The following is a 115343-nucleotide window of genomic DNA, read 5'->3' as shown; positions in this document are numbered from 1 at the left end:
AAATGAAAATACTTAAAAACCGGAAAATATATTTTATACTAATAGCAACAGTATTTATCCTTATAAATATTGTTGCTTTTTTTCATGCTTACAAATTCACCCATTTTACAGATAACAAATCTGAAAAAACTAAAAGCCCGGAAAAATTATCTTCTTTTGAAAAAGCTAAAACTTTATTTTTTGGAGTGAACAATCGCAAACCAAGAAATACCAAATTCCCTTCTCAAAAATATAAAACTTTAAAACTTCACAGCAATAAAGACATTGAATGTTGGCTAATTGAAAATAAAAATTCAAAAGGAACCATTATATTGTTTCATGGTTATGGTGGCGAAAAGTCTTCTATGCTTTCAAAATCTGACGAATTTATAAAATTAGGATTCAGCACGATGCTTGTCGATTTTATGGGAAGTGGAAACTCTGAGGGAAATCAGACTACAATTGGCTTTAATGAAGCCGAAGAAGTAAAAACTTCATTTGATTACTTAAGCCAAACAGGAGAAAAAAATATTTACTTATTCGGTACTTCAATGGGAGCTGTTGCTATCATGAAATGCATTAGTGATACTAAAATAAAACCAAAAGGAATAATCATTGAATGCCCATTTGGGTCGATGTACACAACTGTATGTGCCCGATTTAAAAAAATGAATGCGCCCACTTTTCCAATGGCTGGAATTTTACTTTTCTGGGGTGGCGTTCAAAATGGATTTTGGGGATTTAGCCACAATCCGACCGAATATGCAAAAAATATAAATTGTCCTACTTTACTTCTTTACGGAGAAAAAGATAAAAGTGTTAGTCGCAAAGAAATTGATGAAATTTATGCAAACCTCAAAGTACAAAAGGAGCTTAATATCTACAAAAACACAGGACACGAGAACTATCTCAAGAAAAACAAAATAGAATGGATTAAAAACATTTCTGATTTTATAAATATAACCATTGGTACTTAAACCATTAAAAAAAAGAAAACCTTTTTTTGATCAAAAAATGCGAAATTGTAGATAAAAAAACTATTATTTTCTTACAATACGCCAAGATAAAAGGATTGACTTAAAGTTTTTATAAGTATATTAGTTCAAAAAAAAACTACATCAAGAACTTTATCTAATTTGTTATGAATCAAAAATCGATTGGACTACTTTTCCTTATTTCATTTCTTTTTTTCAATTGCAAAAATGAAATTGTGAAACCGGAAGTTTTAAAACAAGAGAGCAAAAAGACTGAAAAACAAATTCCAATGGTTACTGACGAAAACTTTGAAGCATTTTTAGCTAAATTTAATCGTGATTCGGTTTTTCAAATTAGCCGAGTAAAATTCCCTTTAAAAGTAAAGGAAATTGACTTGGAATCTATGGTAGAATTAGATGAAAACAAGTCCGAATTTAAAGAGCGAACTATCTTAAAATCTGATTACACAAAACTAGATTTCACCTATCCAAAAGATGCTTTGACTCGTGAATTAGATCGCTATACACAAAAGATAAAAATCAAAAAAAACATAACGGTTGTAGAAATCAGAGGTGTTGATAATGGAATATATTCAGATTTCTATTTTGAAAAAATTGGTGGCAAATGGTTTTTAGAAACATGGAAAGAGCAATCAACTTAAAGTTTTATGAAAAATCAAATTAAAATCTGGCAAGAATTTTCAAAAGAAACTGGCGGTACTTTTAAAGAAGGTTATTCCTGGCGATCAGATTCAACTGAAATTGAATACAAAAAATGGAAAATAACTTTTGATAATTTTACGGTTTGGTCAGGAAAATACAGCAGCCAAACCACAAGAATTATTGTCCCACTTAACATAATAAACAACTTTAGATTCGAAATATATCGCGAAGGATTTATTCAAAAAATAGAGAAAATATTTGGGGGACAAGATGTAAAAATTGGCTATCCGGAATTTGACAAAGCATTTACAATTAAAAGTAATAATGAATTTAAAATAAAAACATTATTACGAAATAAAGAAATTAGAAATCTTATTGAATCTCAAAACGAAATTAATCTCCAAATTTCAGATCAAAAAGGAATATGGGAGGAAAAGCTTCCCGAAAACGAATATGAATTAGCCTACTTTATGGATGGTGAAATTCGTAGTGTAGATACTTTAAAATCATTGCTTCACCTTTTTAAATTGCTTTTAGATCAATTACATCAAATAAATTCCAATAATTAATTCAAACTGATGCAAAAATCAATAATCCTTTTTTTACTTATTCTTTCTATAAAATTATACTCCCAAGAAAAAAAAGAAACTTTCCTTTTTTCAGAAGACATAACGACCAATTTTGAAAACGACAAAACGTTACCACGATATCAAGTTGCCTCTGTTAATTTTTCACAAAGTGGCTATTACAAACTAGCTTTGGAAACATGGGATAAACAATTTAATACCGTTCCTTCTGAAAAGAAAAGCATTACAAAAGAAGACAGTTTATATTTCGAATCTTTTAAAGCAGTTAATGCAAAAAAATATATTATTGATCGTTCGAAAAACGAACAAATCATTCTTATAAATGAAGCACATAATAATTCCAGACATAGAGTTTTTACAACATCCTTACTCCAAGATTTATATAATAACGGATATCGGTTTCTTGGATTAGAGGCATTATGGGAAAATTTGGATGGAAAAGAATTTGCTACTTTACAAGATGGATTTTACATTAAAGAACCTCAATTTGGCAATTTAATAAAGGAAGCAAAAGAAATTGGATTTACAGTATTTCAATATGAATCAACTTCAAAAGTAAGAGATGGAGGAAAAACCAGAGAGATTGAGCAAGCTGAAAACATTGTTAAAATGATGAAAGAAAATCCAAATTCTAAATTCTTAATTCATTGTGGATACGAACACATCATAGAAGGTACTCCTGGAATAAAAACTTGGGAAAAAGCAATGGCTGGCAGAATTATAGAAATGACAGGAATAAATCCTTTTACAATTGATCAGACGTATTATTCTGAAAAAGGAAATACAAATTTAAATTCTCCTTACATTGAAATGGTAAATCTCGATTACCCTACTATTATGATAAATAATGAAAATAAAGCTTTTAGTGGAGATAGAGAAAACACTAAAAATATAGACTGTGCTATTATCCACCCAATCACAAAATACAAAAACAACAGACCTGATTGGCTGAATCTTTCAAAAGAAAGAAAAACAATTAAAATTGAAAATTCTAAAATCAAGGAATACCCTGCATTAATCTTAGCCTATCGAATTAATGAATTTGAAAAAAATGGTATTCCCGCAGATATAATTGAACTTACCAATGATAGTGAAAAATCAAACCTAATCCTGAAAAAAGGAGAATATAAAATCGTAGTTAAAAACAAAAATTACCAAATAATAAATGAATTTACACAGACTGTAAAATAGTAATTACTATAAAAACATGTATGCTGTTTTAATAAGGATCGAACTATAAGAAAAGATAAATTTGCAAGGATGATAATCAAATAAACTATTCAGCAAATTGTGTAATTAATTTGGACGATTAATAAAATAACTTTACATCATATAAAAAACCAGTTTTATGAAAAAGTTATATTACACATCCAATGTTTTGTTCCTGCTTGTTTTAGTTTTGTTAGGTTCTTGTGAACAAAAGAAGACTATAAGACAAAGTGAAACAAAAATTCGCAAAACCGTTGAATACAAAAAACCAGAATCAACTGTTGCTTTTAAATTTGAAAAAACAAAACAATGGCTTGATTCCATCAAAGGTGATTCAACCAAACTTTATATTGCTTACGCTATAAATAGAACGGATAAAGCAAATATTGCCAAAATGGATTCGGTTGTTATTCCGAATGATTTTAGTGGCGATTTGGTTTACTATTTACCATTTCCAATACACGTATCAGCTTTAGAAGAGGTTTCTAAAGTTTTGATTTTCTCCTATCCTACACAGACTTTTGCCGCTTATGAAAACGGCGAACTCGTTTATACCGGACCAACCAATATGGGAAGAAAAAAAGACCCAACACCAACCGGATTGTTTTTCACCAACTGGAAAGCTGAAAAAACAACAAGTACTTTTAATGACGAGTGGGATTTAAAATGGAATTTTAATATCGAAAATAAACTGGGAGTTGGTTTTCACCAATATGAATTACCCGGCTATCCAGCTTCGCATTCTTGTCTGCGTTTATTAGAAAAAGATGCAAAATACCTTTATAAATGGGCAGACGAATGGGTTTTGAAAGACAGTGAAAATGTAAAAGTTAAAGGAACACCTGTAATCGTTTTTGGAAGCTATAATTTTGACGGACCTAAACCATGGCTGGAATTAGTAAAAGATCCAGAAGCATTAAATATCTCAGAGTCGGAAATTGAAACCCAGGTTCAACCTTTTGTTCAAAAGATTTTAGAAAATCAGAAAATTAGAGAAACAGAAAAGCAAACTGCTGCTCTTTAGAATATTATATTTTATATAAAAACAGCTGATGCAATTTTAAAATATTGCATCAGCTGTTTTTTTTAGGTAATTTTATATTACAATCTAAAACAAAAATGATCTCCTCTTCTAAAAATAACAGAACTTGTAAAAAAGGGCATCACTATTTTAAAACGAGCGATTGCCCTACTTGTCCAATTTGCGAACAGGAGCGTAAACCACAATCGGAGGTTTTATCTGTATTGTCAGCCCCGGCAAGACGAGCTTTAGAAAATAAAGGAATCGAAACTGTACAGGATTTATCAAAATATTCAAAAAAAGAAATCATATCATTACACGGAATTGGACCAAGCTCAATTCCAAAACTATTGGAAGAATTGAAAAAGCATAGCCTAAACTTTCGAGAAGATTAAACTTCAAAATGTATTTTTTTTTACTTCTGGTCACTTTTATTTTCCTATTTTCGTCTCTCTTAAAACATCTAAAAACCAAAATAGTTTTTAAGATTAAAACCATGAAGAATATACTCCTACTTTTTCTTATTTTATTTCCTGTTTTTAATTACGGACAATCAAATCAAATTTTAGATTTCAAACCTGGTTACTCTCTTGAAACTATTTATCGTCAAGCAACATCTAATTCTTCAGATTATGAAGTTGTGTATTCTGGAAACGAAAAATTTTTAGAAAATTTAAAGCAAAATGGAATAGTAAACCCAACGAAAATAAAAAATAGCTTTAATTTAGAAACACTTTCTAAAACGGGTAAAACTGATAAAAGCGGCAACTTTCCGATAACAATTGAGTACTTAAAATCTATTGATGCAAATGGAAAAACTATAATTCCAAACGGTACGTTGTTGTATGGTAAAACTTCATCTTCTACTATGCCTGAAATGGATTCTATCGTCTCAAAAGGCATGGAAGAAAGTTTTAAAAATATCATTTTCCAAACCGTCAAAAGCACATTTTCACAGTTGGTTATGCCGCAGAAAAAACTAAAAATAGGTGAATCTTTTATTCAGGAAAGCCCTTTAACATTACCCATTGCAGGTATTAATATTGAAATGCAAATTACCACAACATACCGTTTGAAAAGCATGAATTCAAAAAATGCATTCTTTGATATAACACAAACTTATACTATGAAAATGTCGGACAGTAGATTTGAAACAAATGGAGCCGGAATAGGAAAAGGGGATTTAATTTATGATATTCCAAATCATTTTATTACCGGAAATACTTTAGTAATGGATTTTAATCTTGATCTAAAAAGTACCGATTTTACTTTACAATTAAAATCAAAAAGTGATTTTAAACAAACCTCTGAAATCTCGAAAAACTAATAAAAAAAGGCATAAGATTCAAACTCTTATGCCTTTTGTTTTATAATAAAAAAACTAAAAATTATCTTGAATAATTTGGAGCTTCTTTTGTTATAGTTACATTGTGTGGGTGACTTTCCGTAATTCCGCTTGACGTGATTCTAACAAAACGTCCTGTTTCCTGCAAAGTTGGAATATCTTTTGAACCACAGTATCCCATTCCGGCACGAAGACCACCAATGAATTGAAGCATACTTTCGTTTAATTCTCCTTTGTAAGGAACACGACCTACAATTCCTTCCGGAACTAATTTTTTAACGTCGTCTTCAACATCCTGGAAATAACGGTCTTTTGAACCTGTTTGCATGGCTTCAACAGAACCCATTCCACGGTATGATTTGAATTTTCTTCCTTCAAAAATGATAGTTTCACCTGGAGATTCTTTTGTTCCTGCTAATAATGAACCTAACATTACACAGTCAGCACCGGCAGCGATTGCTTTAGGAATATCTCCTGTGTAACGAATTCCACCATCAGCAATAACAGGAACTCCAGTTCCTTTAATCGCTGCAGCAACTTCTAAAACTGCTGAGAATTGAGGAAAACCAACACCAGCAACAATACGGGTTGTACAGATAGAACCAGGTCCGATTCCAACTTTAACACCGTCAGCACCATTCGCTACTAAATATTTAGCTGCTTCAGGAGTTGCGATGTTTCCAACAATTACATCTATTTGTGGGAATTTTGATTTTACTTCTTTTAATGTATTTACAACACCTTCAGTATGACCGTGAGCAGTATCGATAATAATAGCATCAACACCGGCAGCAACTAGTGCAGCAGCTCTTTCAACAGCATCACCAGTAACTCCAATAGCAGCAGCAACTCTTAAACGTCCGTAAACGTCTTTGTTTGCGATTGGTTTTTGAGTCAATTTTGTGATATCTCTGAAAGTAATTAAACCAACCAATTCATTTTTAGCATTTACAACTGGTAGTTTCTCAATTTTGTGACCTTGTAAAACTACTTCTGCTTGTTCTAATGAAGTTCCTTCGGCAACAGTAACTAAGTTAGTACTTGTCATTACCTCAGCAATTGGTCTTGCACCGTTTTTTTCGAAACGTAAGTCACGATTAGTAACGATACCTTTAAGGATTTTGTTTTCGTCAACGATTGGAATACCGCCAATTCCGAATTCTTTCATTGCATTTTTTGCATCTGCAATTGTCGAAGTCATTGGTAATGTTACCGGATCGATAATCATACCAGATTCTGCACGTTTTACTTTTCTTACCTTCGCAGCTTGTTGCTCGATGGTCATGTTTTTATGTAAAACACCAATTCCGCCTTCCTGCGCCATAGCGATTGCCATTGCACTCTCCGTAACGGTATCCATAGCAGCTGATACTATAGGAACGTTTAGTGTTATATTTCTTGAAAATTTTGATTTGATACTCACTTCGCGAGGAAGCACATTCGAGTAGTTAGGTACTAATAATACATCATCGTAAGTTAAACCTTCGCCGATGATCTTGGAGTTGTGTGCTATCATGTTGCAATTTCTAGTTGAATTGCGTGCAAATATAGTGAATAAATTGGAAACAAGAATACTAACTTATTCTTATTTTTTTTTGAACCATATAAGTTCATAGAAGTGATATAAGTTTTTGCGCATAATTCATATCGGCATCTTTTTTTAAATCATATAAGAAATAGGGCTTCCTGGATATTTTTTTTTACCATATAAATTCATAGAAGTTATATAATTTTTTTGTTTTATTTTTTTTAAAAACCATATAAGTTCATAGCAGTGATATAAGTTTTTACGCATAATTCATATCGGCATCTTTTTTTAAATCATATAAGAAATAGGGCTTCCTGGATGTTTTTTTTACCATATAAATTCATAGAAGTTATATAAATTTTTTGTCTTATTTTTTTTAAAACCATACAAGTTCATAGCAGTGATATAAGTTTTAGCACATAATTTAATCTGCGTTTTTAAATCATATAAGAAATGATTTCTCTTATTCTATATGATCGCTATCTTATCATGCAACAAAATAAAATGAACTTATATTACTTATATGGTAAAAATTATTCAGGGACAATAAAATTGATTCCGAATTGAAACGCCAGGCTATTCGCCTTCGAGACATCTCGATATTCCAGAACATTGTCGACGAGAGCATAAATATTGACTTTTCCAATCGTTCCGGAAAGTCCTAAACCAATGTTTTTACTTGAATAAGAATCCAGTGTATAAGTGGCCTTAAAATCTAATTTTTCGAAAATGCTTCTTCTATAAAAAGCTGTAAATGCTATAAAAGGCTCATTTGGCATTGTCATAGCAAACATTTGTCCTCCAATTGCATTGACATATCTTCTTTTATCGGATGGCTTGCAATTGCACTCCTCATCTGATCTGGATTCTCCAAAGGAATACTGAACAGAAGAATACAATTTGGTTGGGCGCCAGGTAGTGTATTTGTTGTAAAGTGTATCACGTGGAATAGCTTTTTCGAAATCATCAAAAACATCTTCAGGATCATTTGTAAATTCAAAAATAGGATTTGCACCCTCGTATCTGTAATTTCCTTTGTAGGTTATAGTTTCAATATCTTTGGATTGATTTACAAATCCGAGGTCGATAATACTTGCTGTAAACTGTAGATTTTCTCTGAAGTAATATGTAAATCCTACATCAAGCCCCAAACCTAAACTACCATTAAAAAAGGTGTTATGCGCAATATCTTTAGCAACATTTCCTTCATATTCATCTTTGGTAAATTTGGCAATTCCAGAAGTTTTAAGTTCCAGATTTGACGAGATTACCTGTGTATAAAGATTTGGCGTTCCCGGAATTTGAGTTGTATAAATAAACCCGGAATTTCGTGTAGAGGTAGCATTGGCACCACTTGAATACAACTTGGCACGACCTCCTAAAACAAATTTTTCATTTAGTTTTTTATGAAAACCAACATGAAGAACAGAAAGCACTTCGGCCCTTACATTGATATCTGCCAAATTAAATGATTTTCCAACATAATCTTTATTTCCGTATAAGGCAAATATGGCAGGATCCTTTGGAACGTACATCAAAAAATCAAATTCCTGATAGGCTCCAAATGAAATATAAGACTGACTATCTTCTCCTCCAACTCTAAATCCTCCTGAAAATAATTCTAGTTGTTCATTGACCTGAGCTTTGTCTTTGTTTGATGAGTTGTTTACAATATTTCGGACTTTATCATTAAAATCGACCCCGTTATTGGCAAATAAATCATAAGCCGAAAAACTGCTTGAACCAAGATTTGCAGAAATACCAGATAAAACAGGAATACCAAAATAGTATTTATACGAAACATCTGCACCTGGATTGACCAATGATGATTGTGGAATCGATGTAAAATTATACAAGAGCTGTCTGTTTTGACTAAAACAAACAAACTGTAGAGACAGCATTAAAATTAAGCACGCTTTTCTCATTCGATCACCATATAAACGTTTGCACTTGAGCGAAATTTCAAATTTCCAGCACTGTTTTCGTCTAATGGCGGCCCAGACTGCATTCCGATAATAAATTTCAATTTAACAGTCTGCTTTAAAAGCTCCAATCTTTCATTTTCGTACACTTCTGTCGGAAATTTGATAACATTAGAACCTCCTGAATAAGCGGGAACCGAATAAGGATTGGTTTCAAGTACTTGATCATTAGCATCTAAAAGCTGCATCTCGATTCTAAAAGCTCTGACTATAGTATTATCAATCTCAAAATCAAATTCTGTTTTTACTAAATTATCTCTAAAAAACTCATCCTTAAAAGCATCAAAACCCTGAACATCAGATACCACTTGAGGTGATCCATCATTTACCAATTGAGTTGCCGGAACGCTAAAATAAGCCAGATTAGCTACAAAAACAGGTTCCAGTTTAAGATCGTTGGCCTGATCAAAATCTAAATCACTTGAGCACGAAAAAAACAGGAATGCAAAAACTAAAATTTTAGGAATTCTATTTAGGATGTTTGCTTTCATAACTACTCTATTAGATAGTCAGTAATAACACTGGTTTGCAAATGATTATTACATATAAATAATAAATGTACTACTTTTTAATGAAATTTCCCGAACAATTTTGATGCTTCATTATAAGCACTTTCAAAACTTAAGGAATTTAGACCGGTTGTCTTTTTATTTGCCGTAAAATAAGAGATCAGTTTTTCCGTAGGCATATTTCCAGTCAGTTTATCGGTTGCCATTGGACAGCCACCAAATCCCTGAATCGCTCCGTCAAAACGTGTACAGCCTGCTTTTGAAGCGGCATCTATTTTTTCGAACCAACTATCTGGTGTTGTGTGTAAATGAGCCCCAAATTCTATCTGAGGGTATTTTGGAATTAAATTAGAAAAAAGATAAGTAATCACTTCTGGCGTAGAACTTCCGACAGTATCTGAAAGTGATAAAATTTTTACACCCATTTTTGAAAGTTTCTCGGTCCACTCGCCTACTATTTCAACATTCCAGGGATCTCCATACGGATTTCCAAACCCCATTGAAAGATAGGTTACGACTTCTTTATTTTTTTTATCGGCTATTTCAAGAATTTCTTCCAGTGTAATTAATGATTCAGCAATCGTTTTATGGGTGTTTCGCATCTGGAAATTCTCTGAGATAGAAAAAGGAAATCCCAAATACTGAATAGCTTCATGTTCTGAAGCTGCTGCCGCTCCTTGTGTATTGGCAATTATCGCCAGTAATTTGCTTGTAGTTTGAGAAAGATCGAGCTGCGCCAAAACCTCAGCAGTATCCTGCATTTGCGGAATTGCTTTTGGAGAAACAAAACTTCCAAAATCAATGGTATCAAAGCCTACTCGAAGCAACGACTGTATGTACGAAACCTTATTTTTTGTCGGAATAAAAGTTTTGATACCTTGCATGGCATCTCGCGGACATTCGATAATCTTGATTTCTTTATTCAAAGCTTATTCTTTTGTGAAGGCTAAGTTAGCTTCTTTTTTAAAGAAATAAAAGTTATAATTTTCATTAATTGAAATATTACTCAATATTGTAATAAATAAAATTATTACACAAAAACGTAATAAATACAAATATTACACAAAAAGGTAATAATTAAAAATATTCCCTATATTTGTAATATAAAACTTTATTTATTTTTAATTATATTTGAATTATGACTAGTGTAATTACAGGAGATATAATTGATTCAAGAAAACAAAAATCAAAAGACTGGGTCGAAGGGTTGAAAAAAATCCTATCTCCGTTTGGCAAAACACCAAGCCAATGGGAAGTCTATCGGGGAGATGAATTTCAAATTGAAATACAAAATCCTGAAGAAGCCTTATTGGCTACTATTTTAATAAAAGCACATTTACGATCTATAAAATTAGATGCGCGAATGAGCATTGGTTTTGGAAATAAAACACATAATGCCGAAAAAATATCCGAAAGCAATGGATCTGCTTTTATACATTCAGGAGAACTTTTTGAAACTTTAAAAAAACAAAAAGTAACTTTAGCAATGCGAACTGGCGACACTAATCTGGACGAAAAAATGAATTTGATGTTACAGCTGGCTTTGACCTTTATGGACACCTGGCTGGCACAATCTGCAGAATTTGTTGCTGCCGCTATAGAAAATCCTGACTTGTCTCAGGAAGAACTAGGACAAAAACTAGGCATTAATCAAGCCGCCGTGAGCCGCAGACAAAAACGTGCTCAATTTGATTTGGTTATGAATTTAGATCGTTATTTTAGAACACAAATAAAACAACTTACAGCCCCATGATGTTATTTATAAAACTACTATTAGCACATTTATTAGGCGATTTTATCTGGCAGCCTAATTCATGGGTAGCCGATAAAGAAATTAAAAAACATAAAAGTGTTTTCTTATACCTTCATATATTGATTCACGGTCTGTTGGCAGCAATTTTGGTCTGGGAAATTGACTTTATTCCTTATGCCGTTTTAATAGCCGTTACACACGGAATTATTGATCTCATCAAATTAAATTTTCAGCAGCCAAAAACAAAACGCAGCTGGTTTATTGCCGACCAGATTGCGCATGTTTTAATTTTAATTGGGATTGTACTTCTGTATGAAAACAAAGGCATTATTAATTTTTGGCAGGATAATGAGTTTTGGATTTTATTGACCGGAATCTTATTTGTTACCAAACCTTCCTCTATTATCATCAAAACCATCATATCGATTTGGAGTCCCGAAAATGAAAATACCCACGCAGATAATTCACTTGCCAATGCAGGAAATTACATTGGCATTTTAGAAAGATTATTTGTGTTTTGCTTTATCCTTACCGGGCATTTTGAAGCGATCGGTTTTTTATTGGCTGCTAAATCTATTTTTAGGTTTGGAGATCTAAAAGAAGCCAAAGACCGCAAACTAACCGAGTATGTCTTAATTGGTACTTTGATTAGTTTTGGAATTGCTATAATTTCCGGACTTGTTGTCCAGGCATTGATTTTACAATCCTTTTAAAACCTTTTTATTGATTGCTTTAATTAAAGCCGGCCCTTCATAAATAAAACCTGTATACAATTGTACTAAGCTTGCACCTGCATTTAGTTTCTCAATTGCATCATCGGCAGAATGAATTCCTCCTACTCCAATAATCGGGAATGCTTTATTGCTTTTTTCAGAAAGAAAACGAATCACTTCGGTAGAGCGTTTTGTTAATGGTTTTCCTGACAAACCTCCTATTTCAGATTGATTTTGAGACTGTAAACCCTCTCTTGAAATAGTTGTATTTGTTGCAATTACACCTGCAATTTGGGTTGTTTTTACAATATCAATAATATCCAGCAATTGCTCGTCTGTTAAGTCCGGAGCAATTTTTAAAAGAATTGGTTTTATTTTTTGAGTGCTTGTTTTTTGCTTTTCTACATTTCTATTTTGAAGTGTTTGCAATAAAGCCGTAAGCGGTTCTTTATCCTGTAAAGCTCTTAAGTTTGGTGTATTTGGCGAACTTACATTCACTACAAAATAATCAACATGATCAAACAAAGCATCAAAACAAATGATATAATCATCAACAGCATTTTCGTTTGGAGTCACTTTGTTTTTTCCGATGTTTCCACCGATCAAAACACCTGAATTCCTTTTCAAACGTTCTACAGCTTCCAGAACTCCTCCGTTATTAAACCCCATTCGGTTAATAATCGCCTGATCTTCTTTTAAACGAAACAAACGTTTTTTTGGATTTCCTTCCTGACCAACCGGAGTTACAGTTCCGATTTCAATAAAACCAAAACCAAAGTTTGAAAGCTCTTTGTATAATTTGGCATCTTTATCAAATCCCGCAGCCAATCCAACCGGATTTTTAAATTTGATTCCGAAAACTTCACGCTCTAAACGACTGTCTTTTACTTCGTATATTGATTTTATAATTGATGAAACTCCGGGAATTTTTGAAATGAATTTAACAAATGAAAAGGTAAAATAATGTACTTCTTCTGGATCAAAACAAAAAAGTATCGGGCGAATTATCAATTTATACATAAGAATAGTTGTGTGTGTTTTCGGGTGCAAATTTAATTATTATAGTTTAAAAAGGTACTCTTTTACAAAAACAAATTATAAGATGTTGCAAATTATAAAATGAAACAAAGTCAGGCCCTCCAACAGACTTATTAAAGCGCTTTATTAATTAATTTTGACTCACTTAAGAAAATTCTTAACTAATTGTATTTGATTAAAATATGTATAAAGCCAGCATACTAATTCATATTTTCAGAAATACCCTACTAGGTTTAATAGTGCTATTAGGCTTAAATGGATGGTCTCAGGAAATAAAAGATACAACCAAACTGGTCAATGTACGATACGGAGACAAAGGAATAGAATTAAGAACAAAAGACAATAAATTCCTTTTTCAATTACAAAGCCGTTTACAATTTCGATTTTCGACACCAAACGATCAGGATCCTTTAACCTACGATGATTACAGTCAGGATAAAGAAACAACTTTTAAAATCAATAGGGCAAGATTAAAAGTAGGTGGTCATGCTTTTGAACCCTGGCTGAAATATTATTGGGAATACGAGCTTAGTCAATCAAATCTCCTAGATTTTAGAATCATGGTTGAAAAATGGGAATGGCTAAGTTTTAAAGTCGGACAATGGAAGGTTGAATATACTCGTGAACGTTTTATAAGCAGCGGTGAACAACAAACTGTTGATAGATCTCTAATCAATCGGCCTTTTACAGCAGACAGACAGATGGGAGTCGAAGTATACGGACATCTTAAAGGGGGCGGCATAGCCGATTTCAATTATTGGGCAGCAGCCTTAACCGGAACCGGACGAGGAAACACCTCAAACGACGATAATAATCTTATGTATTTTGGAAGAGCACAATGGAACTTTTTAGGACGTTTTCTGGATTTTGAAGGAAGTGATTTAGAATTTCACGAAAAACCAACGCCAATAATCGCCTTTTCAGGATTAACAAACCGAAGTCCTTATACCCGTTTTTCGCAATCAGGAGGAGGTTCTTTAGAAGGTTACGAAAATGGCTTACCGGGTCAATACAGAGTTAATCAATGGAATCTCGAAAGCGCTTTTATGTATCGTGGCTTTTCCTGGCAAAGCGAATGGCACACTAAAGAGATTATAGACAAATTAAACAATAATGAAGTCACTACTTTGAAAGGTTATTACGTTCAGGCTGGCTATTTCTTTCATAATGCCTTTGACTGGTGGCCAAAACATTTAGAAATGGCCGGAAGACATGCCGCCTATCGTCCTGACAATTCGATAAGACAAAATTTACAAGATGAAACAACTATTGCTTTTAACTGGTTTTTTAAAGGACATAAAAACAAACTGACTTCTGAAGTCTCCTATTTCAGCTTTCAGGATAAAACCTTGCCTTTAGAGGCTGGATGGCGTTTCAGAATACAATGGGATATTTCATTATAATAGTAAAAAAGCATTACCCAAAATCGGTATAACATTGTAATCAACAATTTAGACAATAAAAACAAAAATGATTTTTTAATTCCCTAAATTATTCTTGTTTTTTTTAATAATTTTAATATTCCTAAAACACTGAAAATGAAAAGTATAAAAAAGACTCTTAGAAAGACAGCACTTATGTGCTTCATGGGATCATTTTTTTTGATTTCAATTGATAGTATAGCGCAGCATCGTGGTGGCGGAGGAGGCGCGCATCGTGGTGGTGGCGTTCAGGCAAGACCAGCCAGACCGGCAACTCAAACAAGACCAACAGTAAACAGACCTGAATCTCACAATTCTGGAATCAACAGGCCGAGTGCAACAACCAGACCCGGATCTGGCGGATCTGGAATTAGCAGACCTGCTAATAACAACAATAAAGTTACCAGACCATCAACGTCAAACTCAAAAATTGCTGGTAACAAAACAACAAACAACAGAAACTCGAACAACAATAACAGAGTTGGTAATAAAAACACCAACATCAGCGGCAACACGGTTAATAGAAACAGAAATAACGTAAATATTAATGTTAACAACAGTGTGCATGTTCGAAACAATCGTAATACTGTTGTAATAGCCGGACCAAGACCTTACGTACGCCCTCCTTACAGATATGGAGGTTATAGATACAATTGCTACCACCCATATTATCCCCGTCCTTATCACCCTTATTATTGGGGACCAGTTTGGCATCCATGGGGATTCTTTGTGGCGACTTTAGCAGTTACAGCAATTGTGGTAAGTGTCGAAAATACAAAATATCATTATGATCAAGGGGTTTGGTACACCTCGACAAGCGGTGGCTACACAGCGGTACCTGCACCGGTGGGAGGAACTGTAAATAACATTCCAAGTGGCGCTGAAACGGTTAATACAGGAACTGTAAACAATTATTATTACGGCGGAACATATTATGAAAAAGATGGAAGCTCTTACAAAGTGGTTGCTCCAACCGCAGGAACTTTAGTAGATAATTTACCAGAAGGCGGCGAAGAAGTTACTATTGGAGATGCTAAATACGTAAAATTTGGAGAAACCTACTACCAACCTGTCCAGGTAGATGGTAAAAATAAATACGAAGTGGTTAATGTTGAGAAAGACAGTTAAAATCATACTAACCTTACCAAACAAATAGAGTTTGGTAAGGTTATTTTTTTAACTTTACTTTTTATTATTGACAACCAGATTAAAACTATTATAATGAAAAATAAAACCTACTGGATTTTTGCTATACTAACTATCTCCATTATTTCAATTGCTTATGGCTATACCAAGCTAATTGTTCCAAAACAAAAATTGGCTGCGATGGATTGTGCCGAAACTCCAAATGCGGATTCTGCTTCTTTATTTAAACCGACAATAGAGAATAAAAACAAACCATCAGGTAAAACACCTAAAGGAATGGTTTGGATTCCGGGTGGTGAATTTTCTATGGGAAGCAATGTGGAAGACGAAAGTTTATGCAGCATAAAAGGTGTTACTAAAGATGCTGCACCAATACACAGAGTTTATGTTGATGGGTTTTATATGGATCAGACAGAAGTTACCAATGACCAATTTGAAGCTTTCGTTAAAGCAACGGGTTATGTAACATTGGCCGAAAAAGCACCAACACATGAAGAATATCCTGATGCTCCATTAGAAAATCTAGTTGCAGGATCGGCAGTCTTCACTCCTACTCCGGCAAAAGTAGATCTGAACAATTATATGCAATGGTGGACTTATGAAAAAGGTGCTGACTGGAGACATCCGGAAGGAGCTGGAAGCTCTATCAAAGGAAGAGGTAATTATCCTGTTGTTCAGGTTTCTTATGATGATGCAGCTGCTTATGCAAAATGGGCTGGAAAAAGATTACCAACTGAAGCTGAATGGGAATTTGCCGCTCGTGGCGGAAAAACCGGAGAACTTTATGCCTGGGGAAATAACTTAAAACCGAAAGGAAAATTTCAGGCCAATATTTATCAGGGACATTTCCCTATTGAAAAAGGTGATACAGGAGAAGATGGTTATATCGGAATTGCTCCCACAAAGCAATTCGAACCAAATGGTTATGGTTTATACGATGTGGGAGGAAATGTATGGGAATGGACAAATGACTGGTACACGGCCGATTATTACTCTGTTATATGTGATAATGGACAAGTTGCAAAAAACCCACAAGGACCTGAAACATCTTATGATCCGGGAGAACCTAATCTTCCTAAAAAAGTACAACGTGGAGGATCTTTTTTATGTACAGATCAATATTGTACACGATATATGGTGGGAACGAGAGGAAAAGGAGACTATAAATCACCTGCAAATCATATTGGTTTTAGATGTGTTCAATAATTTTTTGGCCACTAATTGCACTAATTTTTACTAATTATTTAAATATAAAAATCCAATTTTAGAAAAATTAATTTTCTGAAATTGGATTTTTATATTCGAATAGTACATAATTTAATTCGTGAAAATTCGTGAAATTCGTGGCAAACTCTTTTATCTTTTAAACCCCTGAATAATTACTTATATTTGCTAAAAAAACAAACAAATGCAGCATATCATAGATCGATTTATCAGTTATGTAACGATTGATACTGAATCGGACCCAAATTCGCAAACTACACCTAGTACAGAAAAACAATGGAATCTTGCCAATAAATTAGTCGAAGAACTAAAAACAATTGGTCTTGAAGACGTCACTATAGATGATAAAGCTTATATCATGGCTACTTTGCCAAGTAATGTAGATCACGAAGTACCAACCATTGGCTTTGTTTCGCATTTTGATACTTCTCCAGATTTTAGGGGAGCGAATGTAAAACCTCAAATTATTGAGAATTACGACGGGAAAGACATCATCTTAAACGCAGAGAAAAATATTATTCTTTCTCCAAACTATTTCAAAGATTTATTACAATATAAAGGTCAAACCATCATTACGACTGATGGAACAACCTTGTTGGGTGCCGATGATAAAGCAGGAATTACAGAGATTGTTTCCGCAATGGAATATCTTGTTCAGCATCCTGAAATTAAACACGGGAAAATCAGAATTGGATTTACCCCTGATGAAGAAATTGGTCGTGGCGCACATCATTTTGATGTGGATAAATTTGGTGCAAAATGGGCTTATACCATGGACGGAAGTCAGATTGGTGAATTAGAATATGAAAATTTCAATGCAGCCGGAGCTAAAATTACTTTCAAAGGAAAAAGCGTTCATCCGGGTTATGCCAAAGGAAAAATGATCAATTCAATGTTGATTGCTAACGATTTCATCAACGAACTTCCGAAAGGAGAAACGCCTCAGGAAACGAAAGGTTACGAAGGATTTTTTCACGTACATCATTTAACAGGAAGCATTGAAGAAACCGTTTTGGAATTGATTATCCGTGATCACAACAAAATCAAATTTGAAAAGAGAAAAGATTTAATTGGGAAAATTGCCAGGAAAATCAATAAAAAATACGCGAAGCAATTTGGAGAAGACATTGTAACTGCCGTTGTAAAAGACCAATATTACAATATGAAGGAAAAAGTACTTCCGGTAAAACATATTGTTGATATTGCTGAAAAAGCAATGAGAGAATTGGATATAAAACCAATCATCAAACCTATTCGTGGCGGAACGGACGGATCTCAATTGTCTTTCATGGGATTACCTTGCCCGAATATCTTTGCTGGCGGTCATAACTTCCACGGAAAATACGAATATGTTCCTGCAGAAAGTATTCAGAAAGCAACAGATGTAATTGTAAAAATTGCAGAATTAACCGCAATTCCTGGTATTTTTGAAGTAGCCGAAAAACCTAAAAGAAAAAGATAAAGTGGAACCGAATTCTGAGAAAAAACATTTTTGGGACAAAGTCAATCAATGGGAAGAAGAACTTCTTTTCCTGAAATCAATTATTGACAAAACTGAACTGGAAGAAACCATAAAATGGGGCGGACCAATTTACGTTTACAATAAAAAGAATGTTATCGGAATTGGAGGTTTTAAAAATTACTTTGCGATTTGGTTCCTCAATGGAGTATTTCTAAAAGATGAAAAAAAGAGGCTAATAAATGCCCAGGAAGACAAAACAAAATCCATGCGTCAATGGCGTTTTACTTCAAAAGAAGAAGTAAATGAAAAAGAAGTTCTACAATATATTTTAGAAGCTATCGAGAACGAAAAGCAAGGAAAAATCATTAAACCTTCAAAGAAAGAAGTAATCGTTTCTGAATTGATGCAAAAGGAAATGAATCAAAATCCGGCTTTAGCAAAAGCTTTTCAAAAATTTAGTCCGTATAAACAATGTGAGTTTTTAGAATATATTGAAACTGCCAAACAAGAGAAAACTAAATTAACGAGAATCGAGAAAGTGATTCCGATGATATTAGGAAATGTTGGATTGAATGACAAATACAGGTAGCATTTAAATTCCAACTAAAAAAATCCAAATTCCAACCTTTCATTAACCTTTGTCAAAGTTAAAATTTTGACAAAGGTTTTTTTCTTTACGTAAGTATTGGGCAAAAAAAAATCCCAAACTCCATAATTGGAATTTGGGATTTTAATTTTATTGGAATTTAAAAAGCGTTAAGCTTTTTTCAAAGCAGCGCTCATTTCCATAGAAATAGCTGAACGCTCAATTTTTAATTTTCCAGACATAGTTTCGATAATGGCACTTGTTTCAGCAAGCTCAACAATTTTACCATGAAAACCACTTTTAGTAATTATTTTGTCACCTACTTTTAGGCCGCTTTCAAATTCTTTTTCGTTTTTTGCTCTTTTTTGTTGTGGTCTAATCATGAAGAAATACAACACTACAAACATTAGTAAATAAGGAGCAAATTTCATTAAATCTTGCATAGTATTCAGGTTTTATTTTTGTTATTAATATTAATTTTTTCGTTGGAATTTTGAATTTAAAAATTGGAATTTCTTCCCAATTACATCAATCCTCTACCTACTTTTACCATCTTCTTATTAGCAGTTAACTCTTTTACAAGGTTATCTAAAATCCCGTTGATAAAAATACTACTTTTTGGAGTAGAATATTCTTTGGCAATTTCTAAATATTCGTTCAGCGTTACTTTTACCGGAATTGATGGGAATTTCAAAAATTCGCAAATTGCCATTTTTAAGATAATCGTATCAATTTCAGCAATTCTTTCGCTATCCCAGTTTGGTGTTTTATCATCGTATTCTTTTGCTAAAATCGATTCGTTTAAAACGGTTCTTCTGAATAAATCTTTAGCAAAATCTTTATCTTCAACATCCTTGTACAATTTTGGCACTCTAAAATCGTCCGGATCTTCTGTTTTGATTGCTTTTAATTGTTTTACGATATGTGTATTTACAACCGGAATATCATCAACCCATGTCAATTTATCATCTTCTAAATACTCATATAATTTTTCATTCGGAACAATAACATCAGCAAACAAATCAATTATAAATTGTCTGTCTTCTTCAAAAGTATTTGTTGAGTTTGACATGTATTTTGCATACACTTCACTTGCTTTGATATCATTTAAAAGCAACAAAATATAATCATCATTCAACGACCAGTTATTGATTTTACGATTTTCTAAAGCGATGCTAAGGGAATTGCTTTCAGCAAGTAGTTGAAAAATTTTGTTTTTGATGAATTTTTCATTCGGGTTACGTTCTGCAGCAGTTGCAAGATGTTTTTTGCTTGAAAGATGTAAAAAAACAGATTCTTTTTTGCAAATTTCAATCAATGAAGAAAGCATTATAAGATATAAGTCCTGAATATTATCAATGCTATAGAAAAGAAATTTCTCTTCTTTTTCCATATTATCAGAACCGCTTTGATGCATTGCATAAATGGATTGCATTACTTTAACGCGTATGTGTCTTCTATTTACCACCTTGTAAGAACATTTAAAAATTAGTCTGCAAAAATAAGAATTTCACAGCTTATAATAAAATTAATTCGTGAAAAAGTCGTTATTTTTAGTATTCAGTGGTCAGTTTTTAAGTGATCAGTATGAGCATACATAAAAAAATCTCAGTTTACAATTTGACTTGTAGACTGAGATTTTAAAATTTAAGACTGAACACTTAAAAAGTGAACACTGAATACTAATTATTTAGAAGCGTTTTCAATTTTTCTCAAATCGATACGATTTTGAGCAATTGTAAGCGCTGCTTTATGTGTTGTAATTCCGTTTTTCACAGCATAATCGATAATTTCTAAAGTAGTGTTATAGATATTTTCGGTTTTAGTCATGATCTCCGCTTTACCGTAGTTTGCTAATTCAGCATAAACATTGATGATACCACCAGCATTGATTAAGAAATCCGGAGCATATAAAATGCCTCTTTCCTGTAATCTTGCACCGTGAACATTCTCATCAGCTAACTGATTGTTGGCTGCACCAGCAATAACTTTCGCTTTAATTTTGTTTACTGTATTATCATTGATAGTGGCTCCCATTGCACATGGCGCGTAGATATCGACATCAGCACTATACAAATCCTCGCCAGTATAAATGGTAGCATTGTATTTTTGCGCTACTTCGTATAATTTTTCTTCGTTGATATCAGCGATAGTAACTACTGCTCCTTCTTTAGTCAAATATTCTACCAAAGCTTCACCAACGTGACCTATTCCCTGAACCAAAACTTTTTTACCGTCTAAAACATCAGAACCAAACTGGCTTTTTGCAGCCGCTTTCATTCCTAAATAAACACCGTAAGCTGTTACAGGAGAAGGATTTCCAGAACCACCTCTTTCTTCAGAGATTCCAGTAACATAAGGTGTTACGTCTCTAACCGTATCCATGTCTTTAGTTTCCATTCCAACATCTTCAGCAGTGATATATCTTCCGCTTAAAGAGTGAACAAATTCACCAAACTTACGCATCAATTCTGGTGTTTTTTGCGTTTTAGCATCACCAATAATTACTGCTTTACCACCACCAATATTAAGACCGGTGATAGCAGATTTATATGTCATCCCTCTTGAAAGACGCAAAACATCATTCAGAGCTTCCCATTCAGTATTGTAATTCCACATTCTGGTACCTCCCAAAGCTGGCCCCATAACTGAGTTATGAATACCAATAATTGCTTTTAAACCTGTATCTTTGTCATTGCAAAATACAATTTGTTCGTGATCATCAAAAGATAATTGACCAAAAACAGGATCCATTTTTTGAAGTTCCTTTCCAGTTGCGAAAGTTGCATCCATAGCGCTAGTTGTTTATTAGTTAAAATTATGAATTTGTCAAAAAGACATCTCAAACATAATTAAAAAATACACATGTGCTAATTTTTTATCTTTAAAATAACAATTTTACAATAGATTTGCTTTGAATAAATGATATCTTTAATTACTTTTTATTGAATATAATTTACAATTCCAAAACATTTCAACATTGAATCTCTTAAAAAAATGAAAGAATTAAGCTATTTAAACAAATATTTCATCAAATATAAATACAGTTTTTCGCTAGGAATTTTAATCACAATAATCGCACAAATTTTTTCCCTGTTTACTCCAAAGCTTATTAGCAAGTCTTTAAACGCTATTGAAAAATTTGATAAATTGCCTGAAACCCAACAAGCATCTCAGGTAATAATCGATTCTTATCGTCAGGATTTAATTCATAACGTATTGCTAATCATAGCCACTACGATTGTGGCAGGTTTTCTAACCTTCTTAATGCGCCAGACTTTAATCGTAATGTCGCGTCATATTGAATTTGATTTGAAAAATGAAGTTTTCAGGCAATATGAAAATCTTTCTCAGAATTTCTACAAACAAAACCGCACCGGAGATTTAATGAACCGAATCAGCGAAGATGTTTCAAAGGTTCGCATGTATGTTGGTCCGGCTGTAATGTACACCATCAACACCTTTATTCGTTTTGCCATCGTTATTATATATATGTATAATGTTTCGCCATTATTGACACTTTATACTATTTTGCCTTTACCGATCCTTTCGTATTGTATTTTTAAACTGAGTTCAGAAATCAATAAACGAAGCACGACTTTCCAACAGTATCTATCTAAAGTTTCTAGTTTTTCTCAGGAGATCTTCTCCGGAATTCGAGTTATAAAAGCTTATTCATTAGAAAATCAACACCAAAATAATATGGTGGCCCTTGCCGATGAAAGCAAAAAGAAAAGTTTGGATTTAGCCAAAGTACAATCACTATTTGGTCCTTTGATGATTGCCCTGATTGGAATCAGTAATTTGGTTGTAATTTATTTTGGAGGTGTGATGTACATTAACGGAACAATCCCAAATATTGGTACGATTGCTGAATTCATTTTATATGTAAATATGCTTACCTGGCCTGTAGCTTCTCTTGGATGGGTTTCGTCAATGGTGCAGGAGGCAGAAGCTTCTCAGAAACGTTTGAACGAATTTTTGAAAATTGAACCAGAAATTAAAAACAATAACGAAAATTCATCCGATATTCAAGGTTCAATTGCTTTTGAGAATGTAAGTTATACTTATGACGACACCAATATTGAGGCTTTGAAAAATGTAACTTTTACAGTAAAAAAAGGAGAAACATTAGCCATTTTAGGGAAAACCGGTTCTGGAAAATCAACGATTTTATCTTTGATCTCTCGTTTGTATGATGTTACCGAAGGAAGAATCACAATTGATCAAAATGAAATCAGTACTTTGAACTTAAATGATCTTCGAAACAACATCGGAATTGTACCTCAGGATGCTTTTTTATTTTCAGATACCATTAAAAATAATATCAAATTTGGCAATCAGAATGCTACCGATGAAGAAGTGATGGATGCCGCAAAAAGTGCTGTGGTTCACGATAATATTATTGCGTTTAATAAACAATATGACACTGTTTTAGGAGAAAGAGGAATCACACTTTCGGGCGGGCAAAAGCAGCGTGTATCTATTGCGAGAGCGATTATTAAGAATCCGGCTATTTTACTTTTTGACGATTGTCTGTCCGCAGTCGATACTGAAACCGAAGAAACAATTTTGAATAATCTATTCGAAATTTGCAAAGATAAAACCACAATTATTGTCAGCCACAGAGTTTCTTCAGCTAAAAATGCGGACAAAATTATCATTTTAGAAGATGGTAAAATTATTCAACAAGGTTCTCATAATCAATTAATAAATCAGGAAGGTTATTACGCATCTTTATATTTAAAACAACTTTCGGAAAAAGAATTACTTTAATTGTTGTGTAATAGATAATTTTTTATGATTTTTGAGTACTATTAATTCCAAAAATGATAGAACGTATTATGAGAGAAAATGACATGTTAGAAAAAGAAGAGATCTTTTCTAAAGTATTACGAGCAGGGAGAAGAACTTATTTCTTTGATGTAAGAGCTACTAAAGCTGACGATTATTATATCACAATTACTGAAAGTAAAAAATTTACTGAAGAAGATGGTTCTTTTCATTTTAAAAAACACAAAATTTACTTGTACAAAGAAGATTTTGGAGCTTTTGCCGAAATACTAGAAGAAATGACTTCATACGTCTTGAACCACAAAGGCGAGGAAGTAATCTCTGAAAGACACCAAAAAGATTTTAAAAAAGAATACGGTTCTGATAAACCTGAAGGACAAAGATCTAGCTTTACTGATATTGATTTTGATGATATTTAGTCCCCAATAAACTTTTTAAAAAGTACGAGTCCAATTTGTCCTGCATTTTGGACTTTTTTTTTATTTTAGATTTTAGATTTTAGATTTTTCACTCAAAACTATTAACTTCTAACTCCTAAACTATAAACCCATAACTTCCACGAAAAATGAAAAAGATATTCCTTTTACTTAGTATTCTTTTTATTGGAATTTCGTCTTTTGCCCAAAAAGCAGAATATGAAACTAAAACCAACATTCAATATTACAACGCAGCAACCAATAAATCTGACTCTTACATAAACGAAAGATGTGTTTTAGATATTTACTATCCACAAAACACTAAAAATTTCGCAACAATAGTTTGGTTTCATGGCGGTGGATTGACAGGTGGAAGCAAAGAAATTCCGGAAGCTTTAAAAAATAAAGGTTTTGCCATTATTGGAGTAAACTATAGATTATCCCCAAAAGTTAAAGCTGTAAAATGTATTGAAGATGCGGCCGCAGCAATAGCCTGGGCTTTTAATAATATTGCAGGTTATGGTGGTGACACTTCTCAAATTTTTGTTTCCGGACATTCTGCAGGTGCCTATTTGGCTTTGATGAATGGCTTAGATAAGAAATGGCTTCAAAAAGAAGGAATTGATGCCAATAAAATTGCAGGATTAATTCCGCTTAGTTCGCAATGTATTACGCATTTCGAAATTAGAAGAGAAAATGGCATTCCGGAAAAACAACCTACTATTGATGCTTTTGCACCTTTATTTCATGTTCGTTCCGATGCTCCTCCGATTTTACTAATAACAGGAGATCGTGAACTAGAGATGTTAGGTCGTTATGAAGAAAACGCCTATATGGAACGCATGATGAAACTTGTTGGCCATAAGGAAACCAAACTTTATGAATTAGACGGTTATGGTCACGGAATGACAGAACCTGGTTTTCCGTTGCTTGTAAACGAAGTAAACCGCATTGTTAAAGAGAAACAAACCAAAAAATAATTAATTAAATCCACGGCAATGGAAACAAACTTATTAATACTTCCCGGACTGGGAAATTCCGGTGACAAACACTGGCAGACCTTTTGGCATAAAAAATTCGAAAACTCAATTCGCTTAGTTCAGGACAATTGGGATGAACCTATTCGCGAAGAATGGCTGGCAAGATTAAATGAGGAAATCGCTAAACTCAATCAACCCACTATCCTTGTAGCACATAGTTTGGCTGTTTCATTGGTTTTACATTGGGCAGAAGCCAACAATAATAAAAATATTGTAGGTGCTTTGCTAGTAGCACCTGCTGACGTTGATTCACCTCAACATACACCTGAATGTACGCGTAATTTTTCTCCAATTCCAACTTCAAAATTACCTTTTCCTTCCATTGTTGTTGCAAGCGAAAATGATCCTTACGCTTCTTTTGAAAGAAAACAATTTTTGGCTGAAAAATGGGGAAGTGATTTTGTAAACGTTGGTCAAAAAGGGCATATTAACTCTGATTCTGATTTAAAATATTGGGAAGAAGGACAATTGATATTACAAAAGTTAATTAAAAATATTATAGCAGATAAAAATGATTGAGAACACTAATTATCAACAAGAAACTATAGTTACACCAAAAAACATTTTAACAAAAATATGGGTTTCCCCTAAAGAAACACTTACATTTATAAATAGCTATAAATACAACAAAAATGTAATTTTATTTCTAACTCTTTCGGGAATAGTCAAATCATTTGATAAAGCTATATCCAAAAACGTTGGTGATAATTTATCGATTTGGACAATCGTTTTTTTTGCCATAATAAGTGGTATATTCTTTGGCTGGATAATTAATTACGTATACGCTTTTTCAATTAGCTGGACAGGACGATGGTTTAATGGAGCCGGTGACACTCAATCTATCTTGAGAATGATTGCTTATTCAAGTTTACCTATAATTGTTTCGTTATTTTTTCTTTGTCTTCGAATTTTGATTTACGGAAATGCAATTTTTCAATCAAACTTTTCTGATCTCTATAATGGATTATTTGATACCTTTATTTATTGGACTTTTTACTTTATTGACTTAATTTTAATCCTTTGGACAGTTGCACTTCTTGTTATTGGGACTTCCGTTGTGCAAAAAATATCAACAGTTAAAGCAATTTTAAACTTAATACTTCCTGCTTTCTTACTAGTATTTACTGCATTAATTATCTTTATTGTTTTCGATCTACTATTTAAAGCTTAACCTATTCTAAGTCCATTTTCAATCTTAAAATCCGGAGCCAATAAAATTACGTCTCCCTCCTTGCCTATTGCACCCAAAACCAGGCATTCGCTCATAAATTTTCCTATTTGTTTCTTAGGAAAATTAACTACTGCTATAATTTGTCGGTTTACTAAATCTTCTTTCTTATAGTGCACTGTGATTTGTGCCGATGATTTTCGGATACCAATCTCATTACCAAAATCAATTGTTAGCTGATAAGCCGGTTTTCTTGCTTCTGGAAAATCATTTACATCAATTATGGTTCCTACTCGCATTTCAGTTCTTTCAAATTCACTCCAGGTTAAATCCATTTTTACTTTTTAGATAGTTGATTTACAAACCTATTAATTTTGTAATTATTATCCCTAATTCTGTAACCCTTTTTTTTAGCTCCATTTCTAAATTTACAACACAACAGTTTACGCTAACAAACAAAGAAATATAGAAATGGAAAATACGATCCTCAACAGCGACCACTCTTTAAAAGATTTTGATTTTGATATTCACGAACAAAATACTGATAAATACATAAGAACGGCCAAAAATGTACAGCTTTATGTGAAAGATTACGGAAAAGGAAAACCTGTAATTTTAATTCACGGCTGGCCACTCTCTAATGAAATGTGGGAATATCAAATTGAGTTCCTGGTTCAAAATAATTACAGAGTTATTGCATACGACCGCCGTGGTTTCGGTAAGTCATCACAACCTTGGGATGGTTATGACTACGACACCTTAGCTGATGATTTGAGTGAAATTATTGAGCAACTCCAATTAGAAAATGCAACACTTGTAGGATTTTCTATGGGAGGTGGAGAGGTAGTTCGTTATTTCAGCCGTCATGGTGGAAAAGGCATCGCAAAAGCCGCTTTAATTTCATCCATAATTCCATTTTTAGCAAAAACGGATGATAATCCGGAAGGTCGTCCAAAAGAAAAGGGAGAAGCTACGGCAGCATCTATTAGAGAGGACAGAATAGGCTTTCTTGAAAATTTTGGTAAAATATTTTTTGGCGTTACTATAATCAACAAACCTTTGAGTACACCATTACTTGAATATTTTACGAAGCTGTGCTCGGCTGCTTCGCCAAGAGCAACGCTAAAATGTGCTGAATCTTTAAACAGTACAGATTTTAGAGATGAGCTTCATACTATAAAGGTTCCTACCCTGATTATTCATGGAGATGAAGACAAAAATGTTCCTATTGAAATAAGTTCGAAAAAGACTGCAGAAGCTATACCAAACAACACTTTTATTGTGTATGAAGGTGCTCCACACGGTTTGTTCTACACAGCAAAAGATCGTTTAAATGAAGATTTATTAAATTTTCTAAACTCATAAAAAACTTAATTTATATCCAAAGAGGTTTACTTTCCAAAAAAAACTTCTTTGGATATATTTTTCCCCTTGTGGTCTTTCTTTTACAGAATTAAAAGTTATTTTTGAATAACTAATTCTTTAAGAAAAATGGCACGAACTCCCTCAAATATTATTCCGCTTGGAACAATTGCTCCGAACTTTCATCTAAAAGACACCAATTCTAATAATGAATACTCGTTTGAAGATGTAAAAGGACCAAAAGGAACACTTGTCATTTTTATATGCAACCATTGTCCCTTTGTACTTCATGTATTACCAGAAATAATAATGATCGCCAATGATTACCGTGTTCAGGGATTGGGGGTAGTTGCTATTTCGAGTAACGACATTGACAAATATCCTGAAGATTCTCCAGAATTGATGACTGAGTTTGCTTTTGAAAACAAGATAGATTTTCCTTATTTGTTTGATAAAACACAAGAAGTTGCTAAAGCTTATGAGGCAGCCTGTACACCTGATTTTTTTCTCTATGACAATCAGGATCGTTTATTTTATCACGGCCAATTAGATGATTCCAGACCGAGTAATGGAATTCCGTTAAGCGGAAGCGATCTGCGAAGTGCCATTGATGCTTTGATTTACAACAGAAGTTTGAATGAACAGCAAAAACCAAGTGTTGGATGCAGTATCAAATGGAAATAAACTAGCATTTCAATCTAGTTTCCTTTATCTTTACAATTCTATTACATTTTCATGGTAGTGACTATTATATTATTTACAGCTCCGTTGTTGTTGTTTTCTTTAAAAAGAGAACCAATTGCTGTTATAATTATTTCACACAACAAGGCCTTTATTAATTAGGCCTCCGTCTATTTCATTTCTTCTTTAAGGCGGAGGATTTTTTTACCAAATTTTACTATTTATTCTATTTGAAAGATTCATTTTCTTCAAATAAATAATTACTTGTATATATCCCATTTTTCCAAAAACAAACCATTTTAAAATTTCAATTTGTACACCGGCACAAATTGATAATACCAATACACACACTTATAATCAACGTTTAATAAATTAATATTTAGAATATGAAACCAACGCCTATTTTCTGTAAAACAGATTATCAGCTTTTAAGAGAGCTAATTTTAAAAAGTAAGAACGAAACAAATGCTAAAGAAGTCGGTCAGCTTTCGCAAGAATTGGATCGCGCCATTATCAGTAAAGAAAATACTTTAGACCGTTCAGTTATCCGAATCGGTTCCCAGGTTACCATTGAAGATGTAAAGGCAAACAAGCAAATGAAAATTCAGATTGTTCTACCATCGTTAGCGAATGTAACAGAAAGAAAAATATCCATTTTAGCCCCCTTAAGCGTGGCAATAATTGGATTTAAAGAAAACGATCAGGTTGATTGGGAATTACCTGCCGGAATAAAAACTTTAAAAATAATTGCTGTTGAAAACACGCCTTCAGACAATTCATAATTTTTTGAAACACCTCATCATGAAGGTGTTTTTTTATTCCATATAAATAAAAAACTATTCAATAAAGACTTACTGAATAGTTTAATTATAATTTCTTTATGCTGTTTCTCTTATAATTGAGAATGAATATAACTTGTAATTGAAGCCATTTGAGTATCGTCTAAATGTGCTTTTTTCTGCATTCTAACTAAAATTGGCGCCCATTCTTCCTGAGTAAATTTCTTTGGCTCATATAATTTGTGACATTTTGCACAGTTGTTTTCATACATACTTTTACCTGCTGCTAATTCAGGAGTTAATTCTACAGTTTTTGCAGTCTCAGTTACAGCTGGAGTTGAAGCAGTTTTTTTTGTACCACACGAAACAACAAGTAACGTTATAGCAGCTAGTGTTAAGATCTTTGCTTTCATTATTTTGGTTTATTTTTAAGTAAATATAAAAAAATCCCATATGCCAAAACATATGGGATTACTATTTAAAACAAAACTAAATTGTTTCGAAATTCTTATTTCACCTCCATTAATTCAACGTCGAAAATTAAGGTTGCGTTTGGTGGAATAACTCCTCCAGCACCTGAAGCTCCGTATGCTAAATCAGAAGGAATTACAAAACGAGCTTTGTCTCCAACTTGTAATAAAGCGATACCTTCATCCCATCCTTCGATAACCTGACCCTGACCTAATCTAAACTCGATTGGTTTTTTTCTTGGGTAAGAGGAATCAAAAACTTTTCCGTTTTCTAATGAACCTTCATAATGAACAGCAACCGTTTTTCCAGCCTCTGCTTTTTTACCGTCTCCTTTTTGGATCATTTTGTAACGTAAACCGCTTTCTGTTTTATCAAAACCAGCAGCTAATTGTTCCATTTTCGCTTCAGATTCTGCTTTTAAAGCTGCATCTCTTTTAAGACGAGCACCTTTTAAACCAACAAAAGCTTCTATAGCATTAAATTTTTCAGCTTCTTCACCTACTCTAATGATCTCTACTGCATTAAGATTATCTCCCTGAGCAACAGCATCAACTACATCCTGACCTTCAATTACATGACCAAAAACAGTATGTTTTCCGTCTAACCAAGAAGTTGGAACGTGCGTAATGTAAAATTGAGAACCGTTACTTGCTGGTCCTGAATTTGCCATTGCTAAAACTCCCGGACGATCGTGTTTTAAACTTGGGTGAAATTCATCATCAAATTTATAACCTGGATCTCCAGTTCCTGTTCCTTTAGGACATCCACCCTGAATCATAAAATCAGGAATAACTCTGTGAAAAGTTAATCCGTCATAAAATTTCTGTCCTTGAGGTTTTACTTTATTTTCCATATTTCCTTCTGCAAGAGCTACAAAATTCCCTACGGTTCCTGGTGTTAAGTCGTGTGTCAATTTTACTAAAATCGAACCTTTGCTAGTATTGAATTTAGCGTATATTCCGTTTTCCATGTTGTTATTTTTAATTTTGATTGCAAATTTACGAATTAATTTTTTATCTCTTTTTTAGATTTTGATTTATATGTGAGACCATAAACAGTTAATGATAATAAGGATAAAACCATACAGCCAATAGCTACAGCATGCCATCCACCCAATTTCCACAAAAATAATCCGTAAGCAGATCCTGCAGCAGTTCCTAAAAAGCTAAACGACATAAATACCGTATTTAATCTGTTTCGGGCTTCCGGAAGTAATGAATACACTCTGGTTTGATTTGAAATATGAACACCCTGAATTCCGATGTCAATAAAAACAATTCCAATCGCAATTCCGATGACGCTTTCTACAGAAAAGTAAAAAATTATAAAACTTAATAATATCAACAAACAGCCATATCCTACAGCAACTCTTGAACCTCCCTTGTCCCCTAACTTTCCAACCAAAGGCGCTGCTAAAGCTCCCGAAGCACCAACAATTCCGAACAAACCAATTGTTGCACTATTAAAATTAAAAGGTTCTCCTGAAAGCAATAAAACCATTGTGGTCCAGAAAGCTCCGAATTGTGCAAAACTAAATACATTGATTATCGTTGCTTCACGTAAAATGGGTTGTGTTTTTATTAAGGTAAAAAGCGACTGAATTAATTGTCCATAAGTTCCCTGAAACTGAGGTTTATTAACGGGGAATTTATTCTGAATCACAAAAAAGATTAAAAGACAAATTCCGGCAGCGATATAAAACATCGATCTCCAACCCAAAATTTGACCAATAAAACCGCTTAAAGTTCGGGAAAGTAAAATCCCAACCAATAAACCGCTCATAATGGTTCCGATAACTTTTCCGCGTTGTTCTACAGAACTTAACGAAGCAGCCAAAGGCAAAATAAGTTGTGGGACAATTGAAGTAATTCCGATTAATAAAGAAGCAACTTGCAAAAGAAAGAAACTTTTCGCTGTAGCTGCTAAGATTAAAGCAATTACAGAAGCAAAAGTGGTTATTAAAATTTGCTTTTTACGCTCCAACTTATCACCAAGCGGAACCATAAAGAACAAACCAATCGCATATCCAGCCTGAGTCAGATATGTTATTGTTCCTGCGCTGGCTTCAGGAATTTTAAATTCGTTGGCAATTAAAACAATCAAAGGTTGGCAGTAATACAGATTTGCAACTATAAGTCCAGTGCAAGCTGCCATAAATAAGACATTCGTTTTGGATAAATTCATTTTGCAAAAATACCAATCTAATTTTAACCAAAACTTTAAAAAAAGTATAAATTTTTCAATGTTAAGATCAAATCAGGTTGGTATTTTAGAAATTATATTGAGTTCCGCCCTTTTATTTTTTCATAAAATCTTCACGAATCGGACTAAATACATCCGTTAACATTCCTTCTTCCAAACAAACAACACCATGAATTGCGTGAGGCGGAATATAAAAGCTATCGCCTTCTTTTAATGTTTGGGTAACGCCGGAAATTGTAACATCAAATTTACCACTTGAAACATAAGTTACCTGAGTATGATAATGTTCGTGCAAAGTACCAATTCCACCTTTTTCAAAATGAACATTGACTAACATAACACGATCATCGTAGGCCAGAATTTTACGTTTGATTCCTTCACCAACAACTTCCCACTCTATATCATCCCCTTTTATAAATTCTTTGCTTGTTCCGAAACTTTGCATACTAACTCTATTTAATTTACTTTTTTATTTATTGAATACTTTTTAGGTCTTTCTTCATTAACTCTATTCCTTCAGTTAAATTGTTTTCCTGAAAATACTTTTCTAATTCTACTAATCGTTTTTTATTATCGTATTTAAATCCTGAATTTAACTTTCTTTGACAGAGCGAACACAATCTTATAAAATGTCTGTCTGTTTCCGGCATGCTATTGGTGCCATTCATCACGCAATTAGCATTAATACAATGATGCAGACCAAACATATGTCCGATTTCATGAGAACATATTTTCAACAATCGATCTAAACATAAATTAAAATCAGCTTCTTGTTGCATTCTGTAAATAGAACTTACTGCAATTTTATCTCTGTAAGATGCCAGTCCAAAAACATAATTCCATTCTGGTTTGGGATATAGATCTTTTTCTGTTATTGCCATTAAAGCAATTCCTTTATGCGTTTTTTCTTCTTTCAGAACATCGTTTAAAATATAACCTGCCAAAAATTGTTCTTGTCCTACATCGCCTATTCGTCTGGCATTGTTAGGAATAATATCGTCTGAAACATTTTCTAAAACCTTTGTTTCTAATTGAAAGAAAATCTGCAAATACTGACGGACTAATTCAATTTGTCTTAATTGTACCGAATTAAATTTTCCGATAGGTTTTAAATAGATGATATCCTCTTCTTTGGATGGAACAACATGAGGTGTTTTTATGAATTGCTTGAAACTTTGTCCTTTTTCTTTATGAGAATAAAGCCACTCACCAAAAGCAGGTTCCTCAAGCTTAATATCATTAATTTGAATGGCTGCAAAATAAGGCTGCAGCGGTAAATTTTCTTCTGGATTTGGTTGTGGCTTTGGACTTGGATTTTCCTTTTTATCTGATTGACATGAACAAAGAACTACCAAAAACAGCAAAAGCAGTTTCTTCATAAATTCGTATTAGATTATTTTTTTTGAAATAAATTCACAGCTTGTTTTAATAGATTCAAAAGAATTTGGAACATAGTTATTCTCCTGTTCAACAAAAAAATGAATCATTCCGGATTGTTTTGCCGCTGCAAAAAAGGGTTTAAAATCAATAGAACCAGAACCAATCTCAGTATTCAGAGCAGGATTTACTTTGTCCATATCTTTGACATGCCACAATGTAAAGCGTCCCGGATTTTCCTTAAATAATTTAAGCGGATCATTTCCTGAACGTACTACCCAATATAAATCCAATTCAAAAGAAACTAAATTTTTATCCGTTTCCTTCAATAGAATCTCATAACCTGTAACACCATCGTGGGTTTTAAATTCGAAATCATGATTATGATACGCTAGTTTTAAACCCGCATCTGCACACATTTTGCCTGCTTCATTTAAACGAGCGGCAATCGTATGAAAATCATTTCTAAAAGGTTCATCAACCCAGGGAACGGTTAAATATTCATTTTTTAAAATTTTAGCCGCTTCGATTGCAGCTTTAACTTCTTCTAAATTCCCATTATATAAAAAGCTTCCCAGATTATAATGTCCACTAACGGCTTTTAAGTTATTTGTATCTAAGATTTTTTTAAGTTCAATTGGAGTAAGTCCCCAAAATTGATCTTTTATAGAAAAACCGTAAGTTTCGACAGTTGTATATCCAGCTTTTGCAACTTTCTCTAAAGTTGATTTTACATTTTTTGGAAGTTCATCACGCAAGGTGTATAACTGCAAACCTATTTCTTTTTTATTCATGGTAAAGGCAAATGATGGCGAAGCTAAAACTGCCGTTGCAGCCAAGCTTGTATTTATAATGAAGTTTCTTCTTGTAATCATTTTTTAAATTAAAAAATCCAAAAGTAAAACTAGTCTTTTTATTGAAATGCTATTACATTTCAGTTAAAAATTGATTTTCAAAATTCGTAATGAATTTATTAAGAGCAGCAAGTGTTTCATCATTTATAATTTTCCCTTCTTCATCAATTTTCCCGCGAACACCTTGTATTAGAAGCAAATTTTCATCTTCAAATTGCGCTTCTAAAGTTCTTATTATCAAAATTAATTGGTCATGTGCCATTTCTCCGGAAGCAGAAGCGGTAATCAATCCGACTTTCTTTTTAGATAAAATTATGGTAGAAACACACCACTCCAGTGCATTTTTCAAACTTCCTGGTAAACTAAAAACATATTCAGGAGTACAGATTATGATTCCGTCGGCCTGAGCAATTTTATTTCTGAAGGAAATAATTTTTTCCGGTGCATTTTCTGTATCTAAATCGGGGTTAAAATGTGGCAACTCATCTAAATTTTCAAATATTTCAACTTCAAATTCTGGTTTTATATTTTCCGAAATGTATTTTAAGATTTTGTAATTGCTTGAATTCTTTCTTGTACTGCCTGTTATGGCGAAGATTTTTATTGGCTTTGGCATTATCTATCCTTTATTTCTTCGTTGTATCAGCCTGAAAGTTATCAAAATAAGTAAAATCTTTGGTAATTAATCCGTTCTCAATCGTGAAAACAGTACAAATAGGCAATTCTAATTTTGAATTATCGGGTGCAGTTCCTGTTGAAATAAATTCTACAACTATATGATTTTCTCCGGATGGATAAATTTGAATAACCTTATCATGCAAATCCGGAAAAATTTCATTTAACTCGGCATATTTATCTTCCGTTTGTTTGCGGGTTTGTTTTACTATTCCTTTTCCTAAAGAAGGATCTTTAAAATCAGCCGTTTCGCTATACATTTCAGCCATCTTTTTCCAATTATGACTATTAAAATACTCAAAATACTGGTTTACTATTTTTTTGTTTTTTGAAGTATCAATACTTTTTGTTTCATTTTGATTGTTACAGGAAATAATTATGAAAGCCATAACTATTAGTACACTTACTTTTTTCATTAGTTTTTACTTTTAAATTACTACAAGTCAACAATTAAAGAGTTTAAATGTAATAAAAATTGAAAGAAATTTCCATGAAAAATTAAAATATAAATAATGCCAATGACAGCAAAAAAATACGCAATATGCATTTATGCAAATAATTATGATAAACATTTGACATTTGTTTTTTTAGAATTCTCAATTATTTACTTTGTATCTTTGCAACCTCAAACTTTTGAAGAAAAACAATGCGAATTGACATTATAACGATTTTACCAGAATTATTAAGAAGTCCTTTTGAGGCTTCGATTATGAAACGTGCCATAGATAAAGGTTTAGTCGAAGTACATTTTCATAATTTACGTGATTATACCACCAACAAACAAAAAAGTGTCGATGATTATCCGTTTGGAGGTGGTGCCGGAATGGTAATGACCGTACAACCCATTGACGACTGTATTACACATTTGAAAAGTCAACGTGAATATGATGAAATTATCTATATGTCACCAGATGGAGAAACGTTGAACCAAAAGATGGCCAACACCATGTCGATGTATGAAAATATTATCATTTTATGCGGACATTATAAAGGTGTAGACCAGCGTGTTCGCGATCATTTTATTACCAAAGAAATTTCTATTGGAGATTATGTTTTATCTGGAGGAGAATTAGGAGCTTTGGTTTTATCAGATGCTTTGATCCGATTAATTCCTGGCGTTTTAAGTGATGAAACTTCCGCTTTGACAGATAGTTTTCAGGATAATTTGCTTTCAGGACCTATATATACAAGGCCTGCTGATTACAAAGGATGGAAAGTTCCAGAGGTTTTAACTAGTGGTCACTTTGCCAAAATCGATAAATGGCGCGAGGATATGGCTTATGAGCATACAAAAAACAGACGTCCGGATTTGTTAGAAGGACACTAGAATTTGTTTCAGGTTTCAAGTTTTTTTTGTTTCAAGTTCCAATTTTGCGCAATTCAACCTGAAACTTGAAACCTGAAACAAAAAGAACTCTAAAGTTCAACTTATCAGACACTTAAAATAATTTACAATTTACAATTTATAATTCATAATTATTTTCTACATTTGCACCCGAATTAGACTAACCTCTGGCGAGATCCGTGAATGTTGCTCTATTATAAAACCATAATTATAAGATATCATGGCAGATTTAATGAAATTCGTTCAAACCGAATTAGTTGCTAAAAAAGATTTCCCTGTTTTCGGAGCTGGAGATACTATCACAGTTTTCTACGAAATTAAAGAGGGTGAAAAAACAAGAACTCAGTTTTTTAAAGGAGTTGTTATTCAAAGAAGAGGTTCTGGTAACACAGAAACTTTTACTATTCGTAAAATGTCAGGAGCAGTTGGAGTTGAGCGTATCTTCCCAGTAAACTTGCCAGCATTACAAAAAATTGAAATCAACAAGAAAGGTGCTGTACGTAGAGCTAGAATTTTCTACTTCAGAGAACTTACTGGTAAAAAAGCTAAGATTAAAGATAAAAGAAGATAATCATTTATCTCTTTGTTATAAAAAACTCGTTTCATATCATTTGAAACGAGTTTTTTTTTGTCCTTAATTTTCAAAATAACAAAACCGCAAAATTTTAATATCAAAATCATCGATTTGACAATTTAAAGACTTCGAAATAACAATCTGATAAATCCTGTATTTCTCTCTAAAACTACACCGTTTTCGGACTGATTTTATTATATTTGCTCCGCTCATTTTGAGCCGACTATACCTTTTCCATTGTCATCCTTTGACGATACGATTATAAAAAAAAAATGACACAGAATTCAAAAATTTTTTACACCTTAACTGATGAGGCGCCTCTATTAGCGACTTATTCTTTGTTACCAATTGTTCAGGCATTTACTGCTACGGCTGGGATTGCTATTGAAACCAGAGACATTTCGTTAGCAGGTAGAATTTTATCTAATTTTCCTGAGGTTTTAACAGATGCTCAAAAAACAGGAGATGCATTAGCTGAACTTGGTCAATTAGCAACACAACCTGAAGCTAACATTATTAAATTGCCAAACGTATCTGCATCAGTACCGCAATTAAAAGCGGCTATTACAGAATTACAGTCTCATGGTTACAAAATCCCTGATTTCCCTGAAGAGCCTCAAAATGATGCTGAAAAGGAAATTAAAGCAAAATATTCTAAAGTTTTAGGTTCTGCTGTAAACCCTGTTTTACGTGAGGGAAACTCTGACCGTAGAGCGCCAAGAGCGGTTAAAAACTTTGCAAAAGCAAATCCACACTCTATGGGTGCCTGGTCTGCTGACTCAAAAACTAAGGTAGCTTCAATGCCAAATGGTGATTTCTACGGAAGTGAAAAATCACTTACTGTTGCTGAAGCTAATGATGTAAAAATTGAATTCGTTGCTAAAGACGGTACAACTACTGTTCTTAAAGCAAGTACTCCTCTTAAAGCAGGAGAAATAATCGACAGTTCTGTTTTAAGTGTGAACAAATTAAAATCTTTTGCTACTGAAGCGATTGCTGATGCTAAAAAAGAAGGTTTATTACTTTCTGTTCACTTAAAAGCAACAATGATGAAAGTTTCAGATCCAATTATCTTTGGCGCTATCGTTGAAGTTTATTTTGCTGATCTTTTCAAAAAATACGAAGTTTTATTCAATGAATTAAACATTGACACCAGAAATGGTTTAGGTGATATCTATGCAAAAATTGCAGGAAGACCTGAGCAAGCTGAAGTTGAAGCTGACATTACGAAAGCTATCGAAAACGGGCCAGCTTTGGCAATGGTTAATTCTGATAAAGGAATTACAAACTTACACGTTCCTTCTGATGTAATTGTTGATGCTTCTATGCCAGCGATGATCCGTACTTCTGGACAGATGTACAATAAAGAAGGAAAACAACAAGATACTATCGCTATCATTCCAGACCGTTCTTACGCTGGACTTTATACTGCTACAATTGATTTCTGTAAAAAACACGGTGCTTTTGACCCTAAAACAATGGGAAGTGTTCCTAACGTTGGTTTAATGGCTCAAAAAGCGGAAGAATATGGATCTCATGACAAAACTTTCCAAATTAAAGGAGATGGAGTTGTTCGTGTTGTTGACACCAACGGAAATGTTTTAATGGAACAAAACGTTGAGACAAATGATATTTTCAGAATGTGTCAGGCGAAAGATGCTCCTATTCAGGACTGGGTTAAATTGGCTGTAAACAGAGCTCGTTTATCTGATACGCCTGCTGTTTTCTGGTTAGACGAAAACAGAGCGCACGACAGAGAATTGATTACAAAAGTTCAAAAATATTTAAAAGATTACAATACTGTAAACTTAGATATCCGCATCTTAAATCCGATTGCTGCAACTGAATTTACTTTAGACAGAATCATCAAAGGTTTAGACACTATCTCAGTAACAGGAAACGTTTTACGTGATTATTTAACTGACTTATTCCCAATTTTAGAATTAGGAACTTCAGCTAAAATGTTATCTATTGTTCCATTAATGAATGGTGGTGGATTGTTCGAAACTGGTGCTGGAGGCTCTGCTCCTAAACACGTTGAGCAATTTACAGAAGAAGGATATTTACGTTGGGATTCATTAGGAGAATTTTTAGCACTTGGTGCTTCATTAGAGCATTTAGGACAAACTCTAGACAATTCTAAAGCAATTGTTTTATCTGAGACTTTAGATCAGGCTAACGACAAATTCTTAGCTAATGATAAATCTCCAGCTCGTAAAATAGGCCAGATTGACAACCGTGGGTCTCATTTCTATCTTGCATTTTATTGGGCTCAGGCTTTAGCTGCTCAAAATAAAGATGCAGAATTGAAAGCTATCTTCACTCCAATCGCTGCTGAATTTGAAGCTAACGAAGCTAAAATTGATGCAGAATTAATTGGTGCACAAGGAAAACCTCAAACACTTGGTGGTTATTACCAGCCAACTCCTGCATTAGTTAGCAAAGCAATGCGTCCTAGCGAAACATTCAATGCAATTATTGCTAAAATAAAATAAGTATCATATTGTTATAATTATATTTAAAAGACAACCTTATATGGTTGTCTTTTTTTTTATCTTAACTAATGTTTAACAATCGTTACATACTAATATTTAGTAAGAATTCTTAACTATGTAAATCAAAATAACGAAGATGATTACAAAGAAAATCAGTATTTTAATTATTATAATTTTTACGACTTTTACTTCATTTTCGCAGGAAAAATTCACTTTAAGTGGAACTATTACTGACTTTAAAAATAACGAAACCTTAATTGGTGTCAATATTTATATTCCTTCATTAAAGATAGGAACTACAACGAACGAATACGGCTTTTATTCGCTTACCGCTCCCGCTGGTGAACATCAAATAGAGATTACCTATATTGGATTCCAAACGGTTGAGAAGACTGTTAACTTAAATCAGAATACCAAAATGAATTTCGGACTGAATGAAGGAGGCGAAGAACTTCAGGAAGTTATAATTAAAGACAATAAGGGCAAAATTAATATTAAGTCTCCGGAAATGAGTGCCAATAAACTCTCGATCGCGACTATCAAAAAAATGCCGGTTGTTTTGGGAGAAGTCGATGTTTTAAAATCAATATTATTACTTCCGGGTGTTACTAATGCAGGCGAAGGCGCTTCCGGATTCAACGTTCGGGGTGGCGGTGCTGATCAGAATTTAATTTTATTAGACGAAGCAACGATATTTAATTCTTCTCACGTTTTTGGTTTCTTCTCCGTTTTTAATCCGGATGCCATTAAAGATTTAAAATTATATAAAGGCGGAATTCCGGCACGCTATGGTGGAAGAGCTTCTTCCGTTTTAGATATTTATCAAAAAGATGGCAGCAGTAAAGATTTCCATGTAAATGGAGGAATTGGCTTAATCTCAAGCCGCATTCTTGCTGAAGGTCCTATAGTAAAAGATAGAGGTTCCTTTTTGATTGGAGGAAGAGCTTCCTATGCTCATTTATTCCTTAAACTATCAGAAGACCAGAAAGACAACTCCGCTTACTTTTATGATTTAAATACCAAATTAAGCTACAAACTAAATGACAACAATAATTTGTATTTATCAGGATATTTTGGGCGTGATGTTTTTAGTTTAAATAAAAGCTTTACTAATATCTATGGAAACTCAACCCTAAATCTTCGTTGGAACCATTTATTCTCTGAAAAATTATTTTCAAATCTTTCCTTGATTTACAGCGATTATTATTACGGACTTGATTTAGACTTTGTTGGTTTCAAATGGGATTCGGGCATCAGAAATTACAATATCAAGTACGATTTCAAACATTATATTTCTGACAAATTCAAACTCAACTATGGTTTAAACGGAATCTATTATGAATTTAATCCCGGAACCATTAAACCTAGTGATCCGGAATCCGGAATTAATCCGGATCAATTAGACAAAAAATACGCTTTCGAACCTTCCGTTTATATTGATGCCGAAAGTCAAATTTCAAAAAAATTCACCATTTCATATGGATTGCGATACAGTTTATTTTATCGTTTAGGAGAATCAACAGTTAATTTATACGAAAACAATAATGCAGTTGTCTTCAATTCTGATTTACAGATTTACGAAAAAGGAACTCCTATTGACACAAAATATTATAGCAAAAACAAAGTTATCAAAAGCTATAATAATTTGGAGCCACGCTTTTCAGCTTCCTATCAACTAAACGATGATCAGGCTATTAAGGCGAGTTACAACCGAATGGCACAATACCTTCAATTGATTTCGAATACCTCATCTCCTACTCCACTTGATGTCTGGATGCCGAGTGATACTTATATTAAACCACAAATTGCAGATCAGGTGGCGCTGGGGTATTTCAGAAATATTAAAAATGGTGCTTACTCTTTAGAAGTTGAAACCTATTATAAAGAAATTCAAAATCGACTGGATTACATTGATGGCGCCGATTTGATTGCAAACAACGCCATCGAACAAGTCATTCTAAATGGGCAAATGCGGGCTTATGGCTTGGAATTAATGTTCAAAAAAAATGAAGGTCGTTTCAATGGTTGGGTTTCCTACACTTTATCCAAATCAGAACAACAAACTCCTGGAAGAACTCCTGAGGAACCTGGAATCAATAACGGGCAATGGTATAGTTCTGCATATGATAAAACACACAATTTAGCCATTACTTCCGCTTATAACCTAAACGAAAAATGGTCATTTGGTGCTAACTTTGCATTACAGTCCGGACAACCTGTTACTTATCCGAATGGACAATACGAATATTTAGGAATAACTGTCCCGAGTTACGGTTTAAGAAATGAGAATCGTTTACCTGCTTATCATCATTTAGATGTTTCGGCAACGCTAACACCAAGAAAAAACAAAGACCGAAACTGGAAAGGTGAATGGGTTTTTAGTATTTATAATTTATACAATCGCCAAAATGCAGCATCAATTAATTTCCGACAAAATTTAGATACAGGTGCAAACGAAGCCGTAAAAACATCAATTTTCGGAATTGTTCCTGCGGTGAGTTATAATTTTAAATTTTAAAAATCACTTTCCTCCTAAGAAGTTAAAAATATATACCATGAAAAAAGTAACTTTACTAATCGTGTTTTTCATATCGATTTTCTTCACAAGTTGTGAAGAAGTTGTTGATGTAGATCTCGAAACTGCACCACCAAAACTAATAATTGAAGCCGCCATAAACTGGCAAAAAGGCACCAATGGCAGACAACAAACCATAAAATTGACAACAACGACCGGTTATTTTGAAAACGTAATTCCAACCGTTTCAGGCGCGACTGTTTATGTAAATAACAGTAGTAATGAGCGATTTAATTTTATAGAAGTTCCAAAAACGGGTCGATATGTTTGTACTAATTTTAAACCTGTGATCAATGAAGAATATACGCTAACCGTCATTAGTGGTGGAAATACCTACACGGCAAATGAGACTCTAAAATCTGTTGCTCCAATTAGCCGAATTGAACAAAACAATGAAGGCGGTTTTACTGGAAAAGACATTGAAATAAAAGCTTTTTATAATGATCCGGGAGATGCAGATAATTTTTATTTGTACAAATATGTATACTCAAATAAAATTAAATCAAGCTATTATGCAGATGAGGATAAATTTTTCAACGGCAATGAATTTTTCAGTATTTCAGATGATGACGAATTAGAAATTGGAAATGAAATCGAAATAACACATTACGGAATTTCGAAACAATATTATAATTACATGAATATTTTGGTAAGTATTGCCGGTAGTAATGTTGGCGGTCCGTTTCAATCTCCTCCGGCAACTGTAAAAGGAAATATTATCAATACAACTGATAAGAATAATTATCCGTTAGGTTATTTTTCGCTTTGCGAAACCGATTTAAAAAAATACACCATCAAATAAACCAACAAATGGAGGCCCACATTAAAATTTTAACCGAGAAAAAATTAATAGGTAAATATATAATCATGTCTTTTATGGAAAATAAAACCTTTCAATTATGGAGCGGTTTTATGCCAAGACGAAAAGAAATAAAAAATACAGTCGATTCTAATTTATATTCGCTTGAAATTTTTCCACAGGATTATTTTGATAATTTTGATGCTAACAGAACATTCCAAAAATGGGCTGCTACTGAAGTAAAAGATTTTGATACACTACCAGCTGAAATGGAGTCCTTAATTATTCCAACCGGAATATACGCTGTTTTTTTACATAAAGGTCCGGCCGCTGAAGCGCATCAAACTTATCATTCTATTTTTGCAGAATGGCTTCCTAATTCTGAATATACAGTAGACGACAGACCACATTTTGCTGTAATGGATGAAAGATATAAAAAAGACGATCCTGATTCTGAAGAAGAAATCTGGATTCCTATAAAAAACAGACCTTAAAACAAAAACACCATGCTAACCGAAACTCTAAAATCACTTTTTAACAGAGATCTCAATAAACTAAAAGTCGAAATAGAATCCTATGAGAGCGAAAGTCAAATTTGGGCAATTAACAAAAACATTTCAAATTCGGCTGGAAATCTTTGTTTACATCTTATCGGAAATATTAATACTTATATTGGAAGCGAATTGGGAAAAACCGGTTATGTTCGAAATCGTCCTTTAGAATTTTCTTTAAAAGATATTCCAAAATCAGAATTAATCAGTAATATTGACGATACCATTTTAGTAGTAAACAATACGCTTGATTCTTTGACTGAAGCTGATTTAAAAGCTATTTATCCTCAAATCGTTTTCGAAAAAGAAATGACAACCGAATTCTTTTTGGTACATCTTTCTACACATTTAGCTTATCATCTAGGTCAAATCAATTATCACCGTCGTCTTATTTAATTTTAGATTTTAGATTCCAAAAAAAATCCGAAATCTAAAATAGTACCCGTACCTTTGCACCACAATAAAAAAACAATTCAGCATGTCATCACACCATATAGTTCGCGACGATCAGGAACCTGCTTTAATCATTGCCAATGGAGCCGCCTGCAATCCTGAATTATTGGGACAACTGTTAGAATGGTCACCGCTTGTTGTTGTTTTAGATTCGGCTATCGAACGCGTTATTGAATTAGACATAAAAGTCGATGTACTACTGGGAGATTTTGATCGTGGTTTCGATCCTGAAATCTATAAAACGTCGCAATACCCTATCGAAATTATACATGCCCCAGATCAGGACAAAACGGATTTAGAAAAAGCTTTCGATTATTTAATTGACAGAAAAATTCCTGCCGTTAATGTAGTTTGGGCTACCGGAAAACGTGCCGATCATACGATTACTAATCTTACCAATATTGTGCGTTATCGCAATTTACTCAAAATTGTAATTCTGGATGATCACTCCAAAATATTTTTATTACCCAATAAATTTGAGAAATGGTATACTGCAAAAACGCCTATTTCTTTGATTCCAATTGGCGTTGTAAATGGAATTTATTCCACCAATTTAGATTATCCTCTGCAAAATGATACACTCACAATGGGCTATAGAACCGGAAGCAGTAATGCTGTTGCGCAAGACGGACTTGTGACGATTACGCACAACAATGGCGATTTGTTGTTGATGGAGTGTATTGATTAAATTGTTTTTTTGAGTATTCCTATTACACAAGTCCGTTTAATAAGTTATAAAGAATTATCTATATATTTGGTTTAAATTAAAGTATGAAGTCTGTCATTCTTATCTATCCAAAATTGGGTGGCCTTGTATGATTTTGTCATACCTATATACAATATACAAATTGGAGGTACTGCCCTAAAAACGAGTTAAAATCACAAATATGAATTGGAAAAACATCCTAGTATATATTTATTTCATTGTTGTACTTTGGACAATTCCATTTTTAGTAAATTTTATTGTAGAAAAATTAAAGGGAGATCATGGTGACCCTATGCTTTTTATGATAATTTTTTTGCTATTAGGAGTAAATATTATATTTTCTCACATAAACGCAAAATGTAAATGGTGGAAAAAAATTGTGTTTGCTGTAATTATAGTTGCGCTAAGTATTTCTTTATCTGCTCTTCTGGTTCGATTAGATATTTTACCTTTCTATGATCCTTATGGAATAATGACATGGATTTTTGGGAATGGAATTTTTACTGTGATTTTATGGAAAATAATTCTTCATACAAGAATCTTAAAAGAAATATAAAGATCACCTCCAAGACACATTTTGCGTTATTTTAGTTTTAGTGGAATTACCATTTTAATTCGTATTTTCGTTTAACTAAAATACTCGTTTTCATAATTTCCAAACACTGGAAAGCGCGAGAATGTTGCGTACAATTTATTCGAAAATATCTAATTCTTAACAATGAAGAAACTGACCACAATCATTCTATTTTTCTCATTAAATGTATTTTCTCAGCCTAACGAATCTCGTATTAATCGACTACGAAGCGAGACAATTATAGACAATCAAGATAAAGCAGTATTTGATTTATTAGAGGAATTTTATACCCAAGGCTTACAATCAGAATTGGGTGAATTAAATCCAAACACGCAAAAAAAAATTGATAAACTATATAAAAATAAAAACACTAAAAACAGACATTTACTGTTGATGTTTATCGCGTACCAGGATCACATAACTCAAACTTTGGCTGTTGGGAAAAGGCCAAATCCTAAATTTCAAGTAGAGTTAATGACTGACTTAGCATACGAATTTCAAAATATTTTTAATAAAACCCCTGCAATAATCTACATCTATAATTTTGAGGCTTTAGACACAAGTGGACAAAATGAGGAAGCAGCGAAAATTATTGATAAAGGATTAAGTGATTATCCAGATTCTGTTCCTCTTAAAATCTATAACTTTTTAATTTCAAAAGATGAGACAATAAAAACTGACTTGGTTAACAATCATTCAAATCATTGGATGGTAAAGCAATTTGAAATAAAGTAAACAACACGCAAAACAGCTACTACAACGGATTTGCGCAATAGACATAATGGAAAGTTAGTTTTGTATTTGGAATATTTGGCAAATCCGAATAATGAGCTTAATTTAGTCCCAAACTGCTTGTAGCGCGGGAACGTTATGCGATATTTTGCCTAAAAAAACGCTGAAAATGAAATTAAACTCTATAATTTTTAACATACTCTTTTTTTCATCGCTCATGTTGAATTTTATCAATTTGAAACTTTATGAAAAAACAATTATTCCAATAGAGATTATATTGGGAATCTATGCAATCGGTATTTTGTTTTTTGTTATGTTTAAGAACAAACTGAAAGAAATAAGTCCGTGGAATGATTTTAATAATTTTGTCTTTAGTTTTTTAGTTGTTGGAAGTTATTTAACCATATTATTTTTAGGAGCAAATTATAGTTTTGCTAATAAACAAACCAAATGGAAAACGTATGAAATTGTAAGGAAAACGGAAATCAATGGCGGAAAATACAGCAGAAAAACTCCAGCTGTAATTATTAGTACCGAAAACAATGACACTAAACGAATTGAATTTAAAAGAAATTTAAAAAACAAAGTTGCTTTTTCAAATTCGTTGGAACTAACATTATCAAAAGGGTTGTTCAATTTTTATATAATTAGAAATGCAGAACTTAAATAAAAACATCGCATAACACACGCTACAATCAATTTGGGCATTTGGCTTAATTTAAAGATAATATTGTATTTGGAAGATTAGGCAAATCCGAAGATAAGGCTTAATTTAATCCCAAACTGCTTGTAGCGCGGGAACGTTGTGTGTTATTTTCGAGCGACAGAAATCCGAAAGAAAAACTCAAAAAATGAAACTTCCAAATCCAGAAATTGAAGCAGAAATTTATTATTTAACCGAAGATGAAGGCGGAAGAAAAACAGCAGTGAAAAGTGGTTATCGTGGACAATTCTATTATAACGGAAAAGATTGGGATGCACCACAAGAATTCATTAACAAAGAGATTTGTGAACTTGGCGAAAGCGTAAAAGTGTATCTAAAAACTTTAAGTTCAGATTTTCACATAGGAAAGTTTAAAATAAATCAAGAATTTGAAATACGAGAAGGAAATAAAACTGTTGGCAAAGGAAAAATAACAAAAATATTAAGAGAAGATTTTAATTATTGGGATGGAAAAACATTTCTAAACTTAATTAATGGAAATATTAAACCTTATTCAGAACCAGAGGATTTATGTGGTTTCAAAATAGATTTTGAAGGTTATTTAGACCAAACAGAACTTATTGGAAATATTGAATTTGAAATGACTGAAAATCTTGAATGTATGATGTTAGTAAAATGCAAATTAATTGACGAAAATATTCAACCAAGAGATATAGCGTATAAAATTATAGACTGTTGGAAATCAAAATTAGCAACTTCAAATCAACTTTATAAAGTTGAAATAGAAAATAAATATAATTCAAAGAAAAATCAATTAGAAATGGAAAGATTGGAACTAACCTTCGCAACTTGGCATAAAATTTATTTAACAGGGAAAATAATCATAACTAAATAAAAAAAACAACGCACAACAGCTACAACGGATTTCGGCAATTGGCTTAGTGGACAGTTGGTTTTGCATTTGGAATGATTTGGCAAATCCGAAGAATGGGATTAATTTAGCCGCAAACACGCTGATTACCAAAACATTATAAACAAGGCTAACAAAAGACAACGATGAAACTAAAAGACATTTTTTCTGATATTAAGACAAAGGTTTTTGTTGTTACAGACCAAAACGATGAGAATGAACTTAATTGGACTATTGAGCCAACAAACTTTCATTTATTACCAGAAGAAGAGAATTATTATTTCGTAAAAGCAAAGCAAGTTTCTACCAATAAAACAACCGACTGTTTCATTGGAATAATGACACCTGAAAGAATTGCAGAAATAATAATAAAAAGAAATATAATTAGACAGACAAAAGTTGAGAGTATTTATGACCAAAAACAGACAATAATTCCAGCAGTTGCATCTGAATGTTATGGTAATTATGAATTGTTTTACGCAAAAGAAAACCCTCAAATTGGCATTGTCATATTGAAAGACGGGCTTACAAAATCGACAAATAAAAACGTTGTTTCAGAAGACCTTGGCTATATTCTTCGTGACGAAAAACGAACAAAAGAAGCTATTGAAGCATTTAAAATAAGTGAAGAATTTGGATCTTCTTCCGAATATACTTTTTGGGAACTATCCGAACTATATGCCGAAATAGGACTAATTGAAAAACAAAGTGAATACAAACAAAAGTTTAAAGACAGTGGTGGAATTGAACTGTAGGCGAATAAGCCCTACCCATAACACACGCTACAAGCAATTTGGGCAATTGGCTTAATGGAAAAATTGGTTTTGTATTTGGAAGATTTGGCAAATCCGAAAGATAACGCTGATTTAGCCCCAAACTGCTTGTAGCGCGAGAACGTTAGCCGTCAGTTTACCAAGAACCAAGAAGAATTCAACAACTTAAAGCAACAAATGAAAATATTTACTCTATCAATTCTACTTATATTGTTTGCTTGCAAGAATAATAAAGATGAAAATCAAATTGAATTTAATAAGCAAAAGGAGAATTCAAAAGTAGAATTGCTTTTAAAAAATGAATTAATCAAAAATCAAAATTTTGCATTAAAAAAACTTAAGCTAAAACCCATAAGCGAATTAAATTCAAAAACATTACGCATATGGAGATTTCCTGGTGGAGGTGCAATCTTTGAAGAAATTTATGAACTTAACATAGATGAAAAAGAACTGAAATTATACTCATATTTAACAAAAGATGTAAATGCAGTTGAATCAAAAGAATTATCAAAATTAGAATATCAAAAAGTAATAGAAAATAAGGAATTAGTCGAAAAACTAATTAAATTTTCAGATGAAAAATCATTATTAAAATATAAAAATAGTGAAGAATATTGCGAAAATTATTTAGGCTGTGGAGATTCATTTTTAGTTGAATATAAAGACCTTTTTAAACAGAACACTTTTAGTCTTAATAATGGAATTAAGAAATGCTCTAATAAAAACACAGAAAAACCAAAAGAGTTATTATACTTAATTGAAAGAGTAATATCAGAATATAGTAAATAATAAAAACCGAACGGCTAACAGTCACTACAACGGATTTGGGCATTTGGCTTAATGGAAAAATGGTCTTGTATTTGGAAGTTTTGGCACAACCGAAAGATTGCGCATTTTTAATCCAAAACCCACTGATTACCAGTACGTTAGAAAACATTTAGACATGAAACTTACTACACGACAAAAAAGCAGCATTAGACACTTTGTTTTTTATTTAGTTAATGGGACATTGGATTTTGACTTACTTAATAACCAGCTAAGCAAAGGCAATTATCACGAACTGCTGCAAAACTCACCTGAAATATTTTATAAAACTTGCTGTGTATTTATAAACCAAGAATATAAATTATCACCAAAATGGCCAAGTGAAAAATTAGGTCGCTTCATTTATGATTTAATTGAATCAAATAATACAGAAATCAAAAGCAATTTTGAACCATGGGAGTTAAACTTTGAAATTTCAGGAGACAATTTACCTAACGCATTTAAAAAATTCGCAAAATGGTTTACCGAATTTTCAGTTATCGAAGGAGTTGGATTTGCTTATTATATGAAAGATGGAGCGACATTTAATGAACAGTGTTTCGCAATTTGGTCCAATGTTATTGAATTTGAATACGGAGAAGCTATCAACTCTGAATATACAAAGACGCGAGTGATAGAATACATGAAATCATATTACATTGGATACAACGATAAACTTGAGGATTGGGAATGTGAGCTACATTAAAATAAACGTTTGCTAACAGCCGTTTCAAGCAATTGCGAGTTTTGTAGTAAGTACACGTTTGCGTTTCGCAAGAATTTTTATCTTTAACAGAAAATAATCCGGTACGAATTTCGCAACTGCGTGAAGCGGCAGAACGTTGGCAGTAATTAACCCGCAGAAACAAGAATATCATGAAAATTAAAATCTTTTTCACACTTTTATTTAGCTGTTTATTAATTAGTTGCGACGGAACTTTGGGCGGTTTTGATAATAGAAATTTTGTGACACCAAAACAGAATATTGAAAAAGCTTTAGATACTTTATTTTCAAAAAATCCAGAACTTAAAATTCCAGAAAAATGGAAAGAATATGATAATTGGAAAAAAATTGGATACGATTTTTTAGATACAAGGATATTTTATTTTCAATCAGAACCTGAAGAAATGTATTATGTATCATTTGTTGGGAATGGAAAAGAAAAACAGGACGAAAATGGGCCGACTATACTAGCTGTTCGTGCTGTATTGAATGAAAAGTATAAAAAATGGCTCAAAGAAGAAGACTTTGAAGATGATGAAAAAGAAAGAATTGAAAAAAGATTTGACACCGAAATAATTAACAAGTTAGAAAAATATTCTGGAGTAAAAGCAACTAAACAAAATTAACTACTGCCAACAGCTGTAATTTTAGAAAAATGGTAGATAAGAAAGATATTGAAAAACTAATTATTCAAAATAAAAAAAGCAATCTTATAACTCACTTTAAAGATTCGCAATCGTATAATACTACCAAATACAGTGGAGAAATTAGAAATAATGAAATATTAATTTGGAGATCTGCATACTTTATTAGAGGTGTCTACCCAATATTTCATTTAACTTTTGACCAAAATAATAAATTGAAGGAAATCAAAATGGAAAAAAATCCATTTAATATTTTTTTGGACAGAGTAACTATCGTGGTATTAATTATATTAATAGTAACAGTATTTATTTCAACTAACTTGATAACTACAATTTTTGCAATTCTTGCGCTTACTTTAATTGGATTTTTAATGCGATTACTTCTTTCAAAATCTAAAATATTTGAAACTAAAATTTTGATTGAAGAATTAAAAACAACAATAAATAATTTAGAAGGATTAAATAATTCCAAACAGAAAAAAGACCAAAATCTAGAAAATGAAAAAGTTAATGAATGGACTTTTTCAAAGATAATGTCAAGGATTCTAATTTATCCATTTTGTGTGATTCTTATATGGTTATCGTTTACACTTATGATACCAGAAGGAAAAATTATAGCAGGAATATTTGCAATCATTGTAGGTTTAGCATATCCAATTTCTGACTTGCTCATAATAATAAATAAAAAAATTACAGTTAACAGCTACAACGGATTTAGGCAATAGATTTAATTGGAAATTGATTTTGTATTTAGGATGATTTGGCAAATCCGAAGAATGGGCTTAATTTAGTCCCAACCCCATTTTTAAGTAGTAGAACATTGGGCGACAGGTTACAAAAATAATGACCTTATAAATACCAACAAATGAAGTACAAATTATATAAAAACATTTTCTTATTATTTACTTTGTCTTTCTTATTCATAAGTTGTTGTTATAATGGATTATATTCAAAAAATGGTCATTGCAGAAAAAAAATACATGACTATAAACTTAAAAACACAAAAATAGATAACATCGATACTTTAGCTGTCTATAAAGAAAAAATAAATTTTGCTATAAATAGTATTACAAAAGAATATGTTTTCTTTGAAAAAAATGATGACAATAGTTATCCATATGTAAGCTACTTAAAATTTTATTCTAATAATAAAGTTGGAATATTTTCAATTGCCAAATCTGACACTTTGAAATTAACCAGAGAGTATTTTAACCCAAGCAAAGCTACAATGGGTTATTATTTTATAGAGGGAAACAAAATGAAAATAAAATTTTCAATAGTTTTTCAATGTAGTCATCAAATATTAAGGAAAAAAGCAACCATAAATAAAGACTCAATAACAACACTTCAATCGGGACATTCAGGAACAATTTATGAAAAACTTAATATCCCTATAGCATATTTAGAAAATTGGAAACCGGATTGGTAGAAATAAATGAGAAAAAACGATTGTCCATCAGCCACTAACACTGATTTGAGCATTTGACTTAATTGAAAGCTTGACAAAATCTTTTCTAAAAAAGGAATGACTATCTTTGCACCAAATTTACAAAATGAAAGCAACAGACAATTCTGAAAAAAACAATTTACATCCTCGAAATCTTCATCGTTCACGCTATGATTTCAAACTTCTTATTTCAAATTGTCCTGAATTAAAATCGCATGTTGCCATTAACCATCATGGAATAGAAACTGTTGATTTTAGTAATCCTGTTTCTGTAAAAGTTCTTAATAAGGCTTTATTGCAAACCTATTATGACATTGAAAATTGGGACATTCCCAGAAATTATCTTTGTCCTCCAATTCCCGGGAGAACCGATTACATACACTATTTAGCCGATTTGTTAGCAGAAACCAATAACGGAATAATTCCTTTGGGTTCAGATGTGCTAGGTTTAGATATCGGAACAGGTTCCAATTGTATTTATCCCATTTTAGGGAATGCTATTTACGACTGGAGTTTTGTTGGAACAGATATTGACAAAAAGGCCATCGAAAACTGCAGTAAGATTATCGAACGAAATCCAAAACTAATTGATGCGATAAGTTTACAATTACAAATAGAATCTCGTTTTATTTTCAAAAACATAATTACTCCCGAGGATCGTTTTACTTTCACAATGTGCAATCCTCCTTTTCATGCATCAGCTGAAGAAGCGAATAAAAGTACGTCAAGAAAAGTCTCCAACCTAAATCCAAAGGAAAAGAAAAATACAAATCCGGTTTTAAATTTTGGAGGTCAAAAGGACGAATTATGGTGCAATGGCGGTGAAATTGGTTTTGTAACCCAAATGATTTACGAAAGTGCCAAATATGCTATGCAATGTCAATGGTTTACTACTTTGGTTTCTAAAAGAGAAAATCTTTCGAGCATTTATAAAACACTAAATAAAGTAAACGCAGCATCCATCAAAACGATCGATATGGCTCAGGGCCAAAAAACAAGCCGAATTGTAGCCTGGACATTTTTAAGCGAAGCACAGCAAAAATCGTGGAAAATTCAAAACGTTGATTTTCAGCAATAAAACTTGATATTATTATTTGCTTTTGGTAGATTTGATTGTAAATCATTTAATATCAAAAGCATGGCAGATTATATTGGTTACCTGGCGTCCGTTTTTATTGTGGGAGGTTTTCTATTGAAAGACCTTAGAACAATCCGATTTATTAATCTCTTTGGATGTATTTGTTTTGTCATTTATGGCATCTTTTTAAAAGATTATAGCGATGTTAGTCAATGGCTGTTGCCGGTTATTATTCCTAATGCTATTTTGGCTGTCGTGCAGCTTTATCATTTAACTGTAAAAGACCCTAAGAGATTGTAATTCTGATACATTAAAACAAAATTCTAATACTTTATCTGTATTATTCTCAGTACCTTTAAGGTAAATTGAATTTTATGAATACACCAAAAATATGCTTCAGAATCGCCCTATTATTATTACTTGTAAGTTGTGCTTCTTCTAAAAAAGCAAAATTCGAAGATTACGTTTTTGAAACAAAAACCGAAAAACAAGCTTACCTCACTTCCTATGATAAAGCTTTAAAACTTTGGGAAATTCCGTATACAGAAGAAAATATTAAAACCAGTTTAGGAACTGCACATATCATTATGGCCGGTCCGAAAAATGGAAAAGATCTTGTTCTACTGCATGGAATGGACGCCAGTTCTACCATGTGGTATCCAAACATTAAAGCTTTAGCCAAAAACCATCGTATTTATGCGATAGACTTTTTGATGGAACCGGGAAAATCTAATTTAACAGCAAAACCACTTTCGCGTGAGGAAATGGTAATTTGGTACAATGAAATTTTCACACATTATAAATTAAAGAAATTTGATATCGTTGGAGCATCCCGAGGTGGCTGGATTGCAACTTTACTGGCAACTCAAAAAGAAAATAATATTGATAAAATAGTATTATTAAGTCCGGCACAAACCTTTAAATTTATTGATAAGGTCGGAAAAACAAGTAATGCCTTAATGCTGAAACTTTTCCCTAGCGAAAAGAAATTCACTAAAACCCTAACAACATTTTCAACACATTCAGAAAAAATTAGCCCCATTTATAAAAGACAATTTTATCTGGCTAACAAATATGCTAAATCAAATTCAAGCATGCTGAAAATGATGCCTTTTTCCGATGATGAATTACAATCTATCAAAAATCCGGTTTTAGTTTTAATAGGAGATCACGATGTCATCAATTCTGATGAAAGCTTAGAAAGAGCACAGAAATATTTAATCAAAAGTAAAACTCAAAAAATAACTGATGCGGGGCATTTTTTAAGTATTGATCAGTCTAAAATCGTGAACGATGCAATGGTTAATTTTTTAGATTAATTTAATACTCTAATGACTCTTAACGAGGTATTTTATCTTTTAAATCGAATTCAAACTTTGTATCTTTACAAAACTAAACTTTTCATCAGTCAAAAATGAATTTCCAGGTATCCTCAGAATATAGTCCAAAAGGTGATCAGCCACAAGCAATTGAAAAACTAGCACAAGGTGTTCGTGATGGCGAAAAATATCAAACTTTATTAGGAGTTACAGGATCCGGAAAAACATTTACAGTTGCTAATGTTATTGAGGAAGTTCAAAGACCGACTTTAGTTTTAGCACACAATAAAACTTTGGCAGCGCAATTATATTCGGAATTCAAACAGTTTTTCCCCAATAATGCGGTTGAGTATTTCGTTTCTTACTACGATTACTATCAGCCTGAAGCTTTTATGCCTGTAACGGGTGTTTTCATCGAAAAAGATTTATCTATCAATGAAGAGCTTGAAAAGATGCGTTTGAGCACCACTTCTTCCCTACTTTCAGGCAGACGTGACATTTTGGTTGTCGCCTCAGTTTCTTGTCTGTATGGTATTGGAAATCCCGTGGAGTTTAAGAAAAACGTAATTGAAATACATAGAGACCAGGTCATTTCACGAACTAAGTTATTACACAGCTTAGTACAAAGTTTATACGCCAGAACGGAAGCCGATTTTAATCCCGGAACATTCAGGATTAAAGGCGATACGGTAGAAGTATATCCAAGTTATGCCGACGATGCTTTTCGAATTCACTTTTTTGGAGATGAAATCGAAGAAATAGAATCTTTCGATGCGAAGACTTCACATGTCATTGAAAAATTCAAAAGACTGACCATTTATCCTGCCAATATGTTTGTAACTTCTCCTGAAGTACTGCAAGGCGCAATTTGGGAAATCCAACAAGATTTGGTAAAACAAGTTGATTACTTTAAAGAAATAGGAAAACATCTGGAAGCAAAACGTTTGGAAGAACGTACTAATTTCGATTTAGAAATGATTCGCGAATTAGGTTACTGCTCCGGAATTGAAAATTATTCGCGTTACCTTGATGGTCGACAAGCCGGCACAAGACCTTTCTGTCTCCTTGATTATTTTCCAGACGATTTTTTAATGGTTGTTGATGAAAGTCACGTAACCGTTTCTCAGGTTCATGCTATGTATGGAGGTGACCGCAGCCGTAAAGAGAATTTAGTTGAATACGGTTTCCGTTTACCGGCCGCTATGGACAACCGACCTTTGAAGTTTGAAGAATTCGAGGCTTTACAAAATCAGGTTATTTATGTTTCTGCAACTCCGGCCGATTATGAATTGCAAAAATCGGACGGTATTTATGTGGAACAAATCATTCGCCCAACAGGGTTATTAGATCCGGTTATTGAAGTAAGGCCGAGTTTGAATCAGATTGATGATTTAATTGAAGAAATTCAGGTTCGTTGTGAATTAGATGAAAGAGTTTTAGTAACGACTTTAACCAAAAGAATGGCCGAAGAACTGGCTAAATATTTAACCAAAGTAAACATTCGTTGCCGTTATATTCACTCCGAAGTTGATACATTAGAACGTATTGAAATCATGCAGGATTTGCGTAAAGGTATTTTTGATGTTTTAATTGGAGTTAACTTACTGCGTGAAGGTCTGGATTTACCTGAGGTTTCGCTTGTTGCTATTTTAGATGCCGATAAAGAAGGTTTTTTACGAAATCACAAATCGTTGACCCAAACTATTGGTCGTGCCGCAAGGAATCTTAACGGAAAAGCAATTTTATATGCTGATAAAATGACAGGAAGTATGCAGAAAACGATTGATGAAACCAATTATCGCAGAACGAAACAAATTAATTTCAACGTTGAAAATAATATCACGCCTCAAGCTTTAAACAAGAAAATCGACAGTGCGTTTACTAAGAACCCATTAGTAGAATATGAATTAGGACATACTTTGTCTATCGCCGCAGAACCGGAAACGGCTTATTTATCTAAAGCAGAATTGGAAAAAATGATTCGTGAGAAACGAAAATCAATGGAAAAAGCTGCCAAAGAATTGGACTTTTTACAAGCGGCAAAATTGCGTGATGATATTAAAAAACTACAGGAACAATTATCTTAATTATGTTGTTCCTGAAAAACTCTCAATAAAAGTTTAGGGTCGATCATGGCATTAGGTGCTTTTTTCATCAAATCTAAAACTCTTTTTACAGCTCCTGGATTCAAACCCATTTCAATGGCAATTTGTTGTATTCCTTTTGCTTCTTTTTCATGCAAAATTCCATCGCAATGCATAATTAAAGCCAGTCTGTAAAACTGCTGAATGCGCTGAAACTCTGATTTTATAATTTGTTTTGTATGTTCCTGATGAAACAAATCATTAAAAACATCAAAATCAATATTTAATTCCTGGGCAACAAGCCACAAAAAATCATACTCTCTTTTGTGCAATTTTCCATCAACGGTAGAAAAAGTTATCATTTCTAAAAGTAAACTTCTCTTTTCTGCTTCTGTATTCATCAATTTATTATTTTTAGCTAAAATATTGCTGTCAAATTTAAACACAAAAATACTAATGATTAGAGGATTATTCTTTTTTATTTTTCTGTGGATGATCTCCATAGGATATGCACAGCAAAGTACGGCTTCAAAAAATGTATCGACTTTTACGATAGAAGCTCCTCAACTCAAAACCACCAAGAAAATCTGGATTTATTTACCTGAAGGATATTCGGCTTCAGCCAAGAAAAAATACAGTGTCATTTATATGCACGATGCTCAAAATTTATTTGACGCCAAAACCTCTTATGTTGGTGAATGGAATGTTGATGAAAAACTAGACAGCCTTAAAGCTCCTGTTATTGTCGTAGGAATTGAACACGGAAATGACAAACGAATTGATGAATTGACGCCTTTTAAAAATGAAAAATATGGTGGTGGAAATGCAGACAATTATCTTGATTTTATTGTAAAAACATTAAAACCTTATATCGACAAAAATTACCGAACTAAAACCAAAGCCAAAAATACTACTATTATGGGAAGTTCACTTGGAGGTTTGGTTTCTTACTATGCAATCTTAAAATACCCTGAAGTTTTTGGAAATGCAGGCGTTTTTTCGCCTTCTTTTTGGTTTTCCAATGACATTTATACTTATACAGAACAAGCTCCAAAAAATAAAACCCGAATCTACTTTTTATGTGGCGACAAGGAAAGTGACGATATGGTAGCAGAAATGAAAAAAATGGAAACGCTTTTAGATCGTAATCGCTGTTATTGTCTACATCTGACGAAATCGAAGGTTGTAAAAGGCGGTGAACATAATGAAAAACTCTGGCGCGATAATTTTGTAAACGCAGTTCTTTGGCTTGGCTATTAGAATAAAATTAAAACATCATTCAATCATGAAACTAATCTTAAGAGAGTATAATTTAAAACTCAAACATACTTTTACCATATCAAGAGAATCAATTGATTTTCAGCCTTCACTTATTGTAGAATTACAAAGTGACGGCTTATCGGGTTTTGGTGAAGCTACTTCAAATCCCTACTACAAAACTACTGTTCCGATGATGATAGAGGATTTGGAAAGATTTAGAAGTACCATTGAATCTTCTGAAAATGAAACTCCAGAGGTCTTTTGGGGAAAAATATATCCGTTTTTAAAACACGATATGTTTGCTTTGTGCGCTCTGGATTTGGCTTATAACGATTTGTATGCTCGTAAGAAAGGTAAAAAACTATACGAATTATGGAATTATACGACGGAAAGAAACCCTTTAACTGATTACACCATAGGGATCGCTTCTATAGAAAAAATGGTTTCTAAAATGCAGGAATTGCCGTGGCCGATTTATAAAATTAAGCTGGGAACAAAAGAAGATATCGCGATTGTAAAAGAACTTCGCAAACACACTGATGCTATTTTTAGAATTGATGCCAATTGCGGCTGGGGCGTTGAAGAAACGATCAATAATGCAGTTGAGCTAAAAAAACTAGGAGTCGAATTTCTGGAACAACCCATGAAAGCTGACAATTGGGAAGCACACAAGGAAGTTTTCAAACATTCCGTTTTGCCTATAATTGCAGATGAAAGCTGCATTATTGAAGAAGATGTTTCCAGATGTCACAATCACTTTCATGGCGTAAACGTGAAATTAGTAAAATGCGGGGGATTAACTCCCGGGAAAAGAATGATTGAAGAAGCCAAAAAACTCGGATTAAAAACTATGGTGGGTTGTATGACCGAATCAACTGTCGGAATTTCAGCGATTGCCCATTTATTACCTCAGCTGGATTATGTTGATATGGACGGTGCCTTGCTTTTAGCAGAAGATATTGCAACCGGAGTTACTATAAAAAATGGTGTAATCTCCTATTCTGAACTTAACGGAACCGGTGTAACTTTACTCTAACCAAAATGAATGTCAATCAATTTCCAGATCGAATTATCGAAATCGACCAAGAGCAATATTTGTATTTTGGCGGAACAGCTTATTTAGGTTTATCAACAAATAAAGCTTTTCAGGAATTGGTTGTAAAAAATATTCTGAAATGGGGAACTACATACGGAAGTTCCAGAAACGCAAATGTAAAAGTTACGGCATATGAAAACGGCGAAACTTTTTTAGCAAATTACATTAGAGCGGAAGCCGTTGTTACAGTTTCTTCAGGAATGCTGGCCGGAAAACTTGTCGTTGATGAGTTAAAAAAACAGACCGATACTTTCTTTCATTTTGATGATGTTCACACAGCGATTCAGGCAGACAATAGTTTATCCGTTTTTGTTGATGGGAAAATCAATTCCAGATTATTGGATGATAAGGAAGAAAAAATTACGATTCTTACTGATGGAGTTCCTTCTTTTGAAACCAATGCGATTGATTTAAATGTTTTAAGAGAAATTCCAAAACACAAAGAAATTACGTTGTTAATTGATGAATCCCATTCTCTTGGAATTTTAGGTCAAAATGGCTGCGGAATTTATTCTGATATCAATCTTCCAATAAAGAGGAAAATAATGGTTTCTTCATTAGGAAAAGCCTTCGGCCTAACCGGAGGCGTAATTGCAGGTGACGCCTCTTTTATTGAGAAAATAAAGAAATCAGAAATCTTTGGTTCTGCTGCCGGAATGAATCCTGCGTTCGTACAGACTTTGGCAGATGCTTCTGAAATATATACGAAGCAACATCAAAAATTACTTAAAAATCTTGTTTATATAGACCAAAAACTGATCAAAAGCGATTCAATTAAATTTGATAAAAGTTATCCTTTAATTTACCTGAAAAATAAAAATGTCATTGAAATATTAAAAGAAAATAAAATCATAATCGCGAGTTTCAAATACAAGCAAAATGCAGATAATCTCAATAGAATTGTGGTTACGGCGAACCATCTACAGGAAGATTTAGATAAATTAATAAATCTTTTAAACAGCAAAAATACTCACTAAGTAAATTTTAATACTGAATTAATCTCACGCAAAGTCGCAAAGAAGCAAAGGTGGGATTGTTTTACTTGGCGACTTTGCGACTTTGCGTAAAAATATCAACAGTCTTTACCTATAATTCTAAATCTAAAATTGCCTTCTAATTGCTTTTAAACCGTACCTTTGTAAAAAATTAAACGATGACGAATAACGATATCCTAAAAAAACTGCGCGTGGCTTTGATGCTCCGTGATGATCAAATAGTTGAAATTTTAGAATTAGTAGATTTTAGAATTACAAAATCAGAATTAGGAGCTTTTTTCAGAGCCGAAGATCATGAAAATTACATGGAATGTGGTGATCAGGTTTTGCGTAATTTCTTAAATGGATTAGTAATTCATTTAAGAGGAACCAAAGAAAATCCTAAAAACCCGAATGATGTTTTAGCGAAACATAAAGCTGAAATTCCGAAGAAAGACAATACTAAAGAAAGACCTGAATTTAAAGCAAGTCCAAAAGATGCTGAAAGAGGAAGAGGCGACAAAGCACCTTCTAAAACGGGTCCAGCAGCTAAAAAACCTTTCAAGAAAAAGCCTGCTACACCTAAAATACAGGTTGTAGAAAAAGTGGTTTATAAAAACGGTAAGAATAAGAAATAATTAATAGCTCGAAAGTTTAACCGCAACGGGCGCTAAGGTTCACGCAAAGTTCGCAAGGCTATATTGATATATAAAGCTTTGCGAACTTTTGCGTTTATATTAAACCTTACAAATTAAAATCTTTGCGCTCTTTGCGGTTAAATGATTTGTTTACATTTTATTTTGATCAATTCTCTCAAAGAAAGCATCTTTAAAAGTTGCTCCAATTGGTAATTCTTTCGCATTAATAAAAACCGAAAAACTATCTGTTGATTCAATTTGTTTTAAGGCAATCACATAAGATTTATGTATTTGGATAAAATCCTTTCCAGGTAATGATTCTATTACATTTTTTAAAGAAGAATGTGTAATGATTTGCTGCTTTAAAGTATGAATACAAACGTAATTCTGAAGGCTTTCCACGTACAAAATCTCCTCCAAAAACAACTTCTGGAACTTATTTTTACCATCTGTTTTAACGAATATAAAATCAGACGAGTTACTATTAGATGAAACCTCCTTTTTTGGTTCTGTATTTAATTTAGAAACTGCCTGATAAAAGCGTTCAAATGAAATTGGTTTTAATAAATAATCAACTGCATTTAACTCAAAACCTTCTAATGCAAAATCAGGGTATGCCGTTGTAAAAATGACTTTTATATCTTTTGAAATGATTCTGGAAATTTGCAAACCGGTCAATTGAGGCATTTGAATATCCAAAAAAATAACATCTACAGTTTGCGTGTTTAAAAATTCCAATGCTTTTAAGGAATCATTAAAAACGGCTGCTTTTTCTAGGAAATTTACTTTTCCAATATAGTTTTCGAGAATACGCGTTGCCGGAGGCTCATCATCAACAATAATACATTTTAAAGCCATAAATTATATTTTTATCGGTATTTTTAAGTAGGCTTTAAAGGTATTATTTTCTTCCCTTTTTTCAAGTACAAATTGGTCTTTATACGTGTATTCTAACCTTTTTGTCAGGTTCTCAAAACCAATTCCGGTTGAAGAATAATTTTCACCTTCAACATTATAATTAAAAGTTGAAATTTCTAAAAAATCCTCTTTTATACGAATTGAAATAACTGCTTTTTCTTTTTCATTATTAAATTTTCCATGCTTAAAAACATTCTCTACAAAATGAATTAATGCCGACGAAAGAATCTTTTCATTCGAATAATTTCCTTCAATAATAAAATCCAAAAACAACTGATCTTCAAATCGTTTTTTCTGTAAATGAATATAATTCTGTACGAACTGAATTTCTTTTAAAAGCACCGCTTCATCTTTGTCTGTTTCTGTAATGACGTAGCGAAGCAAATCGGAAAGAACCAAAATGTCTGCCGCCATTTCATCCTCTTTTAAAATAAGCTGACTGTAAAAAGAATTCAATGTATTAAACAAAAAATGAGGACCAACCTGTGCTTTCAGCATTTGAAATTCCGCTTTTTTGTTTTCTAAAAGTAATTCCTGATTTTGTCGCTGTGAACTATGAAATTGCCAAAACAAATAACTCAAAGCACTAAAAATTACGGCAGGTAATCCAAAAAAGAAATTATCACGCACGTAGTAGGTCAATTCTCTGGACTTTTCACTATAATTATGTATTCCAATAATCTGAAAAACAATAATTTCCTGTAAAAAATAACGGACTCCGGCAAAAATTAGTAATGAAACGGCAATGCTCAAAAAATAGAACAAAATCCTTTTTTTGTTCAAAAACCAATCGCAAAAAAGGTAAAAATTTAAAAGATAAACGATAAAAATTGATAGAACAAAACTTGTATTAAAAAAGAAATACTTACTGCTGAAAACAGAATCCAATTTTCGATTACTTACTCCAATATCCCAGAGATAAAAGGTAAAAAACAGTATTAAAAAAAGAAGAATATGATAATAAAAAGGAATTTTTAGCTTCATAATATATTGTTGTTATTTCAAAAATACAACTATGACTTTACATGAATACTCTATTTATATGAAACTTCATTTTTTAATGATGAACTATGAAAAACTTTACACGTAAAATTTGAATGAAGAATTCCAAGTGTTAATCAAACGGAATACAGCGTTCATCAAAAACGGAAAAACCGCTTCTAATCTGCCTGTACATTTGCAATGAATTTAAACACAAAATCACCATGCAAAAAATTATTTTAGTACTAATGCTTATTACTTTTAATCTATCACCTGCTCAAACAAAAAAGAAACAAATAGTATTGTTTGGAAGCTTCCACTTTGAAAATCCAGGACTTGACGTTGCCAAAGTAAATACGTTTAATGTTATGACAGACAAAAGCCAGAAAGAGCTAGAAAACATTACCGATAAAATTAAACAATTTGGCCCTGATAAAATTTTTGTTGAATGGAATTATCAGAAACAAGCCAAATTGGATACGTTTTATGCTAAAAATACTGATAGCTTACTTAAGAAAGATTCAGATGAAATAGTACAAATAGCTTTAAGATCAGCTAAAAAATTAGGTCATAAAAAGTTATATGCAATTGATTATAGAGATACTGATTTTCCATATGATAGTTTGGTAAATGGAATGAAAGCTGCCAATCAGTTTGATTTAATCAAAAAGAATGAAGAAACAATGAAACATTATGAAACAGATTTCAATACAAAAATTACAAAGTATTCTTTGACCCAATTACTTTTGGACGTTAATAAACAAGATATTAGCTGGTATCTTCAAACAGCGATTAAAGGGGGGAAAACAGACAATTTTGTGGGCGCTTTTTTAGTTTCGGAATGGTACAGAAGAAATCTTTATATGTATGCTTTAATACTGAAACTTACAGAAAGTAAAGACGATAAAATAATGGTTTTATTAGGTGCTGGCCATACTGAAATGATTAGAGAATTCGTCGTGCATAATCCTGAATACGAAATTGTAGAATTGTCTACTGTTTTGAAATAGAAGAATTTAACTGCACAGCAGTGCATCTACTTCTTATTTTTAAAAAGATAATAAATAATAAAGACCACATTCAATGCTAAACCAAAATAAATTATAAAGTATTGCTCTTTCGAAATACAGGGAGGGCAGTCATTTATATCTTGGCAAGGTTCACAGAAAGGCCTAAAATACCAATACAAAAATGATAAAAATAAATCAATGAGTAATAATTTGAAAAAACAATTTCTAATTATTTTATTTATTTGGCTGATTTGTACTGATTTCATATATAAATTCTTTACTGTTAAAAACTAAAAAAATCCCTCCAATTTCTCGGAGGGATTTCTATATAATTGATTTCTTATTTGATTAAGAAAGTGCAGCTTTAACTTGATCAGCAGCTTCTTGAAACTGAACAGCTGATAAGATTGGCATACCAGAATTGTCAATTAATTCTTTTGCAATTTCAGCATTTGTTCCTTGCAAACGAACGATAATTGGCACCTTAATAGCATCACCCATATTTTTGTAAGCGTCAACAACTCCTTGTGCTACACGGTCACAACGAACGATTCCACCAAAAATATTGATCAAAATTGCTTTTACGTTTGGATCTTTTAAGATAATACGGAAAGCAGTTTCAACACGTTTTGCATCAGCAGTTCCACCAACATCTAAGAAGTTAGCAGGCTCAAAACCAGCATATTTAATTAAATCCATAGTTGCCATTGCAAGACCAGCTCCGTTTACCATACATCCTACAGTACCGTCAAGATCTACATAGTTCAAACCTACTTCTTTAGCTTCAACTTCGATTGGATTCTCCTCACGGATATCTCTCATTTCAGCATATTTTGGTTGTCTGTATAAAGCATTATCATCGATATTTACTTTAGCATCAACAGCCATAATTTTGTTATCAGATGTTTTCAAAACCGGGTTGATTTCAAACATAGAAGCATCAGAACCAATGTAAGCATTGTATAATGAATCAATGAATTTAACCATTTCTTTGAAAGCATTTCCAGAAAGACCTAAGTTAAAGGCAATTCTTCTTGCCTGAAAACCTTGTAATCCAACAGTAGGATCAACTTCTTCAGTAAAAATTAAGTGCGGAGTGTGCTCAGCAACTTCTTCGATATCCATTCCACCTTCAGTAGAATACATAATCATGTTACGTCCTGTAGCTCTATTCAATAAAACAGAAACATAAAACTCAGAAGTTTCACTTTCACCAGGATAGTATACATCTTCAGCAACTAAAACTTTGTTTACTTTTTTACCTTCAGCAGAAGTTTGAGGTGTGATCAATTGCATTCCGATAATTTGTCCTGCAATTTCTTCAACTTGTTGAAGATTTTTAGCCAACTTAACTCCACCACCTTTTCCACGTCCACCTGCGTGAATTTGTGCTTTTATTACGTGCCATCCTGTACCAGTTTCGGCAGTTAATTGTTTTGCAGCAGCCACAGCTTCAACTGCATTATTAGCCACAATTCCGCGTTGAATGCGTACTCCGTAGCTAGCTAAAATTTCTTTTCCTTGATATTCGTGTATGTTCATAATATAGAATTTGTCTGGTTCTGAATTTATTTCAGAATAAAAGTGCGACAAAAGTAGCAAAATTCAACTTAATAGTAAAATCTTTTTCAATTAAAAATGAGTCTATTTGAGATTCCTATATATTTATTTTCGAAAGCAAATAAATAGTTAAACAATTGCTTTGTTAATGTTAACAGAAAATCACTATATCGTTTGATATTTAACAAAAATATCAACGAATACAATACCTTACCGCGGATTTTTCCTAATATAATTTAAAACATATTGTCATTTTATCATTTAGCAATGGTTTAAATAAAATTATTATCATTTAAGAATCGTTTTTCTAATATTACAACAAAAATGTAAGCCAAATTACAATTTCACTACATTATGTTTAACGAAATCTTTATTTTTGTAGAAAAAATATCAAGAATGAAAGTTAAAGAACAAGGGCTTTATTTGCCTGAATTTGAACACGACAATTGTGGTGCAGGATTTATTTGTAATTTGAATGGTATTAAATCTAACGATATTATTCACAAAGCATTGGACATCTTAATAAAATTGGAACATCGTGGTGCAGTTAGTTCTGATGGAAGAACTGGAGACGGAGCTGGAATTTTATTCGACATCCCACATAACTTTTTCAAAAAAGTATGTGACTTTGAAATCCCTGAAACACGTGAGTATGCAGTAGGAATGGTTTTTTTACCAAAAAGCAAAAACCAGGTTTCTTTTTGTATTAACACTTTTGAAGCAACTATTAAAGATCAGAACTTAAAGATCTTAGGTTGGAGAGATGTACCTGTTGAAGTAGAAAATTTAGGGCAGATTGCCGCAGAAAAAGAACCAACAGTTAAACAGGTTTTTGTTAGCAAAAACGGTCAGGATTTAACTGAAAATGAATTTAATGCAAAACTTTTTGCAGCTAGAAAAATTGCTGAACACGCTATTAGAGGCTCTAAAACCTCTGAAAGCCATATGTTCTATTTCTCTAGTTTATCGACAACTACCATAATATATAAAGGTCTATTGATGCCGGAAGACATCAGCCGTTATTATGTTGACTTAAAAGATCCAGATTTAGTGACTCGTTTGGCGTTAGTTCACCAACGTTTCTCTACCAATACTTTCCCTTCTTGGGAATTAGCTCAACCATTTAGATACATGTGTCATAATGGTGAGATCAACACACTTCGTGGAAACGTAAGCCGTATGCGTGCTCGTGAAGAGCTTATGCAAAGCAAAGTTTTTGGCGATGATATCAAAAAATTATTCCCAATTATCTTAGAAGGAAAATCAGATTCTGCTTCTATGGATATGGTGGTTGAACTTTTACTAATGACAGGTCGTTCATTGCCTGAAGCGATGATGATGGTTGTTCCTGAAGCTTGGGAAAAACACCAGACAATGTCTCCTGAAAAAAGAGCTTTCTACGAGTTTAACGCTTGTATCATGGAGCCTTGGGATGGTCCTGCTTCTATTCCGTTTACAGATGGTAATGTTATTGGAGCCTTATTAGACAGAAACGGTTTACGTCCTTCTCGTTATACATTAACAAAAAGCGGTTTCGTAATCATGTCATCAGAAATTGGTGTATTGGATATCGATCCGGAAGACGTAATTCAGCACGGTCGTTTAGAGCCAGGAAAAATGTTCCTGGTTGATATGAACGAAGGTCGTATTATCGAAGACGAAGAAGTTAAAAAAGCGATAGTTACAAAACGTCCTTACCAGGAATGGTTAGATGCTAATTTATTGCCTTTATCTAAGGTTCCTTACACAAATAACCCTACTCCGGTTGAGAAATTAGATTTCGTAACAAGACAAAAATTATTTGGTTATACTATTGAAGATTTAAAAACAATCATCAACCCAATGGGAGGCCAGGGAGCTGAAGCTATCAGTTCTATGGGTAACGATACGCCTTTGGCCGTGTTGTCAGATCAGCCTCAATTGTTGTATAACTATTTCAAACAATTATTTGCTCAGGTTACCAACCCTCCTTTGGATGGTATTCGTGAGGAAATCATTACTGATATCAGTTTAGCAGTTGGTGGAGATTTCAATATTTTTGAAATTGAATCTAAACAATGTAAAAAACTAAAAATTCAAAATCCGGTTATCTCTAACGAGGATTTGGATAAAATCAGAAACATTGATCACGCAGATTTTAAATCGGCTACTATTTCTACTTTATATAAAATAGAAAAAGGAGTTAACGGTTTAGAGCGCGCTCTTGAAAAATGTGTTCAGGCAACTTTTAAAGCTGTTTCTGAAGGATGCAACATTATTATCTTATCAGATAGAGGTGTAAGCGAAGAATTAGCGCCAATTCCTATGTTATTGGCTTGTTCTTACATTCACCACTCTTTGAACATTTTACAGGTTCGTTCTAAATTCGGAATCATAATCGAATCTGCAGAACCTCGTGAACCGCATCATTTTGCTTTATTATTCGGATACGGTGCAAGTGCGATTAATCCATACATGGTAAACGAAATCATTCACGATCAGGTTGCACAAGGATTTATTACGGGAGTAAAAGCAGATTACGCTGTTGTAAACTACAATAAAGCGATTGCAAAAGGAATCGTTAAAATCATGAATAAAATTGGTATCTCTACTTTACATTCATACAGAGCTGCTCAAATTTTCGAGATTTTAGGTTTAAACAAAACATTTACATCTAAATATTTCCCTTACACACCTTCAAGAATTGAAGGAATTGGTTTGATGGAAGTTGAAAAAGAAGTAAAAAAACGTTTCCAAAAAGCCTTCCCAAATTCAAAAGTAGCGAACTTGCTTTCTTTAGAAATTGGAGGTATTTACAGATGGAGACGTGGTGGAGAAAAACACATGTTCAATCCAACTACTATTGCAAAATTACAACAGGCCGTTCGTTTGAACAGCCCGGAAAGTTATAAAGAATACTCTAATATGGTTAATGAGCAAAGCTCTAACTTAATGACTATTAGAGGTATGTTTGAATTCAACAATTTAGATCCTATTTCTATTGATGAAGTAGAACCTTGGACCGAAATTGTGAAAAAATTCAAAACGGGCGCTATGTCTTACGGATCTATCAGTAGAGAAGCACACGAGAATTTAGCGATTGCAATGAACAGAATTGGCGGAAAAAGTAATTCTGGAGAAGGTGGAGAAGATCCAAAACGTTTCCAGAAAGAAATCAACGGAGATTCAAGAAACAGTGCGATTAAGCAAGTTGCTTCTGGACGTTTTGGTGTTTCGATCAACTATTTGACAAACGCTAAAGAGATTCAGATTAAAATGGCTCAAGGGGCAAAACCTGGTGAAGGTGGTCAGCTTCCTGGAGAAAAAGTGGTGCCTTGGATTGCTGAAACAAGAAACTCTACACCTTATGTAGGTTTGATTTCGCCTCCTCCTCACCACGATATTTACTCTATTGAGGATTTATCTCAGTTGATTTTCGACTTAAAAAATGCGAATCGTGAAGCGCGTGTAAATGTAAAATTAGTTTCTGAAGTTGGAGTTGGAACAATTGCTGCCGGTGTTGCCAAAGCAAAAGCGGACGTTATCCTTATTTCAGGTTATGATGGAGGAACTGGTGCTGCACCATTAACATCCTTACAACACACTGGAATTCCGTGGGAACTTGGTTTAGCTGAAGCACAACAAACTTTGATCTTAAATGATTTAAGAAGCCGTGTAGTTCTTGAATGCGACGGACAATTAAAAACAGGTCGTGACGTAGCTATTGCTGCATTGTTAGGAGCTGAAGAATTTGGTTTTGCTACTGCTCCGCTTGTGGCTTCCGGATGTATTATGATGAGAGCTTGTCACTTAAATACTTGCCCAGTTGGTATTGCAACTCAAGATCCTGAATTGAGAAAAAATTTCAAAGGAACTCCAGAGCATGTTATCAACTTCATGTATTTCATTGCTGAAGAGTTAAGAGAAATCATGGCACAATTAGGTTTCAGAACTTTGAAAGAAATGGTAGGTCAGTCACAAAAATTAAATGTGAACAAAGCCATTAAACATTATAAAGCAAATGGTTTAGACTTGTCATCAATTCTATACAAACCGGAAAAAGCGAAAACAGAACCAAATCACAATACAACTACACAGGATCACCAACTTGAAAATGTATTGGATTTTGATATCATTAAAGAAGCTATTCCGTCTATTTATAGAAAAGAAAAAACAAGAGTAACCTTTAAAATTAAAAATACAGACCGTTCTGTAGGTGCTATTTTGAGTAATGAAATCTCAAAAATCTATGGCGCACAAGGTTTACCTGAAGACACTATTTTAGTTGATTTTGAAGGTTCTGCCGGACAAAGTTTTGGTGCTTTTGCAACAAACGGATTGTCATTTAAAATTCACGGAAACTGTAATGATTATTTAGGAAAAGGTCTTTCTGGAGGAAAACTAATTGTAAAAGTACCTCCTACTGCCACCTTCAAACCTGAAGACAACATCATTATTGGAAATGTTGCCCTTTACGGAGCTATTACCGGAGAGGCTTATATTAATGGAATGGCCGGAGAGCGTTTTTGTGTGAGAAATTCTGGAGCAACTGCGGTTGTTGAAGGAATTGGAGATCACGGATGCGAGTACATGACCGGTGGTACGGTGGTTGTTTTAGGAAAAACAGGAAGAAACTTCGCAGCTGGTATGAGCGGTGGTGTTGCTTATGTTTATGATCCAGCTAAAAAATTCGATTTAACTGTATGTAACATGGAAATGGTTGCATTTGATCCAATCGAAGCTGAGGACATTACAAAACTAAGACGATTGATCAAAAACCACTCATTGTACACCAGCAGTCCATTAGCAAAAAGAATTTTAGCAGACTGGGAAAATGAGCAGAAACATTTCGTAAAAGTGATGCCAACTGATTACAAAAAAGCATTACAACGAATTGCAGAAGAGAAAAAAATAGAAGAATTAATAGCTGGATAAATGATTTTAGAATTCAGATTTTTGATTTTAGATTACTGAATTTAACCTAAAAGCTTTGCGAACTTAAAACTCGCAAAGCAAAAATAAAGCCTCGCGCTCTTTGCGGTTAAAAAATTGGAATTTGGAATTTTTAAAATTGGAATTTAAATACATCATTTAATTTTAATTAAAAATGTCATGGGTAAAATAGGCGGATTTAAAGAATATAACAGAGCCGACGAAAGTAATGTAGCAGTTGCAGAACGTGTTTCGAACTACAACGAATTTACTATTCCGTTATCTGAAGAAAAGAAAAAAGAACAAGGTTCAAGATGTATGGATTGTGGTATTCCTTTTTGCCACAGTGCTTGTCCGTTAGGAAATTTAATTCCTGACTTCAACGACATGGTGCATCAGGAAGAATGGCAAGGTGCTTTAGAGATTTTACAATCTACTAACAACTTTCCTGAATTTACAGGTCGCTTATGCCCTGCTCCATGTGAGAAATCATGTGTATTAGGAATCATCAAAGAACCGGTTGCTATCGAAAACATCGAGAAAAACATCATCGAAAGAGGTTTTACTGAAGGATGGATCAAACCACAAGCACCAAAAACAAGAACTGGAAAAACGGTTGCCGTTATTGGTTCAGGTCCTGCAGGTTTAGCAGCAGCTCAACAATTAAACAGAGCGGGTCACACTGTAACTGTTTTTGAAAGAGACAATGCAATTGGAGGTTTATTGCGTTACGGGATTCCGAATTTCAAATTAGAAAAAGGAATCATCGACAGACGTGTAGCTATTCTTGAAGCAGAAGGAATCACTTTCAAAACTAACGTAAATGTTGGAGTGAACTTTAGTGTTGAAGAACTAAATTCTTTTGATTCTATCGTATTATGCGGTGGAGCAACAGAAAGAAGAAGTTTACCAACGAAAGGAATCGAAAGCAAAGGCGTTGTTCAGGCAATGGATTTCTTAACACAACAAACGAAAGTTTTATACGGAGAATCAATTCCTGATCAGGTAATGGCAACTGGAAAAGACGTAATCGTAATTGGTGGTGGAGATACAGGTTCAGATTGTATCGGGACATCAAACAGACACGGTGCAAAATCAGTAACTAACTTTGAGATTTTACCAAAACCTCCGGTTGGAAGAAGCGAATCAACGCCTTGGCCTTTCTGGCCTTTGCAGTTGAAAACGTCATCTTCTCACGAAGAAGGCTGCGACAGAAACTGGTTAATCAATACTAAAGAATTCTTAGCTAACGAAAAAGGAGAATTAGTTGGATTAAAAACAGTTGAAGTACAATGGAAAATGACTCCTGGTCAGCGTCCTGAATTAATCGAAAAAGAAGGTTCAGAGAAAATCTGGCCGTGCGATTTAGCTTTATTGGCTTTAGGATTTACAGGTCCTGAGAAAACTTTAAGCGAGCAATTAGGTCTTGAAGTTGATATGAGAAGCAACTATAAAGCAAAAAATTATCAAACGAATGTTCCTCACATTTTCACTGCTGGTGATATGAGAAGAGGACAATCGTTAATTGTATGGGCTATTTCAGAAGGTCGCGAAGCAGCAAGAGAAGTAGATTTGTTCTTAATGGGCTCTACTAACTTGCCAACCAAAGGAAACGGAGATTTACCGAGTTTATAGTTTTGAAGGTTCTAAGTTGCTAAGGTATTGAGGGACTAAGGTTTTCTCTCTCGCTTCTGCATCTTAAAAAATTAAAAATTATCAGTTAGTCTTTATTCCGATAAACAACATTACTACTAACAAACCCTTGAATTTACATTCAGGGGTTTTGTTTTTTTGCCACAGATTATTTTTTTCGTCACTCATTCACGAATTATTCTAATTTCTTTTCTGGCTGTTTTCTATTTCAAAACATAGCCCGTGGTTTCAACCACTGGGACATAATATATGATTACGTCTAATCTGCAACGTTTCCCGTGGTTAAAACCACGGGCTATGTTTTATGCATTTTTCGGAAATTCAAAATAAAATTCGCGAAAATTCGTGTACTTCGTGGCAAAAAAATCTACGCTAATCTTTTAATCTGTGGCAAAAACTTAGTACCTTAGAATCTTAGCTTCTCAGAACCTTAAAAAATTTTATAAAAATTCAAAATAAAGCACTTTTTGTTCAAAAACAAACAATTTGTTACAATTTGTTATTTTTCTACAAAAAATTTGTCGTTACTCAAAAGTGTAATAACTTTGCCCAAAATAGTTTATAAAAATGCAAGCAAAAGATTTACTGCAGTTAGCAGACCAATTTGGAAGTCCATTATATGTTTATGATGCCGAAAAAATCCAATCACAGTACAACAGGTTAACTAAAGCTTTCTCTAAGGTAGAAAACTTAAGAGTTAATTATGCCATGAAGGCACTGTCTAACGTTGCGATTCTTCAGTTATTAAAGAACATGGGGTCTGGGTTAGATACTGTATCAATTCAAGAAGTTTTATTAGGACTTCATGCTGGCTATGATCCTGACAAAATTTTCTTTACACCAAACGGAGTTTCTTTGGAAGAAATCGAAGAAGTTGCCGCAATGGGTGTTCAAATCAATATTGATAATTTATCTATCCTGGAGCAATTCGGGACAAAATATCCTCAAATTCCGGTATGTATCCGTATCAATCCGCACGTAATGGCGGGTGGAAATGCTAACATTTCTGTTGGACATATCGATAGTAAATTCGGAATCTCGGTACATCAAATACCGCACATTTTACGAATTGTAGAGAATACAAAAATGAGTATTGTTGGAATTCACATGCACACAGGATCTGATATTTTAGATATCGAAGTATTCTTGTATGCTGCTGAAATCTTGTTTGATACAGCAAAACACTTCAAAGATTTAGAATTTTTAGATTTCGGAAGCGGATTCAAAGTGCCTTACAAAAAAGACGATATCGAAACAGATATTGAAGAATTAGGTAAAAAATTATCAAAAAGATTCAATGCATTCTGTGCTGAATATGGAAGAGATTTAACGTTGATTTTCGAACCAGGGAAATTTTTGGTGAGCGAAGCCGGTCATTTCTTAGTAAAAGTAAACGTAGTAAAACAAACAACTTCAACCGTTTTTGCCGGAGTTGATAGTGGTTTCAACCACTTAATTCGTCCAATGTTGTACGGATCTTCACACCATATTGAAAACATCTCAAATCCAAAAGGAAAAGAGCGTTTTTACTCTGTGGTAGGATACATTTGCGAAACTGATACTTTTGCCAACAACCGCAAAATTTCGGAAATTACTGAAGGTGATATTTTAGCTTTCAGAAACGCCGGAGCATATTGTTTCTCAATGTCTTCGAACTACAATTCAAGATACAAACCAGCTGAAGTTTTATGGAAAGACGGAAAAGGAATCTTAATTCGTCAACACGAAACATTCGAAGATTTACTTAAAAATCAAATTCCGTTGCCACAAGAAATTGCTGCAACAGTTTAAAATAAAAAAAAAGAGAATATCTAGTTAATCCCGTTTCTTAATTGAGGCGGGATTTTTTTTTTAAATAAGTTGATTAAAAAAGAAATCTATCCTTGTTATTTATCAAATTTTATAAAAAAAGAAACAAGAAATATATTAATAAAAACACTATTTTTAACTAGATCAAAAATTATGAAAATCGTATGAAGAAACAAGTTGAAAATATTTCTAAACTTTTACCAGATTTTGCAAAAAATGCATTTGGTTATATTAAAAATCATTTTGATGAAAATGCCCAAGAATTATTTGAAAATGCAAATGGTACTGCAGCCATTGTTATTAAAATTTTTGCTCAACCCTTAATCGATAAATATTTTGAAAATAAGACAGAAAAAAAATTAGACAATTTTGGTTTTGAAACTTATATCAAGGCAAGTTTAGTTCAAGCAAATGAATCTATTGATATAATTAAAGACAATATAAATAATGAGCTTTCACCTAAAATAGTTTTTGATATTATTAGTACCGTCATTCAAGATGAAATTAAAATTTTTGATCCAACGCAATCAATATTAATTTTTCAACCGCTTTATCATCCAGCTATTATATTTGTAAAAAACAATTACAAACGAATTCTACAAGATCTACAGGTTAATCCTGAATATATTGAAAAATTTATTAAGCACTATAATAGCAATATCGAAGAAACTATTGTTAAAGTATTTGCAAATGATTATGATGAACATTTAAAAAGAACTGCCTCACATAGAGTAAAAGACAATGAAGCACATATTTTGTATGAAACTATTCAAGGTGGAAAAATAGGATTTAAAGATTCTGAGAATTTAAAATATGAAACTACTTATGCTTCTTGGAAAAGTGTTGGGAGTTTTCGTAATAGTTCTGAATTATTAATTGACGATGAAAAATATGAAGAATATGAAAATAAATTAAAATCCGTAGAAGATTTAATATCTGAATTTTTCAATCGTAATCCTGAAAATAATCTTGAAGATATATTATTTATTGTAGCAGATTTCGGAAAAGGAAAATCTGTATTTATGAAACATTATGCAGCACAACTTGCAAAACAATATTTAGAAAAATCAGAGGGCTACTTTCCAATTTACTTTAATTTACGTAACTATTCAAAATATTCAACTGATTCAAAATTAGGTGTGATAAGTGATTTTTTGGAAACTAATTATAGTATAAAAATTGACGATGAATATTTTGAGAAAAAAAAATATCTCTTTTTAATTGATTCATTAGATGAAAGTGGTGAATTAAATAAAAGATCAATTGACAAGGTAATAAATTCAGTTAAAAACATTCAAGGAATAAACAAATCAAAATATAAAACTAACCGCATCGTTATTACTTCTAGACCATTTGACGAGGGGTTTAGTAATCATTTATTGGACCATAACCCCTTAACTATTAAGAATAAGGAAAAAAGAGATGTCCCGCAATACATTAATATACATGGCTTTAAAAAAATACAATTTAATAATTGGCTTTTTGAAACATTAGAAAATTATTCAGATATTATAAATTTAAATACTACTGGTATAGCAAAACAAATCGTTAACGCCATAAAACAAAATAAGCGAATAGACATATATGAAGAATTATTAAAAAATGAAACATTATCAAGAAGCGAATTACGCCGACCAATATTTGCTTATATGATATACCAACTTATTATAAATAAAGTAGATTTTATAGAAGTTGGAAAATTAGGAGTTTATCTTTCTTTTTTAAATTTGCTTACTAAAGAAGCAAAACATATTCATGATTCAGAATATCAAGTTAATCTTTCTGAAGAACTTGAGTTTCGAAATATACTTCATGCTACTTCAACCTTATGGGTCTATCAAAGACAGAGAGGAAAACAAGGAATGCTGAAAAAAGCGGATATATGCCGTGTCTTAGAAGGAAAACCATTAAGTGAAATTGACAATGAAGTTATAGAAAGTTTTAAAGGCAAAGGATTTACCGAAATACAATTTCTATCACATTCATATTTCGGAGAAAACAATAATATTCTTCATTTTCAGCATCAATCATTTGCAGAAATTCTTTTAGCGGAATATTATTTAAAAATATTTATAAAATATGCTTTAGATGAAGATGCTGACATTGAAGAAGCTCGTGCAAGATTAGTTATAGGAGAACCAACAGAACAAACAATTTTATTCTTAAAAGAACTTCTAGATTTACTAAGGGAAACTTCTGTCAAATCAAAAGAACTAGTTATAATTGAAAAAAGAAAATTACTTTTTCCATTAATGGCTTCATTATCTATTAGAAAACACAATAAATTGTTTTCTAATTATTTACATTTTTCATGGTTTAATAAATATAATTTAGGAGAGAACCAAGTTGAATATCCTAAAGAAGCCTTAGAAGAATGGTGTATAAGTTATCAAGAAATTGAAAAAATTATTAATTATGCTTCTATCATACTAAATTCAAAAACTTTTTATTTGCCAATCCAAGGAAATGTCAAAACTGCATTGTATGATTCTGAAGTTTTTGAGGTAACAAATTACAATAAAACCAACATAATGCATAGTTTTGACAAATGGATATCTTTACTTGTCGGTAATCGCTTATTTAATTCGTTTGAAGACAACGAAAACCCGCTACTCTTTAACTCCCAATACAAGATTAATTTTCATCAATTATTTGATATGATTCGAAGTTGGAATTATGCTTTTAACGAGCCATGTCCATATTGGGGTACAGAACTATTTCAAGGAATCGATATGAATGAAAATGAAAATCAATTAGACATATCTCATGGAGATTTTGATAGTATAAACTTTTCGTATTCAACTTTTAGAAATTTACGCTCTTGGGGTGGAAACTGGAGCAGATCTATATTAAATTATTGTAGCTTTTATGATGTTCAATTAATTACTTGCTGGTTCTTAGGAACAAAAATTCGAGAAATTCGAGATATCAAAAATCTACAAATGATAAATTGTCAAGCCACGACAAATGGCTTTGTACTTCTTGACGGCTTAAGAACTCAAGACTTAGAAATGAAAAGAAGTTATTCTGATGCTCTTAGATATCCTTATCAACCTTACATTGAATCTTTTGATGTGTATGAAGATAAGGCATTTGAGACATGTAGAGGGTTTATGATATATGGCTTAAAAACTTCATTTTTCTCGATTTTGTTTTTAAAAAAGTTATTTAAATTTGATAGTGAACAAACCAAAAGAGAGTTCTTTAAGCAAATAGATACTCTTAAAGGGTATGAAGTAAAAACGAGTAGAGTTAGAAAAAACACTAAAAAAATTCCTAATAATCTCGATATCTAGGCTTTACGACATAGCAAAAAGTGAATCAATTTATTAAGATAGCAAAAAACTATTTTTCTCATCGTTCTGTAAACAAATTACAAATCCGTGCTATGAATGCTTAAAAACATATATAACAAATTATTCTATCAGAAAAATCATATATTTGTTTCTACATAAAACAACTAAATAGTATCTTATCAAAAAACTATGTTTTTTAATAAGCACTATTTTTTTTAAGATTTTTAAATACCTTTGAAATATGAGCACAGAGACAAAACCAAAACATATTGGCCGAAACATCAGCCGAATCAGAGAACTTCGAGGTATGAAGCAGGAAGCACTTGCGCAGGCAATTGGTACAAACCAACAAGCTATTTCTGGTATTGAAGGAAGCGAAACTATTGACGAAACGAAACTTGCTAATATTGCAGAAGCACTTGGCGTTACGGTAGAAGCTATTAAAAGTTTTTCAGAAGAAAATGTGTTTAATTATTTTAATACTTTTAATGAATCTGTTACAGGAAGTTTTATAACTAATAATTCTTGTAATTTCAATCCTCTTGATAAAGTTGTGGAACTTTACGAACGTTTGGTTCAGGCTGAAAAAGACAAAAATGAATATTTAGAAAAATTACTAAAAGGAAAATAATTCCTTCGAAATATAAATTTTACAGAAGCACAAATATCTTTTTATTTTGTGCTTTTTTTATAAACTAAAAAAAATCCAGCCCAAATTTTAAACCTATGAAATTAAATCTACTTACACTTTTTTTTGTCTTATCATCAAGCTTTATTTACTCTCAAAAAACAAACAAAATAATTCTAGACCCAAAAATAAAAGCATTGGCTCTTGAAAATATAAACACAACAAACGACAGAACATTGTACGCAACAGATTCAGTTTATGGAACAGTTTATAAAGGAAAAAATATGGTAGAAGACACTATATTTTACGATCATTCAAAAAATGATTTTACTAAAAAAGATTTCATGTGCAATCATTATTACAAAAATGACACACTCATTATTAAAGGTGGATTTGGCACTCGATTTCAAAGATATGGTTTCGTTGCCAAAGTATTTCCAAACAAAACTGCAGAAGTAAGATTACGTATGTTTTGGGGTTATCCATCCTATTTTACAAGCAGAGATCAAGTAGATGCAAAAAGTGAAATACTTGTTTACACAAGAACATCAAAACTTGTTCTCAATAGATTACCCAATAACAAATCTGATCGAAAACATATTTATGGCAGCGTCGATTTTTTAAGCGAAGATTATTTTGTTGAAATGAAAAACAAAAAAACTGGAGAACTTTATAAAGAAAAAAATACAATGGAATATAAGATTTATTTTGACAGCAGATATTTAAAAGATGACGAATAACATCCTTGTCTTGTCCTGAAAAAATAAACTTCTAATCTAGCCCCGATGGGAGCGATATCCTTTTTTTGGCTTCTTTAGCCAGAAAAAGATTTAGCGGACAGCGGGACGGGTCGTTCTTTTGAAAATGAAACTTCTGCTACTAAAAATTCACCACAACATTTAAAATAAAAACCTATTTTAGCTTCGTAAATCCCACATTTAAACAAAAAACTACCAAAGGTTGTCAATAACAACTATAAGTAGCGCAATAACAACTATTGGTAGCTGACTTTATTTGCGAACAAGCTATGGGGCACTATAGCTTTGCAGTATCAAATAAAAAATATAATTATGATGCTAAATTCAAAATCAGTAGGCAATAAAATTGCTACAGCAAGAAAGAAAATGAACCTTTCGCAAGCAGACCTTGCAAAACAGGTTTCAATTAGTTCTCAAGCGGTTGGTAAATGGGAAAGAGGCGAGTCAATGCCGGATATTTCTACATTAAACAGACTTGCCGAAATTTTGGGCGTAGACCTAAACTATTTTTCGGAAACATTCAAATCTAACGTTTCAGAAAGCCAATTTGAAACAACCCAAAAACAAACTGCAGAAATTTCAACAACAAAAATTAAGACTAATTCAGGTTTAAGCTGGAATATGTCGTCAGGAAATTGGGTTGACGCTGACTTTTCGGGGCTCAATAACCTTAAAGACAAATTCAGCACTTCAAATATGAAGAACTGTAAATTAATCGATTCTGACTTGTCGAACTTAATACTTAAATCCAACAATATTGTAGGTTGCGATTTTTCTAATTCGGATTTGAGAAATAGTAAAATTCAGACTTCTAACGTACAAAACAATCAATTTGTTGAATGTTTACTCATAGACACGGAATTTTCGTCGAGTGAAATTAAAAACTGTAATTTTTCAAAGGCGAATTTTTCAGGAGTTGAATTAAAGACATCAGATTTTAAAAGTTGTATCCTGGAGAATGCGGTTTGGAACCTGTCGTCATTTAAACTATCCAGTATTTCTAATGTGATTTTTAATGGTACAATAGAAGAATGTTCTTTTGATAACTGCTCTTTTTCAAAAGTAACTTTTAAGAATGCAACCCTTATCAATACTTTTTTTAAAGGTAAGTTAAAAGGCATTCAATTTATTGACTGTCATGCTGACCGAATAACTTATGAATTCCTTAAAAACGGAAAAGCTAACCTGACAGGATTAACTTTATTAACATAGTGCCATCAAAATATAGAAGAAATAAAAAACTATTTTAACTTAGCCAAATTAAACCCCAAAACCAATGAAAATTACGATTCCCCTGTCGGCATTATTCCTGTTACTTACTACTACTCTATTCAGCCAGACTATTGCTGATTTAAAACTAAAACCTAAAGAAATTCCGAAAAGCTATTTCTTAAGCGACGGTCAGATTTGCGTGACGAATCAGGCTTGCAATTTTTATACTGATATTACTACTTACAGCAATATTATTGGCGTTGTAAAAAGCAAAGAAATTCAGAGTTTTAAAAGTAAAGCAGATAGCGGTTCTATTATGTACATTGAATTTGAAAACAGATTTAAGGGTGATAAGTTTCTGCAAGGATTGTTATGGGGAAAAGACGGTCAGCCCACTGACGAGCATCCGGAAGAATATCTTGCAAAAGGGAAATTTCTGATTATCTGGAGTTTTCATCCGGATAGTACTATTAAGGAAAAATCTGAAGCTAAAATTGATGCGATTTTGCAGTAAAATAACCTCTCAATTAAAATGAAAATAAAGATCCTATTATTGTTGATGGCGCTTTGCTTTGTAAGCTGCAAAAAATCAGATAAAGTTGAAAGAGAAAATCAACCTGATATTTATGGTGTTCAAGAGACTGACAAAGAAATGAATGAAGCAATAGAAAAAGCCAATAAAACTTTAGCTGATTTCAATTCTGCTTTGCTCAACCCAAAAATTGAGGTCAAAGCATTGAAAGTTAAATTTCAAAATGAAACTGATGTTGAACATATTTGGATAAATGACGTTAAGTTGATTGATGGTAAATATTCAGGAATTTTAGACAATGAACCTGAATATATTAAAGACCATAAAATTGGAGACACAATTAATGTTGACACCAAAGATATTAGCGATTGGATGTTTATTGAAAACGGAAAGTTATTTGGTGGTTACACAATAAAAGTACTACGTAATCAAATGTCTGACAGTGAAAGAAAGCAATTTGATGCTGAAAGCGGAATGCAGATTGATTAAAAATAGTAAAATCTAAAAAATAGAAATAAATTTGGAAATCCTTTCCTTTCTCAGCGATTCTTTTTGGGACCTTTTTCTTGTCATTATGGGATTTCTAGCTATGGTTCTGGGAATTGACACTTATAAAAAAGAAAAAAAACTTCATGAAATCGGTATTAAAACTATTGCAAAAGTTGTCGCTTTTAGTGATGAAGAAACTTCAGATGGTGTAAAAGTTACCGTACCTGTTTTCGAATTTAATGACAGTTTCAATAATAAAATTCGGGTAAAAGGGGTCAGCAATTCTATTTGCAAGATTAATGAAACTACGGTTGTTTACTATGACCCTAAAAATCCTGAAACTGAATTCTACTTTTCAAAAAAAGATTTTTTAGTAAAATATCTTTTCTTTTTCGCGGGTTTATTTTTTCTGATTTTAGGTTTTGTATATTTATGCAATCATTTCATAGCATTCAATTCTAAATAAGAGGAACTTAAAAAACATAAAAAATGAAACCACAAATCCGCATCTTAATCTACTCTATACTATTCTTTTTATATCTTTCTTCAACGCCCCTTTTATTAACCTTAGGCGAAAAATTAAAAACAGATCCTTTTATCACTTTAGGTTGTGGTTTTGCATTTTTGAACCTTATTTATGCTTTCTTTGCTTTAAAATGGAATGTTTTACTTAATATAATCTGTTCTCTTGCTATTGCCGTTTTCGCCTTATTCTTAGCTTTGAAATTTACGAATTTGCATCTGTTTTTAAATTATGATCCGTATCAGGTTAAAACAGCAATATTGGCCAATGCGGTTTTCTCTATCATACTTTGGGAAATTGTTTACCAGTTGAAAATTAGAATACATACTGCACGTTAGACGCACTGCTGTGGTCTTTAAATTGGACAAAAAGACTGTCTCAACTTCATCACAATATAGTACCTAAAATTATTTTTATCCAATTAATCTTCAAATCAAAATTTTAAATGAAACACAAATTTCTACAAACAATTAAACAAACTTTATTATTTTCATCTTTTATATTAATAAGCTCTTGTGGATTAAAATCTATTCCTTCTGAATATACTTTTGTAAAAACTAATTTTGAGAAAGTTGATTTAGACAAACTCGGAAACGGTAAAGTTTTGGTTTATAATGGCGCTGATATTATGCATAAAATAGATAATACTTCGAGATTAAACATCTGGATTGATGATAAACCATTAGGTCAATTGAGAGCGAGTGAATATGTTATTATTGATCTTAAAAATGGTAAATATAAATTTAAGGCACTACATCTTGATATGGTAAACATGAGAAGTACAGATGAAGTGGAAATTACTGAAATCACAAAAGTTATCAAAATCAAACCTAATCTTACCTCTAATAAATTGACGGTAACGAATGAATTACCGAAGAATTTTGAAAAATTCAAATACGCTGAGAATAGAAAATAGCTTTATTTTTGAGCCACAATAGACGAAGTGTATAGCAGCGCATACCCTTTTTATATGTTTTAATTTAAAATTCGTAAATTTATTATACGACTATTATTTAATAGTGGGAATTAAGTTTTAATTTTTTAAAATGAATCTTATGAAAACTAAAAAAATATGGGCTAATTTGGCAGTAGAAGACTTAGCACGAACTACCAAATTTTATAGCGAATTGGGTTTTAAACCAAATGGCACAAACGAAGAACTGACTAGTTTTTGTTTTGGAGATGATAATTTTATAATTCATTTTTTTATAAAAGAGCGTTTTAAATGGGCGGTAAATGATGAAGCAGCCGATCTACAAAAAGGTAATGAAATTATATTTTCGCTTTCGGCTGAAAGTGTAGATGAAGTGCATCAACGATTGCTGGCTGTTAAAAATGCCGGTGGAAGAATTTTTGCTGAACCTCAAAGTTTTGAAAAAGGTTATTTCTTTGGATTTTCGGATCCTGATGGGCATAAATTTAATGTTTTGTATTGGCCGAAATAATATAAAATCATAGCAAGGTGTTTTGATAAGATTACTTTTTTCTTCGCAAAGTGATGCCAATTTTCCTTGTGAAATACTAAATTTCTACTCTAGCCCCGATGGGAGGGAAAATCTTTTTGTGTCCGCCGTAGCGGACACAAAAAATTGGAAGGAACAGCGGGACGGGTCGTTCTTATGAAAAGGAAAATTTCTGCTTCTAAAAATTAAAATCGGAAATATAATACCAGTCGTTTTTCATTCAAAAAAAGGTGTAATACAATTTCAAAACCAATATATTTACGCCTTCAAATCAACAGGTCTTAAGAATGAAAAAAATTACCCTTTTCTTTTCAATATTATTTTTAACGCTTTCTTCTTGTGGCGTAAAAACCACGCAATCGTTAATTAGCGATGGAAATTATGATGCCGCAATTGATAAAGCTGTAGAGGCTTTAAAAACTAAAAAAGAGTCTAAAGGGAAACAGGATTATGTGTATTTGCTGGAAGAAGCGTTTGCAAAAGCGAAAGACAGGGATTTACGTGATCTGGATTTATTGACAAAAGAAGCTAATCCGGCGAATGCGGAACGTGTTTATAATACGTATTTGCAATTGAATAATCGTCAGGAGAAAATTAGGCCTTTACTGCCTTTGCCACTACTTAAGCAAGGAAAAAATGCTTCTTTTGCATTTGACAATTACTCAGATCAAATTGTGAAGAGCAAAATTGCATTGTCAAAATATTTATATGGAAATGCTACGGCACTTTTAAAATCGAATAACAAACTGGATTTTAGAAAAGCCTATGATGATTTACTTTATTTGGAAAGCATTAATCCGGGATATCAGAACACTAAAAAACTGATGGAAGATGCACAATTTAAAGGAACTGATTTTGTAGATGTTTATGCTAAAAATCAAACCAATATGGTGATTCCGAAACAGCTTCAGGATGATTTACTGGATATTAAGACTTACGGATTAAACGACAAATGGACGGTTTACCATAGTGCCAGACAAAAAAATGTAAAGTACGATTATAGTCTGATTGTGAATTTTGTACAGATAAACATCTCTCCTGAACAAATTAAAGAAAAAGAATTCATCAAAGAAAGACAAGTTAAAGATGGCGTAAAAACGCTTTTGGACAGCAGAGGAAAACCTGTGAAAGATAGTTTGGGCAAGGAAATAAAAGTGGATAATTACAGAACGCTTCGTGCGAATATATACGAGTTTAGACAATTTAAATCGTGTCAGGTAACGGCAAAGGTGGATTATGTAGACAGCAAGACAAATGCATTGGTTCAATCGTTCCCGATAACAAGCGAATTTATTTTTGAGAATATTTATTCGACTTACAAAGGCGATAAAAACGCATGGGACGATAGCTACGGAACGTATTTTACAAAACGTGCAGTTCCGTTTCCGAATAATGAGCAAATGATTTATGATACGGGTGAAGATTTAAAAGCAAGACTTAAAGATATTATTGTCAAGAACAGGTTTAGAAGCTAAATACCATTTTTAAAATATTGTGAATTAACTAGCTGTTACAAGCATTTATTATTGTCAAAATACCACTATAAATTTATGAGAATTAGTAAAAACAAAGTTGTTATACTATTTATTTTATTTGCTTTTTTATTCAATTCCTGCAACAATACAGAGGATCCGCAATATGTTCCTCCAACATTGGTTGCTTTCCCGGAAAGTGGGTTATTAGGTCAGCCAATTTCAATCGAGCTTGAGAATTTTGAAGTTGACAAATTGCAAGTCTTTTTTGACATGGAAAAAGCAACAATTGAAGGAAGTTCTAAAACCGGAATTACTGTAATTGTTCCGCGAACCATTAAAAGAAGTAATCCAACGTTAAAAATTATCGACCTTAACGAAAATAAGACTATTTTCGAAAAGACCTTCTTATTAAAAAAACCGATTATCTCCAGCTATAGTAGTGAAAGCGTTACTTTTAATGAAACACTTACTATTTACGGCGAAAATTTTGACGTTGACAAAGATTTTATCTCTGTTTTTGTAAATAATGAAAAAGCGGTAATTGTAAACAATGATTACAACAAAATCGAAATACAAATTCCGACCAAAATCACAAAAGCCAATCTAGAAGTAAAAATTAAATCGCAATTACAGGAAACAACTTCACCAGTAGCTTTAGCTTTAAAAGCTCCGATTATTAAGAGTATTCGCAATAGCGGTGTTTGGCTACAGGCCTATTTGTACATAAATGTTGAGAATTTTAATCCGGATAGTACGTTAGGAGAATTATTTATTAATGGTGTTCCTAGTAACTTTTTTACGGTTAATGGTAAAACCGTAGAGGTTATTATGCCTCCAGGGCCTTATAAGGATTTTAAAATCACCAATATCACTTACAAAACAGCAGGATTAACTACTAGTTATGACTATGATGTAAAAATACTCAACGATTTTATAATGGTTGATCATATTGATAATGCGGGCATTGATCATACCATATTTACTCATAACAATAAAGCATACGCTCTTAAATACATTATGAATGATTCTAATGATTCGGCAAATCGTACCTACTCTTTTCTTGAATTTTCTCCAGTAACAGAAAAATGGACTGAATTATCTTCTTTTAAATATAACGGTTTCATTGCTGATGCCGTATACGATGGCGAAGATACCGTTTATTTGTATAGATTGTCAGTAGCAAGCCAAACCTATAGCATGACAAAACTGAATATGAATACATTCAAAGAAACTCCGGTAGCGCTTCCAAGCAATAAAATTCAAGGCCCAATGCTTTTTGCTTATCAGGACAATCTTTATTTGTTAAGCGGTTTAAATAATGACCAGGTCAACACAACTGTTCGCACTCAAAAATACAAGTATTCTAAAAATAATAATACATGGACTGAACTGGCTAGTTCAGCTTTCTCTCCTATTCCACTTGTAGCCAATGGAAGTTCCGGTAAATGTAAATACATCTTCAACGGAGGTAATCTTTATCTCTCCGATGGCATTAATTACAGAACTTTCAAAATTACTCCTAATCTTGCCGTGACCGTTAATCCTAATCATTATCGTTTGTTTCTTGATTATGGCAATAGCATTATTGTAAAAGATGTAAACTACAGGTCATTGTTTATAAATATGGAAACCGATAAATCTGTAACCTTAGATATGGACAGTTTATTTGGTTACAGTGAACATTTTTTCACCCTCAATAATCAAATTTACTATCTACGAAACAGTTGGTCTGTTTATTACCAAAATACATTATATACGCAAAAACTAAGAAAAGAAATCTTAAATGGAATACTTTAAAAAATATGCAGCATTTATCATCTTAAGCTTAGTTTTCTTTGGATGCTCTGCTGATGAAGAACCACAGAAACCATTAGAACTTACAATCACCAATTTTGAAACTTCCTATAATGAAGTAAAAATTGACTGGAAGCTTCAAAGACCGGACGGTGTTATTATTGACAATTTGACGATATACCGCATAGAAAAAAACGGCGAATCTGAATTTTACCAGGAAAAGATGATAGCAAATCTGCCTTCAAATGAAACCTCGTTTGTTGACACCGAGGTTCCATACAAAGATGAAGTTTCCTATTCTGTTCGAATTTTATATAGAGACGAACGAGAAAAAGAGGTTAGCTACAATAACGAAATGAAAAGCGAGCCAAAAAAATTCATTCGCGAAATTGTAAAATTCGATCGGGTTCCCTTTCAGGTTCAAAAAGATCCTCTTCAACCTAATATTTTTCACATTTTAAATAAAGAACGCACCGGTTCTTTAATGAAATATAATGGTGCAAAAAATAGTATTGAGCATACAACAACATTTGAAAATGGCTTTAACCTAAATAATAAATTTCATATTGTAAATAGTAACGAAATTTACATTGCTGACACGCAAGGTAAAATATACAAAATCAATGCTAATAGCTACGAAACAATAGACTCTTATTCGGCATTAGTTACAGATAATTTGAATTCATTTTCGGTTTCAGGAAATCGTATTTACTATCAGGATGATGAAGATTGGTGCATTTATGATACTTCTAAAAGAACATCCACAAAAACTGGATATCTTAGTAATTCTGACTATTCAGAATATATGGGCAACGACAAAACCTTACTTCTATTTTGCCAAAGTGAACAATATGGTTCTATGGGATTTGTAGGTTATACTCCCGCAAATTGTCCCGGTTTCATGGATTGCTCTCCTGTCACTTACTACTACACACCTTTTCCTGTCAAACCCAATTCGATCGATGCCAACATTTTTTCCTGGAATGCTGACAAATCAAAATGCATTTCTTCGATTAATGGCTGCGTTTTTAATACTAATACGTTAAAACCGGAAATAAGATTAAACGATATTACCGGCAAACATTATTTTCAATATGTTTTTGATACTGATAATAATATTTATGCCACTTTACAAGGCGAAAAAAAGATTCATAAATTCAACTCCGAATACAAACTAGTCGAAGTTATTGATACAAAATTATACCCCTTATTTCCATTACTTACTACCGATGGGCTAAAAGTTATAGGAAGTTACGAACCAGTTTCTTACTGGAGTTTTGGATATGGTTATAATTTTGACTTTAATGTAAAATGTGCAATTGAGACATTTTAGACAATTTCCCTATTGTTTTGAAACGACCACATAATATGTTTAATGCATAACCAAAAAATTTAAAAGACACCTTTCTATGTGTCTTTTTTTATTGTAATTCATTGATTTTTTAATAAAAAATAAGTTTTTATATTGCGCAACCAAAAAGTTGCTTATATTTGCAACTAATTAGTTGCGTATTTAAATAATTCAAAATGAAAAGAGATATTTTTCAGGCCATTGCCGATCCGACCCGAAGAGCAATTTTAGTATTAGTAGCTACAAACGCCTTGACACCCAATGCGATTGCGGAGCAATTTAATACGACCAGACAAGCCGTTTCTAAGCATATTAAAATTCTCAACGAATGTGAATTATTAGACGAAAAAAAAGTGGGTAGAGAAATCTATTATCAGCTAAAAATTGACAAAATGAAAGAAATTGACAAATGGCTAGCACAGTTTAAAGAAATTTGGGAAAGCCGTTTCAGTCAATTGGATCAAGTATTAATTAATCTAAAATCTAAAGAAAATGAAATCTAATCTATTGATGAATTTTACCGTGGACAAAGAAAATAGTACGGTAAACGTAAAACGCGAATTTAACGCCTCACTTGATACTGTTTGGTCTGCCTGGACAGAACCCGAAATATTAGACCAATGGTGGGCGCCGGCTCCGTGGAAAGCCAAAACAAAAAGCATGGATTTTAAAACGGGAGGACGAAGATTATATGCCATGGTGGGTCCTGGAGGTGAAGAACATTGGGCTATTGCTGATTTTACTTCGATTACGCCAAAATCTAACTTTAAATATCTGGATGCTTTTAGTGATAGTGACGGTAATTTAAATAAAGATTTTCCGCGTTCTGACTGGAATGTGAATTTCTCAGAGCAAGGAGCTTCTACCATTGTTGACATTGCAATTAAACATGAAAACCTTTCTGATTTGGAAAAAATAATCGAAATGGGTTTCAAAGAAGGTTTCACTATTGCGATGGAAGGTTTGGACGAAATTTTTGCTGCGGGAACGAAGTAAGTTTTATTATTATATTTTATAGAATCCCGTTTCGAGTGAAGCGGGATTTTTTTATTCTTTCTAAGCTTTTAATTAATAAGAATTGATGTTCAATTAGAATTTTTAATTTGTATTTTCGAACTAGAAAAAAATATGCCCACCATTATGATCAAAAAATTACTTCCATTTGAAAAACTAGTTTATCATTCAACATTAAGTAAGGAAGAACTTGTAATTCGTCTTCAAAATGAAATTGAAGCTGAAAAATCTTTTGGATTCAGGGCTCTTAAGTTTTCTTATTCAAAACCCTACATTGGCAAAATTAATTCAAATCGATTCGAAATTAAAAAAGTCGTTAACTACAGAAATTCATTCTTACCTGTAATAAAAGGAGAAATTAAAGATGGAATAAATGGAGCTAAAATCGATGTAAAAATGGGATTAATCGATTTTGTAAAAGCTTTTATGATTCTTTGGTTGATAGGTGTTTCTTTTGGTTGTATCGGAGCATTATACAGTTTAATTTTTACAGATACCGTAAATTCAGAAGCTGGATTTTTTATGTTTATTCCCTTTGCCATGCTTTTATTTGGAATTGCAATGGTTTCTTTTGGTTTTAAAGCTGAAAGCCAAAGAAGCATAAAGGATTTAGAAGGAATTTTGCAGGCAAAAATCATAGAGCAATAAAAAACAATAAATTAACTATTATATTTTTCGTAATTCTCCTACTATTGATTGCATTCTTAATTCTTGATAATTGTGTCGGGAAGATGTTTGACTTACATCCAGCATAATCAAATAATTTCTTTTAAATCAGTACATTTATATTTCAAAATTTGCCTTTTATTTTAATTTTGAAAAACATTACAATGACAATCTCAGAAGAAAATAAATTAGACAATCCGGTTTGGAATTCCTTAACAGAAAACCATCAAGGTTTTGCCATTGATTATGGTAATACTAAATTCTACGATGCGGATTATGGCCCATTTGGTGGTTTTATCGCTTTGGAAAATACTGCGATTGCAACAAAAGAATATTCAGCCTTAATCGATAATTTCTTTGTTGTAGGTGAAAAACCTGAAATAGATAGTTCCCTTAAAATTGCAAAAGAACTGGTTTGTCTTCAAATGGTTATTAACGAAAAAATTCAGCTTCCAATCGATGTCGAAATCGTGAAGTTGAGTAAAGACCATAACGAAGTTTTATGCGATTTGGTTAATTTGGTACAACCTGGTTATTTTAAAAATAAAACCATTTTACTCGGAGATTATTATGGGGTTTTCAAAGACAATCAGCTGATTGCTATTAGTGGAGAGCGCATGAAAATGAATTCTTTTACTGAAGTCAGCGCGATAATTACACATCCTGATCATACCGGAAAAGGATATGCCAAACAACTGATTACTCATGTAGTAAATACCATTTTTGATCAGGGAAAAATTCCGTTTTTGCATGTCGCAGAGCACAATCTTGGCGCTATCGCCTTATATGAAAAGTTAGGTTTTACTACGAGACGTAAAATGAGTTTCTGGAATATCACCAAATAAAACTCCTACTCCATTTTGCAGGAAATGAATTAGAGTTAAAAAATATTTTTATCTTTGCAATCACAAACCAACTAGAAAATTCCATGTGAAATAAAATTTCTTTCAGACAATTATAAAGGCAGCTGCAAAACAGTTTGCTTATTTGTTTATTCCTAAAAGAAAGAAATTATGCTTATTTTACAAAACATTTCATATCTACATACGAATAGGGATTTGCTATTCGACAAAATTACTTTTACTGCAAATCAGCAGGAAAAAATTGCCTTAATTGGAAATAATGGTGTTGGAAAATCGACACTTTTAAAAATCATTGCCGGTGAATTGCAAGCTTCTGCCGGATTGCTCAAAACCGACGCAAAACCTTATTATGTGCCTCAGATTTTCGGACAATTCAATCATTTCACCATTGCTCAGGCTTTGCAAGTGGAAGACAAACTCAATGCGCTAAAAAACATACTGGATGGCAATGTAACCGAGGAAAATCTGGAAATCTTAAATGACGACTGGACTATTGAAGAACGCTGCAATGAAGCCTTGGAATACTGGCAATTAACCGATTTAGATTTATCGCAAAAACTTGAATACTTAAGTGGCGGGCAAAAAACAAAAGTTTTTCTTGCCGGAATTTCCATTCACCAGCCCGAACTTATTTTACTAGATGAACCAAGTAATCATTTGGATTTGGCTGCCAGAAAATTGCTCTATCATTTCATTCAAAATACTTCGGGCACTTTGATAATCGTTAGTCACGATCGCAAACTATTGAATCTTTTGAACACCGTTTATGAATTAAGTAGACATGGTATTACGGTTTATGGAGGAAATTATGATTTTTATGCAGGTCAAAAACAAATAGAAAAGAACGCTTTAGAACAGGATATTCATAGTAAAGAAAAAGCGTTGCGAAAAGCCAAAGAAAAAGAACGCGAAACTCTTGAACGCCAGCAAAAACTGGATGCACGTGGTAAAAAGAAACAGGAAAAAGCCGGCGTATCAAGAATAATGATGAATACTTTACGGAATAATGCTGAAAACAGTACTTCGAAAACGAAAAGCATGCATGCGGAAAAAATTAGTGGTATTTCGGAGGAATTACAAGGACTCCGTTCGGGTTTGCCAGCTATTGATAAAATGAAATTTGGTTTCGACAATACCGAATTACACAAGGGTAAAACACTTTTTACGGCTACCGATATTAATTATGGTTATCACGAAAAATTGCTTTGGAGAGAGGGTCTAAATTTTCAAATTCTGAGTGGTGATCGAATTGTTTTGAAGGGATCGAATGGTTCCGGAAAAACGACTTTGATTAAAATTATCACCGGAAAATTAATTCCGAAGCAAGGAAATATCTATAAGGCCGAAGCCAAAATTGTTTATATCGATCAGGATTATTCCTTAATTGAAAATCAACTTACAGTTTACGAGCAGGCTCAAAAGTTCAATATTTCCGGTTTGCAGGAACACGATATCAGAATGAGACTTAATCGGTTTTTGTTTTCACAAAATGAATTGGAAAAACCTTGCAGCACTTTGAGTGGTGGCGAGAAAATGCGTTTGATGCTTTGTTGTTTGACGATTAATAATCAGGCACCGGATATTATTATTTTGGATGAGCCTACGAATAATTTAGATATTCAGAATATTGAGATTCTTACTGCGGCTGTTAATGAATATCAGGGGACTTTGATTGTTGTTTCGCATGATGAAGCTTTCTTAGAGCAAATTAATATTGGGCGTTGCGTTGAACTTTCTTAACCGCAAAAGTCGCAAGGGTTTACGCAAAGTTCGCTATTTTTTTATGCTGGTGTGAAATATTCACGCAAAGTCGCAACGGCGCAAAGTTTAGTTCTTACATTATTTTGAAGTATAAACCTCTAATTTAGCCCCGATGGGATCTATATCCTTTTGTGCCGGTCCCGAGGCTTCGGGAGGCACAAAAGATATAGTGGACAGCGGGAATAGAGGTTTTTTGAAAATGAATATTGTGCTCCTTATTTTAATTCACAATTTATAATTCACAATTCACAATTCTACCCCAACCATCCGTCGCGATCGAGGCTTCTGTATTGAATGGCTTCGGCTATGTGTTGAGAGATTACAGTTGGTGAGGCGTCTAAGTCGGCTATGGTTCTGGCTACTTTCAGTATTCTGTCGTAGGCTCTTGCGGAGAGGTTTAGGCGTTCCATCGCAGTTTTTAGTAATTCTTTTGATTGCTCGTCTAGCGCGCAATATTCGCGAATTAATTTGCTACTCATTTGTGCATTGTAATGTATGTTTTCGACTTCTTCAAATCGTTTGGTTTGAATTTCTCTGGCTGCGGTGACACGTTTTCTGATTTCGACGCTGCTTTCGGCTTTTCGGTCGTCGGCCAACTTCTCAAACGGAACAGGCGTTACTTCAATATGAATGTCTATTCGGTCTAGTAAGGGTCCGGAAATTTTACTTAAATAACGTTGCATTTCGTGTGGTGAAGAAGTATTGGGCTGACTTGGGTCATTAAAAAATCCACTCGGACTTGGGTTCATACTCGCCACCAACATAAACGATGACGGGTAAGTAACAGTGAATTTAGCTCGCGAAATCGTTACTTCGCGATCTTCAAGCGGCTGGCGCATTACTTCTAAAACATCGCGTTTAAACTCTGGCAATTCATCTAAAAACAAAACGCCATTATGGGCCATCGAGATTTCGCCAGGTTGGGGATAACTTCCGCCACCCACTAATGCAACATTAGAAATAGTATGATGCGGACTTCGAAATGGTCGTTGATTCATCAAACCAACTTCTTTTAATTTCCCGGCGACACTATGAATTTTAGTCGTTTCAAGAGCTTCGCGTAAGGTCATTGGCGGTAAAATACTTGGAACCCTTTTGGCCAGCATCGTTTTTCCCGCTCCCGGCGGACCAATTAAAATAATATTATGGCCTCCGGCTGCAGCAATTTCCATACAACGCTTGATACTTTCCTGTCCGCGCACATCGGAAAAATCGAATTCAGGGAAATCTAAAGTTTTATAAAATTCGGCTCTGGTGTCAATAACGGTGGGTTTGAGATCTCCTTTTCCGTTAAAAAAATTAATTACTTCCTGTAAATTGGTGACGCCATACACATCTAAACCTGTTACAATTGCCGCTTCTTTTACGTTCTGAATTGGGAGAAAAAAACCTTTATAACCTTCTTCTTTTGCTTTTATGGCAATAGGCAGTGCTCCACGAATAGGCTGCAAGCTTCCATCTAAAGAAAGCTCACCCATTATAATATATTGTTCAATTTCTGGTGCTTTGATCTGATCGGAGCCTACTAATATTCCCATTGCTAAAGGCAAATCGTAGGCAGAACCTTCTTTTCGAAGGTCTGCGGGCGCCATATTAATCGTTATTTTTTTTCCGGGAAAATTTAATCCGTTGTTTTTTAGAGCGGCTGCAATTCTGAAACTGCTTTCTTTTATAGCGCTATCCGGCAAACCAACTAAGTGTAAACCAATACCTTTGTCCATATGAACTTCGATGGTAATGGTGGTTGCTTCTACTCCAAAAACAGCACTTCCGTAAACTTTTACTAACATAATTTCAATTTCATTAAATGTTTTTAAATCTAATGAAAATAATTATATTGTAATTAATTTACTACAAAAAATACATTTTTAAAAAGCTAATTTAATTTGAATCTTAATATCTTCCGTTATCTTACTCAAATCCAAACTATTCTGATGTGACCAAAACTCGCTTTCAATCTGATTGTTACGAATACAATGATAACATTCAATTGCTTCATGCGTATAGCCTTTTCCAAGATTTGGAAGACTAACTATTTCCTCCTGATTATCTTTCACAATTGAATAGCCATCCGCCATAAACCAGGGAGCATTCAATTGAATATGTCCTTGAGTTCCTCCAATAACGGCTTTCATATCTGATTCGGAAACTATTGAAGCGTTTAAAATAGCTTGTGCATTCTCGTAATTTAAAATCATAGAAGTCTGCAAATCAATTCCGTCTTCATTACAAACCGATTTCGCTATAATTTCTTTTGGAATTCCAAGTAATATATAGGAAAGAAATAAAGGATAAACACCAATATCATATAACGCTCCTCCTCCAAGATTTTTATCAAAAAGCCTTCCTCCTGCTGCTTCATCGGCATAAAAATTAAAATCGGCTTTCACATAATTTACATCACCAATTATTCCTTGGTTTACTTTTTCTAAAACTTCTTTCACAGACGGCATAAAACGGGTCCAGAAAGCTTCCATAAAAAATCTATTATATTTTTTAGAAGCTTCAGTCATTCGAATCGCATCCTTATAAGATAGTGAAAGCGGCTTTTCGCATAAAACATTTTTACCGTTTTCTAACGCTTTGATCGTTAATTCGGCATGCGAATCGTGAGGAGTTGCGATATAAACAATATCAACCTGATCATCGGCAAAAAGTGCTTCATACGAATCATATGCTTTTGGGCAATTGTATTGTTTTGCAAAATCCTTTGCTTTAATCAAATCTCTAGAGGCAACGGCAACCAAGTTAGCCTCTTCGATCAACAATAAATCGGCTGCAAATTGATTTGCTATGTTTCCCAAACCAATAATTCCCCAATTTATTCTATCCTTATTTTTCATAATGTTTTATTTTACACTTCTACCTAAAGGCTAAGTAAAGATCTTACGAAAATAGGGAAAAAAGATTACTAATAAATAAATCCGTTGTAACATATATTTCATATTTTTAGCAAAAATTTACCAAATTACATATGAAAAAAGCCCTACTTCTACTCTTTTTGAGTATTTTTTTAACAAAAACCTACGCTCAGGAATACTTCCCTGTTAATGAAAGTGTACACAACAAAAGTAAGAACTATACTGTCTTTACTAATGCCACTATTTATGTTACTCCAAGTCAAAAAATCGAAAAAGGAGTTTTACTGATTCAGGACGGTAAAGTGGTTGCTGTTGGAAATACCGTATCCATTCCGAAAAATGCTATTACGATAGATTTAGCAGGAAAAACAATTTATCCTTCTTTTATTGATATTTATACCAGTTTTGGTATTGAAAAACCAAAAGCAAATATGACTCCGGGTCGTAGTCGTAACCCGTTGTATGATACGAAAAGAGTTGGATATTACTGGAATGAAAGTGTTCGTCCGGAAATAAATACTTATGAAACTTTTAAATACGACCAACCAAAAGCAGATGAATTATTGAAAGCTGGTTTTGGAGTCGTCGGAACTCATATTCCGGACGGAATTGCACAAGGAACCGGAGCTTTGGTTGCTTTGAACAATGAGGATAACAGCAAACAAATCATTGCCAATAAATTAACCAATCATTTATCTTTCTCAAAAAGTGACCTTACCAATCAGAATTATCCAAGCTCTTTAATGGGATCCATGGCATTAATTCGCCAAATGTATCTAGATCTGGATTGGTACAAAAAAGGAAATTCTGAAACCAAAGATTTATCATTAGAAGCTTTGGCTAACAATGAAAAACTGGTTCAAATCTTTACTTCTGAAGATAAATTAAACAGTTTGAGAGCTGCCAAAATCGCTAAAGAATTTGGCTTAAACTATGTTTTAAAAGGAAGCGGAAATGAATTTGAAAGAATTGAGGAAATTAAAGCTACTAATTCAAAATTCATTATTCCAATCAGTTTCCCTGAAGCATATGATGTTTCAAATCCATACTTATCCAATCAAATCGAATTGGCTGATATGCGTTTCTGGAATCAGGCACCAACAAACCTAAAAGTGCTTTCAGACAACGGGATTGTTTTTGCTCTTACGACAGACAAATTAAAAAAGATAGAAGATTTCAAACCCAATCTTCTAAAAGCCATAAAATTAGGTTTTGATAAAACGAAAGCATTAGAATCTTTAACTACAGTTCCGGCTGCTATTTTAGGAAAAAGCGCTGAAGTCGGCAGTTTGAAAGTGGGTACTTACGCTAACTTTATCATTACTTCCGGTGAGTTTTTTGACGAGAAAACAGTTCTATATGAAAACTGGGTTCAGGGATCTAAATTTATTGTAAACGATATTAGTGCCAAAGATATCCGCGGAAATTACGACTTAACCGTTGGAAAAGATACTTACAAATGGAAAATCGACGGAACAGCTGATGTTCAAAAATCAGAAGTAACTACTGTTGATGCTCAAAAAGTAAAAAGTACTTTTTCTATCGCTAAAAACTGGATCTCACTGGTAATCAAACCAGCAGATACCATCAAATCTAATTATACCCGTTTAACAGGATTTATCGAAAAAACAGATGCTTTATCCGGAAAAGCAGTTTTAGCAAACGGAGAAGAATTAATTTGGACAGCTGTAAAAACGAGTCCGTTTGTTATGGCAAAAGATTCTTCTAAAGTGGAAAAACCACTTCCAATTATGCCGGTAACCTATCCAAACATTGCTTTTGGTGATACTAAAAAACAAACAGTACAGACCTTATTATTTAAAAATGCTACGGTTTGGACGAATGAAAAAGAGGGAATCCTAACAGAAACTGACGTTTTAATCAAAAACGGAAAAATCGCTGCTGTTGGCAAAAACCTTACTGATGCGGGAGCAACTGTTATTGATGCGAAAGGAAAACACCTTACGAGTGGAATTATCGATGAGCATTCGCATATCGCGATTTCTAAAGGGGTTAACGAAAGCGGTCACAACTCGACCGCAGAAGTTACGATTGAGGATGTTGTCAACTCTGAAGACATTAATATATATAGAGATTTAGCGGGAGGTGTTACCATTTCGCAATTATTACATGGATCTGCAAACCCAATTGGCGGCCGTTCTGCGATCGTAAAATGGAAATGGGGTTCTTCTCCTGATGAAATGTTATATAAAAATCAACCTAAGTTTATCAAATTTGCTTTAGGTGAAAACGTAAAACAAGCGAATTGGGGAATTGATAACCCAACTCGTTTTCCACAAACAAGAATGGGAGTTGAACAGGTTTTTACAGATTATTTTCAATTGGCCAAAGAATATGACGAAAGCTGGAAAAAATTCAATTCTGGTTCTAAAAAAGGAAAAGCACCAAGAGTAGATTTAGAATTGCAAACTCTTGCTGAGATTTTAAACAAAGGGCGTTTCATCACTTGTCACTCTTATGTAGAGTCTGAAATTTTGATGTTAATGAATGTTGCAGAGAAATTCAATTTCAGAGTAAATACGTTCACCCACATTTTGGAAGGTTATAAAGTAGCTGACAAAATGAAAGAGCATGGCGTTGGCGCTTCAACTTTTTCTGACTGGTGGGCCTATAAATTTGAGGTTAATGATGCAATTCCGTTTAACGGACCAATTATGCACAACCAAGGTTTAGTTGTTGCCTACAATTCTGATGATGCTGAAATGTCACGCAGATTAAACCAGGAAGCAGCAAAAGCAGTGAAATACGGAAATATTTCTGAAGAAGATGCCTGGAAATTTGTAACCTTAAATCCTGCAAAACTTTTACATATTGATGATAAAGTAGGAAGTCTAAAAGTAGGTAAAGATGCCGATGTTGTGCTTTGGAGCGAAAACCCACTTTCTATTTATGCAAAAGCTGAAAAAACTATCATTGAAGGTGTTGTTTATTTTGATATCGAAAAAGATGCTCAGAAACAATTGGCCATTACTAAGGAAAGAAGCGAATTGATTGGACAAATGTTGCAGGAAAAAAATAAAGGAAACGGAACGCAACAACCGCCAACCAGAAAAGAGAAAAAAGAATATCACTGTGATACTTTAGAACAGTTATAAGAGCTTAAGAAAATTCATAATGATAAAAAAAGACAACATGATAAATAGAAACATATATAAATTGCTGCTTCTGTTTTGTGCCTCTGTACAAATAAATGCACAGCAAATCCCAGCACCAAAACAAAGCAAATCGGTTTTGATTTTAAATGCTACGGCCCATTTAGGTAATGGACAGGTTATTCAAAATAGTGCCATTGGATTCAAAGACGGAAAACTTACTTTAGTAGCCGATGCCTCAACGATCAGACTTGCTGCTGATGCTTATGATACTACTATTGATGCCACAGGAAAACATATTTATCCCGGATTCATTGCCGCAAACTCTACATTAGGCTTAGTAGAAATTGATGCCGTGAAATCATCTGATGATGAGGCAGAAATTGGAACTTTTAATCCGAATGTGAGAAGTATTATTGCTTATAATTCAGAATCAAAAGTTGTGGAAACGGTTCGTCCGAACGGTGTTTTGATAGCTCAGGTTACGCCACGAGGAGGAAGAATTTCAGGAACATCTTCAGTAGTACAATTAGATGCATGGAGCTGGAAAGATGCTATTTTGAAAGAAAATGACGGAATTCATCTTAATTTCCCTTCAGGTTTTAGACGATCAGGATCATGGTTTGAGCCGGGAATTATTGAAGCTAATAAAGATTATGTCAAACAAGTGGAGGAAATAAACGCTTTCCTTATCAATTCAAAAGCATACAATCAAACGGCTGCCAAAGAAAGAAATATTGTTTTAGAAGCTACAAAAGGTATATTTGACGGAACACAAACCCTTTACATTCATGCTGACGAAGAGAAGCAAATTGTAGATGCAATTCAGCTTGCAGCAAATCATCAAATCAAAAAAATTGTAATAATCGGAGGATTTGAAGCTTACAAAGCCGCTGATGTTTTGAAAAAGTACAATGTTGGAGTTTTGCTCAGACGTGTTCATGATATGCCAACAAGCGATGATCAAGATGTAAATCTACCATATAAAATGGCAAAAATACTAACTGACAAAGGTATTGTGGTGGGTCTGGAAAATAGTGGAGATCACGAACGTATGAGTGTTAGAAACTTACCTTTCTTAGCAGGAACCTGTGCCGCTTTTGGTTTAGATAAAGAAGTAGCGGTACAGCTGATTACTTTAAATACCGCTAAACTTTTAGGTATTGATGCAAGTTGCGGCACTTTAGAATCAGGTAAAGATGCTACTTTATTTATCTCTGAAGGTGATGCATTAGATATGAGAACAAATAAACTAACAACGGCTTTCATTCAGGGAAGAACGATTAATCTCGAAACATTTCAAAGTAAACTGAACGACAAATTCAAAGCGAAGTACGGACAGAAGTAGTCTAAAATAATTCTATCAAAAAGGCATCACGTGAAATCTTCATATGATGCCTTTTTTATTTAAAAAATGAAACGATTTGACGTTTTTCATAAATATTTGATCATAATTACTCTTAAAATTAGAATTATTTTCATTGTTTTCTGTTAACGCTGACGAAAAAACCTACACATTTCTGATTTCAGTTTAATAAATTGTAAAATTTAAGTTCATTTTAACAAATACACATAAAATATAGGGGGTTAAATTTAAAAATTAACAAAAATTAAACATTAGACTCTATTTTTAATAGGGGTGTCGAATGATTTTATATTTTTATAAAAATTTTAAAAACTAAATAACTATGCGAAAAATTATTTTAAGTGTGATTCTTATCACTATTTTGGTACTGACTTTTGTATCAAATTTCATCTTATCAGACAACCCAATTCCAGCAGAAGCTGTAAAGTTTGATACCGGAGATACTGCTTGGATGATCGTAGCAACTGCATTTGTATTGCTAATGACGCCAGGTTTAGGATTTTTCTACGGAGGTATGGTAGGTAAGAAAAACGTTATCAGTACCATGCTGCAAAGTTTTATGGCAATGGTAATTGTTACTATTTTATGGGTTGTTGTTGCTTTTGGTTTAGCATTTGGCCCTACTATTGGCGGAATCATTGGAGATCCTACTTCTAATTTATTCTTTCAGGGTGTTGGCACAAGTACTGCCTGGAGTCTTGCCCCTACAATTCCATTTATGTTATTCGCATTGTTTCAAGCAAAATTTGCCATCATTACACCAGCATTAATTACAGGTGCTTTTGCAGAGCGTGTACGTTTCTGGGCATATTTATTATTCATGGTTTTATTTATCTTATTAATATACGCACCATTATGTCACATGACATGGCATCCTGACGGGGTTTTCTTCAAAATGGGAGTATTAGACTTCGCTGGAGGAACCGTAGTACACATGAGTGCTGGGTGGGCTGCATTAGCCGGAGCAATCTTCTTAGGAAAAAGAAAAGTTCAAAAAGTTAACCCTGCAAGAATTACTTATGTATTATTAGGAACTGGTTTATTATGGTTTGGATGGTTTGGTTTCAACGCAGGTTCTGCTTTAGGATCAAATGGTTTAGCTGTACAAGCTTTAGGAACTACAACTGTAGCTGCTGCTGCTGCTGCAATGGCATGGGTTTTCCTTGATAAAATATTAGGTCACAAATTATCTGCACTTGGAGCTTGTATTGGAGCTGTTGTAGGTCTTGTTGCTATTACACCTGCTGCTGGTTTCGTAAGTATTCCTCACGGAATTTTCATTGGAGCTTTTGCTGCAATCGTAAGTAACTTGGTAGTAAGTAAATTCCCTAAAGGAAAAATTGATGATGCTTTAGATGTTTTTGCTTGTCACGGTGTTGGTGGTATGGTAGGTATGTTGTTAACTGGAGTTTTTGCTTCAAAAGCGGTTAACCCGGTAGTTGGTGACAATCAAGGTTTGATTTTCGGAACTCCAACTTTGTTCATCAACCAATTAATTGCCTTAGTAATCGTATCTATCTTCGCATTTGTTGCTTCATATATTTTATTCTTCGTTGTGAATAAAATTACTCCCCTAAGAGTTACTGAAGAAAAAGAAGAATTAGGATTAGATATCTCTCAACACGGAGAATACCTGTAAGAATTTACCCCCCCTTTTGCCTTAATAAAAAAATCCCTCTAAGAGCTCACACTTAGAGGGATTTTTATTTGAATTAACTTCACCTTGATTATTTTAGATTGTTGACTGCAGATTTTAGATTTCTAATCAACATATTCTATATTCTATATTCTATATTCTATATTCTATATTCTATATTCTATATTCTATATTCTATATTCTATATTCTATATTCTATATTCTATATTCTATATTCTATATTCTATATTCTTGCCTCTCAAAAATCTATTTAAAATTCGAAATCCCGGTTTTTAACCAAGTTAAATATTCCTCAACATCTACGTAACTAATCGTTGGTTTTGAACTATTTAAATTCTTTCCTTCCAGATCAGTAATAACATATAAAGGCTGTGTATTTGTTTTGTATTTTGAGATCATAAAGTCAGTCCATTTATCACCAACTGTTTCAATTTTATCTCCTTTTGCGGTAACAAATTGTTCTTCTTTTGGTAATTCACGTTTGTCATCTACATAAAGCGAAATCAAAACAACTTCATTTTTTAAGATTGGCAAAACTTTTTCATCAGACCAAACATTGTTTTCCATCTTTCGACAGTTTACACACGCATAACCTGTAAAATCTAACATTATAGGTTTATTGATTGATTTTGCATAAGTCAATCCATCTTCGTAATCAGTAAAAACCATAATACCGTGTGGACCTAATTCGGCGCCATTAGGCAAACCTTCTGTTTCACCAGTACCAACATTTGAGTTTGTAGAACTTCCAACTCCTAAAGGACTTTCGCTATAAGTTGGTGGTGGCGGGAAAGCACTAATTAATTTTAATGGCGCTCCCCAAAGTCCCGGGATCATATATACCGTAAAACTTAAAACCAATAATCCGAAAGATAATCTTCCTACTGAAATATGGTTTGTCGGACTATCGTGTGGCAATGTAATTTTTCCAAATAAATAAAGGGCTAAAGTTCCAAAAATTGCAATCCAGATCGCTAAGAAAACTTCTCTTTCTAATAAATGCAATTGCAATACTAAATCAGCATTGGATAAGAATTTGAATGCCAAAGCCAGTTCTAAAAATCCTAAAACCACTTTCACTGTATTCAACCAGCCACCTGATTTAGGTAAAGAATTCAACCAACCCGGGAACATGGCAAACAACATAAACGGCAATGCCATCGCAGATGAAAACCCTAACATTCCGATAACCGGAGCAATTCCGCCATTCGAAGCGGCTTCAACCAATAAAGTTCCAACAATAGGTCCTGTACAAGAAAACGATACAATTGCTAAAGCTAATGCCATGAACAATATCCCAACTATTCCGCCTCTGTCTGCCTGTTGATCTGCTTTGTTTGCCCATGAATTTGGAAGCATAATTTCGAACGCTCCTAAAAATGAAACAGCAAACACTATCAATAAAACGAAGAATATCAAATTAAACCAAACATCTGTCGACAAAGCATTTAATGCGTCCGCCCCAAATATTTTTGTTACGATCAAACCTAAAATTACATAAATCGCGATAATGGCTAATCCGTAAATAATAGCATTTCGAATTCCCTTTGCTCTGCTTTTACTTTGTTTGGTAAAGAAGCTTACCGTCATCGGAATCATCGGGAAAACGCAAGGCGTCAATAATGCCGCAAATCCAGATATGAATGCAATAAAGAAAATTGACCACAAACTTCTGGTTGGTACTGGTACCGGAATTTCTTCGTTAGCTTCAGCCAAAGCTTTATCTGTTTTTACAACTTGTTTCATCTCTGATGCAGTTGCTTTTGCTACAGTATCAACAGCTAAACCTTCAACTTTTGTTTCATCTTTTTTCATTTCAGAAACCGTTGCAACAGCTTCCATTTTCAGAGAGGCCGGAATCGCAATAGAGAATTTTTTACTCGAATTGATACACACCTCTTTACAAACCTGAAAATCAAAATCGACATCAACCGTTTGTAAATCCGGGTTTGTGATGGTGATTTCCTGTTCGATGTGTGCTTTACCTTCAAAGAAAGTTTCGTTTACACCAAAAACATCATTAAAAGCAGTTTTAGTTTTTCCTTCTTTGGCTTTACCAACCAAATTGTAATTTCCTTTTTGATTTTTAAACACAATTTCCAACGGAAGCGGCCCTCCATCTGGAGTAAATTGTGAATACATATGCCAGTCTTTTTCAATAGTTCCATCAAAAATTAAAATAGCATTTGTCCCTGATTTTTTTTCAATTTTAGCCGTCCATTTTACTGGTTCTAAAATTTGAGCGTTACCTTTTGCAAAAGCAAAAATGAAAAATAACAAAAAAACAATGGTTTTATTCCAGATACTTTTTGACATTATCGTTTGATAGGATTGAGTAAAGTTCATTATTGTAATTCTATTTTAAGTATGTTACTAGTGGTATTTTCTATTTTAAAACGTTCATCCTGCCTAATTCCGATAACCCAGACAATCTGATTATCTGAACACAAAATCCATGTTTTTTCCTTTTCGATCAGCGATAATTTTTCATCTTTAAAAAGTTTACTGACTTTTTTAGATTTTCCATTCATTCCAAACGGATGAAAAACATCACCTTCATTCCATTTACGCAAAACCAAAGGAAACTGGATTTTTTCGGCGTCAACAAAGATAGCTTTATTTGAAACTAATGTTATGTGACCTACGTTACATAGCCTCAATTTTAAGGGAAAATTAACTTCTTGATCTTCTTTATTAATGTGATATTGTTCCTGGGCATCCTCTTCTGAAATCGGACTTAAAATCAAAGTATTTCTGTTTTTCAGCAACCTAAATGCTGAAGAAAACACTTGTTTACCAGATTGTCCATCAACCAAATCATAAATATCATTCCATGCCAAAAACCCAAATTCATTCAACCATTGGTACAAATACGATTTATAATTGGGTAATTTTTGAAGCTGATTTAAATCGAAATGAATATCATCACCCACTTCTTTCGCAACCTGCTGGTAAATCATAATCGAAGCATCTTCAACCATTTCCTGAGATTCCTGCAAATAGGATTGTGTCTTTTGGAAAGCATTTAAAAAGTTAGGATTGATTTCTTTTAGCATCGGAACTAGATCATGGCGGATTTTATTTCGCAGGTATTTATTGGATGCATTGCTGCTGTCTTCGCGCCATTCGATGTTATTTTCTTCTGCATATTTCAGAATTTCATCTCTTGAAAATGGTAAAAGCGGACGGATAATTTTATCGTTTTGTTCCGGAATTCCAGTCAAACCATCCAAACCGGTTCCACGGGTTAAATTGATGATAAAAGTTTCTAAATTATCATCGGCGTGATGCGCGGTTAAAATGTAATCGAAATTTTCGGTTTCCAAAAGTTCGTAAAACCAACTGTAACGCAGCTCACGCGCCGCAACCTGAGTTGACAATTTATAGTCTTTAGCAAAAGCTTCGGTATCAAATTGAGTAGTAAAAATTGGAATATTGTTCTGATCGCAATAGTTTTGAATAAAACTCTGATCTCCAAAACTTTCTAATCCGCGCAATTGGAAATTACAATGCAAAACAGCAATTTCAAAAGGTAATTGCTGCAGTAAGTGCAACAACACCATACTATCCAAACCTCCGCTAACCGCCAGAAATAGTTTTTTATCTTCCAGAAATGGAAACCTGGAAATGATGTGATTTTGAAATTTTGAAAACATTTGATAAATGTAAAGAATTAAATTTGATCAATTTTTAAATGAAATGTTAAGCGTGAAATATTTTTTCGCCACGAATTTTACTAATTATTTTTTCACGCAGATTTAAAAAGATTTAAGCAGATTGACGCAGATTTATTTTAATAAAAATCTATTTAAATCTGCTTAAATCTGTAGAATCTGCGTGAAACAAAATCATTTTAATCGCTTATCCCGATAGCTATCGGGAGTGGCAAACTTTTTTATCGCAAAACCTCATGCATTGCCTTTGCCTTCAACAGACATTCTTCGTATTCTTTTTCAGGGTCAGATTGCGCTGTGATGGCACTTCCGACTGAAAAAGAAACGTATTGATTTTCCTGATTGTACAAAATACTTCTGATGACCACATTAAAATCAAAATCGCCTTCGGGAGTAAAATAACCTACAGCACCGCTGTATAATCCGCGTTTTGTTTCTTCTAAATTTTCAATAATTTTCATTACCGAAATCTTAGGAGCTCCTGTCATGCTACCCATTGGGAAAGTCGTTTTCAAAACATCAACCGGCGCATATTGAGGGTCTAATTTAGATGTTATCGTCGAAATCATTTGATGCACCTGCAGAAACGAATATATTTTGCAAAGCTCTGTTACTTCAACAGAACCTTTTTGTGCAGTATGCGACAAATCATTTCTGACCAAATCGGTAATCATGATATTTTCGGCTCTTTCTTTCGAATCTGATTCTAAGAATTGTTTTGACTTTTCATCTTCAACAGGATCTGAAGAGCGTTTCGAAGTTCCTTTTATCGGCTGCGAAAGAATGGTTTCTCCTTCTTTTTTCAGGTAACGTTCCGGGGAAGCAGAAAGTAAATATTGTTTGTGATTTTTAAAGAAAACCGAAAACGGCGCTTTTGAAATTTCATTTAATTTTAAAAATTTGTCCAGCGGATTGATAATGGCATTTTCAGCATAAAATTCCATGCAGAAATTCGCTTCATACATATCACCAACGTGAATATGATGAAGCATTTTATTTACTTTTTCAATATAAAATTCTTTAGAAATACGCTGTTCAATCTTTAAAGCTGCCGCACTTTCGACTTTTGACTTTTGACTTTTGGCTATCTCATTAAAATCCTCTTCAACCTCATCATCACACAGCAATAAATATCGAATTTCAAGTTGATTTCCTTTCAATAAAAATATTTTTTTTGGCTGAAAGAAAAACAAATCCGGAAAATTCAATCCGTCAAAATTAGCTGATTTTAACTCTTCAACATCATTCTTTAAATCATACGTCAAATAACCGAAAAGCCAGTCTTTTGTAGTTTGTTGGTATTGTTTTAAATCGTCAAAAGCGTTTTGAAAATCGGTTTTTAAAGAGGTAAAAGCGTCGACCGCCAGTACACAATCAAAACTTGAATATTGCTGCGTATGCGAATTACTGTCTAAAAAAACAACCTCGCGAAATTGCTGTGACCACGTTAGAAGCTGCTCTTTAAACTGCTCTGGATTTGAAATAGGTTTATGAATGGAAACTCTCAAAAAAGTATAAATTTTAGACTTCAAAATTACGACAAAAAAAATCCTTCAATAAAGTAATCCTCAAAAATTATTGGCACACTTTTTAGTACATCGAATTAGTGCTAATTATTAAAACTTTTCTTGCCATTTGATTAAAAAATTACTCAAAAAAAAATAAGCCACAGATTGCACAGATTTACACAGATTAAAAATCTTTTTAAATCCTGTAATCTGTGGCAAAAAACAAAACCGACCTGAAAGACAGGCGAGTTATTTATTAATCAAATTTTATAACCTTTATGAAAACAATTGCACAATTAGGTTTGACTACCTTGGTGATTATCGCATTACTATTTTCTTGTAAAAAAGCAGATTCTACCAGTACGGTAGATGTTGCAAATTACGAATCTACGGCAGACAGCACGGCTGTTTCCTCATCGGCTGCGGTCGAGAAAAAAGACAGCAAACAGAAATTTATTCGAACCGCTGATATTAAATTCAAGGTTAAAAATGTCGTCAAATCTACTTATGCAATTGAAAACGCCGTAGCAAAATTTGGAGGTTTTGTTACGTACACCAACCTGCAAAGCAATATTCACGATCAGATTAAAACTAAAATAAGCCAGGATAGTACGCTGGAGACTACCAAATTTTCAGTAGAAAACAATATTACAATTCGCGTTCCCAACACGCAGCTTGATACAGTAATTAAAAGCATTGCGAGACAAATCGACTTCCTGGATTTCAGAGTGATCAAAGCCGATGATGTTTCTTTAAAGTTATTAGCCAATCAGCTTTCACAAAAAAGAAGTACTACAAATGAAAAAAGAGTTGAAAAAGCAATCGATACTAAAGGCAAAAAAATAAATGATATTATGGAAGCCGAAAATGCTTTGGCCAGCCAAAAAGAAGCGAATGACAACAAAACCATCGAGCATTTATCGATGCAGGATCAAGTTAATTTCAGCACCGTTACTTTACAGCTTTATCAAAACGAAACCATTAAACAGGAAATAACTGCAGGCGAAAAAGATTCTGCTTATTACAAACCGAACTTAGGAATTCAAATTATTGATTCTCTAAAAAGTGGCTGGTACATTCTACAGTCGATATTAGTGTTCTTTATCAATCTATGGCCTTTTATATTACTTAGTTTAGGTGGATTTTTTCTTTATAAAAGATACCTTAAGAAATAAGAAAAGTGTTAATAAAATAACAATATCATAATGAAAAAAGCGTTATCTTTGACATAGCATTCAATTAATCCCAAAATAGGATTGTTTTGTTTGCAAAATCCTCAATAAAATGATCTATAAAATTGAATTTCATTTTTATCAGGACATGCAATAGATACGATTTCCAGCAGATAATTATATTTTTTAACCTCTTAAAAATCCTAAGTATTATGAAAATTGCTACAATTATTGTCCGTGTGTTAATTGGTCTTTTGCTGCTTTTTGCTTCGATCAGTTATTTTTTCCACCTAATGCCTGAACCAGAAACTACAGGGAATTTCAAAGCTTTTAATGTAGGATTAATGGCTTCGACGTATTTAATGCCCTTAGCTAAATCTATCGAACTACTTTGCGGAATTGCATTTGTAACAGGACGTTATGTAACATTGGCTAATATTTTGATCTTACCAATTACCGTCAACATTTTGTTTATTAATTATTTCTTAGCTCCTGAAGGTTTGCCTATTGCGGCATTATTATTCCTGGCTAACTTATTTTTGATTTACAGATATTGGGATAATTATAAAAGTATCTTCACAGCATAAAAAATTTCAACTTAGAACTTTAAATAACAAACCCGGCAAATTAAAAACTTGCCGGGTTTGCTTTTTAATTGGTTTTATTATGTTCGACCCAAACGAGATCTGTAACAATATAACCAATTTCCTGTGCTTTTATAAGATAATCTGCTTTTACACTTTCAGGAATAGTCGTTTCTCTGGAAAGAATCCACATGTATTTTAAACTTTCTCCCGCTACAAGTGCGTATTTATAATCCGGATCAACGGCAATTACGTTATAACCGGAATAAAAAGGACCAAAAAATGAGACCTTAAGCATACCAACATTGTCCTTTTTGACGAACTTGGCTTTCCCGATGCTTTCTTCCCACTTGTCTTTTTTGACATTATAGCCCCTGTTATCAACTTTAATCGTGCCATCATCCTTAAGCGAATATTCGGCAGTAACGTTGTTTAAATTTTTCTCCCATTTATAATCTAATCTTGCAATTTCAAACCATTTTCCAAGATACTTTGCTTTGTCAAAATTATTGACTGCAACCGCTTTTTTTGGAATAGTTGATTTGCACGAAGTCAGTACAAATGCAATCCCTGCTCCTATTAGAATTGGAGCTATATATTTACTTTTCATAATGTTATCTTTTTTATAGAAGTAAAGATAGCACCTGAATTACACATCTAATTTACAAAATTATTTTTGAATTTTATATTTTTCTGAGCAAGAATAAAATCAAAATTCATAAATGCTTTTACTAAACTATTATCTTTGATAAAATTTTATCCCTTTAATGAAAAAATATCTATTTGCAGTTTTATTACTTTATATTAATATTTCGAGATCACAATCTATAAAATCGGTAGATTCATTAACTATCGAAATTTGTAAATCATTAATTCAAAATAAAAATCTTGACAATGAAATTAGAATCAACACAATTAATAACTCTCACATAAGTCCTTATTTAGCAAATTTCAAAGACAGTATATCACAAAGAAGAGCATTTGAGCAGGTTTTTTTTAGATTACAAAAAAACTGCAATGAATTTGTAGCTCTTTTTCCTAATAAATCTGCAGAAAGTACTTGGTCCATGCAATACGAAAAACCTTTTGATAAAATATCTAAGGAGGAATGCAATCATTTTAATAAAATTTCACAATACTATTATATTGAGAATGATGGCAATAAAGTAGAAGTAACTTTAAGTGATAATTTATGGATCGAAAAGTTTTCTGATAATACTTTTTCAAAATTATTTTATAGAAAAAAAGGTAACTGCGCATTTGAATTGGAATTTATCGAAAGCAACAATATATCTCGAAAAAATTTCAGCATTAAAGGTGAAAAATATTTGTACACATTGTATGATGAAGAAAATGAAACTTATAGTGTTTATACACAAAACAAAGAAACTTACTATACCTTTAAAATAGTAAAGCAATAAAAAAACCGTCACAAATTATTATGACGGCTTTTAAATATATTCTAATCGTAAAATATTATACGTGTAATGCTCTATTATCAGTAGCGGCCAAAGCTGCTTCTTTTACCGCTTCCGCGAAAGTTGGATGTGCGTGGCTCATTCTTGAAATATCTTCAGCAGAAGCTTTGAATTCCATTGCAGTAACTGCCTCAGCAATTAAATCAGCTGTACGTGCTCCAATCATGTGAACTCCTAAAACCTCATCCGTTTTAGCATCAGCGATGATTTTTACGAATCCGTCTAAATCTCCACTTGCTCTTGCACGACCTAAAGCTTTGAATGGGAAACTACCTACTTTGTATTCCGTTCCTGAAGCTTTAACCTGCTCTTCTGTTTGTCCAACTGCAGCAACTTCTGGCCAGGTATAAACTACACCAGGAATTAAGTTATAATCGATATGTGGTTTTTGACCCGCCAAGATTTCAGCAACCATAGTTCCTTCTTCCTCTGCTTTGTGTGCCAACATTGCTCCACGAACAACATCTCCAATTGCGTAAATATTAGGAACATTAGTTTGTAAATGATCATTTACTTCAACTTGTCCTCTGTCTGAAATTTTTACTCCTGCTTTGTCAGCGTTTAATCCGTCTGTGTAAGGACGACGACCAACAGAAACTAATGAATAATCTCCTTCTAAAGTGATAGTTTCTCCTTTTGCATTTTCAGCCTGAACTACAACAGCATCGCCGTTTCTTTCAACTGATTTTACTTTATGAGAAACGTAGAATTTCATGCCTTGTTTTTTCAATACTTTAGTTAATTCTTTAGACAAAGCTCCGTCCATTCCAGGAATGATTCTGTCCATGAATTCTACTACAGAAACCTGAGCTCCTAAACGAAGATAAACTTGTCCAAGCTCGATTCCGATAACTCCACCACCAATAATTACTAAGTGTTTTGGAACTTCTTTTAAAGCCAAAGCTTCAGTAGAAGTGATGATTCTTTCTTTATCGATTTTGATAAAAGGCAAAGAAGATGGTTTTGAACCTGTAGCGATTACAGTATATTTTGCTTCGATAGTTTCAGAAGTTCCATCAGCTTTTGCAACTGCAATGTGCGTTGCGTCTACGAAAGAACCTAAACCATTGAATACAGTGATTTTATTTTTATCCATTAAGTAGTTGATTCCACCTACGGTTTGATCTACAACTGCTTGTTTGCGCGCGATCATTTTCTCTAAATTGATTTTCACATCACCAGAAACTTCGATTCCGTGATCTGCGAAATGAGCAATTTCTGCATAATGATGAGAAGAAGAAAGTAATGCTTTTGAAGGAATACAACCTACGTTAAGGCAAGTTCCGCCCAAAGAGTTATACTTTTCTACAATTGCTGTTTTGAAACCTAATTGTGCGCAACGAATTGCTGATACATATCCGCCAGGACCTGAACCTATAATGACTACGTCAAATGAACTCATAGTTTGTCTATTTTATTTTTAGCGATACAAAATTAAGGAATAAAGTTTTGTTTAAAGTTTAAATTTCAATGTTTTTTGTGTGAATTTTGAGGTGTTGGTTTTCTGCCACGAAGGCACTAAGACACGAAGTTTTTTTGTATTGTGGGTTTAACCGCAACGTGCGCTAAGAGTTACGCAAGGGTATCAAAGTTTTTTTTTATTGGCATTTTACCACAAAGCTCACAGAGATTTACACAATCCCGATAGCTATCGGGACGCAAAGGCTTCTTTAGAATTTGCTGGCAATGTTAAGGACACAAAGTAAAGCAACCTGAAACTTGAAACCTGAAACAAAAAAACCTTTGCCCCTTTGCTCCTCTGAACCTTTGTACCTAAAAAGAAATCACCGTTGAATTCTTAACCTCACTAATCATAAAAGTGCTTTGTGTGCTTCCAATATGCTGTAAGGTTGTCAGTTTGGTTACCAGAAATTCCCTGTATGCTTCCATGTCTTTTACTAATACTTTTAATATGTAGTCGTAATCTCCGCTTACGTGGTGGCATTCTAAAACTTCGTTTAGTTTGATCACTTCACTCTCGAATTTGGTTAGGAATTCTTTGGTGTGCTGAATGAGTTTTAAATGACAGAAAACCACAAAGCCTTTTTCAATCTTTGATTTATCGACCAATGCTACGTAGTTTTTTATAATTCCTTCGCGTTCTAGTTTTTTGATTCTTTCGTAAACTGCTGTTACCGAAAGATTCAGTTTTAATGACAATTCTTTGGTTGTCTTTTTACTGTCGGTTTGTAATAGAACCAGGAGTTTTTTATCGGTGGCGTCTAAGGTCATGATTGTTGATTGTTGATTGTTGGTGGCTGTTGCCGAAAAAAAATCTACTTATTTGGGTTTTTCATAACAAATTTAAACTAATAATCCATTATAACCATATTTAATAGTTTTAAAATCTAATTTTTAAACTAATCATTGATTAATTTTCTTAATAGATGTTATTTTGAACTGATTTTCTTTTGAAAACGAGTGCCCTAGCCCAGATTGAAGAGTAAAGCCCGGAGTAAAAAAGGCAAAAGTTTCCTGGTCTAAAAAAGCGACCAGCGGAAGCTCTTTTTAGACCATTAGAAACTTTGCCTTTTTTATGAGGACTTGAAACGGAAAGCTGGAATAGCTTCTCAAAATCAAGGTTTAAATTATACGCGCTAGAACTTGAAACTTGAAACAAATAAAAACTTGAAACAAAAAAAAAATATGAAAGATTTTAATCCAGCAGATAAAATTCAGGATTTGCAATACTTTGGGGAATTTGGAGGTGTGAATCCTTCGATTTCAGACTCTTCTACTTATACGTTCCTTTCGGCTAAAACGATGTTCGATACTTTTGAAGGGAATATGGAAGGCTGTTATTTGTATTCGCGCCATTCTTCGCCAAGTAATTTGTATTTGGATCAGGCTTTGGCAGCGATGGAAGGAACGGAAACGGCAAACGTATCAGCTTCTGGAATGGGTGCGATTACGCCTACGCTATTACAGTTGTGCGGTGCGGGCGACCATATTGTGTCAAGCCGAACTATTTACGGCGGAACGTATGCTTTTTTGAAGAATTTTACACCTCGATTCGGAATTGAAACGAGCTTTGTAGACATCACAAAACTGGATGTCGTAGAATCTTCGATTACACCAAACACGAAAGTTATTTACTGTGAAACGGTAAGTAATCCGTTATTGGAAGTGGCTGATATTGCTGGTTTGGCAAAAATTGCAAAAAAGCATAATTTGAAATTGGTGGTTGATAATACCTTCTCGCCTTTATCTGTTTCTCCTGCAAAATTAGGTGCTGATATCGTGATTCACAGTTTGACGAAATACATCAACGGAAGCAGCGATACCGTTGGTGGTGTAACTTGTGCCTCTAAAGAATTTATCAATTCACTGAAAAATGTAAACTCCGGCGCGAGCATGCTTTTGGGACCAACGATGGACAGTTTACGTTCGGCTTCGGTAATGAAAAACCTTCGTACGCTTCATATTCGTATCAAACAACACAGCCATAATGCACATTTTCTAGCTGACAAATTTGAAGCTGATGGTTTGAAAACGGTTTATCCGGGATTGAAAAGCCACCCTAGTCATGAGTTATATAAAACGATGATTAATCCGGAATATGGTTTTGGCGGAATGATGACGATTGACGTTGGAACTCTAGAGAAAGCCAATGAATTAATGGAGCTGATGCAGTCAAGAAACTTAGGTTATTTGGCAGTAAGTTTAGGTTTTTATAAAACACTTTTCAGCGCGCCGGGAACCTCAACTTCCAGTGAAATTCCGTTAGAGGAACAAGCAGAAATGGGATTGACAGATGGTTTGATTCGTTTTTCTATTGGGTTGGATAATGATATTCAGCGTACTTATGAGATGATGAAGGCTTGTATGGTGGAGCTTGGGATTTTGTAATTTATATTTCGCAGAGATTCGCGGAGGGTTTTCGCAGAGATACACTAAGTTATTTCACGCAGATTTAAAAGGATTTAAGCAGATGAGTGCAGATTTATATATTGCTCAGCTTAAAAAAAATCTATTTAAATCTGCTTTATCTGCCAAATCTGCGAGAGATAAAAATTATTAGCTTCTTAAAAAGGCAAACATTTCTTTATATATAAATTTGCAAGATTTTTAATTTGTTTGTTTAAATCCGCTGGAGATTTTTCTCTTAGCGGATTTTTTTAGAGAGCACAGAATTTTTCACGCAGATTTAAAAAGATTTAGGCAGATCAGCGCAGATTTATCTATTGCTATAGCTTAAAAAATCTTTTTAAATCTGCTTTAATCTGCCAAATCTGCGTGAAAAAATAAAATAAAAAAGCCGTTCTGATCAATCTCAGAACGGCTTTCCCATTTATAATTTATAATTCACAATTAATAATTATTTACGCTTCAATCGCATTCAGCTTACTATTTTTTCTACTATAAGTAAAGTAAATAAACAACCCGATTAACAACCAGATTGTGAAGTAAATCCAGTTCCAAACGCTTAATTCGGCCATCATGTACAGACAACAGATCAATCCTAAAAGCGGAATTAAAGACAAGTTTTGTCTGAATGACCAAACGGCTAATCCAACTAAAACGAAAAGGAAAATCCACATTGGGATTTTGTGTTTGAATAAACTGAAACCTGATTCGTATTTTAGGGAATCGTTGATTGGCAAGCCTTTTACAACCTCAGCATATTTTGCGTCGTCGTCCTGGTATTGGCTTAATAAATGTTCTAAATCTGAGCTTTCAGCCGTTTTATTTTTAACATCTATGCTTTCTAAATAAGTGAAAACTTTCGCTGATTCTTCTTTATCTAAAGAAGTAATAATCGTCGTTGCATCGTTTGTTTGCGCTTCATTATTAATAAAAGCCATTGTCGCCTTATTGTTGAAAGCAAAAGCATAATAGATTCCGGCAATCATTAAAACCGGTAAAATATACTTCGAATTCACATAAGGTGTTTTGAATTTCCCTCTTGGAATATCAGTCTTGTTTTGTAAAACTAAAACTCCTGCACAAACCAATACAAAGGCAAATAAAGTTCCGATACTGCATAAATCTGTCACCATTGTTAAGTTTAAAAATAAAGCCGGAACCGCTACTACAAAACCGGTTACAATAGTTGCAAATGAAGGTGTTTTGAATTTTGGATGCACAGTAGAAAATTTCTTTGGCAATAAACCGTCACGACTCATACTCATCCAAATACGAGGTTGTCCCATTTGGAAAACCAACAATACGCTCGCCATAGCAACTACTGCACTTACGGCAATAATTCCTGACATCCATTTTAAGTTTAATTTATCGAAAACAAATGCAAGAGGATCTCCAACATTTAATTCGTTATAACGTACCATTCCGGTTAAAACCAAGGCAATAGCGATATATAAAATAGTACAAATAATTATAGCCCACATCATTCCGCGAGGTAAATCACGTTGCGGATTTTTACATTCTTCCGCCGTTGTAGAAATCGCGTCAAAACCAATATAAGCAAAGAAAACAGCCGATACTCCTTTTAAAACACCGCTAACACCATTTGGAGCAAACGGATCCCAGTTGGCTGTATCTACATAAAATACACCCACTGCAATAACTAAAAGTACGATGCAAAGTTTTACAACAACCATTGCATTACTCGCGTTACGAGATTCTTTCATTCCTCTGTAAACCAAAGCGGTAATCAACACAATGATAAATAAAGCCGGTAAATCGGCAACAAAATGAAAAGAACCAATTGTTGGTGCTGTTGTCCAGGCAGTATAAGAGGCCTGTAATCCTGCACCTAAGTTTTCATATGTTTTTCCGCCTTGCATTAAAGCTGTGGCATCATTAAATCCGTTTGAAGCAGTTAGATAATCCATCTGAACCCATTGCGGTAGATGAATTCCGCCACTCTGGAGCAGTCCCGTAAAATAATCACTCCACGATATCGCTACGGTTATATTTCCGACCGCGTATTCCATGATTAAAGCCCAACCAATAATCCAGGCAATAATTTCTCCAAAAGCTACATAAGAATAGGTATAAGCACTTCCTGAAACCGGAACCATAGAGGCAAATTCGGCGTAAGCAAAAGCGGCAAAACTACAAGCCAATGCGGTAAATAAAAACAGGAAAATAACAGCTGGTCCACCATCGGCACTTGCTTTTCCGATAGTACTAAAAATTCCCGCACCAACAATTGCTGCGATTCCAAATGCAGTTAAATCTCTGGTCGTTAAATGTTTTCCTAATGCATTATGACCATCTGCTTCGTTCTTTGCAACTTGCTTGAGAATATCTTGTACCGTTTTTTTTCGGAATAAACCTGATAATGCCATATGTGGTTTTGCTTTTAAAATTAATTTATGTCGGTCTTTGTGGTTTTATTTTGCAAATAATGCAAAAATTATCCTGATTTCAAATATATAAAACGATTTTGTTTTAATTTGATTTATTTTTTGCCACGAAGGCGCAAGGGCACGAAGTTTTTTTAGCCACGAATTACACTAATTTCCCCGAATTTTGTTTCACGCAGATTTAAAAAGATTTAAGCGGATGTGCGCAGATTATTTATTTGCTAAAGATTAAAAAATCTTTTTAAATCGGCTGAAATCGGCTAGAGCTACGTGAAAAAACTGACAAAGACTAACAAAAAATCAGCGCCAATCCACATAAATCCGTCTCATCCGCGTGCCATTTTATCATTTCAAATGCGTACCTATTTTTCACAAATTAGAAAAATTCTCACAGTTTTTTTATCTTAATCCTTGTAGAAAAATCTTGCTTCTTTTTTTACATTTGTTACATTCCGGCAAATGTAAATTACACACTATTTCATCTAATTATTTTTTAATGAGCGTTTTAAAAAAATAATTAATGTAACATTTCTTAAAAACCAGTATTAACAAACCACTTTACTTAAAACCAAACCACATGGAAAAAATTTCAAGACGATCATTTGTAAATAAATTTGGAGCTGGTGTTGGTGCCTCCGTGATCATAACAACACTTCCCTCTTTTTTAACGGCACCCGATCCGGAAAAAATACAGTATACCGGAAAAAAAATAAATGTTGCGCTTTGCGGATTGGGAGTTTATGCTGATCTGGTAGCGAAAGGGCTTCAGGTTTCTGAATACTGTACGCTTGCCGGAATCGTTACCGGTACTCC

At 33.2% G+C, this 115343-nt stretch carries 108 protein-coding genes (1 of these 108 cut by a window edge); 78 read left to right on the top strand and 30 right to left on the bottom strand.

The annotated features are described in order from the left end of the window. The first annotated feature begins 2 nt into the window (after positions 1–2). From AC3ITQ_RS11725 to AC3ITQ_RS11695, 7 genes are all read left to right on the top strand, one after another. A complete protein-coding gene (locus tag AC3ITQ_RS11725; protein ID WP_489234435.1) occupies positions 3–956 on the top strand; it encodes an alpha/beta hydrolase in 954 nt (317 codons plus the stop codon). Positions 957–1120: 164 nt separating this feature from the next. Further along, positions 1121–1615 (top strand): DUF4348 domain-containing protein, encoded by a 495-nt coding sequence (locus AC3ITQ_RS11720; RefSeq protein ID WP_489234434.1) that lies wholly within the window; start codon positions 1121–1123, stop codon positions 1613–1615. Positions 1616–1621: 6 nt separating this feature from the next. Further along, a complete protein-coding gene (locus AC3ITQ_RS11715; RefSeq protein WP_489234433.1) occupies positions 1622–2185 on the top strand; it encodes a hypothetical protein in 564 nt (187 codons plus the stop codon). A gap of 9 nt (positions 2186–2194) precedes the next feature. Beyond that, the gene (locus tag AC3ITQ_RS11710) at positions 2195–3394 is read left to right on the top strand and encodes a hypothetical protein (protein WP_489234432.1); all 1200 of its coding nucleotides are present in this window, start codon (positions 2195–2197) and stop codon (positions 3392–3394) included. Between the two features lie 157 nt (positions 3395–3551). Further along, positions 3552–4436 (top strand): L,D-transpeptidase, encoded by an 885-nt coding sequence (locus AC3ITQ_RS11705; RefSeq protein ID WP_489234431.1) that lies wholly within the window; start codon positions 3552–3554, stop codon positions 4434–4436. A gap of 95 nt (positions 4437–4531) precedes the next feature. Beyond that, a complete protein-coding gene (locus tag AC3ITQ_RS11700) occupies positions 4532–4828 on the top strand; it encodes a helix-hairpin-helix domain-containing protein (RefSeq protein ID WP_489234430.1) in 297 nt (98 codons plus the stop codon). A 101-nt stretch (positions 4829–4929) separates the two neighbouring features. Beyond that, entirely contained in the window at positions 4930–5760 is an 831-nt protein-coding gene (locus tag AC3ITQ_RS11695) for a hypothetical protein (RefSeq protein ID WP_489234429.1), read from the top strand. Between the two features lie 61 nt (positions 5761–5821). Here AC3ITQ_RS11695 and guaB read toward each other — a convergent pair whose 3' ends face one another. The 4 genes from guaB to AC3ITQ_RS11675 form a co-directional block, all read right to left on the bottom strand. Beyond that, positions 5822–7294, bottom strand: coding sequence for an IMP dehydrogenase (gene guaB, locus AC3ITQ_RS11690; RefSeq protein WP_026981854.1), 1473 nt, complete (start codon positions 7292–7294; stop codon positions 5822–5824). A 545-nt stretch (positions 7295–7839) separates the two neighbouring features. After that, a complete protein-coding gene (locus tag AC3ITQ_RS11685; protein WP_489234428.1) occupies positions 7840–9162 on the bottom strand; it encodes a DUF5723 family protein in 1323 nt (440 codons plus the stop codon). A 65-nt stretch (positions 9163–9227) separates the two neighbouring features. Further along, a complete protein-coding gene (locus AC3ITQ_RS11680; RefSeq protein ID WP_489234427.1) occupies positions 9228–9779 on the bottom strand; it encodes a hypothetical protein in 552 nt (183 codons plus the stop codon). Between the two features lie 77 nt (positions 9780–9856). Beyond that, the gene (locus AC3ITQ_RS11675; RefSeq protein WP_375033357.1) at positions 9857–10723 is read right to left on the bottom strand and encodes a hydroxymethylglutaryl-CoA lyase; all 867 of its coding nucleotides are present in this window, start codon (positions 10721–10723) and stop codon (positions 9857–9859) included. A gap of 212 nt (positions 10724–10935) precedes the next feature. On the opposite strand from AC3ITQ_RS11675, the gene AC3ITQ_RS11670 reads away from it, so the two are divergent. Then, positions 10936–11550 (top strand): SatD family protein, encoded by a 615-nt coding sequence (locus AC3ITQ_RS11670; protein ID WP_489234426.1) that lies wholly within the window; start codon positions 10936–10938, stop codon positions 11548–11550. Further along, positions 11547–12263, top strand: a complete 717-nt coding sequence (locus AC3ITQ_RS11665) for a DUF3307 domain-containing protein (protein ID WP_489234425.1) — start codon at positions 11547–11549, stop codon at positions 12261–12263. Before AC3ITQ_RS11670 ends, AC3ITQ_RS11665 begins: the two co-directional genes overlap by 4 nt. Here AC3ITQ_RS11665 and AC3ITQ_RS11660 read toward each other — a convergent pair. Beyond that, entirely contained in the window at positions 12249–13283 is a 1035-nt protein-coding gene (locus AC3ITQ_RS11660; RefSeq protein ID WP_489234424.1) for a quinone-dependent dihydroorotate dehydrogenase, read from the bottom strand. The genes AC3ITQ_RS11665 and AC3ITQ_RS11660 overlap by 15 nt on opposite strands. A 200-nt stretch (positions 13284–13483) precedes the next feature. On the opposite strand from AC3ITQ_RS11660, the gene AC3ITQ_RS11655 reads away from it, so the two are divergent. From AC3ITQ_RS11655 to AC3ITQ_RS11635, 5 genes are all read left to right on the top strand, one after another. Then, complete coding sequence (locus AC3ITQ_RS11655) at positions 13484–14704, top strand: OprO/OprP family phosphate-selective porin (protein ID WP_489234423.1); 1221 nt, start codon at positions 13484–13486, stop codon at positions 14702–14704. Positions 14705–14839: 135 nt separating this feature from the next. Then, entirely contained in the window at positions 14840–15850 is a 1011-nt protein-coding gene (locus AC3ITQ_RS11650) for a DUF6515 family protein (RefSeq protein ID WP_489234422.1), read from the top strand. 93 nt (positions 15851–15943) lie between these two features. Beyond that, a complete protein-coding gene (locus AC3ITQ_RS11645) occupies positions 15944–17074 on the top strand; it encodes a formylglycine-generating enzyme family protein (protein WP_489234421.1) in 1131 nt (376 codons plus the stop codon). Between the two features lie 202 nt (positions 17075–17276). Further along, positions 17277–18554 carry a peptidase T gene (gene pepT, locus AC3ITQ_RS11640; protein ID WP_489234420.1) on the top strand — a complete coding sequence of 426 codons (1278 nt, stop codon included), beginning with the start codon at positions 17277–17279 and terminating at the stop codon, positions 18552–18554. A gap of 1 nt (position 18555) precedes the next feature. Then, positions 18556–19143, top strand: coding sequence for a YdeI/OmpD-associated family protein (locus AC3ITQ_RS11635; RefSeq protein ID WP_489234419.1), 588 nt, complete (start codon positions 18556–18558; stop codon positions 19141–19143). A 167-nt stretch (positions 19144–19310) separates the two neighbouring features. Here AC3ITQ_RS11635 and yajC read toward each other — a convergent pair whose 3' ends face one another. The 3 genes from yajC to AC3ITQ_RS11620 all read right to left on the bottom strand — a co-directional run bounded on the left by yajC (position 19311) and on the right by AC3ITQ_RS11620 (position 21933). Beyond that, the gene (gene yajC, locus AC3ITQ_RS11630) at positions 19311–19583 is read right to left on the bottom strand and encodes a preprotein translocase subunit YajC (protein WP_026981843.1); all 273 of its coding nucleotides are present in this window, start codon (positions 19581–19583) and stop codon (positions 19311–19313) included. A gap of 80 nt (positions 19584–19663) precedes the next feature. Next, positions 19664–20575, bottom strand: a complete 912-nt coding sequence (nusB, locus tag AC3ITQ_RS11625; RefSeq protein WP_026981842.1) for a transcription antitermination factor NusB — start codon at positions 20573–20575, stop codon at positions 19664–19666. A gap of 251 nt (positions 20576–20826) precedes the next feature. Continuing rightward, entirely contained in the window at positions 20827–21933 is a 1107-nt protein-coding gene (locus tag AC3ITQ_RS11620; protein ID WP_072975802.1) for a Glu/Leu/Phe/Val family dehydrogenase, read from the bottom strand. Between the two features lie 204 nt (positions 21934–22137). Between AC3ITQ_RS11620 and AC3ITQ_RS11615 the strand changes: the two genes are divergently transcribed. From AC3ITQ_RS11615 to AC3ITQ_RS11595, 5 genes are all read left to right on the top strand, one after another. Next, on the top strand, positions 22138–23916 hold the full coding sequence (locus tag AC3ITQ_RS11615) for an ABC transporter ATP-binding protein (protein WP_489234418.1): 1779 nt from the start codon (positions 22138–22140) through the stop codon (positions 23914–23916). A gap of 68 nt (positions 23917–23984) precedes the next feature. Beyond that, positions 23985–24353, top strand: a complete 369-nt coding sequence (locus AC3ITQ_RS11610; protein WP_026981839.1) for a PUR family DNA/RNA-binding protein — start codon at positions 23985–23987, stop codon at positions 24351–24353. A gap of 146 nt (positions 24354–24499) precedes the next feature. Then, entirely contained in the window at positions 24500–25330 is an 831-nt protein-coding gene (locus AC3ITQ_RS11605) for an alpha/beta hydrolase (RefSeq protein WP_489234417.1), read from the top strand. A gap of 18 nt (positions 25331–25348) precedes the next feature. Continuing rightward, positions 25349–25909 carry an RBBP9/YdeN family alpha/beta hydrolase gene (locus tag AC3ITQ_RS11600; RefSeq protein ID WP_489234416.1) on the top strand — a complete coding sequence of 187 codons (561 nt, stop codon included), beginning with the start codon at positions 25349–25351 and terminating at the stop codon, positions 25907–25909. Beyond that, positions 25902–26561 carry a YIP1 family protein gene (locus AC3ITQ_RS11595; protein WP_489234415.1) on the top strand — a complete coding sequence of 220 codons (660 nt, stop codon included), beginning with the start codon at positions 25902–25904 and terminating at the stop codon, positions 26559–26561. Before AC3ITQ_RS11600 ends, AC3ITQ_RS11595 begins: the two co-directional genes overlap by 8 nt. Here the strand turns inward: AC3ITQ_RS11595 and AC3ITQ_RS11590 are convergent. Then, complete coding sequence (locus AC3ITQ_RS11590) at positions 26558–26893, bottom strand: tRNA-binding protein (protein ID WP_489234414.1); 336 nt, start codon at positions 26891–26893, stop codon at positions 26558–26560. The two genes, AC3ITQ_RS11595 and AC3ITQ_RS11590, sit on opposite strands and share 4 nt — an antisense overlap. Before the next feature lie 136 nt (positions 26894–27029). Here AC3ITQ_RS11590 and AC3ITQ_RS11585 point away from each other — a divergent pair, with 136 nt between their 5' ends. From AC3ITQ_RS11585 to AC3ITQ_RS11575, 3 genes are all read left to right on the top strand, one after another. Beyond that, positions 27030–27923 carry an alpha/beta fold hydrolase gene (locus AC3ITQ_RS11585; protein ID WP_489234413.1) on the top strand — a complete coding sequence of 298 codons (894 nt, stop codon included), beginning with the start codon at positions 27030–27032 and terminating at the stop codon, positions 27921–27923. Positions 27924–28049: 126 nt separating this feature from the next. Beyond that, positions 28050–28604 carry a thioredoxin family protein gene (locus tag AC3ITQ_RS11580; RefSeq protein WP_489234412.1) on the top strand — a complete coding sequence of 185 codons (555 nt, stop codon included), beginning with the start codon at positions 28050–28052 and terminating at the stop codon, positions 28602–28604. 383 nt (positions 28605–28987) lie between these two features. Further along, positions 28988–29383: a GreA/GreB family elongation factor gene (locus tag AC3ITQ_RS11575; RefSeq protein WP_489234411.1), complete on the top strand. Its 396-nt coding sequence runs from the start codon at positions 28988–28990 to the stop codon at positions 29381–29383. Between the two features lie 110 nt (positions 29384–29493). Here the strand turns inward: AC3ITQ_RS11575 and AC3ITQ_RS11570 are convergent, their stop codons facing one another. From AC3ITQ_RS11570 to AC3ITQ_RS11535, 8 genes are all read right to left on the bottom strand, one after another. Next, complete coding sequence (locus AC3ITQ_RS11570; RefSeq protein WP_489234410.1) at positions 29494–29793, bottom strand: cytochrome c; 300 nt, start codon at positions 29791–29793, stop codon at positions 29494–29496. Positions 29794–29888: 95 nt separating this feature from the next. Continuing rightward, positions 29889–30821 carry a peptidylprolyl isomerase gene (locus tag AC3ITQ_RS11565; protein ID WP_489234409.1) on the bottom strand — a complete coding sequence of 311 codons (933 nt, stop codon included), beginning with the start codon at positions 30819–30821 and terminating at the stop codon, positions 29889–29891. A gap of 35 nt (positions 30822–30856) precedes the next feature. Beyond that, positions 30857–32005 (bottom strand): MFS transporter, encoded by a 1149-nt coding sequence (locus AC3ITQ_RS11560; protein WP_489234408.1) that lies wholly within the window; start codon positions 32003–32005, stop codon positions 30857–30859. A gap of 142 nt (positions 32006–32147) precedes the next feature. Then, entirely contained in the window at positions 32148–32498 is a 351-nt protein-coding gene (locus AC3ITQ_RS11555) for a cupin domain-containing protein (protein WP_194657653.1), read from the bottom strand. Between the two features lie 28 nt (positions 32499–32526). After that, the gene (locus AC3ITQ_RS11550; RefSeq protein WP_489234407.1) at positions 32527–33432 is read right to left on the bottom strand and encodes a Zn-dependent protease; all 906 of its coding nucleotides are present in this window, start codon (positions 33430–33432) and stop codon (positions 32527–32529) included. Positions 33433–33441: 9 nt separating this feature from the next. Continuing rightward, on the bottom strand, positions 33442–34305 hold the full coding sequence (locus AC3ITQ_RS11545) for a sugar phosphate isomerase/epimerase family protein (protein WP_489234406.1): 864 nt from the start codon (positions 34303–34305) through the stop codon (positions 33442–33444). Between the two features lie 52 nt (positions 34306–34357). Next, complete coding sequence (locus AC3ITQ_RS11540; RefSeq protein ID WP_489234405.1) at positions 34358–34900, bottom strand: NADPH-dependent FMN reductase; 543 nt, start codon at positions 34898–34900, stop codon at positions 34358–34360. Between the two features lie 10 nt (positions 34901–34910). Then, positions 34911–35375, bottom strand: a complete 465-nt coding sequence (locus AC3ITQ_RS11535) for a nuclear transport factor 2 family protein (protein ID WP_489234404.1) — start codon at positions 35373–35375, stop codon at positions 34911–34913. A gap of 230 nt (positions 35376–35605) precedes the next feature. Between AC3ITQ_RS11535 and trmD the strand changes: the two genes are divergently transcribed. The 22 genes from trmD to uvrB all read left to right on the top strand — a co-directional run bounded on the left by trmD (position 35606) and on the right by uvrB (position 56213). Next, on the top strand, positions 35606–36286 hold the full coding sequence (trmD, locus tag AC3ITQ_RS11530) for a tRNA (guanosine(37)-N1)-methyltransferase TrmD (protein WP_194657657.1): 681 nt from the start codon (positions 35606–35608) through the stop codon (positions 36284–36286). 238 nt (positions 36287–36524) lie between these two features. Continuing rightward, the gene (rplS, locus tag AC3ITQ_RS11525) at positions 36525–36875 is read left to right on the top strand and encodes a 50S ribosomal protein L19 (RefSeq protein ID WP_072975836.1); all 351 of its coding nucleotides are present in this window, start codon (positions 36525–36527) and stop codon (positions 36873–36875) included. A 275-nt stretch (positions 36876–37150) separates the two neighbouring features. Next, positions 37151–39373, top strand: a complete 2223-nt coding sequence (locus AC3ITQ_RS11520) for an NADP-dependent isocitrate dehydrogenase (RefSeq protein ID WP_489234403.1) — start codon at positions 37151–37153, stop codon at positions 39371–39373. Between the two features lie 136 nt (positions 39374–39509). Beyond that, on the top strand, positions 39510–41891 hold the full coding sequence (locus AC3ITQ_RS11515) for a TonB-dependent receptor (RefSeq protein WP_489234402.1): 2382 nt from the start codon (positions 39510–39512) through the stop codon (positions 41889–41891). Between the two features lie 37 nt (positions 41892–41928). After that, on the top strand, positions 41929–42750 hold the full coding sequence (locus AC3ITQ_RS11510; RefSeq protein WP_489234401.1) for a DUF4249 domain-containing protein: 822 nt from the start codon (positions 41929–41931) through the stop codon (positions 42748–42750). A gap of 8 nt (positions 42751–42758) precedes the next feature. Beyond that, the gene (locus tag AC3ITQ_RS11505; protein WP_489234400.1) at positions 42759–43241 is read left to right on the top strand and encodes a GyrI-like domain-containing protein; all 483 of its coding nucleotides are present in this window, start codon (positions 42759–42761) and stop codon (positions 43239–43241) included. Positions 43242–43253: 12 nt separating this feature from the next. Next, positions 43254–43694, top strand: coding sequence for a DinB family protein (locus AC3ITQ_RS11500; RefSeq protein ID WP_489234399.1), 441 nt, complete (start codon positions 43254–43256; stop codon positions 43692–43694). Between the two features lie 82 nt (positions 43695–43776). Continuing rightward, a complete protein-coding gene (locus AC3ITQ_RS11495; RefSeq protein ID WP_489234398.1) occupies positions 43777–44439 on the top strand; it encodes a thiamine diphosphokinase in 663 nt (220 codons plus the stop codon). A 199-nt stretch (positions 44440–44638) separates the two neighbouring features. Next, complete coding sequence (locus AC3ITQ_RS11490) at positions 44639–45013, top strand: hypothetical protein (protein ID WP_489234397.1); 375 nt, start codon at positions 44639–44641, stop codon at positions 45011–45013. A 162-nt stretch (positions 45014–45175) separates the two neighbouring features. Beyond that, the gene (locus AC3ITQ_RS11485; protein WP_489234396.1) at positions 45176–45766 is read left to right on the top strand and encodes a hypothetical protein; all 591 of its coding nucleotides are present in this window, start codon (positions 45176–45178) and stop codon (positions 45764–45766) included. A gap of 232 nt (positions 45767–45998) precedes the next feature. Further along, on the top strand, positions 45999–46433 hold the full coding sequence (locus AC3ITQ_RS11480; protein WP_489234395.1) for a hypothetical protein: 435 nt from the start codon (positions 45999–46001) through the stop codon (positions 46431–46433). A gap of 181 nt (positions 46434–46614) precedes the next feature. Next, positions 46615–47322, top strand: a complete 708-nt coding sequence (locus tag AC3ITQ_RS11475) for an EF-Tu C-terminal domain-related protein (protein WP_489234394.1) — start codon at positions 46615–46617, stop codon at positions 47320–47322. Positions 47323–47483: 161 nt separating this feature from the next. Continuing rightward, complete coding sequence (locus AC3ITQ_RS11470) at positions 47484–48092, top strand: hypothetical protein (RefSeq protein ID WP_489234393.1); 609 nt, start codon at positions 47484–47486, stop codon at positions 48090–48092. Between the two features lie 195 nt (positions 48093–48287). Then, positions 48288–48899 (top strand): hypothetical protein, encoded by a 612-nt coding sequence (locus AC3ITQ_RS11465; RefSeq protein WP_489234392.1) that lies wholly within the window; start codon positions 48288–48290, stop codon positions 48897–48899. Between the two features lie 154 nt (positions 48900–49053). Beyond that, positions 49054–49620, top strand: coding sequence for a DUF7677 family protein (locus AC3ITQ_RS11460; protein WP_489234391.1), 567 nt, complete (start codon positions 49054–49056; stop codon positions 49618–49620). Between the two features lie 170 nt (positions 49621–49790). After that, complete coding sequence (locus tag AC3ITQ_RS11455; protein ID WP_489234390.1) at positions 49791–50264, top strand: hypothetical protein; 474 nt, start codon at positions 49791–49793, stop codon at positions 50262–50264. Positions 50265–50293: 29 nt separating this feature from the next. Then, the gene (locus AC3ITQ_RS11450; protein WP_489234389.1) at positions 50294–51007 is read left to right on the top strand and encodes a hypothetical protein; all 714 of its coding nucleotides are present in this window, start codon (positions 50294–50296) and stop codon (positions 51005–51007) included. Positions 51008–51147: 140 nt separating this feature from the next. Further along, a complete protein-coding gene (locus AC3ITQ_RS11445) occupies positions 51148–51711 on the top strand; it encodes a hypothetical protein (protein ID WP_489234388.1) in 564 nt (187 codons plus the stop codon). 124 nt (positions 51712–51835) lie between these two features. After that, positions 51836–52807, top strand: coding sequence for a 23S rRNA (adenine(1618)-N(6))-methyltransferase RlmF (gene rlmF, locus AC3ITQ_RS11440; protein ID WP_489234387.1), 972 nt, complete (start codon positions 51836–51838; stop codon positions 52805–52807). Positions 52808–52867: 60 nt separating this feature from the next. Then, positions 52868–53107 carry a uroporphyrinogen decarboxylase gene (locus AC3ITQ_RS11435; RefSeq protein ID WP_072975852.1) on the top strand — a complete coding sequence of 80 codons (240 nt, stop codon included), beginning with the start codon at positions 52868–52870 and terminating at the stop codon, positions 53105–53107. A gap of 74 nt (positions 53108–53181) precedes the next feature. Further along, positions 53182–54126 (top strand): alpha/beta fold hydrolase, encoded by a 945-nt coding sequence (locus AC3ITQ_RS11430; protein ID WP_489234386.1) that lies wholly within the window; start codon positions 53182–53184, stop codon positions 54124–54126. 95 nt (positions 54127–54221) lie between these two features. Beyond that, a complete protein-coding gene (uvrB, locus tag AC3ITQ_RS11425) occupies positions 54222–56213 on the top strand; it encodes an excinuclease ABC subunit UvrB (RefSeq protein ID WP_489234385.1) in 1992 nt (663 codons plus the stop codon). Here the strand turns inward: uvrB and AC3ITQ_RS11420 are convergent. Continuing rightward, positions 56210–56611, bottom strand: a complete 402-nt coding sequence (locus AC3ITQ_RS11420; RefSeq protein ID WP_072976048.1) for an excinuclease ABC subunit B — start codon at positions 56609–56611, stop codon at positions 56210–56212. The two genes, uvrB and AC3ITQ_RS11420, sit on opposite strands and share 4 nt — an antisense overlap. A 55-nt stretch (positions 56612–56666) precedes the next feature. Between AC3ITQ_RS11420 and AC3ITQ_RS11415 the strand changes: the two genes are divergently transcribed. The 4 genes from AC3ITQ_RS11415 (at position 56667) to AC3ITQ_RS11400 (ending at position 60178) form a co-directional block, all read left to right on the top strand. Beyond that, on the top strand, positions 56667–57470 hold the full coding sequence (locus AC3ITQ_RS11415) for an alpha/beta hydrolase (RefSeq protein ID WP_489234384.1): 804 nt from the start codon (positions 56667–56669) through the stop codon (positions 57468–57470). 25 nt (positions 57471–57495) lie between these two features. Beyond that, on the top strand, positions 57496–58506 hold the full coding sequence (locus AC3ITQ_RS11410; RefSeq protein ID WP_489238871.1) for a dipeptide epimerase: 1011 nt from the start codon (positions 57496–57498) through the stop codon (positions 58504–58506). Positions 58507–58511: 5 nt separating this feature from the next. Beyond that, positions 58512–59543: an aminotransferase class I/II-fold pyridoxal phosphate-dependent enzyme gene (locus tag AC3ITQ_RS11405; RefSeq protein WP_489238869.1), complete on the top strand. Its 1032-nt coding sequence runs from the start codon at positions 58512–58514 to the stop codon at positions 59541–59543. Positions 59544–59719: 176 nt separating this feature from the next. Then, the gene (locus AC3ITQ_RS11400) at positions 59720–60178 is read left to right on the top strand and encodes a DUF1456 family protein (protein ID WP_489238867.1); all 459 of its coding nucleotides are present in this window, start codon (positions 59720–59722) and stop codon (positions 60176–60178) included. A gap of 150 nt (positions 60179–60328) precedes the next feature. Here AC3ITQ_RS11400 and AC3ITQ_RS11395 read toward each other — a convergent pair whose 3' ends face one another. Next, positions 60329–61036 carry a LytR/AlgR family response regulator transcription factor gene (locus tag AC3ITQ_RS11395; RefSeq protein ID WP_489238865.1) on the bottom strand — a complete coding sequence of 236 codons (708 nt, stop codon included), beginning with the start codon at positions 61034–61036 and terminating at the stop codon, positions 60329–60331. A 3-nt stretch (positions 61037–61039) separates the two neighbouring features. Continuing rightward, positions 61040–61861 carry a sensor histidine kinase gene (locus AC3ITQ_RS11390; RefSeq protein ID WP_489238863.1) on the bottom strand — a complete coding sequence of 274 codons (822 nt, stop codon included), beginning with the start codon at positions 61859–61861 and terminating at the stop codon, positions 61040–61042. A gap of 440 nt (positions 61862–62301) precedes the next feature. On the opposite strand from AC3ITQ_RS11390, the gene AC3ITQ_RS11385 reads away from it, so the two are divergent. Then, complete coding sequence (locus AC3ITQ_RS11385; RefSeq protein WP_489238861.1) at positions 62302–63087, top strand: DUF5694 domain-containing protein; 786 nt, start codon at positions 62302–62304, stop codon at positions 63085–63087. Between the two features lie 348 nt (positions 63088–63435). Here AC3ITQ_RS11385 and sucC read toward each other — a convergent pair whose 3' ends face one another. Further along, a complete protein-coding gene (sucC, locus tag AC3ITQ_RS11380) occupies positions 63436–64629 on the bottom strand; it encodes an ADP-forming succinate--CoA ligase subunit beta (protein WP_026986007.1) in 1194 nt (397 codons plus the stop codon). Between the two features lie 414 nt (positions 64630–65043). Between sucC and gltB the strand changes: the two genes are divergently transcribed. From gltB to abc-f, 21 genes are all read left to right on the top strand, one after another. Continuing rightward, positions 65044–69561, top strand: coding sequence for a glutamate synthase large subunit (gltB, locus tag AC3ITQ_RS11375; RefSeq protein ID WP_489238859.1), 4518 nt, complete (start codon positions 65044–65046; stop codon positions 69559–69561). Positions 69562–69738: 177 nt separating this feature from the next. Next, on the top strand, positions 69739–71193 hold the full coding sequence (locus AC3ITQ_RS11370; protein WP_489238857.1) for a glutamate synthase subunit beta: 1455 nt from the start codon (positions 69739–69741) through the stop codon (positions 71191–71193). A gap of 585 nt (positions 71194–71778) precedes the next feature. Then, entirely contained in the window at positions 71779–73002 is a 1224-nt protein-coding gene (lysA, locus tag AC3ITQ_RS11365; RefSeq protein ID WP_194657692.1) for a diaminopimelate decarboxylase, read from the top strand. 182 nt (positions 73003–73184) lie between these two features. Next, positions 73185–76316 carry an NACHT domain-containing protein gene (locus AC3ITQ_RS11360; protein WP_489238854.1) on the top strand — a complete coding sequence of 1044 codons (3132 nt, stop codon included), beginning with the start codon at positions 73185–73187 and terminating at the stop codon, positions 76314–76316. A gap of 241 nt (positions 76317–76557) precedes the next feature. Beyond that, complete coding sequence (locus AC3ITQ_RS11355; protein ID WP_489238852.1) at positions 76558–76947, top strand: helix-turn-helix domain-containing protein; 390 nt, start codon at positions 76558–76560, stop codon at positions 76945–76947. Positions 76948–77042: 95 nt separating this feature from the next. Beyond that, positions 77043–77684, top strand: coding sequence for a hypothetical protein (locus tag AC3ITQ_RS11350; protein ID WP_489238850.1), 642 nt, complete (start codon positions 77043–77045; stop codon positions 77682–77684). A 330-nt stretch (positions 77685–78014) separates the two neighbouring features. Further along, the gene (locus AC3ITQ_RS11345) at positions 78015–78914 is read left to right on the top strand and encodes a helix-turn-helix domain-containing protein (protein WP_489238848.1); all 900 of its coding nucleotides are present in this window, start codon (positions 78015–78017) and stop codon (positions 78912–78914) included. Between the two features lie 64 nt (positions 78915–78978). Further along, positions 78979–79428: a hypothetical protein gene (locus AC3ITQ_RS11340; RefSeq protein WP_375033308.1), complete on the top strand. Its 450-nt coding sequence runs from the start codon at positions 78979–78981 to the stop codon at positions 79426–79428. An 18-nt stretch (positions 79429–79446) separates the two neighbouring features. Continuing rightward, positions 79447–79935, top strand: coding sequence for a YegJ family protein (locus AC3ITQ_RS11335; protein WP_489238846.1), 489 nt, complete (start codon positions 79447–79449; stop codon positions 79933–79935). Between the two features lie 85 nt (positions 79936–80020). Next, a complete protein-coding gene (locus AC3ITQ_RS11330) occupies positions 80021–80401 on the top strand; it encodes a hypothetical protein (protein WP_489238844.1) in 381 nt (126 codons plus the stop codon). Between the two features lie 23 nt (positions 80402–80424). After that, a complete protein-coding gene (locus AC3ITQ_RS11325) occupies positions 80425–80796 on the top strand; it encodes a hypothetical protein (RefSeq protein WP_489238842.1) in 372 nt (123 codons plus the stop codon). A 107-nt stretch (positions 80797–80903) separates the two neighbouring features. Beyond that, positions 80904–81374: a hypothetical protein gene (locus tag AC3ITQ_RS11320; RefSeq protein WP_489238840.1), complete on the top strand. Its 471-nt coding sequence runs from the start codon at positions 80904–80906 to the stop codon at positions 81372–81374. A 139-nt stretch (positions 81375–81513) separates the two neighbouring features. Then, positions 81514–81903, top strand: a complete 390-nt coding sequence (locus AC3ITQ_RS11315) for a VOC family protein (protein ID WP_489238838.1) — start codon at positions 81514–81516, stop codon at positions 81901–81903. Between the two features lie 305 nt (positions 81904–82208). Next, positions 82209–83396 carry a hypothetical protein gene (locus tag AC3ITQ_RS11310; protein ID WP_489238836.1) on the top strand — a complete coding sequence of 396 codons (1188 nt, stop codon included), beginning with the start codon at positions 82209–82211 and terminating at the stop codon, positions 83394–83396. 75 nt (positions 83397–83471) lie between these two features. Continuing rightward, a complete protein-coding gene (locus tag AC3ITQ_RS11305) occupies positions 83472–85193 on the top strand; it encodes an IPT/TIG domain-containing protein (protein ID WP_489238834.1) in 1722 nt (573 codons plus the stop codon). Continuing rightward, on the top strand, positions 85180–86523 hold the full coding sequence (locus AC3ITQ_RS11300; RefSeq protein WP_489238833.1) for a hypothetical protein: 1344 nt from the start codon (positions 85180–85182) through the stop codon (positions 86521–86523). The genes AC3ITQ_RS11305 and AC3ITQ_RS11300 overlap by 14 nt, the downstream gene beginning before the upstream one ends. A gap of 194 nt (positions 86524–86717) precedes the next feature. After that, positions 86718–87044 carry an ArsR/SmtB family transcription factor gene (locus AC3ITQ_RS11295; protein ID WP_489238831.1) on the top strand — a complete coding sequence of 109 codons (327 nt, stop codon included), beginning with the start codon at positions 86718–86720 and terminating at the stop codon, positions 87042–87044. Continuing rightward, positions 87034–87537, top strand: coding sequence for an SRPBCC family protein (locus AC3ITQ_RS11290; protein ID WP_489238829.1), 504 nt, complete (start codon positions 87034–87036; stop codon positions 87535–87537). The genes AC3ITQ_RS11295 and AC3ITQ_RS11290 overlap by 11 nt, the downstream gene beginning before the upstream one ends. A gap of 144 nt (positions 87538–87681) precedes the next feature. After that, positions 87682–88203 carry a hypothetical protein gene (locus AC3ITQ_RS11285; protein WP_489238827.1) on the top strand — a complete coding sequence of 174 codons (522 nt, stop codon included), beginning with the start codon at positions 87682–87684 and terminating at the stop codon, positions 88201–88203. A 182-nt stretch (positions 88204–88385) separates the two neighbouring features. After that, positions 88386–89066 carry a GNAT family N-acetyltransferase gene (locus AC3ITQ_RS11280; RefSeq protein ID WP_489238825.1) on the top strand — a complete coding sequence of 227 codons (681 nt, stop codon included), beginning with the start codon at positions 88386–88388 and terminating at the stop codon, positions 89064–89066. Positions 89067–89234: 168 nt separating this feature from the next. Then, a complete protein-coding gene (abc-f, locus tag AC3ITQ_RS11275) occupies positions 89235–90824 on the top strand; it encodes a ribosomal protection-like ABC-F family protein (protein ID WP_489238823.1) in 1590 nt (529 codons plus the stop codon). Positions 90825–91099: 275 nt separating this feature from the next. On the opposite strand, the gene AC3ITQ_RS11270 is transcribed toward abc-f, so the two are convergent. Continuing rightward, positions 91100–92635, bottom strand: coding sequence for a YifB family Mg chelatase-like AAA ATPase (locus AC3ITQ_RS11270; protein ID WP_489238821.1), 1536 nt, complete (start codon positions 92633–92635; stop codon positions 91100–91102). A gap of 78 nt (positions 92636–92713) precedes the next feature. Continuing rightward, entirely contained in the window at positions 92714–93688 is a 975-nt protein-coding gene (locus AC3ITQ_RS11265) for a Gfo/Idh/MocA family protein (RefSeq protein ID WP_489238819.1), read from the bottom strand. A gap of 131 nt (positions 93689–93819) precedes the next feature. On the opposite strand from AC3ITQ_RS11265, the gene AC3ITQ_RS11260 reads away from it, so the two are divergent. The 3 genes from AC3ITQ_RS11260 to AC3ITQ_RS11250 all read left to right on the top strand — a co-directional run bounded on the left by AC3ITQ_RS11260 (position 93820) and on the right by AC3ITQ_RS11250 (position 99824). Continuing rightward, positions 93820–96822 carry an amidohydrolase family protein gene (locus AC3ITQ_RS11260; RefSeq protein WP_489238817.1) on the top strand — a complete coding sequence of 1001 codons (3003 nt, stop codon included), beginning with the start codon at positions 93820–93822 and terminating at the stop codon, positions 96820–96822. A gap of 37 nt (positions 96823–96859) precedes the next feature. Then, positions 96860–98167 (top strand): amidohydrolase family protein, encoded by a 1308-nt coding sequence (locus AC3ITQ_RS11255; protein ID WP_489238815.1) that lies wholly within the window; start codon positions 96860–96862, stop codon positions 98165–98167. A 340-nt stretch (positions 98168–98507) separates the two neighbouring features. Then, on the top strand, positions 98508–99824 hold the full coding sequence (locus AC3ITQ_RS11250) for an ammonium transporter (protein ID WP_375033294.1): 1317 nt from the start codon (positions 98508–98510) through the stop codon (positions 99822–99824). A 264-nt stretch (positions 99825–100088) separates the two neighbouring features. On the opposite strand, the gene AC3ITQ_RS11245 is transcribed toward AC3ITQ_RS11250, so the two are convergent. From AC3ITQ_RS11245 to AC3ITQ_RS11235, 3 genes are all read right to left on the bottom strand, one after another. Continuing rightward, the gene (locus AC3ITQ_RS11245) at positions 100089–102158 is read right to left on the bottom strand and encodes a protein-disulfide reductase DsbD family protein (RefSeq protein ID WP_489238813.1); all 2070 of its coding nucleotides are present in this window, start codon (positions 102156–102158) and stop codon (positions 100089–100091) included. A 29-nt stretch (positions 102159–102187) separates the two neighbouring features. After that, positions 102188–103498 (bottom strand): tRNA lysidine(34) synthetase TilS, encoded by a 1311-nt coding sequence (gene tilS, locus AC3ITQ_RS11240; RefSeq protein ID WP_489238811.1) that lies wholly within the window; start codon positions 103496–103498, stop codon positions 102188–102190. 239 nt (positions 103499–103737) lie between these two features. Further along, complete coding sequence (locus AC3ITQ_RS11235; protein ID WP_489238809.1) at positions 103738–105024, bottom strand: anthranilate synthase component I family protein; 1287 nt, start codon at positions 105022–105024, stop codon at positions 103738–103740. Positions 105025–105302: 278 nt separating this feature from the next. Between AC3ITQ_RS11235 and AC3ITQ_RS11230 the strand changes: the two genes are divergently transcribed. Continuing rightward, a complete protein-coding gene (locus AC3ITQ_RS11230; protein WP_489238808.1) occupies positions 105303–106199 on the top strand; it encodes a DUF4349 domain-containing protein in 897 nt (298 codons plus the stop codon). A gap of 209 nt (positions 106200–106408) precedes the next feature. Continuing rightward, positions 106409–106783 carry a DoxX family membrane protein gene (locus AC3ITQ_RS11225; RefSeq protein WP_194657738.1) on the top strand — a complete coding sequence of 125 codons (375 nt, stop codon included), beginning with the start codon at positions 106409–106411 and terminating at the stop codon, positions 106781–106783. A 64-nt stretch (positions 106784–106847) separates the two neighbouring features. Here the strand turns inward: AC3ITQ_RS11225 and AC3ITQ_RS11220 are convergent, their stop codons facing one another. Then, complete coding sequence (locus tag AC3ITQ_RS11220) at positions 106848–107390, bottom strand: lipocalin family protein (RefSeq protein WP_489238805.1); 543 nt, start codon at positions 107388–107390, stop codon at positions 106848–106850. A 157-nt stretch (positions 107391–107547) separates the two neighbouring features. On the opposite strand from AC3ITQ_RS11220, the gene AC3ITQ_RS11215 reads away from it, so the two are divergent. Next, positions 107548–108201, top strand: a complete 654-nt coding sequence (locus AC3ITQ_RS11215; protein ID WP_489238804.1) for a hypothetical protein — start codon at positions 107548–107550, stop codon at positions 108199–108201. Between the two features lie 55 nt (positions 108202–108256). Here the strand turns inward: AC3ITQ_RS11215 and lpdA are convergent, their stop codons facing one another. Both lpdA and AC3ITQ_RS11205 read right to left on the bottom strand, forming a co-directional pair. Beyond that, complete coding sequence (gene lpdA / locus AC3ITQ_RS11210) at positions 108257–109660, bottom strand: dihydrolipoyl dehydrogenase (protein ID WP_072975931.1); 1404 nt, start codon at positions 109658–109660, stop codon at positions 108257–108259. A 371-nt stretch (positions 109661–110031) separates the two neighbouring features. Beyond that, positions 110032–110490 carry an Lrp/AsnC family transcriptional regulator gene (locus AC3ITQ_RS11205; RefSeq protein WP_072975933.1) on the bottom strand — a complete coding sequence of 153 codons (459 nt, stop codon included), beginning with the start codon at positions 110488–110490 and terminating at the stop codon, positions 110032–110034. Between the two features lie 414 nt (positions 110491–110904). Here AC3ITQ_RS11205 and AC3ITQ_RS11200 point away from each other — a divergent pair, with 414 nt between their 5' ends. Continuing rightward, the gene (locus AC3ITQ_RS11200) at positions 110905–112107 is read left to right on the top strand and encodes an aminotransferase class I/II-fold pyridoxal phosphate-dependent enzyme (RefSeq protein WP_489238801.1); all 1203 of its coding nucleotides are present in this window, start codon (positions 110905–110907) and stop codon (positions 112105–112107) included. A gap of 473 nt (positions 112108–112580) precedes the next feature. Here the strand turns inward: AC3ITQ_RS11200 and AC3ITQ_RS11195 are convergent, their stop codons facing one another. After that, positions 112581–114512: an amino acid permease gene (locus AC3ITQ_RS11195; protein WP_489238799.1), complete on the bottom strand. Its 1932-nt coding sequence runs from the start codon at positions 114510–114512 to the stop codon at positions 112581–112583. A gap of 595 nt (positions 114513–115107) precedes the next feature. Between AC3ITQ_RS11195 and AC3ITQ_RS11190 the strand changes: the two genes are divergently transcribed. After that, on the top strand, positions 115108–115343 hold the 5' portion of the coding sequence (locus tag AC3ITQ_RS11190; RefSeq protein ID WP_489238797.1) for a Gfo/Idh/MocA family protein. Its footprint extends 919 nt past the window's final position; only the first 236 of its 1155 coding nucleotides appear in the window; it begins with the start codon at positions 115108–115110; the stop codon falls past the right edge of the window.

The sequence above is a fragment of the Flavobacterium sp. KH_001 genome (assembly GCF_057840745.1).
Note: the sequence above shows the minus strand (reverse complement) of the source record. Positions and strands in the feature narration are given on the sequence as shown.

Bases quoted from the DNA above. Each gene is read 5' to 3' on its own strand.
- AC3ITQ_RS11415 (WP_489234384.1), top strand. From the start codon at position 56,667: ATGATTAGAGGATTATTCTTTTTTATTTTTCTGTGGATGATCTCCATA.
- AC3ITQ_RS11715 (WP_489234433.1), top strand. From the start codon at position 1,622: ATGAAAAATCAAATTAAAATCTGGCAAGAATTTTCAAAAGAAACTGGC.
- AC3ITQ_RS11545 (WP_489234406.1), bottom strand. From the start codon at position 34,305: ATGATTACAAGAAGAAACTTCATTATAAATACAAGCTTGGCTGCAACG.
- AC3ITQ_RS11220 (WP_489238805.1), bottom strand. From the start codon at position 107,390: ATGAAAAGTAAATATATAGCTCCAATTCTAATAGGAGCAGGGATTGCA.
- AC3ITQ_RS11710 (WP_489234432.1), top strand. From the start codon at position 2,195: ATGCAAAAATCAATAATCCTTTTTTTACTTATTCTTTCTATAAAATTA.
- AC3ITQ_RS11300 (WP_489238833.1), top strand. From the start codon at position 85,180: ATGGAATACTTTAAAAAATATGCAGCATTTATCATCTTAAGCTTAGTT.
- nusB (WP_026981842.1), bottom strand. From the start codon at position 20,575: ATGCAATCCATTTATGCAATGCATCAAAGCGGTTCTGATAATATGGAA.
- AC3ITQ_RS11325 (WP_489238842.1), top strand. From the start codon at position 80,425: ATGAAACCACAAATCCGCATCTTAATCTACTCTATACTATTCTTTTTA.
- AC3ITQ_RS11660 (WP_489234424.1), bottom strand. From the start codon at position 13,283: ATGTATAAATTGATAATTCGCCCGATACTTTTTTGTTTTGATCCAGAA.
- AC3ITQ_RS11460 (WP_489234391.1), top strand. From the start codon at position 49,054: ATGAAACTTACTACACGACAAAAAAGCAGCATTAGACACTTTGTTTTT.
- AC3ITQ_RS11505 (WP_489234400.1), top strand. From the start codon at position 42,759: ATGGAGGCCCACATTAAAATTTTAACCGAGAAAAAATTAATAGGTAAA.
- sucC (WP_026986007.1), bottom strand. From the start codon at position 64,629: ATGAACATACACGAATATCAAGGAAAAGAAATTTTAGCTAGCTACGGA.
- AC3ITQ_RS11585 (WP_489234413.1), top strand. From the start codon at position 27,030: ATGGAAAATACGATCCTCAACAGCGACCACTCTTTAAAAGATTTTGAT.
- AC3ITQ_RS11550 (WP_489234407.1), bottom strand. From the start codon at position 33,432: ATGAAGAAACTGCTTTTGCTGTTTTTGGTAGTTCTTTGTTCATGTCAA.
- AC3ITQ_RS11420 (WP_072976048.1), bottom strand. From the start codon at position 56,611: ATGAATACAGAAGCAGAAAAGAGAAGTTTACTTTTAGAAATGATAACT.
- AC3ITQ_RS11665 (WP_489234425.1), top strand. From the start codon at position 11,547: ATGATGTTATTTATAAAACTACTATTAGCACATTTATTAGGCGATTTT.
- AC3ITQ_RS11225 (WP_194657738.1), top strand. From the start codon at position 106,409: ATGAAAATTGCTACAATTATTGTCCGTGTGTTAATTGGTCTTTTGCTG.
- AC3ITQ_RS11285 (WP_489238827.1), top strand. From the start codon at position 87,682: ATGATCAAAAAATTACTTCCATTTGAAAAACTAGTTTATCATTCAACA.
- AC3ITQ_RS11250 (WP_375033294.1), top strand. From the start codon at position 98,508: ATGCGAAAAATTATTTTAAGTGTGATTCTTATCACTATTTTGGTACTG.
- AC3ITQ_RS11580 (WP_489234412.1), top strand. From the start codon at position 28,050: ATGGCACGAACTCCCTCAAATATTATTCCGCTTGGAACAATTGCTCCG.
- lysA (WP_194657692.1), top strand. From the start codon at position 71,779: ATGCAAGCAAAAGATTTACTGCAGTTAGCAGACCAATTTGGAAGTCCA.
- AC3ITQ_RS11600 (WP_489234416.1), top strand. From the start codon at position 25,349: ATGGAAACAAACTTATTAATACTTCCCGGACTGGGAAATTCCGGTGAC.
- AC3ITQ_RS11455 (WP_489234390.1), top strand. From the start codon at position 49,791: ATGAAAATTAAAATCTTTTTCACACTTTTATTTAGCTGTTTATTAATT.
- AC3ITQ_RS11620 (WP_072975802.1), bottom strand. From the start codon at position 21,933: ATGGATGCAACTTTCGCAACTGGAAAGGAACTTCAAAAAATGGATCCT.
- AC3ITQ_RS11255 (WP_489238815.1), top strand. From the start codon at position 96,860: ATGATAAATAGAAACATATATAAATTGCTGCTTCTGTTTTGTGCCTCT.
- AC3ITQ_RS11680 (WP_489234427.1), bottom strand. From the start codon at position 9,779: ATGAAAGCAAACATCCTAAATAGAATTCCTAAAATTTTAGTTTTTGCA.
- AC3ITQ_RS11515 (WP_489234402.1), top strand. From the start codon at position 39,510: ATGATTACAAAGAAAATCAGTATTTTAATTATTATAATTTTTACGACT.
- AC3ITQ_RS11555 (WP_194657653.1), bottom strand. From the start codon at position 32,498: ATGCAAAGTTTCGGAACAAGCAAAGAATTTATAAAAGGGGATGATATA.
- uvrB (WP_489234385.1), top strand. From the start codon at position 54,222: ATGAATTTCCAGGTATCCTCAGAATATAGTCCAAAAGGTGATCAGCCA.
- AC3ITQ_RS11520 (WP_489234403.1), top strand. From the start codon at position 37,151: ATGACACAGAATTCAAAAATTTTTTACACCTTAACTGATGAGGCGCCT.
- pepT (WP_489234420.1), top strand. From the start codon at position 17,277: ATGCAGCATATCATAGATCGATTTATCAGTTATGTAACGATTGATACT.
- AC3ITQ_RS11560 (WP_489234408.1), bottom strand. From the start codon at position 32,005: ATGGCAGCTTGCACTGGACTTATAGTTGCAAATCTGTATTACTGCCAA.
- AC3ITQ_RS11465 (WP_489234392.1), top strand. From the start codon at position 48,288: ATGAAAATATTTACTCTATCAATTCTACTTATATTGTTTGCTTGCAAG.
- AC3ITQ_RS11595 (WP_489234415.1), top strand. From the start codon at position 25,902: ATGATTGAGAACACTAATTATCAACAAGAAACTATAGTTACACCAAAA.
- AC3ITQ_RS11310 (WP_489238836.1), top strand. From the start codon at position 82,209: ATGAAAAAAATTACCCTTTTCTTTTCAATATTATTTTTAACGCTTTCT.
- AC3ITQ_RS11315 (WP_489238838.1), top strand. From the start codon at position 81,514: ATGAAAACTAAAAAAATATGGGCTAATTTGGCAGTAGAAGACTTAGCA.
- AC3ITQ_RS11610 (WP_026981839.1), top strand. From the start codon at position 23,985: ATGAGAGAAAATGACATGTTAGAAAAAGAAGAGATCTTTTCTAAAGTA.
- AC3ITQ_RS11370 (WP_489238857.1), top strand. From the start codon at position 69,739: ATGGGTAAAATAGGCGGATTTAAAGAATATAACAGAGCCGACGAAAGT.
- AC3ITQ_RS11280 (WP_489238825.1), top strand. From the start codon at position 88,386: ATGACAATCTCAGAAGAAAATAAATTAGACAATCCGGTTTGGAATTCC.
- AC3ITQ_RS11230 (WP_489238808.1), top strand. From the start codon at position 105,303: ATGAAAACAATTGCACAATTAGGTTTGACTACCTTGGTGATTATCGCA.
- AC3ITQ_RS11470 (WP_489234393.1), top strand. From the start codon at position 47,484: ATGAAACTAAAAGACATTTTTTCTGATATTAAGACAAAGGTTTTTGTT.
- AC3ITQ_RS11725 (WP_489234435.1), top strand. From the start codon at position 3: ATGAAAATACTTAAAAACCGGAAAATATATTTTATACTAATAGCAACA.
- AC3ITQ_RS11430 (WP_489234386.1), top strand. From the start codon at position 53,182: ATGAATACACCAAAAATATGCTTCAGAATCGCCCTATTATTATTACTT.
- AC3ITQ_RS11645 (WP_489234421.1), top strand. From the start codon at position 15,944: ATGAAAAATAAAACCTACTGGATTTTTGCTATACTAACTATCTCCATT.
- AC3ITQ_RS11510 (WP_489234401.1), top strand. From the start codon at position 41,929: ATGAAAAAAGTAACTTTACTAATCGTGTTTTTCATATCGATTTTCTTC.
- AC3ITQ_RS11445 (WP_489234388.1), top strand. From the start codon at position 51,148: ATGAAGTACAAATTATATAAAAACATTTTCTTATTATTTACTTTGTCT.
- AC3ITQ_RS11320 (WP_489238840.1), top strand. From the start codon at position 80,904: ATGAAACACAAATTTCTACAAACAATTAAACAAACTTTATTATTTTCA.
- lpdA (WP_072975931.1), bottom strand. From the start codon at position 109,660: ATGAGTTCATTTGACGTAGTCATTATAGGTTCAGGTCCTGGCGGATAT.
- AC3ITQ_RS11305 (WP_489238834.1), top strand. From the start codon at position 83,472: ATGAGAATTAGTAAAAACAAAGTTGTTATACTATTTATTTTATTTGCT.
- AC3ITQ_RS11435 (WP_072975852.1), top strand. From the start codon at position 52,868: ATGGCAGATTATATTGGTTACCTGGCGTCCGTTTTTATTGTGGGAGGT.
- AC3ITQ_RS11575 (WP_489234411.1), top strand. From the start codon at position 28,988: ATGAAACCAACGCCTATTTTCTGTAAAACAGATTATCAGCTTTTAAGA.
- AC3ITQ_RS11290 (WP_489238829.1), top strand. From the start codon at position 87,034: ATGAAATCTAATCTATTGATGAATTTTACCGTGGACAAAGAAAATAGT.
- AC3ITQ_RS11265 (WP_489238819.1), bottom strand. From the start codon at position 93,688: ATGAAAAATAAGGATAGAATAAATTGGGGAATTATTGGTTTGGGAAAC.
- AC3ITQ_RS11655 (WP_489234423.1), top strand. From the start codon at position 13,484: ATGTATAAAGCCAGCATACTAATTCATATTTTCAGAAATACCCTACTA.
- AC3ITQ_RS11245 (WP_489238813.1), bottom strand. From the start codon at position 102,158: ATGTCAAAAAGTATCTGGAATAAAACCATTGTTTTTTTGTTATTTTTC.
- AC3ITQ_RS11260 (WP_489238817.1), top strand. From the start codon at position 93,820: ATGAAAAAAGCCCTACTTCTACTCTTTTTGAGTATTTTTTTAACAAAA.
- AC3ITQ_RS11410 (WP_489238871.1), top strand. From the start codon at position 57,496: ATGAAACTAATCTTAAGAGAGTATAATTTAAAACTCAAACATACTTTT.
- AC3ITQ_RS11500 (WP_489234399.1), top strand. From the start codon at position 43,254: ATGCTAACCGAAACTCTAAAATCACTTTTTAACAGAGATCTCAATAAA.
- AC3ITQ_RS11615 (WP_489234418.1), top strand. From the start codon at position 22,138: ATGAAAGAATTAAGCTATTTAAACAAATATTTCATCAAATATAAATAC.
- gltB (WP_489238859.1), top strand. From the start codon at position 65,044: ATGAAAGTTAAAGAACAAGGGCTTTATTTGCCTGAATTTGAACACGAC.
- AC3ITQ_RS11475 (WP_489234394.1), top strand. From the start codon at position 46,615: ATGAAACTTCCAAATCCAGAAATTGAAGCAGAAATTTATTATTTAACC.
- AC3ITQ_RS11570 (WP_489234410.1), bottom strand. From the start codon at position 29,793: ATGAAAGCAAAGATCTTAACACTAGCTGCTATAACGTTACTTGTTGTT.
- rlmF (WP_489234387.1), top strand. From the start codon at position 51,836: ATGAAAGCAACAGACAATTCTGAAAAAAACAATTTACATCCTCGAAAT.
- AC3ITQ_RS11565 (WP_489234409.1), bottom strand. From the start codon at position 30,821: ATGGAAAACGGAATATACGCTAAATTCAATACTAGCAAAGGTTCGATT.
- AC3ITQ_RS11350 (WP_489238850.1), top strand. From the start codon at position 77,043: ATGAAATTAAATCTACTTACACTTTTTTTTGTCTTATCATCAAGCTTT.
- AC3ITQ_RS11540 (WP_489234405.1), bottom strand. From the start codon at position 34,900: ATGCCAAAGCCAATAAAAATCTTCGCCATAACAGGCAGTACAAGAAAG.
- AC3ITQ_RS11345 (WP_489238848.1), top strand. From the start codon at position 78,015: ATGATGCTAAATTCAAAATCAGTAGGCAATAAAATTGCTACAGCAAGA.
- AC3ITQ_RS11490 (WP_489234397.1), top strand. From the start codon at position 44,639: ATGAATTGGAAAAACATCCTAGTATATATTTATTTCATTGTTGTACTT.
- AC3ITQ_RS11395 (WP_489238865.1), bottom strand. From the start codon at position 61,036: ATGGCTTTAAAATGTATTATTGTTGATGATGAGCCTCCGGCAACGCGT.
- AC3ITQ_RS11535 (WP_489234404.1), bottom strand. From the start codon at position 35,375: ATGAAAAAAGTAAGTGTACTAATAGTTATGGCTTTCATAATTATTTCC.
- AC3ITQ_RS11335 (WP_489238846.1), top strand. From the start codon at position 79,447: ATGAAAATAAAGATCCTATTATTGTTGATGGCGCTTTGCTTTGTAAGC.
- AC3ITQ_RS11200 (WP_489238801.1), top strand. From the start codon at position 110,905: ATGAAAGATTTTAATCCAGCAGATAAAATTCAGGATTTGCAATACTTT.
- AC3ITQ_RS11485 (WP_489234396.1), top strand. From the start codon at position 45,176: ATGAAGAAACTGACCACAATCATTCTATTTTTCTCATTAAATGTATTT.
- AC3ITQ_RS11295 (WP_489238831.1), top strand. From the start codon at position 86,718: ATGAAAAGAGATATTTTTCAGGCCATTGCCGATCCGACCCGAAGAGCA.
- AC3ITQ_RS11270 (WP_489238821.1), bottom strand. From the start codon at position 92,635: ATGTTAGTAAAAGTTTACGGAAGTGCTGTTTTTGGAGTAGAAGCAACC.
- AC3ITQ_RS11670 (WP_489234426.1), top strand. From the start codon at position 10,936: ATGACTAGTGTAATTACAGGAGATATAATTGATTCAAGAAAACAAAAA.
- rplS (WP_072975836.1), top strand. From the start codon at position 36,525: ATGGCAGATTTAATGAAATTCGTTCAAACCGAATTAGTTGCTAAAAAA.
- AC3ITQ_RS11205 (WP_072975933.1), bottom strand. From the start codon at position 110,490: ATGACCTTAGACGCCACCGATAAAAAACTCCTGGTTCTATTACAAACC.
- AC3ITQ_RS11330 (WP_489238844.1), top strand. From the start codon at position 80,021: ATGGGATTTCTAGCTATGGTTCTGGGAATTGACACTTATAAAAAAGAA.
- AC3ITQ_RS11215 (WP_489238804.1), top strand. From the start codon at position 107,548: ATGAAAAAATATCTATTTGCAGTTTTATTACTTTATATTAATATTTCG.
- AC3ITQ_RS11195 (WP_489238799.1), bottom strand. From the start codon at position 114,512: ATGGCATTATCAGGTTTATTCCGAAAAAAAACGGTACAAGATATTCTC.
- AC3ITQ_RS11340 (WP_375033308.1), top strand. From the start codon at position 78,979: ATGAAAATTACGATTCCCCTGTCGGCATTATTCCTGTTACTTACTACT.
- AC3ITQ_RS11650 (WP_489234422.1), top strand. From the start codon at position 14,840: ATGAAAAGTATAAAAAAGACTCTTAGAAAGACAGCACTTATGTGCTTC.
- tilS (WP_489238811.1), bottom strand. From the start codon at position 103,498: ATGTTTTCAAAATTTCAAAATCACATCATTTCCAGGTTTCCATTTCTG.
- abc-f (WP_489238823.1), top strand. From the start codon at position 89,235: ATGCTTATTTTACAAAACATTTCATATCTACATACGAATAGGGATTTG.
- AC3ITQ_RS11590 (WP_489234414.1), bottom strand. From the start codon at position 26,893: ATGGATTTAACCTGGAGTGAATTTGAAAGAACTGAAATGCGAGTAGGA.
- AC3ITQ_RS11495 (WP_489234398.1), top strand. From the start codon at position 43,777: ATGTCATCACACCATATAGTTCGCGACGATCAGGAACCTGCTTTAATC.
- AC3ITQ_RS11705 (WP_489234431.1), top strand. From the start codon at position 3,552: ATGAAAAAGTTATATTACACATCCAATGTTTTGTTCCTGCTTGTTTTA.
- AC3ITQ_RS11605 (WP_489234417.1), top strand. From the start codon at position 24,500: ATGAAAAAGATATTCCTTTTACTTAGTATTCTTTTTATTGGAATTTCG.
- AC3ITQ_RS11355 (WP_489238852.1), top strand. From the start codon at position 76,558: ATGAGCACAGAGACAAAACCAAAACATATTGGCCGAAACATCAGCCGA.
- guaB (WP_026981854.1), bottom strand. From the start codon at position 7,294: ATGATAGCACACAACTCCAAGATCATCGGCGAAGGTTTAACTTACGAT.
- AC3ITQ_RS11385 (WP_489238861.1), top strand. From the start codon at position 62,302: ATGCAAAAAATTATTTTAGTACTAATGCTTATTACTTTTAATCTATCA.
- AC3ITQ_RS11400 (WP_489238867.1), top strand. From the start codon at position 59,720: ATGACGAATAACGATATCCTAAAAAAACTGCGCGTGGCTTTGATGCTC.
- AC3ITQ_RS11695 (WP_489234429.1), top strand. From the start codon at position 4,930: ATGAAGAATATACTCCTACTTTTTCTTATTTTATTTCCTGTTTTTAAT.
- trmD (WP_194657657.1), top strand. From the start codon at position 35,606: ATGCGAATTGACATTATAACGATTTTACCAGAATTATTAAGAAGTCCT.
- AC3ITQ_RS11700 (WP_489234430.1), top strand. From the start codon at position 4,532: ATGATCTCCTCTTCTAAAAATAACAGAACTTGTAAAAAAGGGCATCAC.
- AC3ITQ_RS11450 (WP_489234389.1), top strand. From the start codon at position 50,294: ATGGTAGATAAGAAAGATATTGAAAAACTAATTATTCAAAATAAAAAA.
- AC3ITQ_RS11720 (WP_489234434.1), top strand. From the start codon at position 1,121: ATGAATCAAAAATCGATTGGACTACTTTTCCTTATTTCATTTCTTTTT.
- yajC (WP_026981843.1), bottom strand. From the start codon at position 19,583: ATGCAAGATTTAATGAAATTTGCTCCTTATTTACTAATGTTTGTAGTG.
- AC3ITQ_RS11360 (WP_489238854.1), top strand. From the start codon at position 73,185: ATGAAGAAACAAGTTGAAAATATTTCTAAACTTTTACCAGATTTTGCA.
- AC3ITQ_RS11405 (WP_489238869.1), top strand. From the start codon at position 58,512: ATGAATGTCAATCAATTTCCAGATCGAATTATCGAAATCGACCAAGAG.